Source organism: Amphritea atlantica, assembly GCA_024397875.1.
Classification (GTDB): Bacteria; Pseudomonadota; Gammaproteobacteria; order Pseudomonadales; family Balneatricaceae; genus Amphritea; species Amphritea atlantica_B.
The window spans coordinates 425,001-540,343 of the sequence record CP073344.1 but is presented as its reverse complement, the minus strand read 5'-3'; the positions used below and the strand labels follow the sequence as shown (position 1 = coordinate 540,343).

Annotated in this window: 108 protein-coding genes, 1 tRNA gene, 2 rRNA genes and 1 riboswitch (2 of these 112 cut by a window edge); of the genes, 41 read left to right on the top strand and 70 right to left on the bottom strand. The window is 51.3% G+C overall.

The features are described 5' to 3' along the window. The 14 genes in view from KDX31_02355 to KDX31_02290 are tightly spaced (at most 18 nt apart) and all read right to left on the bottom strand, a layout consistent with a single transcriptional unit that may run on beyond the window. Positions 1-499: the beginning of a beta-ketoacyl-[acyl-carrier-protein] synthase family protein gene (locus KDX31_02355; protein UTW03896.1), read on the bottom strand. Its footprint begins 677 nt before the window's first position; only the first 499 of its 1,176 coding nucleotides appear in the window; the start codon lies at positions 497-499; the stop codon falls past the left edge of the window. Further along, positions 496-1,059, bottom strand: a complete 564-nt coding sequence (locus tag KDX31_02350) for a DUF3261 domain-containing protein (protein UTW03895.1) — start codon at positions 1,057-1,059, stop codon at positions 496-498. Before KDX31_02350 ends, KDX31_02355 begins: the two co-directional genes overlap by 4 nt. Next, a complete protein-coding gene (locus KDX31_02345) occupies positions 1,047-2,279 on the bottom strand; it encodes a tryptophan 7-halogenase (GenBank protein UTW03894.1) in 1,233 nt (410 codons plus the stop codon). The genes KDX31_02350 and KDX31_02345 overlap by 13 nt, the downstream gene beginning before the upstream one ends. Next, positions 2,276-4,594: a hypothetical protein gene (locus KDX31_02340; GenBank protein UTW03893.1), complete on the bottom strand. Its 2,319-nt coding sequence runs from the start codon at positions 4,592-4,594 to the stop codon at positions 2,276-2,278. The genes KDX31_02345 and KDX31_02340 overlap by 4 nt, the downstream gene beginning before the upstream one ends. Beyond that, positions 4,591-5,151: an outer membrane lipoprotein carrier protein LolA gene (locus KDX31_02335; protein ID UTW03892.1), complete on the bottom strand. Its 561-nt coding sequence runs from the start codon at positions 5,149-5,151 to the stop codon at positions 4,591-4,593. The genes KDX31_02340 and KDX31_02335 overlap by 4 nt, the downstream gene beginning before the upstream one ends. Further along, positions 5,151-5,558 (bottom strand): acyl-CoA thioesterase, encoded by a 408-nt coding sequence (locus tag KDX31_02330; protein UTW03891.1) that lies wholly within the window; start codon positions 5,556-5,558, stop codon positions 5,151-5,153. Before KDX31_02330 ends, KDX31_02335 begins: the two co-directional genes overlap by 1 nt. Before the next feature lie 18 nt (positions 5,559-5,576). Further along, positions 5,577-6,536 (bottom strand): lipid A biosynthesis acyltransferase, encoded by a 960-nt coding sequence (locus tag KDX31_02325; GenBank protein UTW03890.1) that lies wholly within the window; start codon positions 6,534-6,536, stop codon positions 5,577-5,579. Then, complete coding sequence (locus tag KDX31_02320; GenBank protein ID UTW03889.1) at positions 6,529-7,296, bottom strand: glycosyltransferase family 2 protein; 768 nt, start codon at positions 7,294-7,296, stop codon at positions 6,529-6,531. Before KDX31_02320 ends, KDX31_02325 begins: the two co-directional genes overlap by 8 nt. Next, positions 7,274-8,971, bottom strand: a complete 1,698-nt coding sequence (locus KDX31_02315) for an acyl-CoA synthetase (GenBank protein UTW03888.1) — start codon at positions 8,969-8,971, stop codon at positions 7,274-7,276. Before KDX31_02315 ends, KDX31_02320 begins: the two co-directional genes overlap by 23 nt. Continuing rightward, complete coding sequence (locus tag KDX31_02310; GenBank protein ID UTW03887.1) at positions 8,971-9,507, bottom strand: hypothetical protein; 537 nt, start codon at positions 9,505-9,507, stop codon at positions 8,971-8,973. Before KDX31_02310 ends, KDX31_02315 begins: the two co-directional genes overlap by 1 nt. Before the next feature lie 5 nt (positions 9,508-9,512). Then, positions 9,513-9,758, bottom strand: a complete 246-nt coding sequence (locus tag KDX31_02305; protein UTW03886.1) for an acyl carrier protein — start codon at positions 9,756-9,758, stop codon at positions 9,513-9,515. Positions 9,759-9,767: 9 nt separating this feature from the next. After that, positions 9,768-10,028, bottom strand: coding sequence for an acyl carrier protein (locus tag KDX31_02300; GenBank protein UTW03885.1), 261 nt, complete (start codon positions 10,026-10,028; stop codon positions 9,768-9,770). Continuing rightward, complete coding sequence (locus tag KDX31_02295; GenBank protein UTW03884.1) at positions 10,003-10,797, bottom strand: 1-acyl-sn-glycerol-3-phosphate acyltransferase; 795 nt, start codon at positions 10,795-10,797, stop codon at positions 10,003-10,005. Before KDX31_02295 ends, KDX31_02300 begins: the two co-directional genes overlap by 26 nt. Further along, positions 10,794-11,516, bottom strand: coding sequence for a beta-ketoacyl synthase chain length factor (locus KDX31_02290; GenBank protein UTW03883.1), 723 nt, complete (start codon positions 11,514-11,516; stop codon positions 10,794-10,796). Before KDX31_02290 ends, KDX31_02295 begins: the two co-directional genes overlap by 4 nt. Before the next feature lie 208 nt (positions 11,517-11,724). Here KDX31_02290 and KDX31_02285 point away from each other — a divergent pair, with 208 nt between their 5' ends. From KDX31_02285 to KDX31_02275, 3 genes are all read left to right on the top strand, one after another. Next, positions 11,725-12,165 carry an excinuclease ATPase subunit gene (locus tag KDX31_02285; protein ID UTW03882.1) on the top strand — a complete coding sequence of 147 codons (441 nt, stop codon included), beginning with the start codon at positions 11,725-11,727 and terminating at the stop codon, positions 12,163-12,165. After that, positions 12,155-12,829 carry a 4'-phosphopantetheinyl transferase superfamily protein gene (locus tag KDX31_02280; protein UTW03881.1) on the top strand — a complete coding sequence of 225 codons (675 nt, stop codon included), beginning with the start codon at positions 12,155-12,157 and terminating at the stop codon, positions 12,827-12,829. The genes KDX31_02285 and KDX31_02280 overlap by 11 nt, the downstream gene beginning before the upstream one ends. Positions 12,830-12,992: 163 nt before the next feature. Continuing rightward, on the top strand, positions 12,993-13,850 hold the full coding sequence (locus KDX31_02275; protein UTW03880.1) for an alpha/beta hydrolase: 858 nt from the start codon (positions 12,993-12,995) through the stop codon (positions 13,848-13,850). A gap of 392 nt (positions 13,851-14,242) precedes the next feature. Here the strand turns inward: KDX31_02275 and KDX31_02270 are convergent, their stop codons facing one another. From KDX31_02270 to KDX31_02255, 4 genes are all read right to left on the bottom strand, one after another. Further along, positions 14,243-15,244, bottom strand: a complete 1,002-nt coding sequence (locus KDX31_02270; GenBank protein UTW03879.1) for an adenosine deaminase — start codon at positions 15,242-15,244, stop codon at positions 14,243-14,245. Positions 15,245-15,381: 137 nt separating this feature from the next. Continuing rightward, positions 15,382-15,552 carry a hypothetical protein gene (locus KDX31_02265; protein ID UTW03878.1) on the bottom strand — a complete coding sequence of 57 codons (171 nt, stop codon included), beginning with the start codon at positions 15,550-15,552 and terminating at the stop codon, positions 15,382-15,384. 69 nt (positions 15,553-15,621) lie between these two features. Further along, positions 15,622-16,791, bottom strand: coding sequence for an AmpG family muropeptide MFS transporter (locus KDX31_02260; GenBank protein ID UTW05266.1), 1,170 nt, complete (start codon positions 16,789-16,791; stop codon positions 15,622-15,624). A 181-nt stretch (positions 16,792-16,972) separates the two neighbouring features. Then, positions 16,973-17,455, bottom strand: a complete 483-nt coding sequence (locus KDX31_02255; protein ID UTW03877.1) for a YajQ family cyclic di-GMP-binding protein — start codon at positions 17,453-17,455, stop codon at positions 16,973-16,975. Positions 17,456-17,574: 119 nt separating this feature from the next. Between KDX31_02255 and KDX31_02250 the strand changes: the two genes are divergently transcribed. From KDX31_02250 to KDX31_02230, 5 genes are all read left to right on the top strand, one after another. After that, positions 17,575-18,483 (top strand): 2-dehydropantoate 2-reductase, encoded by a 909-nt coding sequence (locus KDX31_02250; GenBank protein UTW03876.1) that lies wholly within the window; start codon positions 17,575-17,577, stop codon positions 18,481-18,483. Between the two features lie 69 nt (positions 18,484-18,552). Next, complete coding sequence (ppk2, locus tag KDX31_02245; GenBank protein UTW03875.1) at positions 18,553-19,410, top strand: polyphosphate kinase 2; 858 nt, start codon at positions 18,553-18,555, stop codon at positions 19,408-19,410. Between the two features lie 111 nt (positions 19,411-19,521). Next, positions 19,522-19,741: riboswitch (cobalamin riboswitch) on the top strand. Between the two features lie 35 nt (positions 19,742-19,776). Next, complete coding sequence (locus KDX31_02240) at positions 19,777-21,585, top strand: TonB-dependent receptor (GenBank protein ID UTW03874.1); 1,809 nt, start codon at positions 19,777-19,779, stop codon at positions 21,583-21,585. 69 nt (positions 21,586-21,654) lie between these two features. Beyond that, on the top strand, positions 21,655-22,227 hold the full coding sequence (locus KDX31_02235) for a cob(I)yrinic acid a,c-diamide adenosyltransferase (protein ID UTW03873.1): 573 nt from the start codon (positions 21,655-21,657) through the stop codon (positions 22,225-22,227). Between the two features lie 86 nt (positions 22,228-22,313). Then, the gene (locus KDX31_02230) at positions 22,314-22,586 is read left to right on the top strand and encodes a hypothetical protein (GenBank protein UTW03872.1); all 273 of its coding nucleotides are present in this window, start codon (positions 22,314-22,316) and stop codon (positions 22,584-22,586) included. 16 nt (positions 22,587-22,602) lie between these two features. Here the strand turns inward: KDX31_02230 and KDX31_02225 are convergent, their stop codons facing one another. Further along, positions 22,603-23,409 (bottom strand): cobalamin-binding protein, encoded by an 807-nt coding sequence (locus KDX31_02225; protein ID UTW03871.1) that lies wholly within the window; start codon positions 23,407-23,409, stop codon positions 22,603-22,605. Between the two features lie 223 nt (positions 23,410-23,632). Here KDX31_02225 and KDX31_02220 point away from each other — a divergent pair, with 223 nt between their 5' ends. Beyond that, the gene (locus KDX31_02220) at positions 23,633-24,820 is read left to right on the top strand and encodes an NnrS family protein (GenBank protein UTW03870.1); all 1,188 of its coding nucleotides are present in this window, start codon (positions 23,633-23,635) and stop codon (positions 24,818-24,820) included. A gap of 231 nt (positions 24,821-25,051) precedes the next feature. Here KDX31_02220 and KDX31_02215 read toward each other — a convergent pair whose 3' ends face one another. Next, the gene (locus tag KDX31_02215) at positions 25,052-26,035 is read right to left on the bottom strand and encodes an oxidoreductase (GenBank protein UTW03869.1); all 984 of its coding nucleotides are present in this window, start codon (positions 26,033-26,035) and stop codon (positions 25,052-25,054) included. Positions 26,036-26,286: 251 nt separating this feature from the next. Here KDX31_02215 and KDX31_02210 point away from each other — a divergent pair, with 251 nt between their 5' ends. Next, on the top strand, positions 26,287-27,036 hold the full coding sequence (locus tag KDX31_02210; protein ID UTW03868.1) for a FadR family transcriptional regulator: 750 nt from the start codon (positions 26,287-26,289) through the stop codon (positions 27,034-27,036). Between the two features lie 81 nt (positions 27,037-27,117). Further along, on the top strand, positions 27,118-27,699 hold the full coding sequence (locus KDX31_02205; GenBank protein ID UTW03867.1) for a YhcB family protein: 582 nt from the start codon (positions 27,118-27,120) through the stop codon (positions 27,697-27,699). A gap of 87 nt (positions 27,700-27,786) precedes the next feature. Here the strand turns inward: KDX31_02205 and KDX31_02200 are convergent, their stop codons facing one another. Beyond that, positions 27,787-28,548: a Nif3-like dinuclear metal center hexameric protein gene (locus tag KDX31_02200; GenBank protein UTW03866.1), complete on the bottom strand. Its 762-nt coding sequence runs from the start codon at positions 28,546-28,548 to the stop codon at positions 27,787-27,789. Between the two features lie 116 nt (positions 28,549-28,664). On the opposite strand from KDX31_02200, the gene KDX31_02195 reads away from it, so the two are divergent. Continuing rightward, the gene (locus KDX31_02195; GenBank protein ID UTW05265.1) at positions 28,665-29,807 is read left to right on the top strand and encodes a trypsin-like peptidase domain-containing protein; all 1,143 of its coding nucleotides are present in this window, start codon (positions 28,665-28,667) and stop codon (positions 29,805-29,807) included. A 70-nt stretch (positions 29,808-29,877) separates the two neighbouring features. Here the strand turns inward: KDX31_02195 and hisD are convergent, their stop codons facing one another. The 9 genes from hisD to KDX31_02150 all read right to left on the bottom strand — a co-directional run bounded on the left by hisD (position 29,878) and on the right by KDX31_02150 (position 36,587). Continuing rightward, positions 29,878-31,185 (bottom strand): histidinol dehydrogenase, encoded by a 1,308-nt coding sequence (gene hisD, locus KDX31_02190; GenBank protein ID UTW05264.1) that lies wholly within the window; start codon positions 31,183-31,185, stop codon positions 29,878-29,880. Between the two features lie 2 nt (positions 31,186-31,187). Then, positions 31,188-31,838 (bottom strand): ATP phosphoribosyltransferase, encoded by a 651-nt coding sequence (locus KDX31_02185; GenBank protein ID UTW03865.1) that lies wholly within the window; start codon positions 31,836-31,838, stop codon positions 31,188-31,190. Positions 31,839-31,909: 71 nt separating this feature from the next. Beyond that, positions 31,910-33,172 (bottom strand): UDP-N-acetylglucosamine 1-carboxyvinyltransferase, encoded by a 1,263-nt coding sequence (murA, locus tag KDX31_02180; protein UTW03864.1) that lies wholly within the window; start codon positions 33,170-33,172, stop codon positions 31,910-31,912. 22 nt (positions 33,173-33,194) lie between these two features. Next, on the bottom strand, positions 33,195-33,434 hold the full coding sequence (locus KDX31_02175) for a BolA family transcriptional regulator (protein UTW03863.1): 240 nt from the start codon (positions 33,432-33,434) through the stop codon (positions 33,195-33,197). A gap of 120 nt (positions 33,435-33,554) precedes the next feature. Next, complete coding sequence (locus KDX31_02170) at positions 33,555-33,851, bottom strand: STAS domain-containing protein (GenBank protein UTW03862.1); 297 nt, start codon at positions 33,849-33,851, stop codon at positions 33,555-33,557. Then, on the bottom strand, positions 33,851-34,495 hold the full coding sequence (locus KDX31_02165) for an ABC transporter substrate-binding protein (GenBank protein ID UTW03861.1): 645 nt from the start codon (positions 34,493-34,495) through the stop codon (positions 33,851-33,853). Before KDX31_02165 ends, KDX31_02170 begins: the two co-directional genes overlap by 1 nt. 26 nt (positions 34,496-34,521) lie before the next feature. Beyond that, positions 34,522-34,983: an outer membrane lipid asymmetry maintenance protein MlaD gene (gene mlaD, locus KDX31_02160; GenBank protein UTW03860.1), complete on the bottom strand. Its 462-nt coding sequence runs from the start codon at positions 34,981-34,983 to the stop codon at positions 34,522-34,524. Between the two features lie 3 nt (positions 34,984-34,986). Then, positions 34,987-35,784: a lipid asymmetry maintenance ABC transporter permease subunit MlaE gene (gene mlaE / locus KDX31_02155; protein UTW03859.1), complete on the bottom strand. Its 798-nt coding sequence runs from the start codon at positions 35,782-35,784 to the stop codon at positions 34,987-34,989. Continuing rightward, positions 35,778-36,587 carry an ATP-binding cassette domain-containing protein gene (locus KDX31_02150; GenBank protein ID UTW03858.1) on the bottom strand — a complete coding sequence of 270 codons (810 nt, stop codon included), beginning with the start codon at positions 36,585-36,587 and terminating at the stop codon, positions 35,778-35,780. Before KDX31_02150 ends, mlaE begins: the two co-directional genes overlap by 7 nt. A 259-nt stretch (positions 36,588-36,846) precedes the next feature. Here KDX31_02150 and KDX31_02145 point away from each other — a divergent pair, with 259 nt between their 5' ends. The 13 genes from KDX31_02145 to KDX31_02085 all read left to right on the top strand — a co-directional run bounded on the left by KDX31_02145 (position 36,847) and on the right by KDX31_02085 (position 46,817). Then, positions 36,847-37,800 carry a calcium/sodium antiporter gene (locus KDX31_02145; protein UTW03857.1) on the top strand — a complete coding sequence of 318 codons (954 nt, stop codon included), beginning with the start codon at positions 36,847-36,849 and terminating at the stop codon, positions 37,798-37,800. Positions 37,801-37,894: 94 nt separating this feature from the next. After that, positions 37,895-38,869 (top strand): KpsF/GutQ family sugar-phosphate isomerase, encoded by a 975-nt coding sequence (locus KDX31_02140; protein ID UTW03856.1) that lies wholly within the window; start codon positions 37,895-37,897, stop codon positions 38,867-38,869. A gap of 35 nt (positions 38,870-38,904) precedes the next feature. After that, complete coding sequence (locus tag KDX31_02135; protein UTW05263.1) at positions 38,905-39,429, top strand: HAD family hydrolase; 525 nt, start codon at positions 38,905-38,907, stop codon at positions 39,427-39,429. Then, positions 39,430-39,999: an LPS export ABC transporter periplasmic protein LptC gene (gene lptC / locus KDX31_02130; GenBank protein UTW03855.1), complete on the top strand. Its 570-nt coding sequence runs from the start codon at positions 39,430-39,432 to the stop codon at positions 39,997-39,999. Further along, complete coding sequence (gene lptA / locus KDX31_02125; protein UTW03854.1) at positions 39,989-40,561, top strand: lipopolysaccharide transport periplasmic protein LptA; 573 nt, start codon at positions 39,989-39,991, stop codon at positions 40,559-40,561. The genes lptC and lptA overlap by 11 nt, the downstream gene beginning before the upstream one ends. Further along, positions 40,558-41,283 (top strand): LPS export ABC transporter ATP-binding protein, encoded by a 726-nt coding sequence (gene lptB, locus KDX31_02120; protein ID UTW03853.1) that lies wholly within the window; start codon positions 40,558-40,560, stop codon positions 41,281-41,283. The genes lptA and lptB overlap by 4 nt, the downstream gene beginning before the upstream one ends. A 19-nt stretch (positions 41,284-41,302) precedes the next feature. After that, positions 41,303-42,817, top strand: coding sequence for an RNA polymerase factor sigma-54 (locus KDX31_02115; protein UTW03852.1), 1,515 nt, complete (start codon positions 41,303-41,305; stop codon positions 42,815-42,817). 59 nt (positions 42,818-42,876) lie between these two features. Continuing rightward, positions 42,877-43,167 carry a ribosome-associated translation inhibitor RaiA gene (raiA, locus tag KDX31_02110; GenBank protein UTW03851.1) on the top strand — a complete coding sequence of 97 codons (291 nt, stop codon included), beginning with the start codon at positions 42,877-42,879 and terminating at the stop codon, positions 43,165-43,167. A 10-nt stretch (positions 43,168-43,177) separates the two neighbouring features. Beyond that, the gene (ptsN, locus tag KDX31_02105; GenBank protein ID UTW03850.1) at positions 43,178-43,636 is read left to right on the top strand and encodes a PTS IIA-like nitrogen regulatory protein PtsN; all 459 of its coding nucleotides are present in this window, start codon (positions 43,178-43,180) and stop codon (positions 43,634-43,636) included. Between the two features lie 5 nt (positions 43,637-43,641). After that, a complete protein-coding gene (gene rapZ / locus KDX31_02100) occupies positions 43,642-44,499 on the top strand; it encodes an RNase adapter RapZ (protein ID UTW03849.1) in 858 nt (285 codons plus the stop codon). Between the two features lie 16 nt (positions 44,500-44,515). Continuing rightward, on the top strand, positions 44,516-44,785 hold the full coding sequence (locus tag KDX31_02095) for an HPr family phosphocarrier protein (GenBank protein UTW03848.1): 270 nt from the start codon (positions 44,516-44,518) through the stop codon (positions 44,783-44,785). Between the two features lie 129 nt (positions 44,786-44,914). After that, complete coding sequence (mgtE, locus tag KDX31_02090; GenBank protein UTW03847.1) at positions 44,915-46,264, top strand: magnesium transporter; 1,350 nt, start codon at positions 44,915-44,917, stop codon at positions 46,262-46,264. A gap of 22 nt (positions 46,265-46,286) precedes the next feature. Beyond that, positions 46,287-46,817: a DUF615 domain-containing protein gene (locus tag KDX31_02085; protein ID UTW03846.1), complete on the top strand. Its 531-nt coding sequence runs from the start codon at positions 46,287-46,289 to the stop codon at positions 46,815-46,817. 47 nt (positions 46,818-46,864) lie between these two features. On the opposite strand, the gene KDX31_02080 is transcribed toward KDX31_02085, so the two are convergent. The 6 genes from KDX31_02080 to KDX31_02055 form a co-directional block, all read right to left on the bottom strand. Then, a complete protein-coding gene (locus KDX31_02080; protein UTW03845.1) occupies positions 46,865-50,971 on the bottom strand; it encodes a hypothetical protein in 4,107 nt (1,368 codons plus the stop codon). Positions 50,972-50,973: 2 nt separating this feature from the next. Next, positions 50,974-52,458, bottom strand: a complete 1,485-nt coding sequence (rng, locus tag KDX31_02075) for a ribonuclease G (GenBank protein UTW03844.1) — start codon at positions 52,456-52,458, stop codon at positions 50,974-50,976. Positions 52,459-52,652: 194 nt separating this feature from the next. Next, complete coding sequence (gene maf / locus KDX31_02070; protein ID UTW03843.1) at positions 52,653-53,288, bottom strand: septum formation inhibitor Maf; 636 nt, start codon at positions 53,286-53,288, stop codon at positions 52,653-52,655. A gap of 22 nt (positions 53,289-53,310) precedes the next feature. Beyond that, complete coding sequence (gene mreD, locus KDX31_02065) at positions 53,311-53,796, bottom strand: rod shape-determining protein MreD (GenBank protein UTW03842.1); 486 nt, start codon at positions 53,794-53,796, stop codon at positions 53,311-53,313. Next, complete coding sequence (mreC, locus tag KDX31_02060; GenBank protein ID UTW05262.1) at positions 53,789-54,685, bottom strand: rod shape-determining protein MreC; 897 nt, start codon at positions 54,683-54,685, stop codon at positions 53,789-53,791. Before mreC ends, mreD begins: the two co-directional genes overlap by 8 nt. Before the next feature lie 79 nt (positions 54,686-54,764). After that, positions 54,765-55,808, bottom strand: a complete 1,044-nt coding sequence (locus tag KDX31_02055; GenBank protein ID UTW03841.1) for a rod shape-determining protein — start codon at positions 55,806-55,808, stop codon at positions 54,765-54,767. Between the two features lie 157 nt (positions 55,809-55,965). On the opposite strand from KDX31_02055, the gene gatC reads away from it, so the two are divergent. The 3 genes from gatC (at position 55,966) to gatB (ending at position 59,310) form a co-directional block, all read left to right on the top strand. Continuing rightward, positions 55,966-56,253, top strand: a complete 288-nt coding sequence (gatC, locus tag KDX31_02050) for an Asp-tRNA(Asn)/Glu-tRNA(Gln) amidotransferase subunit GatC (protein UTW03840.1) — start codon at positions 55,966-55,968, stop codon at positions 56,251-56,253. Positions 56,254-56,292: 39 nt separating this feature from the next. Further along, positions 56,293-57,741, top strand: a complete 1,449-nt coding sequence (gene gatA, locus KDX31_02045) for an Asp-tRNA(Asn)/Glu-tRNA(Gln) amidotransferase subunit GatA (GenBank protein UTW03839.1) — start codon at positions 56,293-56,295, stop codon at positions 57,739-57,741. 111 nt (positions 57,742-57,852) lie between these two features. Beyond that, the gene (gene gatB, locus KDX31_02040) at positions 57,853-59,310 is read left to right on the top strand and encodes an Asp-tRNA(Asn)/Glu-tRNA(Gln) amidotransferase subunit GatB (GenBank protein ID UTW03838.1); all 1,458 of its coding nucleotides are present in this window, start codon (positions 57,853-57,855) and stop codon (positions 59,308-59,310) included. Positions 59,311-59,472: 162 nt separating this feature from the next. Here gatB and KDX31_02035 read toward each other — a convergent pair whose 3' ends face one another. Next, a complete protein-coding gene (locus KDX31_02035) occupies positions 59,473-60,117 on the bottom strand; it encodes a TorF family putative porin (GenBank protein ID UTW03837.1) in 645 nt (214 codons plus the stop codon). A 317-nt stretch (positions 60,118-60,434) separates the two neighbouring features. On the opposite strand from KDX31_02035, the gene msrA reads away from it, so the two are divergent. Further along, on the top strand, positions 60,435-60,905 hold the full coding sequence (gene msrA, locus KDX31_02030; GenBank protein ID UTW03836.1) for a peptide-methionine (S)-S-oxide reductase MsrA: 471 nt from the start codon (positions 60,435-60,437) through the stop codon (positions 60,903-60,905). A gap of 36 nt (positions 60,906-60,941) precedes the next feature. Here msrA and KDX31_02025 read toward each other — a convergent pair whose 3' ends face one another. Beyond that, positions 60,942-62,969, bottom strand: a complete 2,028-nt coding sequence (locus tag KDX31_02025; GenBank protein UTW03835.1) for an NADPH-dependent 2,4-dienoyl-CoA reductase — start codon at positions 62,967-62,969, stop codon at positions 60,942-60,944. Between the two features lie 140 nt (positions 62,970-63,109). Here KDX31_02025 and KDX31_02020 point away from each other — a divergent pair, with 140 nt between their 5' ends. Then, positions 63,110-63,730, top strand: a complete 621-nt coding sequence (locus KDX31_02020) for a TetR/AcrR family transcriptional regulator (GenBank protein ID UTW03834.1) — start codon at positions 63,110-63,112, stop codon at positions 63,728-63,730. A gap of 224 nt (positions 63,731-63,954) precedes the next feature. Here the strand turns inward: KDX31_02020 and KDX31_02015 are convergent, their stop codons facing one another. Both KDX31_02015 and hpaD read right to left on the bottom strand, forming a co-directional pair. Further along, positions 63,955-65,724, bottom strand: coding sequence for a phosphate ABC transporter substrate-binding/OmpA family protein (locus KDX31_02015; protein UTW03833.1), 1,770 nt, complete (start codon positions 65,722-65,724; stop codon positions 63,955-63,957). Positions 65,725-65,904: 180 nt separating this feature from the next. Beyond that, positions 65,905-66,831 carry a 3,4-dihydroxyphenylacetate 2,3-dioxygenase gene (gene hpaD, locus KDX31_02010; protein ID UTW03832.1) on the bottom strand — a complete coding sequence of 309 codons (927 nt, stop codon included), beginning with the start codon at positions 66,829-66,831 and terminating at the stop codon, positions 65,905-65,907. A 315-nt stretch (positions 66,832-67,146) separates the two neighbouring features. On the opposite strand from hpaD, the gene KDX31_02005 reads away from it, so the two are divergent. Then, positions 67,147-68,337, top strand: coding sequence for a magnesium transporter (locus tag KDX31_02005; protein ID UTW03831.1), 1,191 nt, complete (start codon positions 67,147-67,149; stop codon positions 68,335-68,337). Positions 68,338-70,281: 1,944 nt separating this feature from the next. On the opposite strand, the gene KDX31_02000 is transcribed toward KDX31_02005, so the two are convergent. Then, positions 70,282-70,358 (bottom strand) — tRNA-Met (locus KDX31_02000). Between the two features lie 743 nt (positions 70,359-71,101). On the opposite strand from KDX31_02000, the gene KDX31_01995 reads away from it, so the two are divergent. The 3 genes from KDX31_01995 (at position 71,102) to KDX31_01985 (ending at position 77,160) form a co-directional block, all read left to right on the top strand. Next, entirely contained in the window at positions 71,102-74,578 is a 3,477-nt protein-coding gene (locus tag KDX31_01995; GenBank protein UTW03830.1) for an indolepyruvate ferredoxin oxidoreductase family protein, read from the top strand. A 37-nt stretch (positions 74,579-74,615) separates the two neighbouring features. Beyond that, a complete protein-coding gene (locus KDX31_01990) occupies positions 74,616-75,668 on the top strand; it encodes a Glu/Leu/Phe/Val dehydrogenase (protein UTW03829.1) in 1,053 nt (350 codons plus the stop codon). 79 nt (positions 75,669-75,747) lie between these two features. Next, positions 75,748-77,160: a sodium-dependent transporter gene (locus KDX31_01985; protein UTW03828.1), complete on the top strand. Its 1,413-nt coding sequence runs from the start codon at positions 75,748-75,750 to the stop codon at positions 77,158-77,160. 267 nt (positions 77,161-77,427) lie between these two features. Here the strand turns inward: KDX31_01985 and cadA are convergent, their stop codons facing one another. Next, positions 77,428-79,752, bottom strand: a complete 2,325-nt coding sequence (gene cadA / locus KDX31_01980) for a cadmium-translocating P-type ATPase (protein UTW03827.1) — start codon at positions 79,750-79,752, stop codon at positions 77,428-77,430. Positions 79,753-80,430: 678 nt separating this feature from the next. Between cadA and KDX31_01975 the strand changes: the two genes are divergently transcribed. Next, complete coding sequence (locus KDX31_01975; GenBank protein ID UTW03826.1) at positions 80,431-82,584, top strand: glutamine synthetase III; 2,154 nt, start codon at positions 80,431-80,433, stop codon at positions 82,582-82,584. 157 nt (positions 82,585-82,741) lie between these two features. On the opposite strand, the gene KDX31_01970 is transcribed toward KDX31_01975, so the two are convergent. From KDX31_01970 to bioB, 8 genes are all read right to left on the bottom strand, one after another. Beyond that, positions 82,742-83,347, bottom strand: a complete 606-nt coding sequence (locus tag KDX31_01970; protein UTW03825.1) for a glutathione S-transferase family protein — start codon at positions 83,345-83,347, stop codon at positions 82,742-82,744. 207 nt (positions 83,348-83,554) lie between these two features. Then, positions 83,555-84,403, bottom strand: coding sequence for a hypothetical protein (locus KDX31_01965; GenBank protein UTW03824.1), 849 nt, complete (start codon positions 84,401-84,403; stop codon positions 83,555-83,557). 92 nt (positions 84,404-84,495) lie between these two features. Next, a complete protein-coding gene (locus KDX31_01960) occupies positions 84,496-84,741 on the bottom strand; it encodes a hypothetical protein (protein ID UTW03823.1) in 246 nt (81 codons plus the stop codon). A 130-nt stretch (positions 84,742-84,871) separates the two neighbouring features. Continuing rightward, the gene (gene bioD / locus KDX31_01955) at positions 84,872-85,561 is read right to left on the bottom strand and encodes a dethiobiotin synthase (protein ID UTW03822.1); all 690 of its coding nucleotides are present in this window, start codon (positions 85,559-85,561) and stop codon (positions 84,872-84,874) included. Further along, the gene (gene bioC / locus KDX31_01950; GenBank protein ID UTW03821.1) at positions 85,554-86,351 is read right to left on the bottom strand and encodes a malonyl-ACP O-methyltransferase BioC; all 798 of its coding nucleotides are present in this window, start codon (positions 86,349-86,351) and stop codon (positions 85,554-85,556) included. Before bioC ends, bioD begins: the two co-directional genes overlap by 8 nt. Further along, the gene (locus tag KDX31_01945) at positions 86,348-87,112 is read right to left on the bottom strand and encodes an alpha/beta fold hydrolase (protein UTW03820.1); all 765 of its coding nucleotides are present in this window, start codon (positions 87,110-87,112) and stop codon (positions 86,348-86,350) included. The genes bioC and KDX31_01945 overlap by 4 nt, the downstream gene beginning before the upstream one ends. After that, on the bottom strand, positions 87,112-88,281 hold the full coding sequence (gene bioF, locus KDX31_01940) for an 8-amino-7-oxononanoate synthase (GenBank protein ID UTW03819.1): 1,170 nt from the start codon (positions 88,279-88,281) through the stop codon (positions 87,112-87,114). The genes KDX31_01945 and bioF overlap by 1 nt, the downstream gene beginning before the upstream one ends. 49 nt (positions 88,282-88,330) lie before the next feature. Next, positions 88,331-89,377, bottom strand: coding sequence for a biotin synthase BioB (bioB, locus tag KDX31_01935; GenBank protein UTW03818.1), 1,047 nt, complete (start codon positions 89,375-89,377; stop codon positions 88,331-88,333). Positions 89,378-89,461: 84 nt separating this feature from the next. On the opposite strand from bioB, the gene KDX31_01930 reads away from it, so the two are divergent. From KDX31_01930 to tsaA, 3 genes are all read left to right on the top strand, one after another. Beyond that, entirely contained in the window at positions 89,462-90,178 is a 717-nt protein-coding gene (locus KDX31_01930; protein ID UTW03817.1) for a ComF family protein, read from the top strand. Positions 90,179-90,297: 119 nt separating this feature from the next. Next, positions 90,298-92,058 (top strand): Na/Pi cotransporter family protein, encoded by a 1,761-nt coding sequence (locus KDX31_01925; protein ID UTW03816.1) that lies wholly within the window; start codon positions 90,298-90,300, stop codon positions 92,056-92,058. 87 nt (positions 92,059-92,145) lie between these two features. After that, positions 92,146-92,865, top strand: coding sequence for a tRNA (N6-threonylcarbamoyladenosine(37)-N6)-methyltransferase TrmO (gene tsaA / locus KDX31_01920; GenBank protein ID UTW03815.1), 720 nt, complete (start codon positions 92,146-92,148; stop codon positions 92,863-92,865). A gap of 102 nt (positions 92,866-92,967) precedes the next feature. Here tsaA and KDX31_01915 read toward each other — a convergent pair whose 3' ends face one another. From KDX31_01915 to KDX31_01900, 4 genes are all read right to left on the bottom strand, one after another. Then, entirely contained in the window at positions 92,968-93,585 is a 618-nt protein-coding gene (locus tag KDX31_01915; GenBank protein UTW03814.1) for a DoxX family membrane protein, read from the bottom strand. A gap of 23 nt (positions 93,586-93,608) precedes the next feature. Further along, positions 93,609-94,391 (bottom strand): putative DNA-binding domain-containing protein, encoded by a 783-nt coding sequence (locus KDX31_01910; GenBank protein UTW03813.1) that lies wholly within the window; start codon positions 94,389-94,391, stop codon positions 93,609-93,611. Further along, positions 94,378-95,241, bottom strand: a complete 864-nt coding sequence (locus KDX31_01905) for a DUF692 domain-containing protein (protein ID UTW03812.1) — start codon at positions 95,239-95,241, stop codon at positions 94,378-94,380. The genes KDX31_01910 and KDX31_01905 overlap by 14 nt, the downstream gene beginning before the upstream one ends. Before the next feature lie 71 nt (positions 95,242-95,312). Continuing rightward, positions 95,313-95,639, bottom strand: a complete 327-nt coding sequence (locus tag KDX31_01900; GenBank protein UTW03811.1) for a hypothetical protein — start codon at positions 95,637-95,639, stop codon at positions 95,313-95,315. Between the two features lie 234 nt (positions 95,640-95,873). On the opposite strand from KDX31_01900, the gene KDX31_01895 reads away from it, so the two are divergent. Both KDX31_01895 and bioA read left to right on the top strand, forming a co-directional pair. Further along, the gene (locus KDX31_01895; protein UTW03810.1) at positions 95,874-96,848 is read left to right on the top strand and encodes an SLAC1 anion channel family protein; all 975 of its coding nucleotides are present in this window, start codon (positions 95,874-95,876) and stop codon (positions 96,846-96,848) included. 69 nt (positions 96,849-96,917) lie between these two features. Further along, a complete protein-coding gene (gene bioA, locus KDX31_01890) occupies positions 96,918-98,210 on the top strand; it encodes an adenosylmethionine--8-amino-7-oxononanoate transaminase (GenBank protein UTW03809.1) in 1,293 nt (430 codons plus the stop codon). Positions 98,211-98,385: 175 nt separating this feature from the next. Here the strand turns inward: bioA and cysM are convergent, their stop codons facing one another. The 13 genes from cysM to rpoE all read right to left on the bottom strand — a co-directional run bounded on the left by cysM (position 98,386) and on the right by rpoE (position 109,686). Further along, positions 98,386-99,282 carry a cysteine synthase CysM gene (gene cysM / locus KDX31_01885; GenBank protein UTW03808.1) on the bottom strand — a complete coding sequence of 299 codons (897 nt, stop codon included), beginning with the start codon at positions 99,280-99,282 and terminating at the stop codon, positions 98,386-98,388. A gap of 165 nt (positions 99,283-99,447) precedes the next feature. Beyond that, a complete protein-coding gene (locus KDX31_01880; protein UTW03807.1) occupies positions 99,448-99,822 on the bottom strand; it encodes a holo-ACP synthase in 375 nt (124 codons plus the stop codon). Further along, positions 99,822-100,592, bottom strand: a complete 771-nt coding sequence (gene pdxJ / locus KDX31_01875) for a pyridoxine 5'-phosphate synthase (GenBank protein ID UTW03806.1) — start codon at positions 100,590-100,592, stop codon at positions 99,822-99,824. Before pdxJ ends, KDX31_01880 begins: the two co-directional genes overlap by 1 nt. A gap of 139 nt (positions 100,593-100,731) precedes the next feature. Next, positions 100,732-101,451, bottom strand: a complete 720-nt coding sequence (gene recO / locus KDX31_01870; GenBank protein ID UTW03805.1) for a DNA repair protein RecO — start codon at positions 101,449-101,451, stop codon at positions 100,732-100,734. Between the two features lie 13 nt (positions 101,452-101,464). After that, positions 101,465-102,400 carry a GTPase Era gene (era, locus tag KDX31_01865; GenBank protein ID UTW03804.1) on the bottom strand — a complete coding sequence of 312 codons (936 nt, stop codon included), beginning with the start codon at positions 102,398-102,400 and terminating at the stop codon, positions 101,465-101,467. Further along, entirely contained in the window at positions 102,397-103,080 is a 684-nt protein-coding gene (rnc, locus tag KDX31_01860) for a ribonuclease III (GenBank protein UTW05261.1), read from the bottom strand. The genes era and rnc overlap by 4 nt, the downstream gene beginning before the upstream one ends. After that, the gene (locus KDX31_01855) at positions 103,080-103,451 is read right to left on the bottom strand and encodes a DUF4845 domain-containing protein (GenBank protein ID UTW03803.1); all 372 of its coding nucleotides are present in this window, start codon (positions 103,449-103,451) and stop codon (positions 103,080-103,082) included. The genes rnc and KDX31_01855 overlap by 1 nt, the downstream gene beginning before the upstream one ends. A gap of 20 nt (positions 103,452-103,471) precedes the next feature. Beyond that, positions 103,472-104,281 carry a signal peptidase I gene (gene lepB / locus KDX31_01850; GenBank protein ID UTW03802.1) on the bottom strand — a complete coding sequence of 270 codons (810 nt, stop codon included), beginning with the start codon at positions 104,279-104,281 and terminating at the stop codon, positions 103,472-103,474. Positions 104,282-104,292: 11 nt separating this feature from the next. Beyond that, positions 104,293-106,092, bottom strand: a complete 1,800-nt coding sequence (gene lepA, locus KDX31_01845; protein ID UTW03801.1) for a translation elongation factor 4 — start codon at positions 106,090-106,092, stop codon at positions 104,293-104,295. Positions 106,093-106,251: 159 nt separating this feature from the next. Beyond that, complete coding sequence (locus KDX31_01840) at positions 106,252-107,655, bottom strand: DegQ family serine endoprotease (protein ID UTW03800.1); 1,404 nt, start codon at positions 107,653-107,655, stop codon at positions 106,252-106,254. Positions 107,656-107,693: 38 nt separating this feature from the next. Beyond that, positions 107,694-108,128 (bottom strand): SoxR reducing system RseC family protein, encoded by a 435-nt coding sequence (locus KDX31_01835; protein ID UTW03799.1) that lies wholly within the window; start codon positions 108,126-108,128, stop codon positions 107,694-107,696. Between the two features lie 6 nt (positions 108,129-108,134). Beyond that, positions 108,135-108,983, bottom strand: a complete 849-nt coding sequence (locus tag KDX31_01830) for a MucB/RseB C-terminal domain-containing protein (GenBank protein ID UTW03798.1) — start codon at positions 108,981-108,983, stop codon at positions 108,135-108,137. Between the two features lie 118 nt (positions 108,984-109,101). After that, positions 109,102-109,686 (bottom strand): RNA polymerase sigma factor RpoE, encoded by a 585-nt coding sequence (gene rpoE / locus KDX31_01825; GenBank protein ID UTW03797.1) that lies wholly within the window; start codon positions 109,684-109,686, stop codon positions 109,102-109,104. Between the two features lie 251 nt (positions 109,687-109,937). Between rpoE and nadB the strand changes: the two genes are divergently transcribed. Next, on the top strand, positions 109,938-111,533 hold the full coding sequence (gene nadB / locus KDX31_01820) for an L-aspartate oxidase (protein UTW03796.1): 1,596 nt from the start codon (positions 109,938-109,940) through the stop codon (positions 111,531-111,533). Positions 111,534-111,943: 410 nt separating this feature from the next. On the opposite strand, the gene KDX31_01815 is transcribed toward nadB, so the two are convergent. The 3 genes from KDX31_01815 to KDX31_01805 all read right to left on the bottom strand — a co-directional run. Next, a complete protein-coding gene (locus KDX31_01815) occupies positions 111,944-112,204 on the bottom strand; it encodes a succinate dehydrogenase assembly factor 2 (GenBank protein UTW03795.1) in 261 nt (86 codons plus the stop codon). Positions 112,205-112,660: 456 nt separating this feature from the next. Next, a 5S ribosomal RNA gene (gene rrf / locus KDX31_01810) occupies positions 112,661-112,776 on the bottom strand. 167 nt (positions 112,777-112,943) lie between these two features. Beyond that, positions 112,944-115,343, bottom strand: a 23S ribosomal RNA gene (locus tag KDX31_01805) (it continues 492 nt past the right edge of the window).

The following is a 115,343-nucleotide window of genomic DNA, read 5'->3' as shown; positions in this document are numbered from 1 at the left end:
CCGATGCCAACGCTTTGCTGCCGGAAGAGCAGGCAGTAGAGATACCAAATACAGGCCCACTAACCCCCAGCTGTTTCGCCACAAAGGCCGCTGTCGCTCCCATCTCCTGAAGACCATAATCATAGCCTTCAGGCACCTGCCCGGTTACTGCACGCTGACGGAGATAATTTTCGCTATCTCCAATACCCGAAGTGGATGTACCAATGACAACCCCGACACGATCCGCCCCATAGCGTTTTACGGCAGCATCTGTTTCACTGCGTATCTGATGTAACGCAGCCAGGGCAAAGCGATTATTCCGGCTGTGCCATTTCGACTCACTGAAGAGGATTTCAGGGAGCTCACCGTTATACAGTCCTAAAGGAAGCGGATTTCCGTTACTGAACTGATCAGTCAGGGTTAAGTCCGGCAGTCCGGAACTAAGTAACTCACACACCTGCTCAGGCGAATCGCCCATCGCACTGAGCATTGCCATCGCATTGAGGTAACATCGTCTCAAAGTACCAAATCCTTCCGCTCAAGCGTCTCAATTCTGACCTGATATCCGGCCCGGTAGTTTTCTATACTAATCTGCTGTCCATCATATACAACATCCAGTAAGACACTGTCGCTATGGATCAACTGACGCCGCTTATCGGTTATCTCTATTTTCCAGCCCTGCTCAGCAGCGTAGCTATTCTGCAGAGCCTCGTCTGGCCAGAGTGCGAACTGAATCAGTGCCAGTATATCTTTACCCGGCAGTTCAATCGAGGGAGCGTTACGCTGTTCCAGCTGCTCTCCATCAAACTCAAGATAGAGCAACTGCTGACCCGTTGGCAGCAAAGCAACCAGTTTAGCCTGATCATAGTTAAACCGGCAGATTGCGACAAACTGCTGTTGTTGCCTCCAGCCTGTCAGGGTGACCCGCTGAGTCAGTAATACCGGTGCAGGCCCCGCTGACGGGCTAAGCAGCAACATATCAACCGGCTCCGGCACAGGACGAATCACACTACACCCTGCCGCCAACAGCAGGAGTAACGCCAGACTCGCTCTGATCAGTTGTGTCCCTATTTTCGACATAGCTCAGCCAGAGTCGTCAGGCGGCGGGGATCGCGCACATAGGGATTCCCGGTATCCCAGGCATAACCGGCAAGAATCGAACTGATCATCTCTTTGATCTGCTCACTTTTTCCGTCGGCAAAAATCACATCCTGCAGCCGGCCATCGTACCAGCCTTCAACAAATGCTCTGAAGGTATCAACCCCCTGCATCAACGGAACGGCATATTCTTTTTGCCAGTCAGGCTCAAGCCCCTGGAGTTGCTGGTGCACCACCTCTGCGGCCAGCGAGGCTGACTTCAGAGCGATGGTAACACCCGAGGAAAACACCGGGTCGAGAAACTCTCCGGCATTACCCAGCAATGCAAAGCGCTCACCATAGAGCGATTCGACATCACATGAATAACCGTCAATGATACCCACAGGCGTATCAAATTCTGCGTTTTCCAGCACCCGCTGCAACATCCCCCCTTCAGCGATAAACTGCTGAAGCAGCTCGCATTCAGTACACTCTGACCCGGCATGCAACTCTCGCGGTAAGACAACGCCCACTGACGCACGACCATTACTGAAAGGGATCAGCCAATACCATACGGCCGGATGCTCCGGGTGAACGGTAATTAAGATCTTATTCCTATCAAAGCCGGCATCGGTAATATTGTCTTTGATATGGGTAAACAGCGAGACCCGGGGAGCAAGGGTCGATGCTTTTTCCAACTGCAGCAGCCGTGGCAGAACCCGGCCAAAGCCACTACCGTCGAGAATAAATGCTGCGCCAACCTGATAAGCTGAACCATCCTCTGAGACAACATCTATCTGCACGGCATCCGCCATAGTGGTTACGGCAACGACAGTCTGACCATAACAAATTTCGACGCCATGAGCGCTGGCACAATCCGCCAGGACTTTATCAAAGCGATCTCTTTGCACCTGAAAGGTTGTCCCCCAACCGTCGGAAAATTTCTCCCGGAAATCGAAACAATCATAATCATCTGCGCGCGTAAACGCGGCACCATTCTTATGCTGAAAACCTGCTTCAACAACCGCCTGCAACATGCCTGCCTGCTCAAGAAACGCCATACTCTGCGGCAGCAGGCTCTCGCCGATGGAAAAGCGGGGGAAATGCTCTTTCTCCAGAACCAGAACCCGGTAACCCAAGTCGGCTAATAATGAGGAAGCAACCGCCCCTGCAGGGCCAGCGCCAATAACAACGACGTCGTAACATCCGTGTGAAACGGTCATATTCTAATCTCCGGTTGTAGCCTTCGCATAAGTGGTGCAATTAACCAGACCAAACAGAGTCCGGGCAATACAATGATGCCGAAATGAAAAAGTACGGGGGTTTTACTGAAGGTTAATAAACCAAATGCCAGCAAACTGGTAACCGCTGACAGACTGACAGCCAGCCAGGTATGATCACTGTCCGCCGCCTCATAAAGGAAAATCCCCATATCCAGGCCGATACCCAGGACCAGCATCAGGGCGATAAGGTTAAACAGGTTATAGCCCCCCTGACTAAGGATCAGTGCAGCAAAGGTGATCAGTGATGCGATCAGCGGAGGCAGGATAATGCGCCAAAGATCGAAGCGGTATCGAATCGCCAACAGAACCACGACCAGACAATAGGCTACCAATAGCCATTGAATTATCTGTTGTCGATAGCCCGATAGCAGATCACTGATGCTGGTAACACGATCAACCCAATAAACCCCCGGCTCTTGTTCGGACAATAATTTCAGCTGCGATTTCAGATCCTGCGTCAAAGCCCCTTTCAGGCGAATAACGCTGGCCGCGGCTCCATCTGTGTCACTGACAAGCAGCTGACGCCAGCCTTCACTTGCCTGAAAAGTCTGCCACTCAGACGGCGTCAGAAGCCGATTAACGCCCAGCTCAAGCGCTTGTTTTACCTTTTGCTGCTGAGGTTCAGAGAAACGCAGTACAGCAGCCATCTCCGGAAGGTACTGGCGATACAGATCCCGGATTAAATCGCTGTTTTCAGATTGCCGTTGCAGCGACGGAAGCATCTGAGATAGCGCCTGATAGCCTTGCAATGCAGACGGGCCCAGCAAAGATTGCAGTGCCGGAGATAAGCGTTCTTCGGTTTGCAGCACCGCCTCGACACTTTCCCCGGTTATCAGGATAAACTGTGCGCTACTGCTATTGCCGAGCAGTTGCTGCACCCGGCGATCTTCATCCAGTAGTTCTGTCGATGACGTTTGCAGGAGGCGAATATCATCCTGTGGTTGCCCCTGCCATATAATCACCAGACTGATCAGCGATACTGCAACAAAACCAGCAAGCAGCAGCGGCTGTGATTCCAGCCGTGGATAACGCTGGCGCCAACGGTTTAACAGTACCGCAGAGGACAACGCTTTCTGCGGTGCACCACGGTTAATAAGGGGCAACCAAAGCAACACAGTCAGCCAGGCTGCTGTCAATCCGGTAACCGAGAACACTGCCATCTGGCGCAAACCGGGAAACGGCGCTAACGCCAGCCCCGCATAGGCGATCACACTGGAGACTAACCCGAGTAGCAATCCGGCAAACAGATTTTTCACTACCCGGTCTGCGGGCTGCACCTGTCTCTCACAGATAAAGTGCAGCGCATAATCAACCGCAACCCCCACCAGCCCCGCACCAAACGCGAGTGTTATCAGATGAATCCGGCCAAAGATCAGCAACGTCACGGCGCTGGCCATCAAACACCCCATCAGAACCGGAAGTAACACAGCGCCCAGCGAACTGATACGTTTAAAGATCAGCAGCATCAGCAGCACAATGCCCAGCAATGATCCCAGCCCGATGGTTGAGATCTCCGTTTTTGCCTGCTGCGCACCGGCAGCCGCGTGCCAGATTAAACCGGAGCGATACAACTGAACACCCAGCTGTTCCAGTTCCTGATCAAGAGGATCAACCACCGCCAACACCCGCTGCTGTATGGGTAAGGAGAAGGGATCCTGTTGTAAGCGAAGCCGGATAACATAGGCGGGCAGTTCAGCCGCAGTCAGTCGGAACAGTCCCTGCTCCAGAGTCATCTGCAAACCGGATTGCTGAGACATCTGCAGATCGGCATACAACGCAAAAGGATCCCCGAGCGGATCCTGATATCCTCCCGAGAGAGGACTGAATAGTTGCTGCAATGCCAACTGATACTGTTGCCTGTCCTGTCCGGCTAGTAACCTGTTTCGAAGCCCGTCACTCAGTACACTAAAGCGGAAAGGATATAACTCATTGGCACCTAGCGCTGAATCATCCAGTTGCCAGTCGATGTTCGCAACATCAGACAGTGCGGCTAAACGTTGCGCCGCAATAGCAACCGCGTCTCGGGCAACGGTTTTCTCTTCCGCAGCGATAACCAGTAATACCTGCGCGGAGAAATCCTCAGCCAGCTTATCAACCGCCCGACTAATCTCCGGGCGCTGCTCAGTCGCAGGCAGGAGGGCCATCAGGCTGGTATCAAATGCGGGCCCCTGCCTGATGGCGGCCACCACTACACCGATGGCGACCATCAGCCACAGAAACGCAAGCAGGCGCCCTTGCTGCAGTGCAATCTTCACTGCTGCAGCTCGATAAATGTAATCTGGGTCCGGTCCCCTGCGGCCTCAAAGAGCACTACCTCCCGAAGCAACTCATCGCCGCTGAGTTCAACCCGGGTTACCACCTGTTCAACACTTTTATCAATCGGATGCAGAACCACCGTCCAGCGCTGTGTTGAGCCCTGAACCTCCATCTCAAAGTATTCTGCCAGAGTCTGCCACTGAGCTGTCATCACCCCAAAAAAGATATCGCTGAAAATAGTCACAACCGGGTTATTCTGACTATCCAGGCTTGAAAGAACGGTATCCCCCTGCTGATTGGAAATAGTGCGGGGGGTCAGTGTTAACAGGTTATCGATAGGTGTAAGTGTGTGCCACCGAATCGAGCTGCCCCGCTGATAGTCAAAACGGCCGGTCGACTCAAACCGGGCATCCAGCGCCTGAACAAACTTCACCTGAGTGAACTGTCCATGCAGGCTCTCCGGGGCGCTGGTCAGAGATTCCAGCAGTTTATAATCCGTTGCTGCCTGACTCACAACGGGTAATCCGACACACAAGAGTAAAATAAGCCATCGCATCACGATTTAAGCCTCAGCTTTTCAAACACAATATCGGGGGACACATACAGCATCTCGCCACTGGCAACGTCTACCGCGACCTGAACGGTATACGCTTTAGTCAGACGTTTCCCGGTTTCCGCATCGGTTATCAGGTAATTCACCTTGAATCGATTTTCCCACTCTACCAGCGTCGCCTTAACCTTAACCTTCTGCTGGAAGCGCAAAGGTTGTGCATAACGGATACGCATATCAATCACCGGCCAGGCATAGCCGGACTGATCCATCTGCGGAACATTGTAATCAAACTGTTCGAACAGCTCGCAGCGGGCTATCTCCAGATACTTGGCATAATGCCCGTGCCAGGCCACCCGCATGACATCGACATCATGAAACGGAATCTCAATAATAATTTCAGCTTCAAACATGCAGACTCCCGGACCGGTTTATGAAAGTGTTTCGTTAATGGGATTGGAAGCTGGCTGTTCAGATTTCCAGAACGGAAAAAAATTAAACCATTGCAATGGTGCGATCTGGCAATAATGTTCCAGTCGCTTTGCATAATTTTGGACCGCACTCTGAATCTGTTCACTACGATGGCGTCTGTTAAATGACAGCTGCGTTGCAAACCGTTCCAGATAAATATGATATTTCTGCTCCTGTTTCAGGCAAAACATCAGATAAACAGGACAGCGCAGCAACCCCGCAAGAATAAAGGCGCCCTGAGGCATACTCGCCGTTGCACCTAAAAACTCAACCGCAGAGGTGCGCTTAGCGCCGCTTACCGGCGTCCGGTCTGCCGCAATAACCACATACTCTCCGGCATCAACGCGTTCAGACAGAATCATCGCTGTTGCCGGCGACATATCGGTTACCTGCATCAGATTGATCGAGGCATTGCTGTTTGTCTGTTTCATCAGCGTGTTGAACTTCTCAGCATGCTGGGTATATACCAGCATCGTCACCCGAATATCCGGCAATTGATGGGCCAGAGCACTGCACACTTCAGTATTACCAAGGTGAGAGACGAGAATCACTCCCCCCTGATTACTTTGATCCAGTTCAGAAAATGCAACTGGCGTCTCAAACACCACATCATCCCTGCGAATATGGCCCATCCAGACCAACAGCTTATCCAGTAATATCTCACCAAACGTCCAGAAATGCTGGCGGGAAGTCATCCCTTTTTTGATACAGTGGGGAAACGTTGCCGATAGCCGGGTCAGATATTCGGCAGACGCCTGACGCGCCTGCTTTCGGGTTAAATAAAAATAGCTTATCACCGGCAGCAAAATCAGCCGGAATCCCCAACGCCCGAACAACCGGTAAGCGAACAGTAAAATTCTCATACCCAGCAATGAGCCTGCCTCGCCGACTCCCGACCAGTGCTTCCCCGAATCAGCCATAGAATTTGTTCCGGATGAGCCGGGGTAAACGAAACAACATGCCCAAAAAAAGCCGCGCGTGCATTCGGGAGATCAGCAGATTATCTTTCACTGCATTAAAATGAGAGACCCCATCAATCGGGTAATTTACTTTGGTCGGCAGGTTCATCACCGCAAATCCAAGCCAGGTCCATCTCACAACGACCTCAGTATCAAACTCCATGCGGTTACCACAACTGTTTTGTTCCAGCAAAGAGGTAACCCTGGCTAACGGATACACCCTGAAGCCGCACATAGTGTCCTTGATTGAGAAGGACAGTGTATTAATCCAGACCCACACATGGGTAAGATAACGGGCGTAATAACGGTGAGCCGGAACCGATTCATCATATCGGGGATAGCCGATCACTAATGCCTCCGGAGATGACTGGGCGGTTGCCATAAACAGCGGCATAGCCTGCAGATCATGCTGTCCATCCGCATCAACCTGAACACCGTGACTATACCCTGATTTAAGCGCCTGCCGGAGCCCGGCTTTTACGGCGGCACCTTTACCCTGATTCTGCTCAAGACGGATCAGTTCTACCTGGTCTGCATACTGTTGACTCAGCTGGACAAGCACCTCTCTGCATGCCGGTGAACTACCATCATCGACCAGCAAAACCGGATAGCCATACCGCAGCACTGCGGCCAGAGTCACGCCAATAGCGTCTTCATGGTTATACACCGGAATAACAACAACCGGCTTAAAGACCGAATTAGTTAAAACAGATACGCCCACTGGAATGGACTCCTTTATCTGAATAAAAGCGGAAACTCAGCTTACGGGTTTCCGCATGATGCTCAAGAGCAAGAGAGATTGTCGATTCAGGAAATATTACCTGCTGAAACTTAACCACTTCCAGCCGATCAAAGCGACCTTCCACATTCAGCAATCGGCGACCATAATGCTCAGCCCAGTGAATCTGGGCGATACCGGGCAAAATCGGGTTCCCAGAAAAATGACCATCAAAATAGATCAGCTCCGCCGGAATCCGGCAAACCATTTCGGCCCTATTATTATCAACAGTCTGACGCAACAATTCCGGCCATTTAACCTCTGCCTGATCAAACAGCGCCTGCAAGCGATCCATAGGTAACTTCCCCTGTGAGTTATAGGGCAACTGCTCAACAAAGCGCCAGCGCCGGGGTAACAGAACCGGTTCAAAACAGTTTTCAAGATGCTGCCGGAGTTGCCGCTGCAGTTTTCGTTTTCCGATCAGCGCCAGCTCCCTGCGGCCCGCGGCAGTGAGCTCTGCGACTAACGCAAGCTCAGTACGTTTACGGGTTATAACCACAGCCTTGGCCACAGCAATAAACTCGCTGCGCTGAACCTCACGCTCCACTTCAGTTAACGAAACACGCTTACCCTCTACTTTGACGATCCGGTCGATACGCCCCAGCAGCTGAAACCGTCCTCCGGCTACAAACTCTACCCGATCAGCCATATCGAAAGGTGACTCACCCACATGTTTCCCGTCGACTCGCAAAAGCGAGCTCTCTGTTTGTGTCAAAGCCACTCCGGGAATCCCCTCCCAGGCACCGTCAGCCGTTTCGGACTGAACTCTCCAGGCGATCGCACCTGTTTCTGAGCTGCCATAGATCTCTCGCACCGGGGCCTTTAAAAGGTTTGCAACGAGTAAACTGTGCTCACGACTCAGCGGAGCCGCCGATGAAAGTACAGAACGACACCGCTCAGCCACCTCACTCCATGCAACCGATGTGTTGATGCGTCCAAGGTGTGAGGGCGTAGATATCAATACGAACGAAGGCTGCAAACGCGCCCTGTTGAAAACATCCTCTGTGTACTGACACTGCTCCCGGAAAAAACGCTGACCTCGGGTCAGCGGCCATAACAGGCGAAAGATCAGACCATAAAAGTGTTGATGCGTGACCGTAGAGATAACAACGGCATCCTTGTCTTCCGGCCAGAGTGTTTCCAGAGACGCCAGTTCGAAATCGAGCTCGGCAATGGTTTTCCCAATCGCTTGTGGCTCTCCGGTAGACCCCGAGGTATAGATTTCCAGTGCAGGAAAATCGCCATCCAGTGTCAGCCATTCGGTACGGGTAACACAATCCCGCTCAGCCTGGACTGGATAATGCACAGAATAATCCGGAAAATCCCCGACAAAACCATCAACATGCAGTCGCAGCCGTTCGCAGGTTGCAGAGCGGTTATCTCCCGGAATGCAGGCGGTGCAGCCAAGCTGCCACAGCGCCATTAGCAGCGACAAAAACTCGGCCGAATCTTTATGGTATACCGCCCAGCGCTGCCCCTGCTGTGCGGGAAGCACAGCAGCCCAGTATGAGATACGGGCATCCAGATCCGTCTTTGTAAACGCACCATCAGCTCCGCAGGCGATAACCGGTCCGGGGGCATTATTCAGCCAGTCAGTCAGAGGGAATAACGTAGTCATCAGTTCCGCTTTAATCTTTGCCGGACAATCCATTCAGTCATCATCAGCAAACCAATCAATAGATAGGCGATAAAACCGTTATAGAGCACCCATATCTGTTCTGAGCCCCAAATCGCCGTCATAGCAGAAACCGTCCCATTCAGGATAAAAAAGGCACACCAGACACGCGTCACATTGCGGGTATAGGCAATCGCCCTGGGTGGCAGATCAGGCTCTTTAAGCCGGGCCAACTTTTCAATAACAGTCTGCCGGGCGTAAAGGCTGCTGCCAAAAACCACCAGCATACTGAAATTGACCAGCACAGGATAAAATTTTAAGCCCTGCTGTATGCCCCAGATGATTACGATCAGGACGACACCGACGGCACTGGCTAAAATAACTTTACGGTCAGTGTTCTGCTCACCGGCTACCCACCGCAGGACGAGAACGATAGCAAGTAATGGCAGCAACAGAGCCGCATTGAAGCTCTGTAATCCCCAGTAAACGATAAAGGGATATCCCAGCGTCAGTACCAGCGCACCCACTTTGAAAATCATCGCTATCAGCCGAACAGTTTTTCGACTTCGTTTACGACATCCTGTACCGTTCTCACGGATTTGAAGTCTTCCGGTTTAATCTTCTTACCGGTCATCTTTTTCAGCTCAACAACCAGGTCTACTGCATCAATACTGTCAATATCCAGATCCTGATACAGATGAGCCTGCGGATGAATCGCAGCCGGGTCAATCTCGAACAGCTCGACAAGTACAGCTGATATTTTCTGGTAAATTTGTTCCTGATCAGTCATATAACCCCCTTAAGCAACGCGCTGCGATTCAATCAAAGCGGCCAGCGCATTAACACTGGCGAAATGCTCACGAGTATCATCTGAGTCTGCTTTAAGCTTAATACCATAACGTTTTTGCACCGCCAGACCGATCTCCAGAGCATCAATTGAATCGAGCCCCAGACCCTCAACAAACAACGGTTCATCATCAACAATCTCGTCTGGTTCAATATCTTCCAGATCCAGGGTTTCAATAATCATCTGTTTAATTTCCAGCTGCAGATTGCTCATATAGTACCAACTCCTTATTAAAATACTCTGCCAGATCCGTAGTCAGTTTCCTGGCTCCTACGGATGGGGCGCTCTCAGCCAAATAGGGTGCCACCGAAATCGGTTCGCATACCTTGATTCGAAAATGGACTTTTTCCGGAGGTACATGATACCACCTGTTTTCTTTGCTCAGCGTCGTGGGAACACACTCAATCAGCACCGGGGTTATATCGGCAGCCGTTCTGATCGCCACATTCGCAGCGCCACGTTTAAGGTTAACCTGTTGCTGAGGAGTGGTACGCGTTCCTTCCGGGAAGATAATCAGTGCATCATCTTTAGCAAAAGCATCTGCAGCGGCCGATATCACCTCTTCACTACTTTCATTGATAATATAGCCGGCCGTCTTAATCGGCCCCCGGGTAAAAGGGTTACGAACCAACCCGCCTTTCACAACGCAATTGGCATTCGGCACTAATGCGATCAGGAAGATGACATCGATCAATGACGGATGATTCGCCAGAATCAACTTAGCCTGAGGTAACTTATCCACACCCTCTAACTGATAACTCAACACTCCCAGGAATTTCATCATGCCGATATAAAAACGAAATGCGTGATGAATAATGCCCTGAGCCCGGCGTTCACGTTGCCGCTTGGTTCCCGGTAAAAGAAAGAGTACGGGGACCGCAAACACCGGCAGAAGTAGGCCACCAAGGCCAAAGATGAAGAAACTGAATACCGTGCCAAACCATCGCCAGCCATGGTTGATACGAGCGATAAAAAAGCTCATGCCCGGGAGATCCGCCATTCACTGCGTGTCAAAGCACTACCGTATCGAGCACAGGAGTCTAACCCGGTAAGTAAACGCATAAGCCGCATAAAGTCGTTATTTTCATCCGCACCAGGGATACAGTCAGCCTCGCTTTGCAATATGAAGTCTTCGCCCTCTTCCCGACTCAGAATCATCGCCACCGCATGTGGAAAAGGTATTGAGTCGCAATATGGCTGATAGAGTTCAGGCAGGGGTACATCATAAATCACACACAAAACCCTGGAGCTGTCCTGCAACTGTGTAACCGCTTCGATAATTGCGTTAGGTATCAGGTTATCAGTCGCTGCGATCGCTGTGACCTCACTCAGATCCTTACGGGCAATAGAGAGTAATCCACTTAACGCATTGTGTACCGCAAGACTGAATCCGGTGGGAGACATCGGTTCGTCGCTCGCTATACCCTCTAACAAAGACAGCGTCAGGGGGGTATCACCATGTCTGGATGCAAAAACGCCCGGTATAGAATCTATATTTTCCAGCAGGGGCAGCGCCGCGCCTGCTGCACAGCGTCCCAGCTCGGTGAAGCGCCTTCTGAGCATAGGTGGAATCTGCTTCAGAGAGGTTTTCCCCAGCCCGGATGGGAGCTCTGCCGGACACTGAATCCAGTCACGCCACGCGCTATGGTTTTCCAGTCCTGGCGCAAATGCATTCCATGATTGCAATTTAAAACCTACCAAGCACCCGACTCCCGATGATATATAGGAATGATCAATGAGTGAACACTCCCGAATATTGCAATATTATCCCTATATTCAGGGATGGAATTTTACCTGCTGGCTCTGCTGATGCAAACCTAAAAGTCTCTAAAAGCGCACATTGAAGCGGTTTATTTAAGTCTCTATAATCAACTCACTTAAAGAAAGGTCCCTTCACAAGGAGCGTACAGTGAAACTACTTATAACCCTTATTACGACCTCCCTGCTGCTGATTGCCCCGAATGCTTTCAGTCGCGACTCCAAACTGATGTTTTCGATTGCGGACGCGATGCAGTCTGCTGAGTTTCAGCAGCGCCTGGATCCAAATATCCGCTTGTATTTTGGCACTCAGAAGCACGCCAAAACGCTGCAGTCTTTTGGTAATGTCACCACGAACAAGAAAACCAACGCATTTGGCAAAAGCGATGGCGAAGCCTGCCGCTGGGTGTTTCTGTCCACCCTGCTCGCCTTACAGGAGAGAGCACGGACTGAAGGTGGTAACGCCGTGGTCAATATTGTCAGCTATTACAAAAAAGAGAAAAACAGCAGCAACACTGAATTCGAATGTCATGCCGGCGCAATTATCGCTGGTGTTGCTTTGAATGGTGATGTAGTAAAACTTGCCCGCTAACAATCCTGCTGCTGAGATTCGGTTCTGGTATACCCGAACCGAATCTGACGCATCAGAGAATGAACAACAACTGTTGCAGCTTCCCTGCGCCCAGCAGCAACGCTTTAAATCGCTGCGACACCCCCGCAGACGCCAGCAATACTTGTCCAGCCGGTTTCTGATCTGTAGCGCCCTGAGCGATTTATTTGATCAGCCACTGAACTATTGGCAACTTGAAGAGCTTCCCAATTCGGCTCCAGTTATTCACAACCTGCCGACACCCGGTTATATCAGTCTGACCCACAGCAAAGAACTGATCTGCTTTGCACTGAGTTCAGACAGAATCGGCATTGATGCTGAATACCCAAAAGCATCGCGGGATTTCATCTCTGCAGCAGAATTGTTTATGAATTCCACAGAGCAAGAATCAATGCCCGACACTGTCGCCAGACAGCAAGATTACTTTTACCGTTTATGGTGCGCCAAAGAAGCACTTTACAAAGCCCTCCCGGCAGCAGAGCAAGCGAGAACGACTCTCGCATCCCTTGTATATAACGATCTGATAACCGGCACCGGACCGTGGCACCTGTATGAAACGATGCTGGATCAATATCACATTGCAGTCGTCAGTCTCAGCAGCATTAAACCCGATTCCCTCACTCCCCGCTTACTGAGATGTAAATGACGACTTTATCGGGCTGGCCGATATCGCAAGCTTTATTGCTTCGGACAATACTCAACCAGAATTACCCTGTAAGCTGTAGCCTCTTTCTGAACAGGCACTTGCCGGCACCACAAGCATCATCCGTTCTGATATCCGCCTCTATAAACACTATCTGGAAACAAAGATGACAATTTACAAATCAGCCGAAGGAAAAGTCGCTGTCCACCAATGCTATCACGAGATTCTGGATCTTTGGCCGGTTGCCTTTGAACAGTTAAAATTGACAACCCGGTTTGGCGAAACCCATCTACTGACCTGTGGCGATAAAGCACTGCCGCCGCTGCTGCTAATGCACGGTGCTATGGCTAATGCCACAGCCTGGTTTCTGGATATTGAGGAGTGGTCAAAACATTTTCGAATCTACGCTATCGATATGATCGGCGAGCCCGGCCTGAGTGCGCAGGTTCGTCTGCCGATGAATACCGATGACTACACGCTGTGGCTGGATGATGTGATGCAGGCAGCGGGGCTTTCTGAAGCCGCCGTGGTGGGTGAATCGCTGGGTGGCTGGCTGGCACTGGATTACGCCAGCAGACGGCCGGAAAAAATCACCAAACTCGCCCTGCTGGTGCCAGGCGGTGTAGGCCCACAGCGTAAGTTTCTGCTCAAAGCACTGCCTCTGATGTTGCTAGGCAAGTGGGGGAAACGCAAAGTACGCGAAATGATCTTCGGTCCCGAAGAGAAAAACCCATCCCCTACTGTGCTGAGATTCAGGGAGTTCTTCGCCCTTATCATTCAACACGTCAAACCCCGAATGGATAAGCTGCCGATCTTCAGCGATAAAAACCTGCAAAACATCCGGGCCCCAATGCTGGCAATCGTCGCTGGCAAAGATGTCCTGCTCGATTCCAAAGCCACTCAGGACAGACTCGAAGCGAATGTCGCAGATGTCAGGGTTATCTGCCAGCCACACGCCCGGCACCTGATTCGGGATAGGGAGGCTATCTTAAAATTCCTGACGGAGGCTAAGAGCAGTCGCTAGAATAAAAGCAGTGGCGAGACCGTCGCTGCGCGACTTGCCAGGGGAACCTTCTTAACTTATAAAGAGCGGAAATCAAGATCCGCTCTTTATAAGAAGATAGATATAAAGACCTATTCATATATAGCTGGATCCCATCGCGCCGACAACATCTGAAAAGAGACAAATAGATTCACCTCTTTACTAAGTAAAATTCATATATTTGCATTAATCCACTTTAACTGAGCTTCCCACCACTCAATAGCTTCATTTTTCAGATCTCTACAGTCCATTTCTTCAAATGCACCATTAATCATTATGCATGAACGTTTTACGTTTTTTCTAGCGACGAGCAAGTGGCGAAGCCGCGTCTAGCAGCCGCGAAGCGGCGTTCTGGCAAATCACGCAGTGACGATCTAAAGCGCGCAGTAGCGGTCTAAAAAATCGAGAAGCTCGAGCTTCCTTTCAGGCTTGGCAAAGCTGTATTCAAAGCTGTTCCGTGCCAGTTGTACCGCCTGCTCTTTAGTCATTCCCAGCCCCTTTTCAAGCGCAATGAAGTTTGCCGTCAGGTAGCCGCCAAAATAGGCCGGATCGTCGGAGTTTACGGTGACTTTCACACCCTGCTCCAGCATCTTCAGGATGTTGTGCTGACTCATATCATCGAATACTTTCAGCCGGGTATTCGATAGCGGGCATACGGTAAGCGCTATTTTTTCCGTCGCCAACCGTTTAATCAGTTCGGGATCATCAATTGCCCGAACCCCATGATCGATTCGATCAACTTTCAGGATATCCACTGCGTCAGTAACGTTTTGCGCAGGGCCCTCTTCACCGGCATGGGCAACGGCAAGCAATCCCATCTCCCGGGCTTTGGCGAAAACCCGTTCAAATTTGGCCGGAGGATGCCCCTTCTCCGAGCTGTCCAGGCCGATACCGATAATTTTATCCAGATAGGGTTCGGCCTGTTCCAGTGTTGCAAACGCTTCAGCTTCACTGAGATGACGCAGAAAACACATAATCAGTCCTGAACTGATGCCATATTTAACCTCAGCATCGGTCAGTGCCCGACTGATCCCATTAAGCACGGTGATAAACGGTATGCCCCGCTCTGTATGCGTCTGCGGATCAAAGAATGGCTCAATATGGAGAATATTCTCAGCTTTACAGCGTTCAATGTATGCCCAGGTCAGGTCATAAAAATCCTGTTCTGTTTGCAACACCGCTGCGCCCTGATAGTAGAGATCGAGAAACTCTTGCAGGTTTTCAAAATCGTAAGCCTGACGTAACTGATCGACTGAGCTGTAAGACAACTTAATGCCGTTGCGTTCAGCCAGTGCGAACATCAGTTCAGGCTCCAGCGAACCTTCCAGATGAAGATGTAGTTCAGCCTTAGGCAGGTCATTCAGAAATTGATCCATCAAACTCCCCAAACGTTGTATTTCGTTTCATTGTAGTCAAAATGAAACGCTGTTTCTTAGCAATTGTTTCTCTATTTTCTCTGGGACTCAAGTGGATTTATTACCGCTATGTGGCATAAAGCCCGCATCTCGGCCAGTTATAAACTCTTATCAGGAAAAACAGACAGGTCTTCCTGCTGACGGTGGGGAGTATCGACAACAGCGATACTCAGACACCCGGTATAGACTGCTGAGAAGGTTATCAGGCGATACTTGAGCCATTTAAGATCCGACTGATGCTCATCGAAAACACCCGTCAAAGAAAACATACAGTAAAGCTTCATACCAAAGACAAAGCCTGCCTGCCACCTTCCTGTGAAGTAAGGTTATTGTGGCGACTACTCTTCTGGAACTGAATCGCCATTCCATGGAGCAACTTTCAGCAGCAATACCATTCCCGGTATTGCCAATACGGCACAGATATAGAAGAACATGTGCCAGCCGACGGCATCGACGACATACCCGGTGAACGCATTGACGAAGGTGCGGGGCAACGCAGCCAGGGCGGTAAACAGCGCAAACTGGGTAGCGGCAAAAGCGATACTGGTAGAACGGGCAATAAATGCGGTGAACGCCGCAGTACCCAGCCCGACACCCAGATATTCGAGACTGATAACCACAGCCAGCACCAGTTTATCGGGGCCTGATTGCGCCAGCAGCGCGAACCCCAGGATGGTCACCACCTGCACCACGCCGAATATCCACAGTGCCCGGTTAATCCCCAGCTTTATCATCCACAAGCCACCGAGAATACCGCCAACCACGGATGCCCACAGGGCCGAGGCTTTTGCAATGACACCAATTTCGGTCAAACTGAAGCCCATGTCGATATAGAAAGGTGTCGACAGGGCCGTCGCCATATTGTCCCCTAATTTATAGAGAAACATAAAACAGAGAATCTGTAGTGCCCCGGTCCAGCCCAGGCGGGTGATAAATTCGTGGAACGGTTCGACGACGGCTTCTTTAAGTGTTTTAGGTGCCCGGGGTTCTGTAACCGGCTCGTTGACCACCAGCGTCATAATCACGCCGAGCAGCATAAACCCGGCAACGATGATAAATACACTGCTCCAGGGAAGGATATCCGCCAGCACCAGTCCCAGAGCACCCGGCACCAGGCCGGAAATACGATAAGCCTGCACATGCACTGAATTACCCCAGCCCAGCTCCTGGTCTGGCAGCAATTCCCGTCGGTAGGCATCCAGAACGATATCCTGGCTGGCGCTGAATAACGCGACAGCCGTGGCCAGGTAAGCAATCGCCATAATCGACATGGTCGGATCAAACAGTCCCAGCCCGGCAATAGATCCCAGCAGAGCCAACTGCATAATCAGCATCCAGCCACGCCTGCGCCCCAGGAACGGCGGAATATAACGATCCATCAGCGGTGCCCACATGAACTTCCAGGTGTAGGGGAAAGTCACCAGCGCAAACAGGCCGATCTCTTTCAGCCCGACACCTTCAGCACGAAGATAAGCGGGTAGTAGCTGGAACAGTACATAGAGTGGCATACCGGAAGAGAATCCGGTAAATATGCATATCAGTGTACGTCGGTTTAAAACCGCCTCTGACCAGTGCTGCTTTTTATCCGGGATTTTTACCGCGTCCACTTAACATCCTTCAGGGTAACTTTCAGCCGATAATAGTCGTTAAAGCGTAACGGCAGCTGAATGCTGCCGTTGTTATACAGAATCAATCTCGAAAATTGGTATATTGCAGTGGCAGTTCCAGATCTTCCCCACGCAGCATCGCCATCACTTCCTGAAGGTCATCCCGCTTCTTGCCGGTCACCCGAACCTGATCGCCCTGCACCTGCGCCTGCACCTTGAGTTTTTTGTCTTTTATCATTTTGACAATTTTCTTACTGAATGGCTGATCCAGCCCCTGTTTCAGGGTTACCAGCTGACGCGCCCGCATGTTGGCGGTATGCGGCTCACCAATATCAAGACTTTTAATATCCACTTTGCGCCCCACCAGCTTGTTGCGCAGAATATCCATCATCTGTTGCAGCTGGAAATCCACTTCGGCGTGTAAAGTGATGACCTCCCCCGCCAGTTCAAATTTCGCATCAACCTTATTAAAGTCATAGCGTGTCCCCAGCTCCCGGTTAGCCTGGTCTACAGCATTACTTACTTCATGCATATCCAGCTCAGAAACGATATCAAAAGATGGCATCGAGATTACTCCTTAAAACAGGTCTGCCGCTCGCCTGCGGCCTAATTCGTTTGATCCTGCCTATCATACCGTTATGATGGTCTTACACATACCCCAATTCAGCATAGGATTCCTCACATATGCACTGGCATATTCTGGGCGCTGGCGCTATCGGTCTGCTGTGGGCCGCAAAATTGCAAAAGGCTGGCCATCAGGTCACGCTGATTCTGCGCACAGCTGAAAAACTGGCGCAGTACAACAATACCGGTTGTTTTCAGATTCTCGATGACACTAGGGCCGAATGCTTTTCCACAGAAGCTGAACTTGCTGACATCGACACCCCCATTAATCACCTGCTGATTACCACAAAATCATTCGCCGTCACCGGGGCATTCGCATCGGTACAGCATCGTCTGAGGAAGACTACCCGGGTGCTGCTTCTGCATAATGGTATGGGGCCCCAGCAACAACTGACAGAAGAGAATCCTGGGCTGGAGATCTGGGCCGGCAGCACAACCGATGGTGCCTATTTTGACTCACCTTACCGCCTTGTCAGGGCGGGCATTGGAGAAACCCATATCGGCCGTCTCTCTTCCTGTGGCAGTGATACGCTGTTTAAGGAACTGCAAGGGGTCGATGAGCAACTCCATCTGTCAGCCGATATCCAGTCTGTGCTCTGGCGTAAACTGGCAATTAACTGTGCCATCAATCCACTGACGGCTCTGTTCAACTGCCGCAACGGAGAGCTTTTGAAGTATGACGACCGCCGGGCAGCGATGGCTCAGATATGTAAAGAGGTTGAAGAGGTTGCCAACGCACTGGGGATCATCCTGTTTGACCGCAAGCTGATGGAACAGGCCTGGGATGTGGCGGAGCTTACCGGCAATAACCATTCATCAATGCAGCAGGATGTGAGTCATAATCGCCCTACCGAAATTGAAACCATCACCGGTTATCTGTGCCGCATCGCTGATGAGGCGGGCGTAGCAACACCGGCTAACCATCTGCTACTGGATGCGGTACGGGAGATGAGTCTGTCGACCCGTTGATAACCACTTACGTTACTTCTGAAAAACGAATCGGACTGAATTTCAAAACATATTTACAAGGAGACAGGCATGTCAAAGAAAAACACTAAGATGAGTCCGTCCGATAAACGCCAGTCACTGGGACTGGGAGAGGATTACCCGTACGATTCGAAAATATCCCGGGACGAGTACGAAAAAGAGAAAAAAAAGCTGCAGATAGAACTGCTGAAAATGCAGAAATGGATTAAAGAAACCGGTCAGAAAGTAATCATTATCTTTGAAGGGCGGGATGCCGCAGGTAAAGGCGGTGCGATTCAGCGCTTTACTGAACACCTGAATCCGCGGGGAGCCCGTATTGTAGCTCTGGACAAGCCCTCCAATACCGAACAGGGGCAATGGTACTACCAGCGCTACCTTGAACACCTGCCCAATGCCGGTGAAATCGTACTGTTTGACCGGTCCTGGTATAACCGTGCAGGCGTGGAACGGGTAATGGAGTTTTGCTCAGAGGAGGAGTACAAACTGTTCCTCAAACATACCCCAATGCTGGAGCAGATGCTGGTTGAAAGCGGCGTCCGTCTGTTCAAATTCTGGTTCTCAGTGAATCAGCGGGAGCAGCAAAGACGCTTCGAAGAGCGCCGGGAAGATCCATTGAAACACTGGAAACTCAGCCCCATGGATATCGCTTCGGTAGAGCGCTGGAAAGAGTACACCAAGGCCAAAGAGGCGATGTATCACTATACCCATACGGAGCATGCCCCCTGGACAACGATCATGTCCGATGACAAGAAACGCGCCCGGTTAAATGTCATGAAAATCGTCCTCAATGCCCTGCCCTATAAAAACAAGGACGATAAAGTGGATCTGACCCCGGACAGCAACATTGTTGCCGATGCCATGGATCGCACACCACAGTTCAGTAAAAAGCATATTCCGGAAATTGAATAAAACAGCGGACTCAAGTATTTAATAAAATCGTCTGTGGCAACACAGCAGATGACCCGGATTCATAATAACCTGCTACATTTTCATTTGACCATTGCGCGACTGCAACATAGAGTAGCGCCTCATTCTACTGGTGCCCGAAACTGATTCTGCAGCAAGGGTTAATCGGGAAGTCTGGTGCGCTCCTTAACCGAGCAAGTCCAGCGCTGCCCCCGCAACGGTAAGTAACCACAAACTGACACAAGCCACTGTAATGGGAAGGCATCAGTTTAAGATCAGTCAGGTTCTGATCAGGTTACCAGCCCGGAGACCGGCCAGTAGTCAGTTCACTATTTAAGTGCACGGTGGGTGCGCTAAACAGGAAATGCAATGAAAAAATCCCCCCTTTACCAGGCGGTGCTACTGGGCACGTCGCTAATCTCTGTTGCGGCTGCAGCACAGGAAAATACTCTCGATACGATCGTTGTATCAGCGAACCTGATTGAGCAACCGATCACTGAAACCATCGCCTCGGTGTCCGTGGTGACTGCCGACGATATCCAGCGCTCTCAAGTCGATTCTGCTAAAGCTGCAATAAACCTGTTACCGGGCGTCAATTTCACCAGCAGCGGTGCCCGTGGGCAAGCCGCCGCCCTCTATACCCGGGGTACGGAGTCAGATCACACCCTGATTCTTCTGAATGGTATACGTATAGGCACGCCGACAGCCGCCGGGACCCGCCTGGAATTGATTCCGGTCGATCAGATTGAAAAAATTGAGTTTGTCAGAGGTCCGCGTTCCGCCCTCTATGGATCGGATGCGATTGGCGGGATTATTCAGATATTTACCAAAGATGCCAAAAAACAGCCGCTCGGCTCTGTCGCTATAACCCTGGGTGATCAGGGCACGCAAAAGATATCCGGCAGCTACTCTCAGCCCTATAGCGACAGCGGAAGCATCTCTGTTGCGATATCAACCGATCATCACGATGGTATCGATGTAAAGGATGATGCAGAGTTTGATAAAGATGGTTACCGCAACCTGTCCGCTAATATTGCGGTAGACCAACAGTTAACTGATCGTATCGATCTCAACCTGCAGGCGAGTAAGTGGCAGGGTAACAGCGAGTTCGACACCACCTGGGGCGGTAACGAGTCTGATTTTGAAAACGAACTATACTCCGCTCGCATCAGTTATTCCGGTGATCGCTTCGACAGCGCCCTGAGTACAGCGTATGTCAAAGATGACAACCTGACTTACGGCAACGGTATCAATCGCCAAAATGGCTCTCGCTATGTCACCGAACGCACGCAGGTTAACTGGCTTAATAGTGTCTATATTAACAACAGCTCTATTTCTGCCGGACTGGATTATCTGGATGATAATCTGAGTGAAAGTAGTACCAGCTACACTGTTAACAGTCGTGAAACCAAAGCGGCCTTTGTTGGCCTGCTTCACGATGGTGAAAATTACCAGGCCGAACTGAGTGGCCGCTTCACTGACGACGAGCAGTTTGGCGAGAATACCACCTATAGTGCAGGATATGCCTATCAGTTCGAGCCGGTAAAAGTAGCGATAAGCCACGGCACGGCGTTTAAAGCCCCCACGTTCGATGATCTTTATTATCCCCTGAGCTTTGGCTACCAGGGTAATCCTGACCTGAAACCGGAAGAATCTGAAACAACAGAGCTCAGCATTTCAGGCAACGGATCATCCACATGGGAGATCAGTTTATACAAAACCGACATCCGCAACCTGATCAGTATTAACGATAGCTGGACGACGGTGGAAAATACTGACAAAGCTGAAATCGAAGGCGTAGATGCCAGTTACAAGATTAGCTATGGCAACTGGAATCACACTCTGGCATATCAGTACGTTAATGCCAAAGATGCTGCGACCGGAAAGAAACTCCGGTTCAGACCTCAAGACACGGTTAAATGGCAAATTAACTATGCTGCCAACCAATGGTCTGCAGGCAGCGAAATTATATGGGAAGGTAAACGCTATACAACTGCCGACAACAGCAGTTCACTGCCCGCTTTTGCCGTTGTGAACCTCTTTACAACCTACCAGATAACACAGGAATGGACACTCGGCAGCCGGATTGAAAACCTGTTCGACAAAGAGTATCAAACCAATCCCGGGTATAATACTCAGGATCGCTTGCTAGCCGTCTCGGCACGTTATAATTTTTAATTCAGCTTGAGCAAAATCCACAAAGGCTGAATAGTTTTATTCAGCCTTTTTTATTTCAAGGACTTACCTATGGCCAACCGCCTCACCAAAATCTACACCCGCACAGGTGATAAGGGAACTACTTCTCTGGCCAACGGCAGCAAAGTGAACAAATATCACCCCCGTATCGAGGCGCTGGGCGATACTGACGAATTGAACTGCCTGCTCGGAGTGTTAATTGCTGAACTGACCGCTCAGGAACCGTTAAGGAAGCTGTTGCTACAGTGCCAGAATGATCTGTTTGATCTAGGGGGCGAACTGGCTGTGGCCGATCCGGGTTACACCGTTATCACTAACGATGTGATAACCCAGATGGAGCGAGAGATCGACTCCCTCAACAGCCAGCTGCCGCCCCTCAAGGAGTTTATCCTCCCGGGCGGCAACCGGGCTGCAGCGCTGTGCCATCAGGCGCGCAGTGTCTGCCGTCGGGCAGAGAGACGGATTGTGGAACTGGCGCATCAGGAAACGGTCAATCAGTTAAGCGCCACCTATCTGAACCGCTTCTCGGATCTGCTGTTTGTCGCAGCCCGGGTATTTGCACGACAGAACGGTGGAGAGGAAGTATTATGGCAGCCGCGCAAACCTGACAACCAGAGCTCTTAAAAGCGACTTCATCAATGAGCTGTTAAGACCTGCTTCGATGACGTTGTTATCAGTAGCCAATATAAACAGTAAAGAGAGAAACCGATATGTTGCGTTTTATCGCTCCAATGACGATTGTCCTTTCAGCCACGCTGTTGGCACCGCTGGCACAGGCAGACTGCGCCGATGAACAAACCTGGTGCGAAACAAAGTGCGAAGTAAAACATATGACCGATGATGCGGCGGCTACCGGCTGCAAGTCCAAGTGTGTCGCTGAACGAGCCGCCTGCAGCACCAAAGCGGGTGCCGAAACAGCCTGGGATGCAACCAAGAAAGCCGCGCAGGACACCAAATCATTTTTTAAAGGGCTGACCGAATAAAGCTCAGTAATGGCTGTTAAGACTCAACGGCCTCACGCGCCTGCTGTAACGCTTCGCACATTTGCTGTGCACCCTCCAGCAGGCGCAGGGTCGGCCGGTATAACAGGTCTTCATTCAGGCGATAAAACTGGTTATAGCGGCTGGCTGCCAGTTCAGGCCAGGCCAGCCACGGTTGCTTCCAGTCATCAGGCGCACTCTCCCCGGTCAGAATAACCTGCGGGTCGGTCAGCAAAACCGACTCGACTCCCAGATGGGGAATCACCTCCCGGTGTCCGGTAAACGGATTTTCACCGCCGCACAAACGAATGACCCGATCGATCATCTGACTGTGATTTACCGTCATCAGCGGCTGATGCCAGAGCTGATAAAACACCCGAAGTTTTGTTGTGTGCGAGAAGCGTTGTTTGAGTGATGCTAATCGCTGCTCAAACAACTGAGCCTGCGCCTCCGCCTCAGGCCGTTGTAACAGCTGCCCCAGGGCACGCAGATTATAGGGAATATCAGTAAAAACTTTAGGATCAGAGTAATACACAGGAATACCCAGTTGTTCCAGCCGCTGCAAAGGCAGAGCCGGATTTCCACCCGCCCAGGCCACGACCAGGTCCGGTTTCATTGCAATAATCGCTTCCAGATTAAAACTCTGCGAGTCACCCACCACAGGAATACTCTGCGCCTCAGCAGGATAATCACTGTGACTGACAACACCTGAAATATATTCCCCCGCGCCGATAGCAAACAGGTTTTCCGTGATATGCGGCGCTAATGCGATAACCCGTCGGGCCGGTTGAGCAATATCAATCACCCGGCCACGATTATCTGTCACACTGATACCTGCTTCAGTGACCGAAGCGAACAACAACGAGCTACATACAAACAGAAAAAAACCGGGTAATTTAAAGCGCATAAATAATCGCCGAACAGAGTCATCTCTAAGAAAAACCCGATTCTACTCTACCCGGCACAGAAAAAATGCTGTTGAAGCCACTGAAATACAGAAACCGTTCTTTTTATGTTCTTTGAACAGATAAACAGGGTGAAAAGATATTATGCAGATTCAGGAACCATATCAGAGCAAACATTTTGCCCTGTTTAATCTGGGCTTCCGTCCCTTTTTTTTATTCGCAGCGATTTCAAGCCTGCTGTTGATGCTCCACTGGCTGATGCTGCTGGGATCAGGCCAGGCAACCTACAGTTATTATCAGATCAGTCAGTTATGGCATGGCCATGAGATGCTGTTCGGTTATGCCGTGGCAGTGATCTCCGGCTTTCTACTCACAGCAGTGCGAAACTGGACCTCAATACAGACCCCCTTCGGTGCAAAGCTGGCCGGACTTTTTCTGCTCTGGCTGGCGGCCCGTTTGCTACCGGTTATTTCTGAGTTTATTGTGCCGATCCCCCCTTTGCTGATAGCGATCACCGATCTGCTGTTTCTGCCGCTGGTTGCACTGTCTATCGGAATACCGATTATCCGCTCCGGTAATTACAAAAACCTGATTTTCACCGCTATTCTGATCGCCATGACCATTGCGAATCTGTTGATTCACCTGCAGCTGCTGGGCATTACTGAGTCGACGCTGGCCAGAGGGATGGATCTGGAACTGGGACTAATAGTCGTTGTCATGGTGGTGATGGGCGGCCGGGTAATCCCTTTCTTTACCGAACGGGCGCTGGCATTTGAAGCGAAACGCTTCAGCTGGATAGAAAAATCGATTATCCCTTTGGCCGTTGGCTGGCTCATCGCCGATCTGCTCCAGTTCAGCCTGGTAGCAATACTGCTGGCGGCAGTCAGCGCAGCTCTGAATCTGGTGCGTCTGGCAGGCTGGTTTAAACTCCGCATGGTCCGCAATCCACTGATCTGGATTCTGCATCTGGCATATCTGTTTATTCCGCTGGGTTTTGCCCTCAAAGCGATCGCCGGTATCACTCCCCTATCCCCCTATATCGCAGCTCATGCATTCGCCGCCGGTGCGATAGGATCAATGACCCTCGGGATGATGGCCCGGGTCGCACTGGGCCATACAGCACGACCACTAAAGCTGGCTAAAATAACCGTAATAGCTTTTATCCTGATGGTCGCTGCCGGGGTGGTCAGAGTGTTTTTACCGATGATTCCTGAGCTGCATATGATGGCGATCCACATTTCAGGCGGACTCTGGATCGTGGCCTGGGGACTGTTTCTGGTTCCCTATACACCGATTCTGCTGCAACCCAGAGTAGATGGTCAGTTTGGATAACCAGATTAAACGATCTGTCCTGATTAAGGCCTGAATCTGAAACCTGGCTGATAGGAGTCGGCATTAACAATCCCGATGAGCTGATGGATAGCTGTTTCAAGCCGAATACACAAACGAAAAAGGAGACTGATAGTCTCCTTTAGCTTTTTCTAACAAGTCGCACAGCGACATCTAACGACTGACTAGCTCACAGAGCGAGAGGCCTGACAAAGAATGACCGTAATACGGTAATTATTTGTTCGGATCAACCAGCGTACGCCCCTGGATTTTCCCGGCGACGATATCCGCAGCCGCCTGAGGCAGATCCCCCAGCCCGATAACACTGGAAATTTCACCCAGCGCGTTATCCGGCAGATCGGTCAGCAACCGGTTCCAGGCCTCGGTCCGGATAGCGACCGGACACATTACTGAATCGACACCCTGCAGGCGAACATTACGCAGTATGAACGGCATCACGGTGGTCGGTAATTTATAACCACCCGCCAAACCACAGGCGGCTACCACACCCCGGTAATCGGTCTCTGCCAGCACCCGCGCCAGAATGGTATCTCCGACGGTATCGATAGCACCTGCCCAGCGTTGTTTCTCAAGCGGACGCGCAGGTTCAGCCATCTCAGCACGTGACAGCAGCTCACTGGCCCCCAGGCCGCGCAGGTATTCATGAGTCGACTCCCGACCCGTTACAGCGGCTACGGTATAGCCCAGTTTGCTCAGTATAGAGACCGCAACACTGCCAACGCCTCCCGCGGCACCCGTAACGACAACCGTGCCACTATCCGGAGTGATCCCGCCATCCTCCAGAGCCATTACACAGAGCATTGCAGTTAAACCGGCGGTGCCGATAGACATCGCTTTGGCCGCATCCATTCCCTCAGGTAACTTAACCAGCCACTCCGGCTTCATCCGCGCATACTGACTATACCCGCCCCAGAAACGCTCACCGACACTCCAGCCGGTCATAATCACCTGATCACCCGGCTGATATTGCGGACTGCGGGACTCGGCAACGACTCCGGCAAGATCGATTCCCGGAACCATAGGAAATTTATGGACGATTTTACCGCTACCCGTAATGGCTAATCCGTCTTTATAGTTAAGTGAGGAGTAGCTCACTTTTACCAACACATCTTCATCGGGCAGATCACTCAGATCAAGCTGTTTGACTGCGGCAAGGGTTTTCCCCTCTTCCTGCTCCAACACCAGGGCATTAAACATAATTTACCTCACGTTATCTCTTGACGGTTTCTTTCTCAGTTGCTCCCGGCCATCAGAAATATTGCTTCAAGTAACCTGAAACCATCCAATGCAACGGGCACATATCCATAAACAGAGCTTACGAAAACTATTCGCGCCTATTTGTCTTACAAATTAACATTAAAGCAATTTACACCAATTTTATTTGTCTTACAAATTAACAATTAGTCGTTTATATGAAATAATTGCTCTATCACTTTAGGAGAGATTTCGTGACTTTAGAAATAGAGCCGGTTGCTCAGCGCAGCCTGTCCAGCCAGATAGCTGGTCAGATCCGCCAGGCTATTATTGATGGCTCGTTGAAAGCCGATGATCGCCTGCCCACTGAGGCGGAGCTGGCGCTGCGCTATCAGGTATCCCGCCCGACCATTCGCGAGGCGCTGAAAAGACTGGCGGCTCAGAACCTGATCCGCTCCCGCCGGGGACCTACCGGTGGCACCTTTATCAACCGCCCATCGACGACCGATCTGAGTGATGCCCTTACCAGCGCCACCACCCTGCTGGTTGGCATGGATGCTTTTTCCATGGAAGATATTTTCCAGACCCGCTTGATGCTGGAAAACAACTGCCTTCAGCTTGCTGCCGGACTGATCGGCGAAACACAGCTGAAACAACTGCAGCAGGAGCTTGTATTACAGCAGGATAACGAGCTGACAGCAGAGCAGTTCTGTGCGTCTGATGTCCGCTTTCACCGGCTGATCGCTGAGGCCTCAGGCAACCCTCTGCTGAGTTTTATCATGTTTAGTGTCATAGAAGCACTGCAACCGATCAGTAACATGGTGACCTTTCGCTTTCGGGAACGCTCGGTGATTATCGATCAGCACCAGCGCATGTTGCAGGCCTTGCAACAAAAAAACGCGGACACGGCCTGCGCGGTTCTGGCTGAGCAGATTACCTACCTGGCCGATAAGTCGAATCAGGCGCAACAGTGGAAAGCCGAAAAAGCCGCTCAAAACCCATAAGCCTTAAACCAAAATAACATAGGATTTGCCGGGTAATTGCGTTATTCTTCAGCTGTAAATGAGAGCATTTAAGGAGTTAGCGTGGAAGACAGCAGCGTCTGGATAATTGGTATTGTGACCCTTCTTGCAGGGACGTTAATCGGCTACCTGATGGGACGTTCTGGCGATACATCCAGCCAGCAAAAACTGGTTGATCAGCTAAACGAAGCCCAGCGTGATCTGAGTGATTACAAAGAAAAGGTCAATGGCCACTTCGAAACAACGGCCGAACTGGTTAACAATCTCACTGAAAGTTACAAACAGGTTCACCAGCATCTGGCTCAGGGATCAGAAACACTGTGTATGGGTGAACACGCCCCTGCCCAGCTCAGCAGCCAGCCTCAGCCAGCCATTTCTGAGCCGGTTAAAGAGACAGCTGCGGAAGACAAAGAACCGATTCCAATGGTTACTGAGCAGACTGACACAGTAACAGAGGAGCCTGAAGTCGTTGAGCCACCTCGAGACTATGCCATCAAGAGCCCCGATGAAGAGGGAACACTGTCTGAAAAATACGGCCTGAAGAAAAAACCTGAAGCAGATGAGGATGAAGAGATCCCCCCTCTGCTGAAAGATCATATCCCGGGTAACAGCCTGCGTGACAGTGAAGCAAAACGCTCGGCCTGAGGCCTGATCTTACTCGTCCAGAGCTCTCAGCTAATAAACGAAAAACCGGCACTTGCCGGTTTTTTTACAGATTCCGCGTTTTAGCTGTCAGACCGGATTATTGATATCAACAAAGTGATGCTCCAGATCAAACTGCTCAGCCAGTTTTTCTGCCAAAGCCTGCACGCCGTACCGTTCAGTGGCATGATGTCCCGCCGCAAAATAGTGGATACCCAGTTCTCTGGCGCTGTGTACCGTAGGTTCCGATATTTCCCCGGAGATAAAAGCATCCAGCCCCAGGTCAGCAGCCTTATCGATATACCCCTGAGCAGCACCGGTGCACCAGCCAACTGTTTGAATCTGATCAGGACCACCCTCAATATGCAGCACATCCCGCCCCATCGCCATGCTTATCTGCTGAGAAAACTCTGCGGCACTGAGCGGGTTCGTTAAGCGACCTGTTAACCCGATACTGAACGGATTGTCAGGCTCAAGCCCTCCGGTAATCTGCAATCCCAGCTTATCTGCCAGCCGGGCATTATTACCCAGCTGCGGATGCCCATCCAGTGGCAGATGATATGCCAGCAGGCTGATATCATGACTCAGCAGTGTTTGCAGGCGACGCTTTTTCATTCCGGTAACGGCTTCAGCCTCACCTTTCCAGAAATAGCCATGATGCACCAGAATAAGATCAGCCCCCAGCACCACTGCCCGATCAAGCAATGCCTGACTGGCGGTTACACCGGAGATGATACGCCGCACTTCCCCCCGTCCCTCAACCTGTAAGCCATTAGGACAATAATCCCTGTACTTTTCTGGGGTTAGAAGAGAGTTGCAGTAATTAACCAGTTGTTTCAGTGAGACAGCCATAATCTTTTCTTTATATTCCCAAAAGCAGTTTTTTATCCGTATAATTCTAAAACAGCTGAACAACTTTACCACTGTTTATAAGGCGTCCTTAATTGATTCAACGCTTGGCATTTCTTATGTGGCCTATTCTCTCCGGGATTCTCGCCGCGGTTGCGCTGCTGATCTATCTGCCGGACATGTTTACGCTACAGTCAAATACGGTTCAGATCCATGAGGCAGACAGCTCCTCTGCCGGAGCTCGGGGCCCCTTTTCCTATGCCGATGCGGTTGAACACGCAGCCCCTAGCGTGGTAAACATCTATACCCGTACCGTTATACCTAACAATAATCAGTCACTCTATAACGATCCTAATATTCAGAAACACTACAATAAGAACAGCAATAAGGAGCGGATTCAGTCCAGCCTTGGGTCGGGCGTAATCCTGAGCCCTGAAGGTTATATCGCAACCAATAACCATGTTATTTCCGGCGCTGACAGCATTGTGGTGGCGCTGAAAGATGGCCGGGAGGCCACCGCAAAGGTGGTGGGTAACGACCCTGACACCGACCTGGCAGTGCTTAAAATCGATCTGCCTGACCTGCCGGGCATAACTATCAGCTCATCCGCTAACCTGCGTGTCGGTGATGTTGCTCTGGCAATCGGTAACCCGTTCGGGGTTGGACAAACCGTGACCATGGGTATTATCAGTGCCACCGGACGAAATCAGCTGGGCCTGAACACCTATGAAGACTTTATCCAGACCGATGCCGCGATCAACCCGGGTAACTCCGGTGGCGCCCTGATCAATGCGAAGGGCAATCTGGTCGGCATCAATACTGCTATATTCAGCCGCTCAGGGGGGTCTCAGGGAATCGGCTTTGCCATCCCCTCAGACCAGGCTAAGCAGGTGATGCAGGACCTGATACAACATGGCCGGGTTGTGCGCGGCTGGGTTGGCGTGGAAGCTCAGGAGATCACCCCTGAACTGGCTGAGTCTTTCGGCCTGAAAGATACTAAAGGACTGATTATTGCGGGGATTTTCCGTGATGGGCCTGCCCACAAGGCCGGTTTGCTTCCGGGGGATATCCTGCTGGAGATCGGCGGTAAGAAAATTATTAACAGCTATAACTCGATGTACAGCGTTGCCCGTATGCCCCCCGAAACGGTTCTGCCCGTGAAGGTATGGCGCAACGGCGAAGTGCTGGAGCTGGAAATCACCGTAGCTGAACGTCCCGCCGCGAATGAATCAAACAATGAAACAGATAAGGGTAACGGCTAGATTTAGCTGATGACACCGTTAACAAAAAAAGCCCCGATTGGGGCTTTTTTTAGGGCTGTGGTAGTAATAATTACGTCTTGATTCGGTATTCCGCTGAGCGGGCATGAGCCGTCAGACTCTCTCCCCGGGCTAATACCGATGCAACCTTGCCCATCTCGGACGCCCCCTCCTCAGAAAACATGATCAGTGAGGAACGTTTCTGGAAATCATATACCCCTAACGGAGATGAAAAACGCGCAGTACCGGAGGTGGGTAATACGTGATTCGGTCCTGCGCAGTAGTCTCCCAGAGCCTCTGCGGTATAGCGCCCCATAAAGATAGCGCCCGCATGCTTTATCAATGGCAGCAACGCCTGCGGATCCTCTACAGAGAGTTCCAGATGCTCCGGAGCGATGCGGTTATTCACCTTAGCCGCTTCTTCAAGATCAGCCACTTTAATCAGTGCTGCCCGGTCAGCCAGTGAGCGGCTGATGATCGCTTCCCGCTCCATGGTTGGCAGCAGCTTTTCAATGCTGGCGCTGACTTTATCCAGAAAATCACCATCGGTACTGATCAGAATAGGCTGAGCATCTTCATCGTGTTCGGCCTGAGAGAACAGGTCCATCGCGATCCAGTCAGGATCGGTGTGGCCATCACAGATAACCAGTATTTCTGATGGTCCTGCGATCATGTCGATACCCACCGCACCATATACAGCACGTTTCGCAGTGGCCACGAAGATATTACCCGGGCCAACAATCTTATCTACTTTAGGGATCGTCTCGGTACCATACGCCAGTGCCGCAATCGCCTGAGCACCACCAATGGCAAATGCCCGACTCACGCCGGCCAGCGCAGCAGCAGCCAGAACCAGTTGGTTAACCTCACCATCCGGTGTTGGCACCACCATAATCAGTTCTTCAACTCCGGCCACATGCGCCGGAATCGCATTCATCAGCACTGAAGATGGGTATGAAGCTTTGCCACCAGGAACATAGAGCCCCGCCTTATCCATTGGCGTAACTTTCTGCCCCAGCAAAGTACCGTCCGCTTCCTGATATTGCCAGGACTCACCCTTCTGACGCTGATGATAATCACGTACCCGCTGAGCCGCGACGGTCAGTGCTTTATGCTGATCTTCAGGCAGGTTATCCAGCGCTTGCTGCAGGTCATCCTGAGTAAACTCAAGCTCCTTCATTGAGCTGACGCTCAGGCGGTCAAAACGGTTGGTAAACTCAACCACCGCAGCATCACCCTCAGCTTTAACCCGTTCAAGAATATCCTCGACTGTGCGGTTTACCTCTTTATTGGAAACCGATTCCCACGCCAGTAACTTATCCAGTTGTTCACTGAAATCAGCCTGCTGACTGTCTAACCTTAAAATCTCTGGTTTGGTCATTTTCATTCAGACCTTTCTTTACGTGCATCGACTGCAGCCGCCAGTTGTTCAATAATTGGCTGGATCTGCCGGTGCTTCATTTTTAAAGCAGCCTTACCGACGACAAGACGTGAACTGACATAGCAGATATCCTCCATCGGCACTAAACCATTCGCGCGCAGGGTGTTTCCGGTATCGACGATATCAACAATGCGATCGGCAAGGCCCATGATCGGTGCCAACTCCATAGCACCGTACAGTTTGATGATATCCACCTGGCGCCCCTGACGGGCAAAATATTCTTTAGTGACATTCACGAACTTAGTGGCGACTGTCATCCGCCCTTCGACTTCGCCAGCCCCCTTCATACCCGCTACCATCAGCTTGCACTTGGCGATATCCAGATCCAGTGGTTCATACAAGCCCTTGGCGCCGTATTCCAGCAGCACATCTTTACCGGCGACACCCATATCTGCGCCACCATGCTCAACATAGGTTGGCACATCAGTCGCACGAATAACCACCAGTTTAATGTTGTCATGGTTGGTATCGAAAATCAGCTTGCGGCTGCTGAAAATATCTTCAGCCGGAATGATGTCAGCCGCCTCTAACAGAGGCAGCGTATCTTTCAGAATACGCCCTTTGGATAGCGCTATGGTGAGGTTCTGTTTCATATTAGCTGTTTCGTTACCACTTATAAATTCACTACAGAGATAGAGTCTATCGTGCTAATGCGAAATTCCTGTTAACCCGGAACCCGCTTAATCTTGGCACCCAGAAGCTGCATCTTCTCTTCGATACACTCATAGCCACGGTCAATATGGTAGATACGATCAATCACGGTATCTCCTGTCGCCACCATAGCGGCGATTACCAGACTTGCAGAGGCCCGCAGATCGGTCGCCATAACCGGTGCGCCGGTCAGCACTTCGCGACCTTCGGTAATTGCGGTATTACCATCGATATTGATCCTGGCTCCCATACGCAGCATCTCCTGCATATGCATAAAGCGGTTCTCAAACACCGTTTCTTTGATCACCCCCACACCTTCGGCAATAATATTCAGGGCAGCAAACTGAGCCTGCATATCGGTAGGGAACGCCGGGTAAGGCGCCGTAGTCACATTAACCGCTTTAGGCCGCTTACCTTTCATATCCAAACTTATCCAGTCCGGACCACACTCTATCTCAGCGCCCGCTTCTTCAAGTTTCTGCAGCACCGCATCGAGAATATCCGGACGGGTGTTTTTAACTTTGACCCGACCCCGTGTTGCCGCCGCAGCAACCAGATAGGTTCCGGTTTCAATCCGGTCAGCAATCACCGGATAGGTACAACTCTTCAGTGACGCTACACCGTTGACGATAATAGTGTCGGTACCATGACCGGTTATATCAGCGCCCATCGCGATCAGAAACTCAGCCAGATCAACTATTTCCGGTTCCCGGGCAGCGTTTTCAATAATTGACTGCCCTTCCGCCAGAGCCGCGGCCATCAGGATATTCTCGGTTCCGGTTACGGTGACGATATCAAAGAATACCCGCCCGCCCTTCAGGCGTCCGTCGCAGGTAGCGCGGATAAAACCTTCCTCAACCGTAATCTCAGCACCCAGTGCCTCAAGGCCTTTCAGATGCAGGTCGACCGGACGACTACCAATAGCACAACCACCTGGCAGAGAAACCTCCGCGTGACCAAAGTGAGCCAGTAACGGGCCCAACACCAGAATAGAAGCCCGCATCGTTTTTACCAGCTCATAGGGTGCTATGGTGGAGGTCAGCGTGCGGGGATCGATCTCAACACTGAGTTTTTCATCGATAGTCAGCTCTACACCCATCTGCCGCAGCAGTTCCAGCATAGTCGTAATGTCATGCAGATGAGGCAGATTACTGATAGTAACCGGTTCATCGGCTAACAGAGTTGCCGCCAGAATAGGAAGCGCGGAGTTCTTCGCTCCGGAAATGCGTACTTCACCTTCCAGGCGGCTACCGCCGGTAATAATCAGTTTATCCATGAAAATAGGGTCTCTAAGCGCTTCAGTTCTGTTCTGCCCACTGGGCCCGGGTAAAGGTTCTGATAGTCAGGGCATGAATACTGCCATCCGCTATCTGATCAGCGAGACAGGCATATACCATCTGTTGTTTTTTAACAGGCCGTAGACCTTCAAAGATATCCCCAACGACAGTTACCTGAAAATTACAGCCTTCGCCTTCGGGGAATACTTCACATCCATCCAGTTTCTCTTCCAGAATCTGTTTTACGTCTTCGATTTGCATGCATAATACCAATGAGAATTGGGAGAAAATAATAGGGCGGCTATGATAGCGGAAAATGTAACGAAAGGCGATGACTGTAGCTATACAGCCATCTTTAATCGATGTGCTTTCCAGCCCTATTCAGGGATTCAGACCGGTCTGATTAAGCCCTACCAGACTCACTATAGAGCTCAGTTCATCCGGAATATTTACCGCTTTAAGGCTCAGATGGCGAGACCGGGTTTTGCGTTCAAGGCACAGCCAGAGTGACACAGCAGAACTGTCGACACGACCGACACCGGCGAAATCCAGCACACAGTCTTTATCTGCCTGATCGATCGCTTTTTCAAGGGCTTCACGAACAGAGATAATAGTGCTGAACAACAGGTCGCCCTTCAGCAGGATAATGTCAGCGCTGATTTCAACCTGAGAATTCATCAGCTGTCCTTACTGTCACTGCCAGCCACTGCCGCTTTCCAGTCAGCAATCACCTGCGACACATCACCATTGGTGCGTGACACCATATCAGAAAACTGATTTTTGAAGTTGAGCCGCAGATTGATCCCATCGACCAGCACATTCACCAGTTTCCAGCCACCATCGCCCTTCAGCATGTAGTAAACCAGAGTGTACTGATCACCTTTAGCTGAAAAAATATGAACACTAACGACCTGTTTATCAGCATCAGGACTAGGCGGCCCCTCGGGCGCTACTTTATAGCTGACAATATCAAAGCCGGTCAGCGACTTAGCATAGGTGCGAACCATGGTGTCTTTGAATACTGTAGAAAAGATCTGCTGCTGCTTGTCGTCCACACGATTATAGTACTTGCCCATAACCCGCTTGGAAACATAATCAAAATCCACGACCGGATTGAGAATCGCTTCGATCTCACTGATCAGCTGTTCATTTTTTTCGGGTGCCTTTAAGGCTTCATCCTCAAGCACTTTCATCATTTTTGCTGACGCCTGCTCCACAGCATTGCGGGCTTCATCCCATGACGCATTCGCTGTAACAGAAGAAAAAGTCAGAGCCAGTAACACTAACCAGCGACTCAAATATCTCATTTCCACAACCCTCATACCTTTACAACGCTATCTAATTAACTCTATTCAGAGGCCTGATTGAAAAGAAACTTACCAATCAGCTCTTCCAGAACCAGAGAGGACTGAGTATCTTCAATAAAGTCACCCTCTTTAAGTATTTCATCGTCCGCAGCACCCGTGGTAACACCAATATACTTTTCGCCCAGCAGACCGGCGGTCAAAATAGAGGCCGAACTGTCAGATGTCAGGTAGTTCACGTCCTCGTTAATCTCCATCTCTACCAAAGCCATCAGTTTCTTACGGTCGATAGTGATACTGTTCACTTTTCCGATAGTGACGCCAGACATCGTCACTTTTGAGCGGGCAGTCAGCCCCCCCACATTTTCAAAGCGGGCATAGACTTTATACGAGCCCTGCTGCTCAGACAGACTCAGACCACTCACGTTTATCGCCAGCATAGTAAGTGCAATAGCTCCCACCAACATAAAAATACCGACGCCCAACTCAATTCCACGGTTTCGCATTTGTTACAAATCTCCAAACATCAAAGCGGTCAAAATAAAGTCCAGCCCCAGGATTGCGAGGGATGAATAGACAACGGTTTTTGTGGTTGCCTGGCTGATTCCTTCAGACGTCGGCACTGAATCATACCCCTGAAAGACGGCGACCCAGGTCACCACCAGTCCAAACACCAGAGACTTAATCAGACCGTTACCAATATCATCAAAAAAGTCGACTGAATTCTGCATATTCGACCAGTAAGATCCCTCATAGATCCCCAGCCACTCCACACCAACCAGCAAGCCCCCCCAGATACCCACGGCACTGAAGATCATGGTAAGAATCGGCAAACTGATAAATCCGGCCCAGAAACGCGGCGCTATAATTCGTCTCAGCGGATCGACACCGATCATCTCCATACCGGACAGCTGTTCAGTCGCTTTCATCAGACCGATCTCAGCAGTCAGCGCTGACCCGGCGCGACCCGCGAATAATAGCGCGGTTACCACCGGAGCCAGTTCCCGCACCAGACTGAGCGCAACCATCTGCCCTACCGCCTGCTCCGTGCCGTAATCGACCAGAATAGTATACCCCTGTAAGGCCAGCACCATCCCAATAAACAGGCCGGATACAATGATAATTATCATTGACAGTACGCCCACCGAATACAGCTGACGTATCAGCAGCGGAAAAGAGGCTCGCGGATCAGGTCTGGCAATAACGGCATGCATAAGAATCAAGCCGGAACGACCAATAGCGGACACCCTGTCGATCGCAATACGACCAAGCAGGATCAGATTATTGATTACCGCGTCCATCAACACCCCTCCATCAGTTCAGCTTCATAATTACCTGCTGGAAAATGGAACGGCACCGGACCGTCCGGCAATCCATGCATAAACTGCCGCACCTGTTCAGAATCATTCTGATTAAGCTGCTCGGGCGTGCCATGCGCAATCACGCCAGCATCCGCAATAATGTAGATATAGTCAGCAATGCTGAGCGTCTCCTTAATATCATGGGAGACAATAATACTACTGTGCCCCAGTGCCTGATTAAGTTTTTTGATCAGGTTAACCAGCACGCCCATAGCGATAGGATCCTGCCCGGTGAAAGGTTCATCATACATCACCAGTGCCGGATCAAGCACAATCGCCCGGGCCAGGGCTACGCGACGTCCCATACCACCGGAAAGCTCACTGGGCATCAGCTCTGCTGCGCCTCGCAGACCAACGGCCTGAAGCTTCATTAACACAATATCGCGGATCATATCCTGTGGCAGTTTGGTATGTACCCGCAACGGGAAAGCCACATTTTCAAATACGGTCATATCCGTAAACAGCGCACCGCTCTGAAACAGCATCCCCATTTTTTCGCGGACATCAAACAGTTCTGAGCGTCCCAGACGGGGGATATCATCGCCATCCAGCAAAATAGAACCTGAATCGGGTTTCAGCTGCCCTCCGATCAGTTTCAACAGTGTGGTTTTACCGGTACCACTCGGGCCCATAATCGCCGTCACTTTACCCCGTGGAATGCGTATATCTATATTTTTACAGATATACCGATCACCCCTGCTAAAGGTAAGCTGTTTAATATCAATTATGATATCGTCAAAAAAATCCATAGTAACGATGACTCTATAAGGACGGTCAAGAGTTCCAAGTTAATCAGGCTAACCCTGCTTCCGACAAAACCTGAAACCATTTGACAGAATGTAACTGGCTCAAAACCGTTGTATTTCCATAAAAAAATGCGTGCAGACTATAACACTCTTGCTATTAAACTTGAATAAAATCAGCGCCAGCTTCCGCTAGCGCTTGCACATGTATCAGATTATTCATTAAATAGGCCTCCGTTTTAACTAGAGCTGAACAAACATCCCGATGCTATACTCCATTATCGCTTTATTAATAGGTTTTATCGTTCTTGTCTGGAGTGCTGACCGCTTCGTAATTGGCGCCGCCGGAACCGCCAAAAATGTCGGCATGTCGCCCATGTTAATCGGTCTGACAGTCGTATCTTTCGGCACTTCTGCCCCGGAAATTCTGGTTTCAATCATGGCGGCTACCACCGGCGCCGGGGATCTGGCGGTAGGTAATGCGCTGGGATCTAACATAGCCAATATCGGTTTAGTGCTGGGCATAACAGCGCTGATCGCCCCGCTTCCCGTGCGTTCAAAAGTACTCAGACAGGAGATCCCCCTGCTGCTTGTCATCACCCTGCTGGCAGGTGGAGTGCTCTACGATCTGTACCTCGGTCAGTTAGATGCCATCGTCCTCTGCCTGTCACTGGCGGGCTGCCTCTACCTGTTCACCCGGTTCCAGCGCAACTCTGAAGGCGACGAGATCCACGAAGAAGAAGACGAGATCCCTGATCTACCCCTCGGCCGGGCCATTTTCTGGTTGATCGCAGGCCTTATCCTGTTGGCCGCCAGCTCCCGCCTTCTCGTGTGGGGGGCGACAGAGATCGCCCAATCCCTCGGTGTCAGCGATCTCGTTATTGGTCTGACAATCGTTGCCATTGGCACCAGCCTGCCTGAGTTGGCTGCGTCTGTCGCCAGCGCGCTGAAAGGCCACACCGATATCGCCCTGGGAAATGTCGTCGGTTCAAATATCTTTAATATTGCCGCGGTGATGGCCGTTCCGGGACTGCTCTCGCCGATTGCACTGGAACCTGTTGTTTTATGGCGTGACTATGGCGCTACACTGGGGCTGACCCTGCTACTGACAGCACTGGTACTCTATCAGCGCCCACCAAAGATCTCCCGGTTTGAGGGCGGATTGCTGTTGGCAGCCTATGCAGGCTATCTTGCACTGCTATACAATATGAACTCTTAATCATAGGGTCAGGCGGCAGTCCGCTTCACCCTAAGCGCTACAAACCAGGTGCAATCTACCAGCACGATGAACACAGAGCGATAACGACAGAATTATGAATAACGAACTGGACTTTCTAGCATCCGCCAAACGCACCATTGAGATGGAGCGGGATGCGGTAAACGATTTGCTCACCTACCTCGATGCTGACTTTGAAAAAGCCTGCAAACTGGCACTGGAATGTGAAGGCCGGGTCATTGTAACCGGGATGGGTAAAAGCGGCCATATCGGCAATAAAATCGCCGCCACTCTGGCCTCTACCGGCACTCCATCCTTCTTTGTTCACCCAGGAGAAGCCAGCCATGGTGACCTGGGCATGATCACCCGGTCAGATGTTGTTATTGCACTGTCGAACTCTGGGGAAACCAATGAAGTGCTGGCGATACTACCGCTGATCAAACGGATGAAAGCACCATTAATCAGCATTACCGGCAACCCGCAATCGACCCTGTCCCGCAGTGCTGACGCCAATCTGAATGTCACCATTAGCGAGGAAGCCTGCCCGCTGGGCCTGGCCCCGACCTCCAGCACCACCGCCACACTGGTGATCGGCGACGCACTGGCCATCGCCCTGCTGGAAGCCCGCGGCTTCAGCGCTGAAGACTTTGCTTTTTCGCACCCGGGTGGCAGCCTGGGTCGCCGCCTGTTACTGAAGGTCTCGGACATCATGCACAGCGGCGATGATATTCCAAAGGTCAGTGACTCAACCATGCTCTATGAAGCCCTGATGGAAGTAACCCGTAAACGCCTGGGAATGACCACCGTCATCAACCCGGACGGTATTCTGCAAGGAATTTTTACCGACGGAGATCTGCGCCGCACCCTTGATCATGACGTCGATATGAAAAACACCCCGATTACTGAGGTGATGACGACCCAGTGCACCACCGTTACCAGTGACATTCTGGCAGCAGAAGCGCTACAGATCATGCAGGACAAAAAGATCAACGCACTGATCGTTCTCGATGCCGAGCGCCATCCTGTTGGCGCACTGAACATGCACGATATGCTCAAAGCGGGGGTCATCTGATGACGGCAGTGTTCACTAAGACGCTGACACAGGGGCTGAGCGAAGCACTGTTAAACAAGCTAAAACAGGTAAAACTGGCGGTATTCGATGTCGATGGCGTACTCACCGACGGCAAGCTGAACTTTCTGGCTGACGGTAGTGAAGTCAAAAACTTCAATACCCTTGACGGCCTCGGCATCAAATTACTCGCTCAGGCCGGAATCCAGACAGCGATCATTACCGGACGGCGCTCGCCTCAGGTAGAGCTACGCGCTGAAGCACTGGGGATCGATTACCTCTATCAGGGACGTGAAGATAAACTCACCGCCCTGAAGGAACTCTGGCAGGACACTGGACTCAAAGCTGATCAAACCGCCTATATCGGTGATGATCTCCCCGACCTGGCCGCCATCCGCGCGGTCGCATTTGGCGCCACCGTTAACGGAGGACATCAATTTGTTGCAACACACGCAGACTGGTGCACCAGCCGCACCGCAGGCAACGGCGCCGGACGGGAGTTTTGTGAAACCATTCTGGCAGGCCAGGGCAAACTTGAAGCCCTGTATAGCGAGTACCTCTGAATGCTGACCGGGCGCGCGCGACTGGCAGCAGCAGCGGCCATCCTGATACCCGCAGTCATCTACCTGGGTATGGACAGCGACGGTCGCCCTGACCGGGTCAGAGAGGAACCGAATGCCGCTTACCAACTGGCCGATTACTACATTATCAATGGTCAGATAAGGGACTTCGATAGTACCGGTATGCTGAAACAGCAACTCAGCTCAACTCAACTGGAACACCAGCCCGAGCTACAACAAACCGTCGTAACAAACCCTGAAATGCAGATTTATAGCGCTGACCAGCCAAACCGCAGAGTCAGTAGTCTGAAGGGCGTTATCAGCGACAATGATGACGAAGTCATTCTTGATGGCCAGGTTTTGTTTCAGGATAACGCGGACACCAATATAGCAACTACCCTGAAAACAGAGTCATTAACGATCCTGCCGCAACAAAACCTGGCCCGGACGGATCAACGGGTAATCATCTCAAACAGCGCAGGCACAACCACCAGTGTTGGCATGACAATAGACACCGACAGTGGCATTCTTAACCTCCTGTCCGAAGTAAGCGGAGTGTATAATGTTGATTAACAGCCTGACCAAAGCCTTGTGCGCAATGCTTATAAGCTGGCACCCTCTGGCGATAGCTCTACCGGAAGACGCCCGCCAGGCGATTCACATCACCGCAGACAGTGCGACCCGCAATGATCAGACCGGCATCACCCTATATAAAGGCAATGTCCTGTTAAGCCAGGGCAGCATGAAGGTTACCGGCGATAGCATTGAACTGAGACAAACAGGCACAACCATCACCACGATCATTGCCAAAGGCCGTCCGGCTGAATTTCAGCAGCGCACCGCCGCCGATAAAGAAGTAACTCATGCATACGGCGAAGTTCTGGATTACAATATTCGTACCAAAGAACTGGAAATAACGGGCCAGGCTAAAGTTTCTCAGGGCAATGACAGTTTCAGCGGCAATCGGATTATCTACGATATGAATAAAAGCACAGTCAATGCATTTAGTGATCACAGCGGAAACGGACAGCGGGTTCAGATGATTATCCAGCCAAAAACGACTGAACAAGCCCCCCCGGCTAACGATGACAAACCGGTTTCTGAAGCGGCTTCCGGGGAACTCAATAACCAATGAGTCGATTAGAAGCACTGAATCTGGCAAAAAGCTATAAAGGCCGCGCGGTTGTAAAAGATGTATCAATGAGTGTCGACAGCGGCCAGATTGTAGGGTTACTGGGGCCAAACGGAGCCGGCAAAACCACCTGTTTTTACATGATTGTAGGGCTTGTCGATGCCGATCAGGGGCGAATCAAAATTGATCATCAGGATCTGACCCGGGAACCGATGCATGGCAGGGCCCGAAAAGGGATTGGATATCTGCCACAGGAAGCGTCGATTTTTCGCAAACTCAGCGTACACGACAACCTGATGGCGATTCTGGAAACCCGCAAAGAGCTGAACCGCGATCAACGCAGACAAAAAATGGAAGAGCTGCTGGAGGAGTTTCATATTACTCATCTGAGCAAGAGCCTGGGCATGAGCCTTTCCGGCGGAGAAAGACGCCGGGTAGAGATCGCCCGGGCACTGGCAACAGAACCGACATTCATTCTGCTGGATGAGCCATTTGCGGGTGTCGATCCGATCTCTGTCAGCGATATTAAGCAAACCGTTAAACATCTGCAAAACAAGGGCATCGGTGTACTGATTACCGATCATAACGTTCGCGAAACACTGGATATCTGCGAACAGGCATACATTGTTAGTGAAGGTTATATTCTTGCTGAAGGAGCGCCAGAGGATATACTCACAAACCAGCAGGTCAGGGAAGCCTATCTGGGTGAGCAATTCAGGCTGTAACAGGTAAAAGCGACTCTCTATGAAACAAGCGTTACAACTAAAAATGGGTCAGCATCTGACCATGACTCCCCAACTGCAGCAGGCGATACGTTTACTGCAGCTATCTACGCTTGATCTGCAACAGGAGATACAGGAAGCGCTTGAGTCCAACCCCATGTTGGAAGTCAGTGAAGATGAGAACGCCGCTGACAGCAGCTCTGAGCAAGATGCAGCGGATTCTGAGATCAGCAACCATGAGTCGGTATCCGCTACAGCAAAAACGACCGAGTCAGAAGAGATCCAGGCCGCTGACAGCGACTGGAACGACGATATTCCCAATGAACTTTCAACTGACAGCAACTGGGAAGATACCTACCAGACTGCATCCGGTTCCTCCTCTTCATCTTCTCATGACTTCTCTGATATGGAGATGGAATCGAATGATACCGCCGATGAAACCCTGCAGGACCACCTCAACTGGCAACTGAACCTGACACCAATGAGTCCCCTGGATCAACTGATTGCCACCAACATTATCGATGGCATCAATGTCGACGGTTATCTGACCATAGAACTGGACTCAATTCTTGAACACTTCAACAATCAGGATGATGAGCAGCTCAGCAGCATCGAACTGGATGAGATCGAAGCCGTATTGCGCCGGATTCAACAGTTTGATCCTCCCGGTGTTGCCGCCCGTGATCTGAGTGAATGCCTGGCTATTCAGTTACAGCAGCTCCCGGAAGAGACAGAGTATCGGGCGGAAGCCCTGAAGGTTGTTACGCAATATATCCACCTGCTGGGAAGTCATGATTACAAGCAACTAATGCGCAAAGCCCGGATTCGTGAGCCGCAACTATTGCAGGCCATCAATCTGATCCGGACACTGAATCCCAAACCGGGTTCGATGATTACCAGCTCGCAATCGGAATATGTTATTCCCGATGTTCTGGTATACAAGGAAAAAGGAGTCTGGCAGGTCAGCCTTAACCCGGAAGTGGCCCCCAAGCTGCGCATCAATGATGGCTACGCCGACCTGATCAGACGCGCCGACAACAGCCCGGACAACACCTACCTGAAAAATCACCTGCAGGAAGCACGCTGGTTTATCAAGAGCCTGCTGAGCCGCAATGATACCCTGATGAAAGTTGCCCGGGAGATTGTCATTCGCCAGGAAGGCTTTCTGGAGCACGGTGAAGAATCAATGCGGCCGATGGTGCTGCACGATATTGCAGAGGCCGTTGAGATGCATGAATCAACGATCTCACGGGTCACCACACAAAAATATATGCACACCCCCAGAGGCATTTTTGAGCTGAAGTATTTTTTCTCCAGCCATGTAACAACAGTGAGTGGGGGAACCTGTTCATCCACCGCAATCAGGGCACTGATCAAAAAACTTGTGAGTGCCGAAAACCCTGTTAAACCCTTAAGTGATAACAAAATTGCTCAGCTCCTCGAGGATCAGGGCATCAATGTTGCAAGAAGAACCATTGCAAAATACCGCGAATCGCTTAGCATTCCACCTTCTAATGAACGCAAGCGTCTGGTTTAATGATTTTATATTCACGGGAACCGGGCATCGCCCCGACACAAAAACACTAGGAGATTACCATGCAGATCAATATTACGGGTCACCACGTTGAACTGACTGATTCCCTGAACGACTATGTTCAGAGTAAATTTGAGAAGCTTGAGCGTCACTTCGACAACATCACCAATGCACAGGTAACTTTAAGCGTAGAGAAAACCCGCCAGAAAGCGGAAGGCGATGTCCATGTAGCCGGAGGACAGCTGTTCGCGTCCGATGAGCAGGGAGATATGTACGCCGCGATTGATGGCCTGATTGATAAGCTTGACCGTCAGATCATCAAACATAAAGAAAAGATGAAAACTCACAAGTAACTATCAGACGATGCTAATTTCAGAATTATTAGCGCCCTCCGGAGCACTTCATGCTCTGGAGGGAGGAAGCAAAAAACGAATCCTCGAAATTGCCAGCCAGCACATCGCTGAACAGCATCCGGGACTTGAAGCTGAAACCATATTCGCGGGTCTGTTAGGCCGGGAGAGACTGGGCAGCACAGGTATCGGTGATGGTGTGGCGATTCCTCACTGCCGCCTGGATGAGTGCCAACAGGCTACCGCTTTGTTGATTCAACTCATCGAACCGATCGACTTTGATGCGGTTGATGGCAAGCCGGTCGACCTGCTGTTTGTTCTGCTGGTGCCCTCTGAGGCGTGTGATCAACACCTGCAGACTCTGGCCAGCCTCGCCGAGTTATTCAGTCAGGCCAGAATCCGCGAAAAACTTCGCAAGGCCACATCAGCAGAAGCGCTTTATACCGTAATGACTGAGTCAAGTCAGGAATAGATCAGATGAAGCTGATTATCATCAGTGGACGCTCAGGCTCAGGTAAGTCGACGGCGCTGCAGGCACTGGAAGATGTTGGCTTTTACTGTATTGATAACCTACCGGCAACGCTTCTGCCAGATCTGGTGAATCAGATTCTGCGTGATCCGGATCATCCGCATAAATTTGCTGTCAGCATCGACGCCCGCAATCAGCACAGTAATCTGAAACAATTTCCTGAAATTTTCAAACGCCTGCGTGAAACCGGGGAGCTTGACTGTGAGATCCTCTATCTCGACAGTTCAGAAACAACCCTGCTGCAACGCTACAGCGCCACCCGCAGGAAACACCCGCTGTCTGATGACTCTCAAGGCCTGCAGCAGGCAATCAGCTTTGAAAAACGCTTACTCGAACCGGTCTCCGATCTGGCCGCCATCCGCATCGATACTACCCGCCTTTCGCTCTATGAACTGAGAGACAGCATCAAGCTGAGAGTTGCCCGGCGACAGGAGCAGGAGCTCTCGCTTCAGTTCGAATCTTTCGGCTATAAACATGGCATACCACTGGACGTTGATTTTACCTTTGATGTTCGTTGCCTGCCAAACCCATACTGGGTGCCCGAACTGCGTGGATATACGGGTCAGGAGCAGCCGGTCATTGAGTTTCTGGAGCAGCAGCCCGAAGTCCAGGAGATGCTGGCAGATATAACCCGCTTCCTGGAAAAATGGCTGCCTCTGTTTGAAAAGAATAACCGCAGCTATATCACCGTTGGCATCGGCTGCACCGGAGGCCAGCACCGCTCAGTGTTTCTCAGTGAACGTCTTGCTGGCCATTTCCGGGCAACTATGGATAATGTCCAGATACGTCATCGCGAACTGAACTGACCAAGGATATTAACCGATGCTGGAAAAACAGATCACCATTATCAACAAGCTGGGATTGCACGCACGTGCCGCCGCTAAACTGATTAATGTGACCAGCTCATTCTCGTCAGATATTCAGCTCACCAAGGATGGCCGACAGGTCGATGGCAAAAGCATTATGTCGGTAATGATGCTTGCCGCCAGCAAAGGCACTGAACTGACTATTTCCACCTCAGGTGAGGACGAACTACAGGCAATGAATGCCATTGAACTGCTGATCAATAACCGGTTTGACGAAGAAGAATAACCGGCACACTCTATTCCTTTAAAACCAATACGCTATAATGCCTCACAAATGAGTAAGGGGCAGTAATTCCTATAATTACTGACTACCTGCAAGGCATTCTGTCTCTATCTGTCTGACCGGGGGCCGGCCATGAACGCCAGCACAAACGAGAGCGAACTGGATAAGCTGAATACAGCCCTCGAAGAGGGCGCCTTCAGACAGATACGCTATACCCTCAATAAAACCTTACGCCCCTCTGAAGTCGCCCATCTCATTGAGAAATCGCCGCCTAAAGAGCGACGTTTGCTATGGAGCCTGATCCATAAAGATATTGAAGCGGATGTACTTCAGGAGCTGGGGGATGACGTAAAGTCAGAGATCCTCAGTAAGATGAATACCTCGGAAGTTCTGGCGATATCCGAGTCGCTGGAAACCGATGATCTTGCCGACATGATGCAGCAACTGCCGGAAACGGTAATGCATGAGCTGTTGCGCTCCATGGATCACCAGAATCGTGAGCGACTGGAGAAGGTACTCTCCTATCCGGAAGATACTGCCGGCGGCCTGATGAATACGGATACCATCACCATCCGGCCGGATATAACCATTGAGGCGGCGCTGCGTTATCTTCGCCGTCACGCTGAACTACCCGATATGACTGACTCGCTGTTTGTTGTCAGTCGTAAGGATACCTATATCGGTAGCCTGCCACTGACCCGGATGCTGGTAAGCGATCCATCCAGCACCGTGCGGGAGATGATGGTCACGGATAAACCTCCCATCCCGGCAGATATGGAAGACACCCTGGTCGCAAAACTGTTTGAGCAGGAAGACCTGGTATCGGCGCCGGTGGTTGATGAAGATGGCCAGCTGCTGGGACGGATCACTATCGATGACGTGGTCGATGTAATCCGCGAAGATGCTGACCATTCACTGATGAGCATGGCGGGTCTGGACGAAGATGAGGACACCTTCGCTCCGATTATGAAAACCACCCGGCGTCGGGCAGTATGGCTGGGTATTAACCTGATCACTGCGTTTCTCGCCTCCGCGGTTATCGGCCTGTTCGAGGAAACCATCGCTAAGGTGGTCGCCCTGGCGGTACTAATGCCGATTGTTGCCAGCATGGGCGGGATCGCCGGCAGCCAGGTGTTGACCCTGATGATTCGAGGCCAGGCACTGGGACACGTAGAACGTTCCAATGCTGGCTGGCTGTTAAACCGGGAAATGGTGGTTGGCGCACTCAACGGTATACTCTGGGCTCTCGTTGTTGCGGTAATCGCCATCATCTGGTTCCAGGATCTGACCATCGGCATCATTATCGCCTGTGCTATCATTATTAATCTATTTGCCGCTGCACTGGCTGGTACAATGCTACCGATCGTTCTGAAGGCCTGGGGTATTGATCCGGCACTGGCAGGCAGCGTTTTGTTAACCACGATTACAGATGTAGTCGGATTTTTTGCATTCCTCGGTCTGGCTACTTTTTTCTATAGCTAGAGCGGCCACATAAGAGAACTATATGAGTCAAAAAGACGATTTTCTCCCCGATGACGATCATGAATCTGATGAAGAGTGGGTTTCAAAAAGCCAACGCAAACGGGAGATGGAAGAGTTGCAGGCACTGGGAGCCAAACTCCCTGAATTAAACAAAGAGCAGCTGTCCAAGGTGCCAATGAGTGATATCCTGCGCGCAGCCGTGGAAGAAGCTCAGCGCCTTCAGCCCCGCTGTGAAGCGATCAGACGCCAATTGCAGTACATTGGCCGGCTGATGCGGGCAGAAGATGCTGACGAGATTCAAACCGCTGTCGACCGCTTTGAAGCAGGAAAACAGGCGCACTTACAGGTATTCCACAAGCTGGAACGCTGGCGCGATCGTCTGATCCTGGGAGATAACACCGATCTGGAAGCCTATCTGAAAGAGGATTCCGGCGCTGACATCCAGCACCTCCGGCAACTGATCCGCAACGCGAAAAAAGAAGCCAGCCTGAATAAACCACCGGTTACCTCGAAAAAACTGTTTAAGTATCTGCGCGAAAGAGCAGACGTATAAACAAACTGGCGGTACTATAGAAAGGTAACGCAGAGCAGAGAGCGGCCCTATTTAAGGTCACGGCCCTCTCTGGCCGCTTCAGGCTTCTGGAGCAGCTCGACTTTCGGATCACTCCAGTCGCCCTCCATCGTATATGTCACCGTCGCGAACTCCTTTTTCACCTCATCTCCGATCAGCTTATCCAGCAGAAAAGCCAACCCCGCAATCTGTGGCGCGCCCAGCAAGACCGCCGCCAGTGGAATATTATCGGTCACCGGCAACGTGACTGCCATCTGCTGACTGACCGTTTCCTTCACCAGATCGATATCGCCACTCATCGCCATATCCACTGAAGGCCCACGCATAATAAAGGGAACATTCGTAGATGCCACGCCATCAGCCATCCGGTAATCCCCCTCCATCCGGTCAAAGCTGACACCTTTGGCAAACAGATCCGCAAAATCCAGCTTCAGACGCCGTCCCAGCGCATTCATATTGAAAATACCAAAAACCCGTAATATCCCTGTGCCACTGCCGGCTTCAATCAAGCGCCCGTTGCGGGCCACAAACTTCAGGCTGCCACCGGCATTTTCAAGATCATACTCCCAGGGTGCACCTGGCCACAGCAGTTGCAGATTAGCCTCGGTCTTTTCAGTTTCCAGCACTTTGGCAAACCCGGCACTCTTAAGTGCACGCCCAAGATCTTTGGTTTCAATCCTGAGCTTCATCTCACTCTGGCTCGGCACACCCGAACGCCAGACGATGTTGCCCCGGGCACTCAGATCCGGCAAGTCACCGACTATATTCTCGACATAGGTATTATTGTCCCGATTGCGGACATTAAAACGCCAGTTGCCCCAGCGTTTTTGTTTCATAATCAGGTCACGAATATCTATATCCAGATCCGGCAACACGCCGGGTTGCAATGCGCCGGCATTCATCTTCGGAGTTAACTCTGCTGGTTGTTGTGCATTTTCAGCCCGAAGGGACAGCAGAGCGTCCAGATTAATCCGCTCAAACAGTAACTGCGGCGCAACTGACTCACTATCCGGAACTAACACCTGCAGATTGAGATCAGCACCAGAAACGCTTACATGCCAACTGTCAGAGAGACGATCAAGGGAGAGGCTGGCATTCTTCATCTGCAGATCAGAGTATCTCAGTTCGGCAACATCGACTGTCCCCTGAACCGCAACCGTCTGAGCCTGCTCTCCTCCGGCACCGGACGGCGCGGAATCCGTCATCAGACCTGCGCGTTGTAACATTGCGATCAACTGATCGTAATCCAGTCGGTTTAAGCTGCCAGCAATCTCCAGCCCTTTATAAGCGGTGGGTCGGGCATCGCCCATACCCAATACCAGCCGGGCCCGGCTAAACACGCCCTCTTCGAGCTGCAACCAGGCACTCAACTGATCACCCGCTTTAATATTAACGGTTTGCAGGGACTCAAAATCGGTATGTAACAGAAAGGGCAATATCTCACCCGGCTGTTTACTGTAGGGCGGAATTAACTCAAGCGCTGTCTGCTTCAGATCTGAGCGCACCGTCAGCCCCGAGCAATCCGCCCGGATACAGATATCCAGATCGGCTTCATAGGGCTGCTCTCCCCCTGCTACCGCAAGCATATCAATACCGCTCCACTCTCTCAGTCGAGCCATAGAGACCGTTGAACGTAACTGGACAGTAACCTTTTCTGACTCCTGTTTGCCGGTCGTGGCAATCGCCGCACTTAACGGCTGGTCAAAGAATACGCCCTTCAAAGACTTTGCATAAAGCCCTGAATCATTTCGATAGCCGACTCTGCCCTTCAGCTGAGTGACACTCAGATTACGGTTCTCCGACATCAGCGTCAGATCAGAAAAAGTACTGCTGACATCGATATTCGGCTCTCCGCCGTTCAGGGGGATCATAAGCTGTAAACGGGTATCCGCCAGGCCACTCAGCTGCCAGTTATGCAACTCTTGATTGCCTGCCCCCATCACCGGACTGTCCAGCAGGGTTTTGCCAATATCGGCGCTATCACCGGTAACCGCGGCGATCAAATGCAGGTTATGGGAACCTGGCGGCAGATAAACCCAGCCATGCTGTATTTTACTGTCGAGGATCTGTCCGTCACTGACACTGATCGCCAGCCCTTTATCCCGCAGCAGTAAAGATGCATCGGCTGCGCGAACTGCCGGCCAACCGGGTTGATAGTCAACCTCCGCACCAGCTATATCCATATACATCTGCACCGTCGGCGGCTGACGCGATGGAATCCCGCGGGTGCCGGTATGCAGCACAAAACCACCCTGATTCAGGTGCCCCTTGTTAATGGACTGCACCACCCATTGTTTAATTCCCGGGTCGATCTCGCGGTCAGGTATCAGTTCGGGTGCCAGACTACCATCTGAATTGCTTACCCCGATCAACAACGTCAGCTCACTCTGAATATCAGGATCCAGTGGCAGATAGAGGCTCCACCGGCCACTGGCATTGAGTCCCGGCTTATGCAGCGTGACATGCTCGCTGCTCAGATGCAGAATATTACTCACCAGACTAAAATGGGTGGTGCCACGCGCGGCACTGAACTCCCAGCCCCGGTCAAACACCTCAGGAAAATGCAGACCCAGACGATCACTCTCCAGATCGATTCGTCCCTGCAGCCCGCCCTGACCATACTCCAGTTGCAATAAACCGGTGACACCGGACATAGCCGGAGCACCGTAAGCCGCATTGAAAGCGACATCCTGAAGATCCCCCTGCAGTGTCAACTGAGTCCAGTCCTGAGCGCTCTCAGCCTCCGAGCCCTGTACCTGAGAGCCCTGTATCCGAGAGTCCTCTACTTGAGAACCATCTGTCTGAGAATGTTCTACCTGTATAGCCCCCGCCTGAGTAACTGCTACTTCTGCTGCCGGGGCTGGGATTTCAGCGTCTGAGTGTTCAGAGCCATCGGATTTTATTTCAACGGGTTCAGCGCCTGGCACGGGCAGCGTTTGATAATCGGGCCACCGAACCGCAAGGTTACGAATCATCCCGGTGGGCGCAACCCGATCCAACACGCCTTTAACGCTCTCCGGTACGAACGGCTGCAGCCCGATAAACTGAGCAGCGGCAGTAACATCGAACTCCGATAGCGCCAGCGAACGGATCTGCCCTTGCTGACGGTTAATCACCAGCTGAGGCAGCGCCAGTGGCTGATCATTAATCAGGGCGGAAAAGTCATTAATCTGTAGCTGGAAGTGGCGTCGCTGCGGTTGCAGAAGCGCAAAGTGAGTGGTCAGATCTTTTACTGACAGTTCTTTCAGCGCCTCCTGCCCGGTGGTCAGTTGCAAGCGCCCCGTATCGAGATCACCAAATACACGGCTTAGACGGCCTCCAGACCAGTTCCCCCAGATCTCAGCAGCCAGCTCCAGCTGTTCAAGGGAAGTGGGAAGCGGAAACAGTTCCCGGGCAGCATCCAGCAACGGGGTATCGATGCCCGCAAGCTTCAGATAGAAATCGAAATTAGTGGTTTGGGGATCAAACGTATGACTGTCCGATTCAATTCTCAGGGTGGCAGCTGCCTGACGCTGTTCAAAAGTAACCTGAAGCTCTCCGGCGAAATGGTGCTGACGGCTACTGTTCTCCAGATTAAAACGTTCACTCTGCAGCAGCAACTGCTTGCCCGACGGCAGAGTCAGATCAACCTGCGTATCGTAGAAAAAGATATGCGGTTGCAGCCAGAGAGCCGCCAGAGGATCTGAGGCTGACTTCGGCGAAGCGTCCTTATTTTCAGACGTAGATTTTACCGGATGAGGCCAGCGGACCAGTTTAGCCTGGGTGTGCAGGGACCAGATTTCGACCTTACTCATCACCGGCTGCCACTTAAGCAGACTGCTCACCGGATTTAGTCCCAGCACCAACTGGCCCAGTTCAATCCGGCCGATATTATGTGAACGGTGATCGGCAATCACCACATTCTGCAGTAATAAGCGGGGAAACCGCCCCTCCCAACTGGCATTAATATCGCCAATGGTCACTTCAGTATGCAGACGACCACTCAGGTACTGTTCAATATCTGAGCGGTAATCCCAGACAGCTGGCAAAAGCTGTCTCACGATAACGGTAAGCAAGGCGATGGCCAGTATGGCGATAACCAGAACCCAGCCCAACCAGCGGTTTAGCGCCCTTAATACCCGCCCGACAAATGACACAACTATTTCAGCACCACATCATACTGTTCCGGGCCATACATAGGTTCGACCTGAAAACGGATTGTTTTAGCAATAAAGGCCTCCAGCTCAGCGACATGGTCGGAAAGCTCATCCAGCAACATCGACACCACCCGGTCAGACGCCAGCACCAGATAGGAGTCGGTATCATAGGCACGGTGCTGTCGCAGTATCTCCCTGAATATCTCATAACAGACGGTTTCCGGGGTTTTCACCGACCCCCGCCCCTGACAATGCTCACAGGGTTCACAGAGTATATGCTCAAGACTTTCCCGGGTACGCTTACGGGTCATCTCCACCAGGCCCAGCTCGGAAACTCCGGTGACCTTGCATTTCACATGATCCTTTTCAAGCACCCGCTCAAGGGTACGCAACACCTGACGCTGATGGTCTTCATCCAGCATATCGATAAAATCAATAATGATAATCCCACCCAGGTTTCGCAGTCGCAACTGACGACCGATCGCGGTGGCCGCTTCCAGGTTGGTTTTAAAGATGGTCTCTTCCAGATTCCGGTGTCCGACGTAAGCCCCGGTGTTAATATCCACCGTGGTCATCGCTTCAGTCTGATCAAAAATCAGATAACCGCCGGACTTTAGCTCGACCTTGCGTCCCAACGCCTTCTGAATCTCTTCCTCAATATTATAGAGGTCAAAAATTGGCCGTTCTCCAGGATAGTACTCAAGGATACCGCTGATCTCAGGCACCAGCGCCTCAGCAAACTGTTGCGAGCGCTGGAATGTCTCTTTTGAATCCACCCGTATACGCTCGATCCCCGCATGCGCCATATCCCTTAAAGCACGCATATTCAAAGGCAGATCTTCATAGATACAGGACGGAGCACTATACTCTTCAACTTTACGGGAGATCGACTCCCATAACCGACAGAGAAACAGGATATCCTGCTTCAACTCTTCTTCTGATACTCCTTCCGATACAGTTCGCAGGATAAAGCCGCCCACTTTAGTGTTCTGATCGCCCATTCCGGCCACCACCTCTTCGACCGCTGTCCGCAATCGCTCCCGCTCGTCACTGTCCTCAATACGCTGGGAGATACCGATATGTTCATTACCCGGCATATAGACCAGGTATCGTGAGGGGATAGAGAGGTTTGTCGTCAGGCGTGCGCCTTTAGTACCGAGAGGATCCTTGGTAACCTGAACGGTCAGTGACTGACCCTCACGTAACAAGCGATTGATGGTGAGGCTGCTTTTGCCATTGGCTCCAGTGCTTTCATCCTCCGGATGCTGCAACTCATCCACATGAATAAACGCTGCTCGCTCCAGACCGATGTCAACAAATGCCGCCTGCATACCCGGCAGTACGCGTACCACCTTACCTTTATAAATGTTACCGACAATACCCCGGCGCTCGGCCCTTTCAACATAGATCTCCTGCGGCATACCATTTTCTATAACAGCAACACGGGTCTCAATGGGGGTAAAGTTAATCAGAATCTCTTCGCTCATAATCCATCCCTAGGAGACCCGTCACCAGGTCCCGTCAGTCTTCTTGGATACTACACCTGAAACCGGCAAGCACCGTAATCTTTGTGAATACTCTTTAAAAAAACAAATCAGACATCAGCGCAGGACGAGCCCTCCCCTGCATCAAAAATACCTGTAGGCGATGTTAATTACTTCAGCACCCACTCACTGCGAAATCAACACCCAACCTGCCATACAGGTATACCAAATCTATCCAACAGCGCAGCGGTCTCTGCCAGCGGGAGTCCAACGACAGCAGAGTAACTGCCATTAATACTAGCAACAAAAACCGCGCCTAAACCCTGAATACCGTAGGCCCCGGCCTTGTCACAGGGTTCGCCGGTGTCCCAGTAGCATTCGCACTCAGCCTGACTCAATGTTCGGAACTGTACTTCTGTAGTGACTACCTGAGTGAGGATTCGTTCCCGGTTTGTGACTGCTACCGCAGTCATCACCCGATGTTTCGAGCCGGAAAGCTGCTGCAGCATTGCCAGCGCCTCATCCCGGTTTGCAGGCTTACCCAGAATTTGCTCATTACTGACCACGACGGTGTCCGCCCCCAGTACCACGACGCCCTCTGCTGCGACAGTCAGCCCAGCACAGGCCTTCTCTCTGGCGAGCCGCTCAACAAACGCCTGAGGAGATTCCCCTGGCTGCACAACTTCAGGAATATCAACCGGCCTGACACTGCAAGTCACTCCGATCTGCTGCAACAACTCTAAACGCCGGGGAGAAGCAGAAGCGAGTACCAGTTCAGGAACATCTTGTCTGAGATCAGCAATTTCAGAATCAAAACAGTCAGAATTAGTCATCACAGAAACCGCCACTTAAACATCAGGACACCCTGAAAGTCCGGCGCAGCCCTCTCAGGATAATAAACAACCAGGGCCACAGAGCAGCACTCATCAACGCTGGCAGCAGAAAGATCAGGCTGTCACTGCGGGTTCCCATCAGACTGTGTATCCAGTTAAAGATCAGCTGATTGATTCCCACCAGCACCATCACCATGACGGCCTGCTGCACCAGCGGAAACATCCGCAGCCGTTTGTAGAGCAGCAATGTCAGATAGGCAATGATCAGCAGTGACAGCATATTCAGCCCCATCGGACTGCCTTTAATCAGATCAAGTCCCAGGCCCACCAGCGCAGCGGTCCCCAGACCGATCCGTTCCGGCAGCGCCATCACCCAGTAGATCAGAATCATAGCCACCCACTCAGGCCTGAACCACTCAGCAAACTGTGGCAGAGGCATCTGGCTGAGCATATATCCCAGCAGGAAAGTGGCCAGGATGATCGACCCTCCGCCCCGCTGGCTATTCACCCTCAGCCTCCGGAACATTTATACTGGTCTGCTGAGGCTTTATTTTCTCACTGTGAGTCTGCTCTATCTCAGGCGGCAGCTCCGGTGCCTGAGGCATATCCACCAGCAATATATGCCGGCTTTTATTCAGCATTGCGGCAGGCTCTGCTTTTACCAGAGCAAACGGTGCACCAGGATCCCGCTGCACACTGACTACCTTAGCCACCGGGTAGCCCTGCGGGAAACGCCCCCCCAATCCGGAGGAAACCAGCAGATCTCCTGCACGAATATCCGCAGTATCCGGCACATGCACCAGCTCCAGTTGATTCACTGAACCGTTACCCAGCGCAATAGAACGAAAACCGTTGCGATTTACCTCAACAGGAATTGCATGACGCGAATCGGTGATCAGCATCGCCCTGCTGGTATAGTGGGTTACTTCGACGACCTGCCCCATAATGCCGCCGGAGTCGAGCACCGCCTGGCCCACATAGGCATGATCTTCTGAGCCCCGGTTAAGAATAATCTGATGTTGGAACGGATCAGGGTTCACTCCGATCAGTTTGGTCAGGAAAACATCCTGCTCGAGTCGCTGACGACCGTTCAACAGTTCACGCAGCCGGACATTCTCAGCGGTCAGCGCCGATACCTGCTGAACCCGCTGTTTCAACAGCAGTGCTTCCTGACGCAGACGGCGGTTCTCATCGCTCAGCTGACTGCGGGTCACCAGAACATCACTGAGTTCATCCGCCACCTGCGCGGGGGCATCAACAACCCATTGCAGCGGCGTGATCAACAACGAAAGATAGGAACGTGTCTGATGCATACTGGCCCACTTCAGGTCCAGAAAGATAAGCACCAGTGACAGCACTAACAGAATGACAAAACGGGCCCGTAAGGACCCGCTAATGAATATACTAGCGATGGAACACCTCCAGCTGGAACTGTTCCTTCAGATTGGGTAAATCAACCATTCAGATCATTCAGACTTATTCAAAGGTGAGCAACTCAAATGCATGCTTATCCAACAGTTCCAGAGCACGACCACCGCCGCGGGCAACACAGGTAAGAGGATCATCAGCAACGATCACCGGCAATCCGGTTTCTTCGCTGATCAGCTTGTCCAGGTTGCGCAGCAACGCACCACCACCGGTCAGTACGATACCCCGTTCTGCAATATCAGATGCCAGTTCAGGTGGACACTGCTCCAGCGCACTTTTGACAGATTGGACTATCGCCGACAGCGGTTCCTGTAGCGCTTCCATTATCTCATTACTGTTGAGCGTAAAGCTGCGGGGTATCCCTTCAGCCAGGTTACGGCCACGGACATCGATTTCAAGGGTTTCAGAGGTTGGGTAGGCCGTACCGATCTCCTGCTTAATCCGCTCGGCAGTGGCATCGCCAATCAGGCTGCCGTAATTGCGGCGAACATAGGTAACAATACCCTCATCAAAACGGTCACCGCCGACCCGGACAGACTCGGCATAAACAATACCGTTAAGCGAGATGATCGCGATCTCAGTCGTACCGCCACCGATATCCACCACCATCGAACCATTCGCCTCATCAACAGGCAGTCCGGCACCAATAGCGGCCGCCATCGGCTCTTCAATCAGATACACTTCACGGGCGCCTGCGCCCATCGCTGACTCTTTTATTGCCCGGCGTTCAACCTGTGTAGACTGACAGGGAACGCACACCAACACCCGGGGGCTGGGATTAAGAAAACTATTGCCATGCACTTTCGTAATAAAATGCTGCAACATCTTCTCAGTCACATGAAAATCTGCGATAACACCATCTTTCATTGGCCGGATTGCGGTAATATTACCTGGCGTACGGCCTAACATCCGCTTTGCATCGGTACCGACTGCAGCTACGGTTTTCTGCGCCCCGTTGCTGCTTTGACGAATAGCAACAACCGAGGGCTCGTTCAGTACAATGTCTTTATCGCGAACATAAATAAGGGTATTGGCAGTGCCCAGATCTATAGAAAGGTCACTGGAAAAAAGCCCTCGAATCTTCTTAAACATCGGTTGTCCGCCTTAGATTGTGCGACTGCACATTCACTTGATCAAAAAAACAGGCCCACTGTAGCAATGGCGGGGATTTTGGGCAAGCTGCAAATGTGTTAACGTAGCGCTTTATTTTAGTTTTCAGACCAAATTACATAGTAATGAGAATCCAGCAATGTCGTTAGACCGCACAGACGTCGAAAAGATCGCTCATCTGGCAAGATTAAATATCGCCGGGCAAGATATTCAGGAATACGCTGAAAACCTCAGTAATATTCTTGACCTGGTCGACCAGATGCAGGCAGTCGATACTCATGATATCGCCCCAATGGCCCATCCGATGGACGCCATTCAGCGCTTACGTATCGATGAGGTGACCGAAGGGAATCAGCGTGACCACCTTCAGACAGTGGCTCCGGCCGTTGAAGCAGGCCTGTTCCAGGTCCCTAAAGTGATCGAGTAATCTCGGACCAGACACCCGTTTTAAGGATTTACAAACGTTATGTTAGACAAAACACTCGCCGAACTGGCACAGGGGTTGGCAACTGGTGAATTCAGCAGTGTTGAGCTGACCCGCAACTACCTGGACCGGATCAGGGCAGAAGATGGCTCGCTGAACAGCTTTATCACCGTCACTGAAGAGCAGGCACTGGCCCAGGCCAAAACCGCTGATCAGCGCCGCGCTGCCGGGGATGCAGGCCCCTTCACCGGCCTGCCGATCGCCCACAAAGATATTTTCTGCACCGAAGGCGTACGCACCAGTTGCGGCTCACGGATGCTGGATAATTTCATTTCGCCCTACAACGCCACCGTGATTGAAAACTTCAATCATGCCGGCGCGGTAAGTCTGGGCAAGACCAATATGGATGAGTTCGCCATGGGCTCTTCCAATGAGTCCAGTTTCTATGGCGCGGCTCGCAACCCCTGGAACACCGAGTGTGTACCGGGTGGATCATCCGGTGGCTCAGCTGCGGCCATCGCTGGCGGACTGGCTCCGGCAGCGACCGGCACCGATACCGGCGGTTCAATCCGTCAGCCCGCTGCGCTGTGTGGCATTACCGGACTTAAACCCACTTATGGCAGGGTATCCCGGTATGGCATGATCGCTTATGCCTCATCTCTGGATCAGGGCGGCCCTATGGCCCGCACCGCCGAAGATAATGCGATGATGCTGAATGTTATGGCCGGGTTCGATCCAAAAGACTCAACCAGTATCGATAAAGCGGTGCCCGACTATACGCTGACCCTGAATGACTCCCTCAAGGGGCTGAAAATAGGCCTGCCGAAAGAGTTTTTCTCCGGCGAGATAGATCCACAGATCACCGCTCAGGTACAAAATGCGATCCGCGAGTTTGAAGCGCTGGGCGCAACGGTAAAAGAGGTCAGTCTGCCAAATACCCATCTGGCAATTCCGGCTTACTATATTATTGCTCCGGCAGAAGCCTCCTCCAACCTGTCCCGGTTTGATGGCGTACGCTACGGTTACCGCTGTGAAGACCCGGTCGATCTGGAAGATATGTATAAGCGCAGCCGCGGGGAAGGATTTGGTGAAGAGGTTAAGCGACGCATTATGGTCGGCACCTATGCCCTGTCTGAAGGGTTCTATGACGCCTACTATAAAAAAGCGCTACAGATCCGCCGCCTGATCCAGCAGGATTTCGTCAACGCGCTGTCCGAGGTCGATATCATTATGGGGCCGACGACACCGCATCCGGCATTTAAACTGGGTGAAAAGAGCTCAGATCCGGTCGCGATGTATATGGAGGATATTTTCACGATCTCCCTGAACCTGGCCGGTATGCCGGGAATGTCTGTCCCCTGTGGATTTGCCAACGGCCTGCCTGTTGGCCTGCAACTGATCGGTAATTACTTTGCCGAAGAAAGGCTGCTCAATGCAGCGCATCAGTTCCAGCAGGCAACCGACTGGCATCGTCAGAGACCCGTTCGCTGAATGTAAAAAGAAGCCTGGTCGCCAAGCAGCGGCTAAGCACGGGAAACAGAATTTAACGCAGCGGTTATTCAGGCGAGTGCCGAAGAGCAACTGCAAGAAGAGGTTTACAGAATGGAATGGGAAGCAGTCATCGGGCTTGAGATTCACGCCCAACTGGCGACTAAGTCCAAAATATTTTCCGGGGCCAGCACCGCTTTTGGTGCAGAGCCAAACACTCAGGCCTGTGCGGTCGATCTGGCCCTGCCGGGTACCCTGCCAGTATTTAACGCTGAAGCATTGCGAATGGCGGTATTGTTTGGCCTGGCGATTGATGCTGAGATCGGCTACACCTCGGTATTTGACCGCAAAAACTACTTCTATCCGGATCTGCCCAAAGGGTATCAGACCAGTCAGCTGTTTCACCCGATTGTTGGCACCGGGCATGTAGATATTGAGCTGGAAGATGGTACCACCAAGCGCGTCGGGGTCACCCGGGCACATCTGGAAGAGGATGCCGGTAAGTCCCTGCATGAAGAGTTCCCCAACATGACCGGTATCGACCTTAACCGGGCCGGCACCCCCCTGCTGGAAATCGTCTCTGAACCGGACATGCGCAGTGCAGAGGAAGCGGTGGCCTACGTTAAGAAGATCCACTCAATCGTAACCAACCTGAGGATCTGTGACGGCAACATGTCCGAGGGGTCTTTCCGCTGCGACTGTAACGTCTCGGTGCGTTACAAGGGTGAGGAAAAACTCGGCAACCGGACTGAAACCAAGAACATCAACTCATTCCGCTTTATTGAAAAAGCGATCAAGGGCGAAATCATCCGTCAGATCGATATTCTGGAAGATGGCGGCAGCATCACTCAGGAAACCCGCCTGTACGATGCCAATAAAGATGAAACCCGCTCAATGCGCAGTAAGGAAGAAGCCAACGATTATCGTTACTTCCCCTGCCCTGACCTGCTGCCTATCGTGATCGATGACGACTATATTGATCAGCTGCGCAGCACCCTGCCCGAACTGCCGGATGCCCGTAAAGCACGCTTTATCGAGCAGTATCAGCTGAGCGAATACGATGCGATGGTGCTGTCAGCCTATCGTGATCTGAGCAGTTATTTTGAAACCGCTGCAACGACCGCAGGCGATGCCAAACTGGCCGCAAACTGGGTTATGGGCGAGCTGTCAAAGCATCTGAATCAGAACGATACCGACATCACCCACTCCCCGGTCTCTGCTGAGATGCTGGGCGGCCTGCTGCTGCGTATCAAAGACAACACCATCACTGGCAAAATAGCCAAGCAGGTGTTTGAAGCGATGTGGGCCGGTGAAGGCAGCGCTGATGAAGTGATTGAAGCCAAAGGTCTGAAGCAGGTGACTGACAGCAGTGCCATTGAGTCGATGGTGGATGATGTGATCGCGGCGAACCAGCCTCAGGTTGATCAGTATGTCAGCGCCGAACCCGATAAGCGTGGCAAGATGATCGGTTTCTTTATGGGCAAGGTGATGCAGGCCTCACAAGGCAAGGCTAACCCGGGCCAGGTTCAGGGACTGCTGAAACAAAAGCTGGATGCCTTAGCTAACAGCTGAGCATCGACAGCATTATTTAAAGCCGGTCAGCACTAACAGTGCTGACCGGCTTTTTAATGGAAACGGTATTGTAAAAAAATACCCCGGCATCTCTGCCGGGGTAAAACCAGTGAACGTTAAACACAGAGGAGAAGCGCAAGCCCTTCCCTTAAACCAAACACTTTAGAGCAGGTCGAAGCTCTTGCTGATAGTAAAGGTCAGCTTGTCGGTATCACTGACCCAGGCATTGGCAGAGTTGTCATCATCCGGGAAAATTGCCGCAACGGACATATCCAGACCTTCGTAGGTCATTCCATAGCCCGCTTCGAAATAGGAACCATCGACATCATCGCCGTACACTCCATAAGTCAGGTAAGCACCTTCATATTCACCGGTGATACTGGCAAAGGTGTAATCCACATCGGGTGCTCCCGGCTCATCGAGGGTACCAATATTGTATGAAACTGAGACCGGTCCATAACCCGCACTCAGGTTATATTCAACGTAATCGCCCTCATACTTATCATACAAATAGGCGATAACGCCTACGCCATAGCTAAAGTCCTCATAGGCACCGCTATAACCGGCGTACAGATCATACTCCAGATCACTTGGCAGAGACGCCAGCCAGGTGCCAGCATAGAAGCCCATATCACTTTCATAATCCAGCCCGGCCATCATGCTGGCGTTTCCCCCATCACCGGACTGATCCAAACCTCGGAACCAATAATCACTCATTGCCCCCACATTTGCTGATACTCCGGCAAAACTGCTGACAGAAGCGGATAACAGAGCTGAAGCGATAAGCGTCTTAGTAAGCTTTTTCATTGATATTCCCCTTACAGATAGTCTTTTTTGCATAGCAAAAGAGTTATTAACTGACAAAAAGAATAGCAAGCAGCACGCCAATAACGTGCTAAATTACTATTTATCATAGACTTAACAGAAACACATCCGTTTCAATTGCAAGACATGAGAACCATAAAAGCGCACACAATGCTGCATCGCACCAAATATTCACATTGACGTCATTAAGCTGTAATTTTCACAAATAACTCAATAAAAGTGATCCCAAAAGACAAAAATCCGTCTAACATCTATCTATAGGTGGAGATCAATAGTTCAGGAAAAACAGGAGCAGTAGCATGCCAACAGCAACATTTGCAGCAGGATGCTTTTGGGGAGTTGAATCGCGCTTTGCCAGCACCCCCGGGGTGATTTCAACCGCCGTAGGCTATATGGGCGGACATACCGAAAACCCTACCTACAAGGACGTCTGTAATAAAACAACCGGCCACGCCGAAGTAGTGCAGCTGGAGTTTGACGACCAGGAAATAAGCTATGACACTCTGTTAGATATTTTCTGGCAGATGCACGACCCTACGACCCTCAATCGTCAGGGGCCGGATATCGGAGACCAGTACCGCTCAGCTATTTTCTACCATGATGACCATCAACGAATTATGGCGGAACAAAGCAAAGTAGTACTGGATAAAAGCGGCATTTTCGGCAACCCGATTGTTACCGAAATCACGCCGGCGGCCCAGTTCTGGAAAGCGGAAGAGTACCACCAGCAATACCATGCGAAAAACGGGCGTGGCGGTTGCTCTATCTGACATAAAACCGGGAACATCCCGGTTTTTTTATTGCTCTCAGATTATTAAGGCTAATCGGGTGCCCTGATCAATAGCACGCTTGGCATCCAGTTCAGTGGCCAGATCGGCTCCACCGATCAGATGATACGGTTTATCCAGCCCCTCGGTCAGCTCCTGCAGCGACTCCTGCCCGGCACAGAGAACAACATTATCTACCTCCAGAAGACACTCTTCCCCCTTTACCCGAAGCGACAATCCTGCATCATCAATACGCAGGTATTCACAACTGGACAACATCTCCACCTGACGTTTTTGCAGACCCAGGCGGTGTGCCCAACCGGTGGTTTTCCCCAGTCCATTACCCACTTTAGAGGGCTTGCGCTGCAGCAACCAGATCTTTCTGGCTGCGGGTTCCGGCATAGCTTCAACCCCCTCAACGCCACCCCGCGCCTGCAGACTCATATCCACCCCCCATTCGCGCATAAAGGCGGGAATATTCTGACTGGTTGATGGCCCCTGATGGGTCAGATATTCACTGATATCAAAACCGATCCCCCCGGCACCGATCACGGCCACACGTGCACCAACCCTGGCCCCTCTGATGACATCCAGATAGCTCAACACCTTGGGATGATTCCGGCCTTCAATATCGGGAATCCGGGGGATAATACCGGTGGCGATGATAACCTCATCAAAGTCACTCTGTTGCAGCTCATCCACTGTCACCCGGTGTTCCAGCCGGAGTGTTACGCCATCCAGTTCTATTCGGCGGCCGAAATAACGCAGAGTCTCATTAAACTCCTCCTTACCCGGGATCTGCCTGGCAATATTAAACTGTCCGCCGATCAGCGCCGCCGCATCAAACAGGGTCACTTCATGGCCCCGTTGCGCGGCGGTTGTGGCAAAGGCAAGGCCCGCAGGTCCGGCGCCGATAACCGCCAGTTTCTTGACCTTATCCGTTGCGCTTATGTTTAGTTCAGTTTCATGACACGCCCGCGGGTTCACCAGACAACTGGTCAGCTTGCCGGCAAAAATATGGTCAAGGCAGGCCTGGTTACAACCGATACAGGTATTGATTTCGTCGCTGCGCCCCTCCGCGGCCTTGCGAACAAATTCAGGGTCTGCCAGAAAGGGCCGGGCCATCGATACCATGTCCGCATCACCCCGGGCGAGCACCTGTTCAGCCACCTCCGGCGTATTGATCCGGTTCGAGGTGATCACCGGCACTGAAAGCGCCTGACGCACTTTAGCGGTCACCCAGGTAAACGCAGCTCGGGGCACTTTTGTGGCGATGGTAGGAATCCGTGCTTCATGCCAGCCGATACCGGTGTTGATCAGGGTCGCTCCCGCCTGCTCGATCGCTTTTCCTAAGGTGACAATCTCTTCATAACTGCTGCCTCCTTCCACCAGATCCAGCATTGACAGACGGTAGATAATGATAAAATCACTCCCCACCTGCTGCCGGATCCGCCGAACCACTTCAACGGCAAACCGGATCCGGTTGCCGTACTCACCGCCCCAGTCATCGTCTCGTTGATTCGTACGCGTCACAATAAACTCATTGATAAAGTAACCTTCCGATCCCATTACCTCAACACCGTCGTAACCGGCTTCTCTGGCAAGCCCTGCACAGCGGACGAAATCATCGATCTGCCGCTCGATCTCTGTCGGAGTCAACTCATGTGGTGTGAAAGGATTAATCGGGGCCTGCAACGCTGAAGGGGCAATCAGATTCGGGTTATACGCATAGCGTCCGGTATGCAGAATCTGCATACAGATCTTGCCATCTTCGGCATGTACCGCATCGGTAACAATCCGATGGTTAGCAACATCCTGCTGCGTACACATCAGTGCCGCATGCGCATGCACGGCGCCCTCTGGATTCGGCCCGATACCACCGGTAACAATCAGCCCAACACCACCCTGCACCCGTTCGGAATAGAAAACCGCCATCCGCTCAAAACCGTTCGGCACCTCCTCCAGCCCCGTATGCATGGATCCCATCAACACCCGGTTCTTTAGTGTGGTAAACCCAAGATCCAGAGGGGCAAGCAGATGGGGATAACCGGTTGAAGAGCCACTCATTTCAAATTCCTCACTATTGTTATTCTGTTTCCTGGCCTGTTGCCTGCCATCTCACCGGAGTGACAAGAAAAACCAAACTAGACAGCGTCAAGATAAGGCTATATTTTGACACTGTCAAGATTGATTGATAGATTGTCCTGATGAAACAGACCGCTCCCCTTCACAATTATCATCACGGTGACCTCCATCAGTCACTGTTGCTTTCGGCCACAGAGATGATCGCAGAGGGAGGCAGCGAAAGCCTCTCAATGCGCAAGCTGGCTGACAAGGTAGGCGTATCCAGAACCGCCCCTTACCACCACTTTAAAGATAAGAATACCCTGTTGTGTGCCATTGCCGAGCAGGGGTTTCAACGGGTCGAAACACTTCTGCAGGAGCTACAAAGCAAAGAATCATCGGAGCCACTGGCGAAAATTTTCACTCAGTATGTGCATACCTATATCGAGCTTGCCTACAAATACCGGGAACAATACGACCTGATGTTTGGCCGGGATATATGGCGCAATGGAACCCCGACGGAATCACTGCTGAAGCGATCAAAAGAACACTTTAAAAGCTGGCTCAGCTGGATCGAACACCTGTGTGAACAGAACGTTATTCGCTCAGGTGACTCAGTGCTACGAACAGCACAGGTCTACTGGGCTACGCTTCATGGTCTCTGCCGCCTGCTGAATGACGGCATCTACACAGAGCAGAGTCAGTTGGACGAGATGGTAAATACTGCAGTAAATATGATGCTAAACCACCCGAAAGCAGATTAATCCAACAGGGTGAATCATCACGGCTTAAAAAACAGGCCGCCGTGCAGATAAAAAATACGTTAATAGTGCAGCAAAAAATATTGATTGATAGTTCAGAGAATCCTGGAAAGGATTTTCACGAAGGGCTGTAGAAAAGCGAAACGCAAAAGATATCAGACACATCGGGGTGAGATAGCAGCCCGGCAGAGTGATTGATCCACCGGGCTGTAGACGACCTGACTGATTTAATAACCGGCCACTGCATCCGGACTACGCACCCAGATCTCAACCCGGCGGTTACGCTGACGACCGGCACTGGTTATATTCGATGCGATGGGTACTGCCTCCCCCAACCCCTGTATAACCTGCACATTGATCCCCCTGGCAAGCAGCGCCTGTTCTACCGCCTGCGCACGCTGTTGTGAGATCTGCTGATTGACGGCGGGCTCACCGATACTGTCGGAGAACCCCACCAGAATAGCGGACTGCCCCGGGTGGTCCTCAAAGTATTTCACTACCCGGTCAAGATCTCGCTGAGCCTTGTTATCGAGCATAATAGTGCCACTGTGAAAGCGGAAATTAAGGGACAGACGTTCTGCATTTTTAGTCAGCTGCATATAGGCCGGTGGTAGCTGGCTGCTCAGCACAGGCCGGGTTTTATAAACATTTTGCGAGATAAACCCGGCCTCTTTTACCACATCCTGCCCCTTGTCAGACAAAACAAAGCGGATAAACTGATCGATCACTGATCCGGTGCCCACCGTTGCAGGTTCATACATATACAGCCGGCGCACCAGAGGATAATCCTCAGTAGAGATAGTAAACGATGTTGGATAGATAGGCTGAGCATTCTCTTCATCGGAGATCGCCAGCGCCTTCGCCCGCAAAATATAGGGAAGACCGATAAAACCGATCGCTCCTTGCTCCTTACTCACCTGATCAGAAAGCTCGATACTGGACTCAATACGCTTAGCATTGGGCGATAGTTTTTTATCATGCTTTTTCAGCACCATCGATTTGAAGGAATCCCAGGTACCCGAATTGGCATCCCGGGCGTACACCCTCACCGGCAAATCGGGCCCGCCAAACGCCGACCAGTTCTCGACCGTGCCGGAAAACAACATCGCCAGCTGAGCAGTACTCAGATGACTGACCGAATTAGCTGGGTTAACAATAACGGCCAGTCCGTCCATGCCGATTATATGCTCGGTGCCTTTCGACTTAAGATCGCCGTAACGTGAAGAAAGTTTATCATTCTCCGCATCCCGGATTCGCCGTGAAGCCATAGCCAGATCGGTATCGCCCTGATCCAACGACTTAAAACCGGTACTTGAACCATGCGCCTGCATCTCAATACGCGATATAAAGCCATCCCCTGGCATACGGAACAGCAGATTATTCTCAACCTCCACTGCGGTGGTACGAAGCTGAATCCCCTCAGCGCCCTGATTCATCAGAAACGCTTTTAACAGTTCAGGTGCCAGAGTCTCACCGATGGTATTCGACCCGTGCAAGCGAAACAGCCTTTTCTCTTTCAGTACCGTTTGCTCAGAGGTCGCCCCCTTACTCTCAGTGGATACAGCCAGCGCCTGAACGTCTGCTGTTCCACCCTCCGGTCCCTGAAAAACATTAAAGCCAAACACCAGCCCAACCAATAAAACCACCCCTAACAGTCCCTGAACTACCCTGTTAGGCTTTTTCGATTCAGCCCCGACACCAGCCACGGTTTCCGGCGGTGTATCTCGACCCGTTTCAATGAAGTTATCCGGATTCTGCGCCGCCGCTTCATGCAGATCGATCTCTTTAGTCAGGTCCAGCGCCTCATCCTTCAGAAGATCCTTATATATCGCCCGGATTCCGGCACTGAACTGAAACTGACTGCTATCCACATTCAAAAGAATATTACGTCGGTATTCACCATCATCAGTAAACTTATGCAGATCAATTGGAGCATGGCCCTCTTTTTCCAGGGCGCGCTTCAGCTTCCATATAAGGTCAAACAGGGTAGTTTTCACGACACAACTCCGGCAGAAATCCAGCAACAAAACCGGGGAGTCTACTCGGAATAAATTTCGTAAATATTACAAAGAGTTAAAAAGTTCAAAGCGGGGGTGGTCAGGAGGTGTTATGCAGAAAAGGAACTGCCGGAGGGTATAGGAAGCCTGAACGGCTTCCCTCCCGATAGCGCTTTGAACTTACAGACGGCTGGAACCGGGTTCAAAGTTTTCGGTAACCGAAGCCTGCGGCCCCGGAACAGCGGCACCATCCTGCTCAGTGACTGGGAAAACACAGTTGATCTGCCCGGTACCTGAGCTACCGAAATAAGGTGTCAGAACCTCAGCCTGCCCCTTATAATCTGACCAGCCAAGAGCCCCCAGCATCATTGCAGTATCATGCATAAAGCCTTCACCGTGACCTTTAGCCGCATATTCAGGCAGCATCTCGCAGAAAGTTTTCCAGTCGCCACGCTGCCACATCTCAACCACTTTATGATCAAGCGTCTCCAGGAACGGACTCCAGACCTTATTAGCAAACTCAGGTGCCTGACCATTTTGAGCAAAACGATGGGACAGTGAACCGCTGGCAAACAATGCCACCGTACCATCATAGTGCTTCTCAATCGCTTCACGCATCGCCCAACCCAAACGGGCGGAGTCGTTCAGATAATGAACCGTACACAACGCTGAAACAGATATCACTTTGAAATGACGATCCTCATTCATATAGCGCATCGGTACCAGCGTGCCGTATTCCGGGGCAAGAGAGGTGGCATCATGGGCCAGCGTTTCCACGCCTTGTAAGTTACACTCTTTGGCAAGAATTTTACCCAGCTCAGGATTGCCATCGTACTCAAACTCCATATTGGAGATAAAATGCGGCAGTTCACCACTGGTGTAATTACCTTTGAAATGGGGGCCACAATTAACGTGATAACCGGCATTTACCAGCCAGTGAGTATCAAACACCACAATCGTGTCAACGCCCAGTTCCCGGCAACGCTTGCCAATTTCGATATGCCCGTCAATAGCAGACTGCCGCGAACCTTTTTGCGGTCCATCAAGCTCAGACAGATACATGCTTGGAACGTGCGTAATTTTCGCAACGAGTGCCAGTTTACCCATTTCAGTTTCCTCTTAATTCTATTATCTACAGACGGGTGCCAAATATGTCAGACTGAGAAATCAGTTCAGACAAATCTCGCTCAGCACACTAAACAGCGTTTTTTGCCCACAGACTGCGCTCAGTTCAATTCCTGTATTTTGTTAACATATTAACTAAATTGCAACTACTATTACACCCAAAATTCTATTGATACAGTGAAGGCATTGAATTTTAAAGGATTTACAAAATAGCCTCTGTAGCATATGCCTCATAACTGGACTATTGTTTATCTGCTTACGTATCCACGGCTGACGATCTGCAATGAGAGTTCTGATATGAATATAGACAATGATGCAACTGACGCCAGCGCAACAACCTTAGCAGATATGGACCCGGCAATTGCTGCGGCCCTGCTGGCACAGCAGACACCCGAGAATATTGAAACTGCACTTGGCGACCTGCCAGCGGATGTAGCGCTGAAAATAGCCTCCCATCTGGCATCTGAAGCGAGCCACAACGATAAGGATAAGAGTACACCGCAGCCGCTTGAAGACCTCAATGGAACCGTTGCCCAGCTGATGACCGAAGCTTTCGGCATATTATCGCCACACAATACTGTCGCCAGTGCTCTGGACTACATTGTCAGAACCGACCCGTCGATCACCATTACCTATATTTATGTTACCGATGAGGCAGATAAACTACTGGGGGTGCTGGCTATGCGAGACCTGCTGCTGGCAAGACCGGGACAGACCCTGGAAGAGATCATGACACCGACCCCTTTCGCTTTCACCCCCGATGTAGAGATGCCTGAGGCAGTTAACGCTGCACTGGCAAAACGCCTTCGTCTTTATCCGGTAATCGATGAGGAAGGCACCCTACTGGGGCAGGTCTATGGCTGGCGGTTGTTTGAATATGTCGCCTCCGAAATCAGTGCGCAGGCAGGATCAATGGTCGGTGTGAATAAAGAGGAGCGCCTCTCAACCCCCATCTTGCAGGCATTTCGTATGCGACATCCCTGGTTACAGATCAATCTGCTTACCGCTTTCGCTGCCGCCTTTGTTGTGGGGATGTTTGAAGACACCATCGCCCGGATTGTCGTACTGGCGATCTTTTTACCGGTTCTCGCCGGACAGAGCGGCAATACCGGTTGCCAGGCCCTGGCCATCACACTGCGTAGTATGACGCTGGGAGAGACCAAAGGTTTTCCAGTCGCTCAACTATTGCGCAAAGAGATCATCCTCGGTGCAATGAACGGCTTTTGTGTTGGACTGATCGCAGCACTGGCCATGTGGCTTTACGCAGGCTTCAGTGGCGCTGGCGATCCGGTAACGCTGGCACTGGTGATTCTGATAGCAATGGTAGGCGCCTGCATAGGCAGCGGAATTTTCGGCGTAATGGTCCCCCTCACCCTGCGAAGATTTGGCGCCGATCCGGCGATGGCCAGCAGCATCTTCCTGACAACCTTCACCGATATTCTGGGGATGGGCCTGATGCTATTACTGGCAACCAGTTTGCTGCTGTAGTTTAACTGAAAAAGACGTTAATAAAGAGCCGAGCCCGACGCGCCCTATCTCAATCAACGCACCGAATTTCAGGCAAAAAAAAAGACCAACCATTAGGTTAGTCTGATTTTATACGTTGGTCGCGGGGGCCAGATCTAAACCGACGACCTTTCTGCCCTTATAAAGAGCCGAGCCCGACGCTTTCTCTGCGTCGTTATAATCCACTGAATTTCAGACACAAAAAAAGGCATGTCTTCCGACACACCTTTAATTATTACGTTGATAGCAGGGCCAGAGCTGAGCTGTCGGCCTTCCCGAGCGTTTATAAAGAGCCGAGCCCGACGCATCCTATACCAATCAACGCACCAAATTTCAGGCAAAAAAAAAGACCAACCATTAGGTTAGTCTGATTTTATACGTTGGTCGCGGGGCCAGATCTAAACCGACGACCTTTCTGCCCTTATAAAGAGCCGAGCCCGACGCTCTCCTTACCAACCAAACCTCTGAATTTCAGACACAAAAAAAGGCATGTCATTACGACACACCTTTAATTATTACGTTGGTAGCAGAGGACAGATCTAAACTGACAACCTTCCTGCCCTTATAAAGAGCCGAGCCCAACGCTCTCCTTACCAACCAAACCTCTGAATTACAGGCACAAAAAAAGGCATGTCATTACGACACACCTTTAATTATTACGTTGATAGCAGGGCCAGAGCTGAGCTGTCGGCCTTCCCGAGCGTTTATAAAGAGCCGAGCCCGACGCTCTCCTTACCAACCAAACCTCTGAATTACAGGCACAAAAAAAGGCATGTCTTCCGACACACCTTTAATTATTACGTTGGTAGCGGGGGCCAGATTTGAACTGACGACCTTTCTGCCCTTATAAAGAGCCGAGCCCGACGCTTTTATACCAACCAATCCTCTGAATTTCAGACACAAAAAAAGGCATGCCTTTCGACACACCTTTAATTATTACGTTGATAGCAGGGCCAGAGCTGAGCTGTCGACCTTCCCGAGCGTTTATAAAGAGCCGAGCCCGACGCTTTTATACCAACCAATCCTCTGAATTTCAGACACAAAAAAAGGCATGCCTTTCGACACACCTTTAATTATTACGTTGGTAGCGGGGGCCAGATTTGAACTGACGACCTTCCCGAGCGTTTATAAAGAGCCGAGCCCGACGCTTTTATACCAACCAATCCTCTAAATTTCAGACACAAAAAAAGGCATGCCTTTCGACACACCTTTAATTATTACGTTGGTAGCGGGGGCCAGATTTGAACTGACGACCTTCCCGAGCGTTTATAAAGAGCCGAGCCCGACGCTTTTATACCAACCAATCCTCTGAATTTCAGACACAAAAAAAGGCATGCCTTTCGACACACCTTTAATTATTACGTTGGTAGCGGGGGCCAGATTTGAACTGACGGCCTTCCCGAGCGTTTATAAAGAGCCGAGCCCGACGCTTTTATACCAACCAATCCTCTGAATTTCAGACACAAAAAAAGGCATGCCTTTCGACACACCTTTAATTATTACGTTGGTAGCGGGGGCCAGATTTGAACTGACGACCTTCCCGAGCGTTTATAAAGAGCCGAGCCCGACGCTTTTATACCAACCAATCCTCTAAATTTCAGACACAAAAAAAGGCATGCCTTTCGACACACCTTTAATTATTACGTTGGTAGCGGGGGCCAGATTTGAACTGACGACCTTCCCGAGCGTTTATAAAGAGCCGAGCCCGACGCTTTTATACCAACCAATCCTCTAAATTTCAGACACAAAAAAAGGCATGCCTTTCGACACACCTTTAATTATTACGTTGGTAGCGGGGGCCAGATTTGAACTGACGACCTTTCTGCCCTTATAAAGAGCCGAGCCCGACGCTTTTATACCAACCAATCCTCTGAATTTCAGACACAAAAAAAGGCATGCCTTTCGACACACCTTTAATTATTACGTTGGTAGCGGGGGCCAGATTTGAACTGACGACCTTCGGGTTATGAGCCCGACGAGCTACCAGGCTGCTCCACCCCGCATCAACGTGGGGCGTATACTACATACGAGATCCCCTCTTGGCAAACGTTTTAGCTAAATAAATTAAATAACGTTACTCAACGACTGTTTGTTCAGAAAAATAACCCTATTGCGGCTCACCATACTCCCCAGGATTGCTTCTGACGCACAGGGACAACAACAAAAAATGAAAATCCTCTGAATTCAAAAAAACTTCAGTAGAAATTGCTGACGATTCAATTTGCTGCTGATAATGGATGCCTGTTGAATTTAAAGGAAATAGGGGTATTTACTTACAAAGCACTGAAAGAAAAATCCTCTGCATTTATAAAATATTGCCATAAATAACATCCATATATGACATATATGCATCCGTTTTCTTGGTTGACTTGCCCTATCGCCGCGACTAATGTTGATCGCCAGCACACCCCAAAAAGGTAGCGCTGACAGAAATAACCCGGTCTATCCGCCGGAACAATAACAACAATATTCAGACCTGGCTGTGATCCGGCTAAGGTGAAAGGTAATTATCATGACCTACCGCTTTTTCTTGTGGCGCACACCGTTGTGCCATCCTTACCTCACAGGCCCTCAGCCTGTTGCCAGCTTATCTATTATCAAAAGTTCCATAATCCAAAGACTGATAGCCCGCTTCCGGAATAGTCCGCCTCCTGGCGTCTGATCCCTTTTTATCTATCCATCTACTGTCTGATTCGTTCTGAACCAGAGGCATCACTGTTGCCGTTCAGAGCCGGGAGCTATCAACATGAAAAATACCGTTTCACTGCAGGATAAGTGGGAAAAACAAACCGGCCGGGTCTACCTCACCGGCAGCCAGGCGCTGGCTCGCCTGCCGATGCTTCAAGCCGCACGGGATAAAAAAGCGGGACTGAATACTGCCGGCTTTATCTCGGGTTATCGGGGATCTCCGCTGGGTAACTTCGACAAAACCCTGTGGCAGATTCGTGATTATCTGAAGCAGGACAATATCGTCTTTCAACCGGGCGTAAACGAAGATCTGGGAGCCACCGCTGTTTGGGGATCTCAACAGGTTAATGTGTTCGAAGGCGCCCGCTATGATGGCGTTTTCGGCCTCTGGTATGGCAAAGGCCCAGGTGTGGACCGCACCGGCGATGTACTGAAACATGCCAACGCCTTTGGTACCTCTGAGTATGGCGGAGTACTGGCGATTGCCGGTGACGACCATGCCAGCAAGTCCTCCACGCTACCCCATCAGAGCGACTACGCCTTTATGGATGCGATGATTCCGGTGCTCTATCCATCCGGGATTCAGGAGATGCTGGATTATGGACTGTATGGCTGGGCGATGTCCCGCTACAGCGGCTGCTGGGTTGGTCTGAAAGCACTGGCTGAGGTAATGGACTCAGCCATCTCTGCCAATCTTGACCATGAACGACTGGAGATCAGCATCCCGGAGGGCTTCGAACTTCCTGCGGATGGTCTGAACGCTCGCTGGCCGGATAAGCCGCTACAGCAGGAGGAACGCCTGCATCACTATAAAATCCGTGCAGCGCAGGCTTTCTGCCGCCATAACCGGCTGGACAAAACGGTTATCGATACCACTCAGCCACGCTTCGGCATTGTCACCACCGGAAAATCCTACCTCGATGTACTGCAGGCACTGGAAGACCTGGGTATCAGCCACCAGCAGGCGGCAGACCTCGGTATCCGTCTGTACAAGGTCGCCATGCCCTGGCCGCTGGAACCGGAAGGGATCTATGCGTTTGCTGAAGGCCTGGATGAGATCCTGGTAATCGAAGAGAAACGTGGACTGATTGAAGATCAGCTGAAGGAACAACTCTATAGCTGGCAGGATTGTCATCAGGGTAGCCGTCCGCGGGTTGTCGGAAAGAAAGATCATCTGGGTAATGAGTTACTGACCAGTCTCAGCGAACTGACACCGGCTATGATCGCCCGGGCGATTGCTGCACGCATCGCCCCCTTTCACAGCAGTGAACAGATCAGCAACCGCCTCGCTTTCCTCAGCGAAAAAGAATATGAACTGGCGCAGCCCCGCGCCTTGCTCGAACGGACCCCGCACTTCTGCTCAGGCTGTCCCCACAACACCTCCACCGTAGTACCCGAGGGCAGTCGCGCACTGGGCGGTATCGGCTGTCACTATATGGCCACCTGGATGGATCGCGGTACCGACACGTTTACCCAGATGGGCGGTGAAGGCGCAACCTGGATCGGTCAGGCGCCATTCACCGATAACAACCATGTATTCCAGAATCTGGGCGACGGCACCTACTTTCATTCGGGCCTGCTGGCAATACGCGCAGCCATCGCCTCCGGTGCCAATATCACTTATAAGGTGCTGTACAACGATGCGGTGGCCATGACCGGCGGTCAGCCGATCGATGGTCAGCTAACCGTGCAGCAGATAACCCACCAGCTCTATGGTGAAGGTGTCCATCGTATCGCCGTGGTCAGCGATGAACCGGATAAATACCCCAGCCGCTCAGAATTTGCCGACGGCGTAACCTTCCACCATCGGGATGATCTGCAGGCGGTACAGATGGAACTGCGGGACATCCCTGGCTGCACCGCAATGGTTTATGACCAGACCTGCGCGGCGGAGAAACGTCGTCGCCGCAAGCGCAGCGAAATGACCGATCCGCAAAAGCGGGTCGTCATCAATCAGGAAATCTGTGAAGGTTGCGGTGACTGCGGCGTACAATCCAACTGTTTGTCACTGCTACCAAAAGAGACGGATCGTGGCCGTAAACGCGACATCGATCAGTCCGCCTGCAACAAAGATTTCAGCTGCATCCGGGGCTTCTGCCCCAGCTTTGTTACCGTCAAAGGGGGCAAACTGCGTAAGCCCGCACCGCTGGGCAAAACCAGTCAGTTCCCGGAACTGCCTCTGCCGCAGCTACCCGGCTGCACTACACCTTACAACATCCTGCTGACTGGCGTCGGAGGCACTGGTGTGGTGACCGTCAGCGCCCTGCTGGGTATGGCGGCGCATATCGAAGGTAAAGGTGCCGGGGTACTCGATCAGATCGGTCTGGCACAAAAATTTGGCGCGGTGATGAGCCATATCCGTATTGCCGAGACACAGGAACAGATCCACACCGTGCGTATCCCCGCTGGCGAAACGGACCTGATGATCGGTTTTGATCTGATGGTCGGCGCCAGTGAAGAGGCGCTGGGCAAGCTGGATCGTCAGCGTAGCCAGGTGGTGATCAATAACCATGAAACGATGCCGGCCGCATTCACCCGCGACCCCGATCTGCAGGTACCTACTGCAGAGATGGAACAGGTGATCCGTGATACAGCAAAGCCTCAGAGCAGTTTCTGTCTTGACGCCACGACTCTGGCCACCAATCTGCTCGGAGATGGAATGGCCGTTAACCTGTTCTGCATCGGCTATGCCTGGCAGAAAGGACTGATTCCACTGGAGATGGAGTCTATCGGGCAGGCGATAGAACTTAATGGGGTGGCTGTTGAGGCTAACAAACAGGCATTCCTCTGGGGACGACGTGCAGCACATAACCTGCAGCAGGTTGAACAGATCATCACTCCCGCCAGTGATACTCACGCAGTCAGGATGATGCCCGGGCTGGATGAGGTGATCCGCCGAGAGATGACGCATCTTGAGCAATACCAGAGTGCCGCACTGGCACAGCGCTATCAGACGCTGGTGAATAAAGTCGCCGAACACGAAAAACAACTGGGCAAAGGGATCGGCCTGAGCCTGGCCGTTGCAGAAAACTACAGCAAGCTACTGGCCTATAAAGATGAGTATGAGGTTGCCCGACAACTCACTTCCGCCAGCTTCCGGCAGCAGCTGGAAAGCCAGTTTGAAGGTGAGTTTGAACTTGAGTTTAATCTGGCTCCGCCTCTGATCTCACGTCTCAACAGCGCCACCGGTCGTCCGGTAAAACGCCGTTTCAGTGAAAAGGTTATGCCGCTGTTCCGCCTGTTGGCCAGACTCAGAACACTGCGGGGGACGCCACTGGACCTGTTTGGCTACAGCGCTGACCGTCGCCTGGAACGCCGCCTGATCCGCGAATATGAGCAGGATATCCAGGCAATTCTGGGAAACCTCAGCAGGGAAAATCTGCAGGATGCGACGGAGCTGGCACGGCTGCCATCGGTTATCCGGGGCTACGGACCGGTCAAAGAGATCGCTTACGGAAACGCCCAGACGCAACGCCAGCAGTTACAGGAACGTATCCTTGGTCTGGAAAACGCGTCATCCCAGGCAACTGTTTAATAACAATTAAAACCACGCAATATTCAGGAATACCGTTATGTCCGTTTTTAGTCATACCGAATTTGATAACCACGAGCAGGTTGTCTTCTGCCACGACGAGATCACTGGCCTGAAAGCCATTATCGCTATCCATAACACCAACCGCGGTCCGGCACTGGGCGGCTGCCGCATGTGGCACTATGCCAGCGATGAGGAAGCCGTTAACGATGTCCTGCGTCTGTCCAAAGGCATGACCTACAAGTCAGCCCTGGCCAATCTGGATCTGGGCGGTGGCAAGTCGGTGATCATCGGCGATCCCCGCAAACATAAAACCGCAGACCTGCTGGCAGCAATGGGCCGCTTTCTTGAGCGCACCGGCAACCAGTATATTGCGGCGGAAGACTCCGGCACCTCGGTAGCCGATCTGCAGGTGATGGCACAGCAAACCAATAACGTCGCCGGCATCACCGCGCGCACCGGCATTGACGGCCTGCCCTGCAACGGCGACCCTTCGCCGGCCACCGCTTACGGCACCTATATCGGCTTAAAAACCGCCGTACAATATCAACTGGACCGCACCGATCTGAAGGGTATTAAAGTGGCGATTCAAGGGGTTGGCAATGTCGGATACCGGCTGGCCGAACAACTGCATCAGGCGGGCGCTCAACTGTTTGTTACCGACATCCATCCGGAACAGGTGGAACGTGCGGTTAAAGAGCTGGGAGCCACCGCCGTCAGCCAGAATGAGGTTCTGTCACTGGACGTGGATGTAATCGCCCCCTGTGCACTGGGTGCGATCCTCAATGATGAGTCTATCCCGCTGATCAAAGCAAAGGTCATTGCCGGAGCGGCCAACAACCAGCTCGCCTCACAACGACACGACCTGATGCTACGTGAACGCGGTATTCTCTATGCCCCTGATTACGTTCTCAATGCCGGCGGCATCATCGATATCTTTTATGAGCGTATCGGCCACGAACACACTAAAGTGCGCGCCCATATCGAAACTATCGCCGACACCCTGCGTGAGATTTTCCACCGGGCCGACACACAGGACCGTCCCACAGGCGAAATAGCTAACGAACTGGCTGAAGAGCGTTTCACCAGGTGAGCTAACTGAAAACTTCAAATAAGCCCATTACCAGCGGGCTTATTTTCTCTGAAATAACAATAATATCTGGAGATAACTAATGACTGAACTGGTTCAGAACCCGGCACTGGATGCCACTTCCGACAACGCCCGCAAAGACCACCCGATGTGGTCATCCCGCATGGCATTTATTCTGGCAGCCAGTGGCTCGGCCGTAGGACTGGGAAATATCTGGAAGTTCCCCTATATCACCGGTGAAAATGGTGGCGGGGCTTTCGTTCTGGTTTACCTGCTCTGCATCGGTCTGATCGGTATTCCCATTATGATCGCTGAGGTCATGATTGGCCGTCGTGGCGGCCGTAGTCCAATCAACAGTATGCGCCAGTTGACTCAGCGTGATGGTCTCTCCAAGCGCTGGGTCTGGATTGGGGGCATGGGCATACTCGCCTCGATTCTGATCTTATCCTTCTATTCGGTGATTGGTGGCTGGGCACTGGCCTATATTGGCAACTCCGCTAACGGTCTGTTTATCGGCGCCAGTACCGAGGCTATCGGCACCATGTTTAGTAGCCTGCTGGCCGATCCCTACACCCTGCTTCTCTGGCATTCGGTGTTTATGCTGCTGGTGATTATGATCGTGGCACGGGGCCTCCGCTCCGGTATGGAAAAAGCGATCAATATCCTGATGCCCCTGCTGTTTGTCCTGCTGCTGGTGATGGTGGGTTATGCTATGAGCACCAACAGCTTTGCTGAGGGTTTCGCTTTTCTGTTTCAGCCAGACTTTTCCAAACTGACGACCGCAGGGGTTCTGACCGCACTGGGACATGCCTTCTTTACCCTCAGCCTGGGTATGGGTGTGATGATGGCTTACGGGTCCTATCTGCCGAAGCAGGTGTCCATTGTTAAAACGGCTGTGACCGTGTCAGTTGTGGATACCATAGTAGCGTTGCTGGCCGGCCTGGCAATCTTTCCGCTGGTGTTTGCCAACGGACTTGAAGCGGGAGCAGGCCCGGGGCTGATCTTCCAGACCCTGCCAATCGCCTTTGGCCAGATGAGTGGCGGCATCCTGTTTGGCAGCCTGTTCTTTATACTACTGGTGGTAGCGGCAATAACCTCGGCAATTTCACTGCTGGAACCACTGGTTGAATGGTTTGAGGAACAAAAAGGGATCAGTCGTCTGAGTGGCACCCTGATTGGCGGCATCAGTATCTGGGCACTGGGGATTCTGACCATTCTGTCGCTCAATGTCTGGGCGGATGTGCATCCACTGGGAATGTTCGAACGCTTTTCCGGAAAAACCTTTTTCGATCTGTTCGACTACGCCACCGCCAACCTGATTATGCCGCTGGTCGGTCTGGCGACCGCACTCTTTGTCGGCTGGTTTATGTCAAAACCTGCAGCAGAAAACGAACTCAATCTGGGTAACGGGCTGGCCTACAACAGCTTTATGTTTGTTATCCGCTTTATTACCCCGGCTGCAGTTCTGGTGGTGTTCATCTATAACCTGATCTGACAGTTGAGTTAGGTTAAATAGAGTATCGTTAAAAGCCCTGCCTGTGCGGGGCTTTTTATTAATGCCGCAACATAAAACACAATCACTTTCTGAGGCTTATCAGCCAGAAGACAAATATCCCGGACACCTAAACAGAGAATCATTAATATTTATATTGCGCTACAAAGACAATAATCTAAATCAACAGATAGCTTCAAAGGTCAGTTGGTTGTTAAGCGAAATAACGTTCTTACGTTTTTCTTTGTTACGTTCTACTTTAATTACGTTCTATAAGTGCACTCGCTTGAGTCTGAGCGAATTGCTGATGACCGAAACAGAGCTGAAGCTCATCGCTGCAGCAGCGATCATGGGCGATAGCAATATGCCAAAGAATGGATACAGCAATCCCGCAGCAACAGGCACTCCTGCGGAGTTGTAAAAGAAGGCGAAAAACAGGTTCTGCCTGATATTACGCATGGTCGCCCGGCTTAATCGTCTGGCCTTGACGATCCCCTGCAAATCACCTTTGACTAAGGTGATGCCGGCGCTCTCTATTGCCACATCGGTCCCGCTGCCCATGGCAATACCGACATGGGCCTGCGCCAGTGCCGGGGCATCATTAATGCCATCACCCGCCATCGCGACGATATGCCCTTCAGCCTGAAGCTTTTTGATCAGCTCAGCTTTCTGTTCAGGCAGTACCCCGGCATGAACCTGATCGATTTCCAACTTGCCGGCTACCGCATTTGCGGTGAGCTGATTGTCACCGGTCATCATCACAATGCGGATCCCTTCGGCATGCAGATCACGAATGGCTTCGGTCGTTGTCTCCTTGACGGGGTCGGCTACACCGATCAAACCGACGGCCTTGCCGTCAATGGCAACCAGCATAACCGTCTGACCTTCAGCGCGTTGCTGGTCCGCTTGCTGAGACAGGTTAGCCACATTGATATCCAGGTTTTCCAGCAGCGCTGCATTGCCTGCCGCCACCGTCTGACCATCAACCTCACCCGTCACCCCCTTACCCGTCACCGATTTAAAGTTATCGGGCTTAACCAGCTTAAGCCCCTGCTCTTCAGCGCCACGCACAATCGCTTCCGCCAACGGGTGTTCGCTGCCTCTTTCAAGACTGGCGGCCACTCTTAACAGCTCCTCCTCGGTAAAATCCGTTGCAGCGTGCACAACAACAAGCCCTGGCTTGCCCTCGGTCAGCGTACCGGTTTTATCCACCACCAGAGTATCAACCTTTTCCATGATCTCCAGCGCTTCGGCATTCTTGATCAGGACACCGGCCTGAGCACCACACCCTGTTCCCACCATGATGGCAATGGGTGTAGCAAGCCCCAGCGCACAAGGACAGGCAATAATCAAAACCGCGACGGCATTGACCATGGCATGTGCCAGGCGTGGCTCCGGTCCCCATAGCCACCAGACCAAAAAGGTGATCACGGCAACGCCAACCACAGCCGGGACAAAATATCCGGCCACGACATCGGCCAATTTTTGAATTGGAGCTCGCGTTCGTTGTGCGCTGGCGACCATGGTAACAATGTGTGCCAACAGGGTATCGGAGCCCACTTTTTCTGCCCGCATCAATAAACTGCCGGTGCCATTGACGGTTGCGCCGATGAGTTTATCGCCGGCGGACTTTGTGACCGGAATCGATTCACCGGTGACCATAGACTCGTCGATGTTACTTGCGCCCTCAATGACCGTACCGTCTACCGGCACTTTATCGCCCGGACGAACCCGCAAGGTATCCCCCCTTTGCACCTGCTCCAGGGGGCTATCTTTTTCTGAACCATCTTCCCGGACAATGCGGGCGGTATTCGGAGCAAGGCTGAGCAACATCTGAATAGCTGCGTTGGTTCGTGAGCGGGCACGCAATTCCAGCACCTGCCCCAACAGAACCAGTGCAGTAATCATGGCTGCGGCTTCGAAATAAACGGCTACCAGACCTCCGGGCATCTGCATAGCAGGTGGAAACAGCCCCGGGAACAGCAGTGCCATCATGCTGTAGCTCCAGGCGACTGAAACACCCAGGGCAATCAGGGTAAACATATTAAGATTCCAGGTCCGGACGGATTGCCATCCGCGCACAAAAAACGGCCAGCCACCCCAGACCACTACGGGTGTCGCCAGCGCACATTCGATCCATTGAATCAGCTGCATCGAAAGCCTGCTTGGTAACCAGTCAGGCTGCATATCGACCATCATGGCCAGAAAAAAGACCGGCAAGGCGAACATGGTGCAGATCCAGAAGCGCCTACTCATATCAATTAGTTCTGCATTATTTTCTTCACCGCCGGAAGTAACCGGCTCCAGCGCCATCCCGCACTTAGGGCAATTGCCGGGATGATCCTGAGTCACTTCGGGGTGCATGGGACAGGTGTACTTTTTTAACTTAGCGGTGTTGCTGTCTGGTGAGGATATTTCCTTATCCTTATCCAAATACTGTTCCGGGGTCGTCTTGAATTTCTTCAGGCAATGCTCACTGCAGAATAAATACCGCTGACCGGCATAATCATAAACGTGCCGTGAGTCACTTGATACCGACATACCACAGACAGGGTCTGTGAACTGACCTTTTTGTTGATTAAGCTGTACGGTCATAGTCCATCCTCTTTTTGAGGTAGCTAACAGACCAATAGGGGGATACAGCGGGGCTATCGTGCTTTTCAATGCCGTGCAGCGAAACCTGAGCATATGAACATACGGAGATTAAGCAAAACGTCAGTAAAAAACACCTGACTGATCTTTCATGCCCCCTATCATCGTATTTTAAATCCGTGTGTTTTAGCTCGATGACGATAAAAGGCTGTAAAGTCCTCACTGTTTCTCAAGCGGATGCTGGCCACCTGATCACTCTGGCCTACATTAATACTTGCACAGTATTGAATATTGTAAACAGCAGTCTAAAAAACAAGCTAAAAGACCGCTTCCGATGGACTGAAGTTCTGGATCGGAACCCTGTATCGAAGTCCTGAATAGAAGTCATGCTTAAGCTCTCGAGTGAATAGACTTTTTCTGTGCCGACTGCAGCAACAGATCAATAAATGGCCAATAAAAATATCATCGGTTTAAACAGCCCGACGAAGCCGTTTCTGACGACCCGCCTCTGGAAGACTTATCTTGCTAGAATTTTTTACTTAAGCGGTGATTTGAGCATCAAATTGGTTCGATTATTGCTTTTATAAACTCCAATAGCTTGTCAGCTATTGGTTATCCAGGTTTCCACGACCGCAGTAACCAAAAGTCCACCAGAATATTTTGGATACCCAGGGGTATTACATGAGCGCAAATGAATCACGTTTGAAAGCAGTTTACGAAATTACCAGTGCAAAACCATTTGAGACTGAAATGACAGCCCCTCTGAAAGAGATCTGGGCCTGCGATGTCTTTGGTTTGCAGCAGATGGAAGAATCGCTTTCAAAAGCAGCCTTTAAAGCAATTAAAAATACCGTACAAACAGGTGCCGAGCTCGACCCTGCCGTAGCGGATATTGTTGCTGCGGCGATGAAAGACTGGGCGATGTCTAAAGGCGCTAAATTCTTCTCTCATATATTTTACCCAATGACCAATGCGACTGCAGAAAAGCACGACGGTTTTGTGGTAACAAACTCAGATGGCACCGCAATCACCGAATTTACCGGCAGTTTGTTGATCAAAGGGGAGCCGGACGGTTCATCATTCCCGAACGGCAGTCTGCGAATGACCAACGCTGCGCGCGGCTACACCGCATGGGATCCAACCAGCCCGGCGTATATCATGCATACCGCAAACGGTGCTGTGCTGACGATTCCAAGCGTATTTATGTCCTGGACCGGCGAAGCACTGGATAAGAAAATCCCGCTACTGCGTTCCAATTCGGCAATGAATACCGCGGCTCAGAAAGTATTAACGCTGATGGGCGAAACAGAGATCGCGCCCCTGAATTCCAGTTGTGGTGCTGAACAGGAATACTTCCTGGTTGACGAACTTTTTGCCAACGCTCGCCCCGATCTGCTGTTAGCAGGCCGGACACTGTTCGGTGCTTCACCCGCTAAAGGTCAGCAGTTCGATGATCACTATTTTGGTGCAATACCTGAACGCGTACAGGTATTTATGCAGGATTTAGAGGATAAACTCTACCGTCTGGGCATTCCGGCGAAAACCCACCACAACGAAGTAGCACCCGGCCAGTTTGAAATTGCACCTTACTTTGAAGCCGCCAACGTTGCCTCTGATCACCAGCAACTGCTGATGACACTTCTGAAAAATACCGCTAAAAAACATGGCTTTATCTGTCTTTTACATGAAAAACCCTTTGCTGGTGTAAACGGTTCAGGTAAGCATGTTAACTGGTCAGTAGGTAACGCAACCCAGGGTAATCTGCTTGATCCGGGCAACACACCTAATGAGAATCTAAACTTCCTGCTCTTTTGTGGTGCAGTAATTCGTGGCGTGCACAAATTTGGACCACTTCTGCGTGCAGCGATCGCATCCGCAGCCAACGATCACCGTTTGGGTGCAAACGAAGCTCCTCCGGCAATTCTGTCGGTCTATCTGGGCAGCCAGTTGGAAAAGGTGTTTGACAATATCAGAACCGGTGAGCTACACGTGCCTACAACTGGCGGACAGATGGATCTGGGACTGTCACAAATTCTGAAGTTTGAACGTGATCCTGGCGACCGTAACCGCACCTCGCCTTTCGCTTTTACCGGTAACCGTTTCGAGTTCCGTGCTGTGGGTTCATCTCAGTCCGTTTCGGGTCCACTGGTGGCAATGAATACCATGCTGGCTGACTCTCTTGAGTGGATTGCAGAAAAACTTGAAGCTGAACTGAGCCAAAATTCGGATAAAGCTGTCGCAGTATTCGCTGTACTTAAAGAGCTGATGGAACTTCACGGTAATGTCGTGTTTGGCGGTGACGGATACTCGTCAGAGTGGCACAAAGCCGCCGTTGAAGAACGTGGTCTGAAGAATATCCCTACCACTGCTGACGCGCTGCCAGCGTTCAAGACTCCGGAAGTTATTGAACTGTTCTCCAAAACAGGCGTTTTAACACCCGTAGAGCTGGCCAGCCGTTTTGAAGTCTATGCTGAGCAGTATGTACTGTCGATTGAAGTTGAAGCTAAGCTGGTTTCAGAGATGGCAACCACCATGATCTATCCGGCGGCTATCAGCTACCTGGCGAAGATCGCCTCTACCGGCATTAAACTTGATTACTCACCGGCTGGTGCCGTAGCTGAAACAGCTTCTGCAATGATGGCCTGCGTTGAAAAACTTAACGCGGCACTGGAATCAGAACACTTTGATTCTACCGAAGCGCATATGAGCTTCCTGGCTAACGACGTTCGTGGTCTGATGGATGAAGTGCGTGCATCTGCGGACAAGTTGGAAACACTGGTTGCTGACGATCTGTGGCCTCTGCCTAAGTACCGTGAGATGTTGTTTATTAAATAACAGTTTTTCGGACACCGTTCGCCCTTCCGGGCGGCACATAAAAAGCACTGCCCGTAAGGCCAGTGCTTTTTTATTTACAGTCCCTGCCCGCTAACGCCACCACAGCCCTGAAAAGTGGTTGGTTATGACACTCATCTGCCACCGGGCGGATTGAGTTCTATCTATAATAGGATTGTATCTGTGGCTGCTCTGTCACCCGTTTAAGATGCAACAACAGCTCTGGAGCATTCTCCTGCACCAGTGCCGCAGGCAGATGATCAAGCATGCCGGAACTCAGCCACTGAACCATGACAAACACTTTCAGATCGGCAATGGTTAAGCGGTTATCGGCAAAATATTCCCCGCCCTGTTTAATCAGCCGGGTATTCAGCCATCGGAGATAAGTTGCAAGCGGCTCCACCAGCTGTTCACGCGCGTTTTTCAGCGCGTCGCCGGTCATAGTCATCGTGGCCGACAGTTTATGGCTGATATCCTCAACCACATCCATCACCTCATCACACAGCAGTGCCTGATAATCATCTTCAGGGTAGAGACCCGCCTGCTTGCCGAAATAACGGCACAGGGCATTGGACTGGGTAATCTGCTCGCCATCCAGATCGACAACCGGCACCTGACCAAAAGGCGTCCCCTTGCGTATCTCCGCAAACTCACTGAAGGGAAAGCGGTGATCTTCAAAGTCCTGACCAAGGCAGTGCAACGCCAGGCGAATAGGCTCCGCCCGACCGCCATTGATATCAAAATAGGTAACCTTAATCTTAGTCATGGAAAATGTCCTGATGTAAAACGGCGTGATTAAAAAGGCTCATAACAGCGAGACCAGACTATTCTTATAGTCTAAATAATTGAAAACATCGATAGGCCGTTGATATTAAACTGTTGGTATGACGGATCAGGGAATGGCAAAAATCAGGATGGCAGATCCGCTAACGGTGAGGTTGCTTGCTTTTGCAGCTTCCGCAATAGTCTGCTGCTATACCCGCTCATCAAAGATAAAACCCTCTGCGAAGAGTTTCTTAAACACGCCAGCATCAATTAACCGCTGGTTAACCTCAGCAAATTTCTGATTCACGGCCTCAAGTTGTTTGCTGAACTCCTGCCGTTTTTCTGCCTGGCTATCGCTCTGCTCTTGCTGATCTTTGATGCGGTCTTGCAACTCTTCCGAGCGACGCTCCTCGCGAAGCTTATCAGCCTCCTGCTGGTTACCGTCACGAACATCCAGTTGCTGATTCTGCAGGGCAAGCTCTGCCCGTGCTTCGGATATCATTGCCACTGCACGAGCTGCTATGGCATGGTCCTGGGGTGAGGGGTCGGCTACCGCAAGCGCTGCTCTGAGAATCACTTCAGCTTTTTCCAGCGTCGCTTCAGGGTCATTGGCAACAGGCGATGTATCTATACTGACTTCCCCGCCCACCGCATACAACCGGCCATCAGGCCCCCGCTGATATTCAAACGAGGGAGCACCGGCGAACTGGCCACCGGCAGCGGCATGGCCCAACTCATGCTGACGCACTTCCTGATCACGGGCAGCCAGTTCTCGTATCAGTTGCTGCTCCTCATTCTGAGGGTCTGCAACTGACAGAGGCCTGGACTCAGTATGGGAATCGTTGCTGAGTTGCTGCTTGCCGGTTTCCCGGTCGATTGATGCACCAGCACCGGACGGTTCTACAGGTTGACTTACCGAAGAGGTTGGAAGTGTTGCCGTGGTGGATAAAGAAGAGGGTGATAGTGTGCCCGTTGCCGTGGATTGATTCCGGGCGGCACTGTTAAGTGACTGGCTGGTATTCAGAGTAAGTGAATTAGCAGCTATCTGTAACTGCATCCCTCTCACCTCCTGTACGTTATCTCCGACTCCTTACTACTGGAAATAATACTCTGTTGATTAAATTGCGCGCTGCAAAGTGCTAATCGCTGTCAGGCACGAATATCTATCAGTGTACCTAAAGTCTCATCCACAGACTGCACGACCTTGGTGGATGCAGCAACCGCATTCTTTTCTACCGCCAGGTTGGCCAGGGACTCGTTCACATCTTTACCTGTTGCCTCTTCCGGAGTATCGGTTTTGCCTGCACCGGCAATATCTGACGCCGCTTTTTGAACACCATCAAGTCCCCGGTTCAGCCCCAGAACGCCTGTACTCAGTGCGGATGTAACATTCATAAAAACACCTGCTTACTTTGCACCAGTCTGCTGACGTCCGATCACTTTCATTCAGTCAGGCCGACAAGCACTGTCGTGTTAGCGATTAATTCAAGGCTATTATAGACCAGACAGCGTCACAGATCATTTATTAACCAGCCAGTAGAGGCTCCAGATCGATATATCTGGCCACATTTTGAGCAGTAATGTCCTCAATATGAGGTATTTCACCCAATAATGGTGCAGCAAGCATCGATTTGAGTGTTTCCAGATTTTCGCTGTAACAACTCATCTCGGGCTCTGCCCGGTTGGCAACCCAACCCGCCAGTCGCAGACCGTCTTTCACAATCGCTTCTACCGTTAACAAGGTATGGCTGATACAGCCCAGTTTCATCCCCACCACCAGAACCACCGGCGTGCGCAACAGTTTGGGCACATCGGCAAGCGTCTGACGATTATTCAGAGGAACCCGCCAGCCACCTGCCCCCTCGATAATCATAAAGTCCGCCGGTTGCATCATCACACCGCGGCACAGGGCCGCTATACGATCGGCATCCAGCCGGCGCCCCGCCTGCTGGGCAGCAATATGGGGCGCGATGGGTGGTTCCAGCGCGATAGGGTTAAGCTGTTCATAACTCAGCTTTATCGAGGCGGCCTGCTGCAGCTGTAAAGCATCGCTGTTACGCAATCCGGCATCCGTCTGCTCGCAACCGGCAGCGATTGGTTTTACCGCAACAGTCGAGAGTCCCCGCTGATTGGCCGCTTCCAGCAACCCGGTTGAAACCAGCGTTTTACCGACATCGGTGTCGGTTCCCGCGACAAAGAAAGTCCGCTTAGCCATGTGGCTTATCCTTCACATAATCGCCATAAAATACCTGATAAGTGGCCGGTAGCTTACCGTCCGACCGCCTGAATGCTTCATATGCCTGTTTGAAGGCGTTAATCCGTGCTTTCCCGGTTAAACCACTCTGTCGCCCAGCACTGATATTGTGCGCGCCGATCCCTTTAAGTTCGCTGGTCAGGCCGCGCAACTGATCGTAGAGCAGCACTTCTTCCGCCGCTTTCAGCGTAACTTCCCGAAGATAACTATCAGCACTTGCCTGAAGACTGGACAAGCTGACAAAGCGGTTCACATGCTGATAGCGATCCACCGTCGACCAGGCTTCCCGTAACTCATACAGCGTCTCCGGCCCCAGGGTGCTGAAGAGAAACCGTCCGCCGGGTTTAAGCACGCGGGAAACCTCACTAAACAATGCCGGGAGGTCTTCACACCACTGAATCGCCAGAGAGGAAAAGATCAGATCGACCGAGTTGTCCGCTAATGGAAGACTCTCCGCATCGCCACAGAGCCACAGGGTATTGGGGGTTACCCGGGTCTGTCGGGCATATTCAAGCATCCCCCGGGCCAGATCGAGACAGACCAACTGCTGCGGATTTAACTGTTCCGTCAGCAAAGGGGCAAAATAACCGGTACCGCATCCCAGATCCAGCACCACCTTGGCAGATGACGGGGACAGCTCACTGAGCAGGTTATGACCGATGCGCCGCTGCAGCTGGGCCACACTATCATAACTGACAGCGGCCCGACTGAATGATTCAGCGATCTGCGGTTTAAGGAACTGAGCACTCATGACTGGAAGGCCCGGACCTTTGCTGCCAGCGCCTGCGGCGCGGAAACAAAACCCACATGGGAGTAGTCTGCTAATACCTCAACCAGAGCTTCCGGCTGCAGTGCCTTAAGCGCATTGGCCATATTCGCCGGTGCCAGAATGTCCAGCTGACACAGCAGATGAAGTACCGGCAGGCGGGTGCTGCGATACAGCTGCCGGTAATCCCCACGCAGCAACGCCAGACTATCCACCAGCGCCTGATCTGTGGGCTGCACCTCAGACAGAATCTGCTTCAGTGTTTTGAGATCGGCACGGGCGGTGGTACTGCCCTGCACCTGCAGCATATTAAAGCGTTGCAGGGTCTTAGCCGGATGAGCTGCCAGGTCCTGTTCAAACTGGCTGTAGGTGGGTTCATCCATACCAAAAGACCAGTCCGGACGCTCGACAAAACAGGGCGAGCTCGCCAGTGTGATTAATCCGTGAACACGTTCAGGAAAACGCTGCGCAAAGGCCATACCGATGACCCCTCCCAGCGACCATCCCAGCCACAGGGCCGATGCCGGAACCACCGTCTCCAGCTGCGATACAACCGTTTCAAGGTTATAGGGTTGCAACTGACAGCCTGCACTGCGGCCTAATCCCGGAAGATCAATCAGGGTAACCGAATAATCCTGCTGCAACTGCGGCAAAAGTGTTTGCCAGAGACCACTGTGCATACCCCAGCCATGCAGCAACACCAGCGGTTTACCTGTGGCACTACCCACTGTTTCTGAGTACAGCATCACGATTCCATTCCCGTCATCACCTCAGCTAACGCGTCCAGCAGCCGGTCAAGCTGTTCATCGGTATGGGTGGCGCTGAGTGTTACCCTGAGTCGGGCCGCCCCCTGAGGGACGGTTGGCGGCCGGATAGCGCCAATAAAGATCCCTTTTGCCTCAAGTGCAGCGCTGATCATCATCGCCCGGTCAGCTTCACCCACCAGAATCGGCTGGATCGGCGTGGGCGATGCCATCAGGGGTAAACCCAGTTGCTCGCACCCCTGGCGAAAACGCCTGATCAGATGGTTAAGCTTTTCCCGGCGCCACTCCTCCTGCTGTAACAGTTTCAGGCTGGCCCGGGTGGCCGAAGCGATGGCCGGAGACATACTGGTGGTGTAGATATAGGTGCGTGCATGTTGAATCAGGGTTTCAATCAGCTCTTCAGAACCGGCGACAAACGCGCCCGAGGTACCAAACGACTTACCCAGCGTACCGACTAATACCTGCACCTGATCACCGTCCAGCCCAAAATGATCTGCAGTGCCCCGCCCCTGCTTACCGAGACAACCAAAACCGTGGGCATCATCCACCATCACCCAGGCATTATGACTCGCAGCAGTTTCACAGATAGCAGGAAGCTCTGCCAGATCACCATCCATACTGAACACTCCATCACAGACCACCAGCTTTCGCCGTGCGTCGGTGCGTTGCAGACGGGCATTCAGGTTATCAGCATCGTTATGCAAAAAACGCTGAAAACGTGCACCACTGAGCAGTCCGGCATCCAGAAGAGAGGCGTGATTGACACGATCCTGAAACACCGCATCGCGTTTATCCAGCAGTGCATTAACCGCACCTATATTAGCCATATAACCGGTGGAAAACAGCAGTGCGCGGGGACGGCCGGTAAACTCGGCCAGCTCCTCTTCCAGTGCATGATGCGCCTGGCTATGGCCATTCACAAGATGCGAAGCGCCGCCACCAACGCCATAGGTATCAGCACCCTTTTTCAGGGCGGCGATAACCTCAGGATGGTTTGCCAGGCCCAGATAATCGTTAGAGCAGAATGCCAGACAGGCCTTACCGTCAACAATCACTTCGGGAGCCTGAGGGCTTTGTAATACGCGACGCTGACGATACAAAGACTGCTCTTTGCGCGCCTGCAGTTCAGCGCCCAGCTGATTAAAAGACATGGTCAGATCCTTTTTGGGCCGTCAGTGACAGCCCGGCGGGTAGAGTAAATCAGGCCTGATAGAAGAACGAATCGTCCTGCTGTTTTTGCAGATCGCTGATAATCGCCTGTTCCTGTGTCTCATCCGCTTCGGCGATACGTTGCTCGGGATTAATCCCCAGACGCTTAAACAGTTGCAGATCACGATGCGTTTCAGGGTTCGGTGTTGTCAGCAGACACTCACCGTAGAAGATGGAGTTTGCCCCCGCCATAAAGGTCATCGCCTGCATCTCATCACTCATACTTTCACGGCCGGCAGAGAGACGAACATGGGACTTTGGCATCATGATTCGGGCCACCGCGATGGTGCGGATAAAGTCCAGATTATCCAGATCGTCGACATTTTCCAGTGGCGTACCTTTCACTTTAACCAGCATATTGATCGGCACACTTTCCGGCTGAGTCGGAAGATTCGCCAGCTGACGCAGCAAACCGATACGATCATTAGCGGTTTCGCCCATTCCGAGGATGCCGCCGGAACAGATCTTCATGCCTGATTCACGAACGTGATGCAGTGTCTCAAGGCGATCCTGATAGGTACGGGTGGTGATAATCTTGTCGTAAAACTCAGGTGAGGTATCCAGATTATGGTTATAGTAGTCCAGACCGGCTTCCGCCAGTTGGTCGGCTTTACCTTCATCCAGCATCCCCAGGGTCATGCAGGTTTCCAGACCCAGCGCCTTCACCCCTTTTACCATCTCAATCACATAGGGCATATCTTTATCGGCCGGGTGCTTCCACGCCGCCCCCATACAGAAACGGGTTGAACCGGTTTCCTTGGCTTTCTTAGCCTTTTCCAGCACCGCTTCAACCTGCATCAGACGCTCTTTCTCAAGACCGGTATTGTAGTGCCCGCTCTGTGGGCAATACTTGCAATCTTCCGGGCAGGCACCGGTTTTGATCGACAACAGCGTACTCACCTGTACTTCATTAGGATTAAAGTGCTGACGATGAACCAGCTGAGCCTGAAACAACAAGTCGTTAAATGGCAGATCGAACAGCGCCTGTACTTCCTGTGCGCTCCAGTCGTGTCGGATCTCTGTCTGGTTTTGTTGCATCGCTGTGTATATCCTGTAGTAGATCGCAAAGATAGGGATTTAATGAAAGACTAATTCTAATCTGACAGAAGGATCTGTCAACCCATGTTTACAAAAAGCAAAAACTACTGGTTATATTTTAACCATACCAGGCATTGTATACTGTGTGGTTTGAACGCTGCATCGGACACCCTGATATGTCCTGGCTGCCTTGCAGACCTCCCCTGGATAGGTAATGCCTGCCAGCATTGCGCCAATCCAATTGTAACGGGTAAGCAGTCACGGGTTATCTGCCCCTCTTGTCAGAAAAAACCTCCGCCGTTTGAGCAGGTAATCGCGCCCTTTGAGTACCGCTTCCCAGTTGATCAGCTGATCCAGATGGCAAAATTTAATGGTCAGGCCCATCTCCTCAACTCACTGGCAGAGCTACTCAGCCTGCAGCTACAGAATGAAACGATGCCTGAGCTGATTATTCCTGTGCCCCTGCATCAAAAGAGATTACAGGAACGGCAATATAATCAGGCGGCTCTACTGGCTAAAAAAATCGCCCGTAAGTTAGACATCCCGTTTAGTAACCGTCTGCTGATTAAAACGGAAAACACACCGCATCAGGCAGAATTGGACCGCAAAGCCCGGCGCAAAAATCTGCGCAACAGTTTTCACTGTATCGGTTCACCGCCGCACTCCGTCGCGGTGGTTGATGATGTCATGACCACCGGAACAACTGCAGCAGAAATTAGCCGGGTTCTCAAAGCAGCGGGCTGTCAGCAGGTCTATATCTGGATCATAGCGCGCACCTCAAAAGAGTTGCATTTATTCTGATTTAGAGCTTTTATTACTGTGTAATCAAAAAGTTAACTTTTCCTATTTTGAGCTATTTTCGGTTCTGGAATTGACAAAAATAATAACCCTGCCAGTTATTCCTCTGTAAGGAGTCCGCAATGGATCTGAGCAATGTTGGTGACCTGATCGGCGGTCTTGGCCTGTTTCTGCTCGGTATGCAACTGATGACCAACGGCCTTAAACGTGCTGCCGGTCAGACACTTCGTAAGGTTCTTGAAGCCGCCACCCGCTCCAGGCTGCGAGGTTTAATATCCGGTACTGCGATAACCGCATTAGTGAATTCATCCAGCGCAGTCACCGTCGCCACCATTGGCTTTGTCAATGCAGGCCTGCTAAATCTGGGACAATCGGTGGCCGTCATTTATGGCTGCAATATTGGCAGCACCATGACCGGCTGGCTGGTTGCCACTATCGGTTTCAACTTTGAAATCAATGCGTTTGCACTGCCGATGATTGGCGCAGGCATGGGAATGCGCCTGGTCGGAGGCGAAAAGCGTTACGCCCACCTGGGCACTGCGCTGACCGGCTTTGGGCTTTTCTTTGTCGGTCTGTCATTTCTTAAAGACACCTTTAACGGACTCGAGAACAGCATCCCGTTTGAAGCCATTAGTCAGACCAGCTACGGCCTTGCGTTATTTGTACTGGCAGGATTCATTCTAACCGTGCTCATTCAGTCTTCCGGTGCAGCCATGGCGATCACTCTATCGTTAGCGTCAACCGGCGCGATTCCTTTAGCGACAGCAGGCGCACTGGTGATTGGCGCAAATCTGGGCACTACCTCCACCGCAGCACTGTCCGTGATCGGCGCAACATCCAATGCAAAACGAATCGCCTGCGCTCATGTGTTCTTCAACCTGATTACCGGTACGGTCGGATTGCTCCTGCTGATAGGACTCGCTGAAATAATTAATCGCTCAAACCTTAATCAGATGGTCGATATGGTTATTCTGCTCGCCCTGTTTCACACCCTGTTTAATATTGTCGGGGTATTCATCATGTGGCCGATTACTAACCCGATGGTTGAGTTTCTGAAGACACGCTTCCGTCGTGACGATGAAAACCTGGCTAAAGCACGCTATCTGGATAAAAACATTCTCGAAACCCCTTCTTTAGCCATCAATGCGATGACCCGGGAATTAAGCCGTATCAGCCGGATGACGGCGACCCTTGCAAAGCAGGCAATCAGCGCCGAATTATCAGATAGCACTCAGATCAGGTCACAGGCACAGATCATCTACCAGTTGATAGTCGAGATAGGAAAGTTCAACCAAAAGCTGGCACAACAGCAACTTAGCGAAGAGAGCTCCGAAATACTGCCAATCGCTATGCGGATAGCACGATACTTCAATGAGATGGCGCGCCTGTCAGGCCTGATTGTCGACTACAGTGAGCGTTTCAGTCGGATCAGCGACAGCAATACCCAGAAAGATATATACGAGCTGAAAAAAATCACCACTAAGATGCTGAATGCCGCAGTGATAGAAGATGATTCACAGCTATCGTCCTCAGATACCCGCAAGGTTCTGCGCAAACTGGAGAAAAAATACCAAAAGATAAAACAACATATACTGGATGGCATGATCGACGGACGACTGACTCCTGCTGAAGGCACAGATCTGCTGGACTCACTCAGCCATATTCACCGGCTCGGCGAGCAGGCTGAAAAAAGCTCCCGCTACTGGAGCAGCCTGAGCCCGGTTGAGCACCGCGCCCCCATCATGGAGAAACCCGAGTCTGACACGAAGGCGCAAAAAGAGCTCCGGGAACATCACAAAGAACCTGAGGCTGAACTTGCGGAAACGGCTTCTGAAGAGAAAAAAACTGAAAAATCATCCGATGAACCGATGGCTCTGAACTGAAACAGAGGGCAAAATAGCCCTGCACGCCTGTGCCCGATCATATCTGTGACCGGGCAATGCTGTTTTACCTAAAAAAGATCTCTGAAAATGAACACCACAATGACATTCGAACCGATAGCCATTATTCATAGCGGCTATAAAGAGAAGTTTGGTATTCCCCGACAGCCGGGGCTGGCCGGTTCGATGACCGCCACGATTGAGTTGTTACCCCCCTACAACAGCCCAGATGCTGTCAGAGGGCTGGAGCAATGCAGCCATATCTGGCTAGTGTTTATTTTCAGCGCCTGCGTGGACAAAGGCTGGTCGCCTCTGGTGCGCCCCCCCCGGCTCGGCGGCAACGAAAAGCTGGGTGTGCTGGCCTCCAGGTCGCCTTTCCGGCCCAACCCGATTGGCTTATCGCCGGTGAAGCTGAAAGGGATAAGGATTGAAGCGGACACAGTGTATCTCGATGTTAGTGGTGCCGATCTGCTGGATCAGACTCCGATCATCGATATTAAGCCTTACCTGCCCTATTCCGATGTTATTGCAGATGCCCGCTTCGACCTTGCCAGCCAGATCGAGACCCTGGATCTGCCGGTAACATTTTCCGCTGAAGCCCTAATCGCTCTGGAGCTGCATACCGCGCGCCTCAAGCAACCGTTGCAGCAACAGATTGAAGAAGTGTTGCTCTGTGATCCCCGCCCCGCTTATCACAAAAACAAACCAGAGCAGCGCGAATATGGCATCCGCCTGCACGACCTTAATGTTCGCTGGACAATCAGTGACGCTGCGGTTCAGGTGAACGGTATAACCGTTGATCAGCCATAGGATTACAGATAAAAAAAAAGCAGCGCTAAGCGCTGCTAAAAGAGGGTACTGAATATAAAGTACCTGAGAGCCTTACGGAGAAACACTTTTGCGATAAAGCTGTTAGCCCTTATTAGCCGTGCGAAATTTACGTGCCAGCCAATAGTCGATGCTGAAATAACGACCGCCTCCGGTAAAGAACAGACTCAACAGCATAATGAAGTAAGTCGCGGCAAATTCGATACCGTTATTCAGAATAACCACTGAACCCCGCCCGGTTATCCAGTCATAATTGCTGTTCTCCTGGAGAATAGACCGCGCTCGTGACAGACGCTCACCGGCTTCCATCACCCTGTCGTTTGCCAGCCAGCTGGAACTGTCGGAGATGGCCAGCCAACCGTTATCGAAATGCACTGTCAGCGCCGCTACAATCATGGTGACCATCAGCGGGACGGATATCCAGCGCGTCGCCAGGCCAACGATTAACAGCATACCGCCAAAAAACTCAGTGCCGGCAGCCAGTCCAGTCATCACTTCCGGCATCGGCAACCCAAGCCCCCAGTCAGGGTTACCAAACCAGGCGGCGGTATCTTCAAAATGCGAGAGTTTGTTATAACCCGCCTGCATCAGTACCGGCGCCAGATATAAACGCAGCAGCAGAGGTGCTAGCCCCTCAAAGATACGGGTCTTATCCAGCAGGTCATGCAGTGAGTTGGTATGCTTTATCAGTGTGTTAGCCATTGTCAGTCCTATTGCCTCAACGGTTATAGCTGAGTTCCTAAAATGATATCTTTATCCCGAAGCTGCTGGAGCACATCTCGACCACCAGCAATTATCTGCTCTGGCTGAGGGTGTGACATCTCTTCCGCTATCTGCTGTAACGCCTGAGCACCACTCAGATCGCGGTTCTCACCAAGAAGGTAGAGCAGACGTGCCGTGAGCTGATTGATCTGCATAAACTTCACCCGCTCTTCGCGGTTGCGATACACCATCAGAAACGTGGGGTGTTCTGGTGGCCGTTGCGGCTTATAGTGCTTACCGATCCGCTGGACCGGATACTGATACATCAGCGACCAGGCCAGTGGCGACTGCAGCGGATGCCCCTGTAGAAGATCACCCCTGCCATCCACGGCAACATCACTCAGCCTGGCCGCCGATGTATCCAGCGCCAGCTCAACCCATTCGTAATGGGCTAATTCCTGCAGAAACGGATAATCCGATGCTTCCGGTTCACGCTGATTGTTGAGCCAGGTGAGGAACTCTTCTGCTATTTCAAGAAAATAGGGCGAATGACAGCGATACTGATCAAAAAAGTCACGCACCATCCGCATCCAGTCCTGCTCCCGGGTAATCGATCTGAGTACCGGGAATCCACCACTGATAAAACCTTCAATATTGTTAAAGAAAAGCTCCCGGTAGATCGTCATTCGGCGTTCTTCAACCCCCGCTGGTTTGGGGTACTTATCCGGATTGCGGATATGTGCGGCAAACTGATACTGCAATTCAGTAAAGGTTTTATCAGCCCCCCCGAATTCAGATACGTGCATAACGTGACTCCTCTGCAACCACTGGCAGTGCACGACGCTGATGGTCGCGAATGGTATGCAGTTCCTGTAACAACTGATCCATCGGTGGAATATTAAAATCCCGCTCCAGCAGGGTGGGCTTAACACCAAACAGATCATAGCTTTGCTGTAGCAGCCCCCAGACGGGATCTATGACGTCGGCCCCGTGGGTATCGACTAACAGATCTTCCGCTTCGTTATAGTGCCCAGCTACGTGAATATAACTGATCCGCTCACCGGGAATCTGTGCCAGAAACGCGGCGGCATCGTAGCCGTGATTGACGCTGTTGACGTAGATATTATTCACATCCAGTAACAGATCGCAGTCCGCCTCGTTCAGTACTGCCAGAAGAAACTCTAGCTCACTCATCTCCGCTCCGGGGGCAGCATAGTAGGAGACATTCTCTATGGCGATACGCTGCTTCAGGATATCCTGAGTCTGATGGATCCGGCTGACGACATGCTTTACTGCTGCCTCAGTGAAAGGGATCGGCATCAGGTCATAAAGATGACCATCGTCGGTGCAGTAACTCAGGTGCTCCGAGTAACCCAGGATATTGTGATCAAACATAAACTGTTTCAGCTTTAGCAGAAATTCCCTGTCCAGCGGTGAAGGCCCCCCCAGTGAAAGGGACAAACCGTGAGTAACGAAAGGATAGCGTTCGGTATATTCACGCAACGAGCGGTCAAACCGGCCACCCAACCCCATCCAGTTTTCCGGTGCGACTTCCAGAAAATCGATCTGTGCAGTTTCGACCTCTGCCAGCGTTTCGATCATACAGCGACGAAAGCCAAGACCCGCGCCGGATACCTGAAAGGTTTCATTATTCATGGTTTATCCCTTACTCGTCCCTCTGTTAATAAAAGCCCCTCAACAGAGGGGCCTGAAATCAAAAAGTAGCTTTATGCAGACTTCTTATCGCCACCGCATTTGCCTTCACCACACTTACCTTCGCCGTCAGCTTTAGCCTTTTTATCTGCGCCACATTTGGCTTCACCGCACTTGCCTTCGCCGTCAGCTTTGACCTTTTTATCGGCACCGCACTTGGCTTCACCGCACTTGCCTTCAGCGCCTTTATCGTTACCAGCCACTTCATAGCCAGAGGTCAGATCCTGAGCTGCAAAGGGATTCTGGGAAGCAGCATTAGCTACCGGCATCATTGCCATTCCAGTCAGCAGAGCAACACCTACAGCAGCGGTCATCGGTTTGATCGTCGTTTTAATTTTCATGGTTCACCTCAGTTAAATCATTTAGAGTTAGTTTTAAGTCTGTTCAGGTTGCCTCACAGGAGTCTGGTTCTTCAGACTTCTTAGCGCTTCCCCTTTGAAGTTGGAGCCACTATAAAATTACATTCTGAAACTAAACTGAAATCCTGAAGAAAATATAATTAGATTTTGATTAATGAATAAATTAACATATTAGATAAATCTAATATAAATTCCCGATCATCGAGATTGCATCATATGAATAATGTGTCAGAACAGATCACGGCATCAAAGCTGGAACATTTCCCTATCACTTTTTTTGCGATGAGCATGGGTATTACCGGACTGACTCTGATGTGGGAAAAAGCGAGCACTGTTTTTGGGGCGCCAGCAATCATTGGCCAGCTACTGCTCACGCTGACTACCTGCCTGTTCCTCATTCTGGTATTGGTCTATCTGCTGAAGATCATGCTGAAAACATCCGCAGTCGTAGACGAGTTTCAGCACCCGATCAAACTCAGCTTCTTTCCCGCTTTCAGCATCAGTCTGATCCTCCTGAGCGTTGCCACGCTGGACGCTTCAAAACAGCTGTCATTTATACTCTGGAGCAGTGGCAGCGCCTTACACCTGATGCTCACCGTGTATGTACTTAATCAGTGGATTCACCACCCCAAATTCCAGATCATCCACATGACACCGGCCTGGTTTATACCGGTTGTCGGTAATATTCTGGTGCCGATTGCCGGCGTTGAACACGGCTATATCGAGATCAGTTGGTTCTTTTTCTCCATCGGTATTATTTACTGGATAGTACTGAAAACACTGGTACTTAACCGGATGATGTTTCATGATCCGGTGCCTCAGAAACTGTTACCGACCCTGTTTATCCTGATCGCACCGCCCGCGGTTGGCTTTATCTCCTATATGAAACTCAACGGCGAACTGGATAACGTTGCCCGTATCCTCTTCTATGCTGCGATGTTTCTGCTGCTACTGCTGCTGAGTCAGTTGCCCCGCTTTACCCGGATCAAATTCTTTATGTCCTGGTGGGCCTACTCATTTCCGCTGGCAGCCTCTGCCATCGCGGCTCAGTTGATGTACAGCATGCAGGGACAACCATTTTTCTATTATCTGGCACTGGGACTTAGCGCGCTTGCGACACTGGTGATTGCCCTGCTGTTTAGTCGCACAGTGCTGGCTGTAATTCGCAACGAAATCTGCCTGCCGGAATAAACGGGCTGGTTTGCATTCTGCTTAAAACCGGGCTGTAATAGCCCGGTTTTTCATTAACAGGGTATAAGCATGAGCATCTCCAGCGCACAGATCAGTTTTGACCAGCAACATATCTGGCACCCGTATTCTTCGATGATCAATCCGCCGGCGGCTTACCCGGTCGTGTCTGCCGAAGGCGTCCGGCTGACGCTCGCTGATGGAACTGAACTGATCGATGGCATGGCGTCCTGGTGGTCGGTAATTCATGGTTATAACAATCCAGCGCTGAATGCCGCTGCTCATGAGCAAATCGATAAAGTATCCCATGTGATGTTTGGCGGACTGACCCATGAGCCCGCTGTAGAGCTGTGTCGGCAACTGGTGGAGATGACCGCCGAACCACTGCAGAAAGTATTTCTGGCGGACTCCGGTTCTGTTGCCGTTGAAGTCGCGCTGAAGATGGCGATTCAGTACTGGCATGCCAAAGGCAAACCCGAAAAGCACAGGCTACTGACCATCCGTAACGGTTATCACGGTGATACCTTTGGAGCGATGTCCGTGTGTGATCCGGTGACCGGTATGCATGAGATCTTCAGTGGTGTATTACCTCAGCAGTTTTTTGCCCCGGCTCCGCAGGTTAAACATGGTCAACCCTGGGATCAAAGCGACTGCGACGAACTGGAACAGTTAGTTATTGATCATCATCATGAGATCGCCGCACTGATACTTGAACCTATCGTTCAGGGTGCCGGGGGGATGCGCTTCTATCATCCTGAATACCTGAAAAAAGCGCGGCAGCTCTGTGATGATTACAATCTCCTGCTGATTGCGGATGAGATCGCTACCGGCTTTGGCCGCAGCGGCAAACTGTTTGCCTGTGATCATGCCAACATCGTCCCGGACATTCTCTGTCTGGGTAAAGCGATCACCGGGGGCTACATGACACTGGCCGCCACCCTGACCACTAGCGAAGTGGGTGAGACGATTTCTGCGGGCGGTGCAGGATGCTTTATGCATGGCCCGACCTTTATGGGCAACCCTCTGGCCTGCGCCGTCGCGAATGCCAGCCTGAAACTGTTACGGGAATCGGACTGGGAAAGCAATATTGCCCGGATCGAAGAACAGCTCAAACAGGGGCTGGCTCGCTGCGCTGAACTGGATTCAGTCACTGAGGTTCGCTGTTTGGGCGCGATCGGTGTAGTAGAGATGAAGCAACCGGTGGTCACTGCCGATATTCAACCACTGTTTGTTAAGCGGGGAATCTGGATACGTCCCTTCGGTAAGCTGGTCTACGTGATGCCGCCCTATGTGATGTCCAATGAGGATCTGCAAACCCTGACAGCGGGTATGTGTGATGTCATTCAGGAGTATTCTACGAACTAGCCAGACGCGGCGGCACGACTTGCCTGCGGTAACGGATAGAACGGGCAAGCGCCAGGCCCCTGCTCTCTGACAGGCAACGCTGATGGTGAACCTATAACCTTCAGTTAAAAAAAAGCTCCGGCATTGGCCGGAGCCTGGCAGTCAGCGGACACAGCTAAGGCCCGCCAATCCTGATTTAGCTGCTGAATACCCCGGTGGAGAGGTAACGGTCTCCCCGGTCGCAGATGATGCATACGATAATAGCATTTTCCACTTCACGGGCTAAGCGTAACGCCCCCGCGACAGCACCGCCCGACGAAACGCCACAGAAGATACCCTCCTGACGGGCCAGAGCGCGCATGGTTTGTTCGGCCTCATCCTGAGTGATATCGATCACCCGGTCGACCCGGGATGCCTCAAATATCTTTGGCAGATACTCCTCTGGCCAGCGACGAATACCGGGAATAGCCGCCCCCTCTGCCGGCTGTAAACCAACAATCTGAATAGCCGGATTTTGCTCTTTCAGATAACGGGAGGTCCCCATAATCGTTCCTGTCGTCCCCATGGAACTGACAAAATGGGTAATACGTCCATCGGTCTGTTGCCAGAGCTCCGGCCCGGTGCCACGATAGTGCGCCTCAGGGTTATCCATATTGGCAAACTGATCAAGCACAATCCCTTTACCCTCGGCTTGCATCTGCAATGCCAGATCTCGTGCGCCTTCCATCCCCTGCTCTTTGGTGACCGGGATCAGCTCTGCACCATAAGCAGTCATCGAGGTTTTACGCTCCTCACTGCTGTTATCCGGCATGATCAACTTCATTTTATAGCCTTTGATTGCCGCTGCCATTGCCAGAGCTATACCGGTATTGCCTGAGGTCGCTTCGATCAGCGTATCGCCTGGTTTTATCAGGCCACGCTGTTCGGCTAACTGAATCATACTCATCGCCGGACGATCTTTAACCGATCCAGCCGGATTATTACCCTCCAGCTTACAGAGCACAGTATTGCCACGGCCAACATCAAGCCGCTGCAGGCGTACCAGTGGCGTATTACCCACATAATCTTCAATCGTTGGAAAGTTCATACTCATAAGCCTGCATACCAGCCGCGCTTCGGTCAGAATATATATTTATAACCGAAGGGAATTAAAAAGGTTTTTTATATACCAGAAACAATAATCGAAATAGTACCGGGGGTTGCAGCAAAGCTCAATCAAAATAGATAACAGGACAGATCTGAGGGTGAAAAAGCTGTTTCAGGATTCAGCCACGGCAAAGGCAACAATATGATCGGTTTCATCACTGTAAGAGATGTGAATCTGCCTGATTCCCAACTCTACGGCTTTCTCCTGCGCCCCACCATTGAGCTGCACCAGCGGGCGCCCGGATGGGTCATAGGTGATATTAAAATGCTGCCAGCTGATCCCCCTGCCGATACCGGTTCCCAATGCTTTAACCACCGCTTCTTTTGCCGCAAAGCGCTTTGCGAGAAAATTAACCGGCTGCGATGCAAGGTGGAACTGCTCCAACTCATGCTCGGTCAGAATACGTTCAGCCAGGCGCGGAGTCCGTTCCAGCGCCTTACCGATACGACGGATATCCAGCAGGTCGGTGCCGACACCGATAATCATTAGCGAATAGCATCCCGCAGAGGTTGCACCCGCACCTGAGTTTCCATCATCAGACAACGCATCTCGGTAATCGCTTCTTTCAAACCGACAAACACCGCCCGGGCGATAATACCGTGACCGATATTCAGCTCATTAATCTCGGGAATCTCCGCGATCTGCTCAACATTGTGATAATTCAGGCCATGGCCGGCATTAACAATCAGCCCTTTGCTGAAAGCATAAGCCGCCGCGACTCTGATCCGCGTCAGCTCAGCGCTCTGCCCGGCGGCAGTTTCCGCATCCGCATAGGCTCCGGTATGCAATTCAATCACCGGTGCGCCACACTCCACTGTGGCATCGATCTGACGCTTATCCGGATCGATAAACAGAGAGACCTCGACGCCTGCTGCAGCCAGCCGATCACAGGCGGCTTTAACCTTGTCATGCTGACCAACGACATCCAGGCCTCCCTCGGTGGTCAGCTCTTCACGTTTTTCCGGCACTAAGCAGGCATGACCCGGCTTCACTTTTTCCGCAATACTGACCATCTCATCGGTCACTGCCATCTCAAAATTCATCCGCGTCTGCAGGGTTTCTGCCAGCAGGTAGATATCACGATCCTGAATATGACGACGGTCTTCACGCAGATGAACGGTGATACCATCCGCGCCGGCTTCTTCTGCCAGCGCAGCAGCCTGTACCGGATCCGGGTAACGGGTTCCCCGGGCCTGACGCAACGTAGCGATATGATCAATATTGACACCCAGTAGCAAACGGCTTGGTTCTACCACGGTTAACCTCTTCTGAATACAGGAATAAAAAATAGCAATTGATATATGCAGAGCTTACTAGAATCACACACAGAGAAATAGTCTGGCGTCAGGTTTGAGAAACGATTCATCCCTTACCCTGTATAGCTGACTGTCAGGTTTATAAATCAGGAAGAATAGACTTGGGAATATACCCCTGTAACAGCTCCCGACTTCGCAGCGGTCTGCTGCCCAGCTGGGTTTCCAGCGCCAGTCGCATCAGCCGTTTCGCCGCCCGGCGTATCTCCGGGCGATGATACTGTTCCTCAACGATCCCCAGCAACTGCTCGCCAGTGAAACAATAAGGTTTCTGGGTATCGGTTAGCTCCACGACAGGGATAAACCCCTGTGACGAATCATAGCGGTAAATCCTTTCAGGCTGGCACTGCTGCACATCAAACTGATAACCCAGTTGTTGCAACAGCTGCTGCTCAAAGGTCCTCAACGCCAGTTCAATATCCTTAGCGGCCAGAAGTTCATTCAACACATACTGATAATAGACATAGAGGCGGGGGTGAGGATCAGTCGGTTGCAGAAGGCGTTCGAGCAGTTCATTGACATACAGCCCGCAAATCAGCGCACTGCCTTTGAGAAACAATGGCGCAGAAACCGCTTCCGCCTGGGTCAGGGTCTTCAGCTCATGACGACCGCGCCAGCTGATCTGCAGAGGGGTGAACGGCTGCATCATGGCTCGCATTCTGGAACGGGGACTGCGGGCACCTTTGACAACCGCACTGACACGGCCCTGCTCCAGAGTAAAAAGATCTACCAGCAGGCTGGTTTCCCGATATGGGCGGGTATGCAGGACATAAGCAGCCTGAGCTTCAACCTGATAACTCATCGGCTGCCTTTAATCACTCAATATCGTTATATCCCAGGCTGCGCAGAGCCCGTTCATCATCGGACCAGTTACTGCGCACTTTCACCCAGAGGTTAAGCATAACCTTGGAATCAAACATTTTTTCCATATCAAGACGCGCATCCCGACCGATCCCTTTGACCTTGTCACCCTTATCGCCGATAACGATCCGCTTCTGCCCTTCACGTTCAACCAGAATCAACGCGCTGATAATCAGAATGCCCCGGTCATTGCGTTTAAACTCTTCAATCTCAACGGTAGTGCCGTAAGGTACTTCATCACCAAGATTACGCATCAGCTTCTCCCGCACCAGCTCTGCCGCCAGAAAGCGCGAGCTGCGGTCGGTGATCTGATCATCCGGGTAAAAATGCATACTTTTTGGCAAGTGCTCATTGATAACCGCTTCAAGGCGATCAACACTGGTGCCGTTCTTTGCGGATATCGGAATAATCTCCAGAAACTCCATCTTTTTGGAGAGTTCTTCCAGATGTGGCAGCAGTGATTCTTTATCGTCCAGCTGATCAATTTTGTTGATCACCAGAATGACCGGGCACTTGATCCCACCCAGCTTTTCGAAAACGATTTCATCCTCTTCAGTCCAGGCGGTCCGGTCGATAATAAAGACCACCACATCAACATCGCGTAGTGCTGAACTGGCCGCTTTGTTCATATACCGGTTGATCGCTTTATCCTGATCTTTATGCAGCCCGGGGGTATCAACATAAACGGCCTGCATATCACCTTCAGTTTTGATACCCACAATCTGGTGCCGGGTCGTCTGAGGTTTACGGGAAGTGATGCTCAGCTTCTGCCCGAGGATATTGTTCATCAGGGTCGACTTTCCCACATTCGGGCGACCGACAATAGCTACAAATCCACAGCGCTGATTTTCGCTGGGCTGGTCTAACAGATAACTCAGATCGCGACTCATGATTTAACTACCTTCAGTTTATCAAGCGCCTTTTTGGCGGCGTTCTGTTCAGCCTGACGACGACTGCTGCCACGACCGTCAGTCGGCTGATCCAGTAATGTTACCGCACAACGGATCTCAAAGGTCTGTTTATGGGCCTCACCGCTAACAGATAACAGCTCATAGTCCGGCAATGGGGCTCGACGTGACTGCAGAAACTCCTGCAACCGGGTCTTGGAATCCTTTTGTGTATCCAGCAGGGAGGTCTGTTGCAGACGGGACTGATACCAACTGAGAATATAGGGCCGACAGCACTCCATATCACTATCCAGATAGATAGCACCAATGATCGCTTCAACGCTATCCGCCAGAATAGAGTCCCTGCGATAGCCTCCGCTTTTCAGCTCACCGGAGCCCAAACGCAGATAATCACCCAGTTTCATCTCCCGCGCCAGCTCGGCCAGAGTTTCCCCTTTCACCAACTGCGCCCGCAGCCGACTCAGCTGCCCCTCCTTCGCCTCAGGAAAGCGCCGATAAAGCGCTTCTGCAATAACGAAATTAAGGATCGAATCCCCCAGAAACTCTAACCGTTCATTATTACGTTTCCCGTGGCTACGGTGAGTGAGAGCCAGTTCGATCATACTCTCATCTTTAAACTGATAACCCAGCTTCTTGGCCAGGTCGGTTGCGGGCTTAATAATCAACGGATAATCACTTCATATTTTTCGTGGAATTTAACCACAGCATCAACATTATAAAACATAGGAACTGTTACATCATATTGCAGAGTCAGGGTTTTCACGCCCTCCCTCTCTTGGATTTTAATCGCTTCCTTCGACAGGCGAACCTGATTGATTCGCAGGCGCTTGGAAATTTTGAGTCGGGTGGCCGTCGGAGAGTCCGACGCAGTCTCAGGCTCGGCAACCAGTTCCTCCATCATTGAGGTCACCAGACCGTGATCCCAGTACGCTGGAAACAACTTCATTCCGACCGAAAAAAAGATCCCCGCAACAATCAGAATGATAATCAGAGAGAAAAATGACACGCCCCGTTGTCTATACCGTATTGACATAACTTACCCCTGTTTTCCTTTTAATGGATAGTACGTACATCACTGAAATCTGGCAGGGTAAAGAAATCCTGCCAGTGCATCCAGACCGCGAATGCTTTTCCAACCAGCAACTCATCAGGTACGAACCCCCAGAAACGACTATCATTACTGTTATCGCGATTGTCGCCCATGACAAAATACTGTCCTTCAGGCACAACCCATTCAGCAGGTCTGCGAGGCGGAGAAACATCACGATAGATCTGATGACTGACCTCACCCAGTGTTTCATCAATCAGCAGCTGCCGTGGGTTCTGGGGAGGCAGTTGCTGCAGTAGCGTCTGCGCTTGGGGCTGGCCATTGACATAAACCGTTTTATCCTGATAACCAATCCGGTCACCCGGCAACCCCACCACCCGCTTGATATAATTCACACTCGGGTCCTGTGGATATTTAAACACCACCACATCGCCGCGCTGAGGTACATTCATCGGAATGACCTTTGTACCGATTACCGGCAGGCGAAAGCCATAGTGCCACTTGTTCACCAGAATAAAATCGCCGATTTTAAGGGTAGGCTTCATTGATCCGGAAGGAATCTGAAACGGTTCGACAATGAATGAGCGAAGGATCAACACAACCAGTAATACCGGAAACAGCGAGCGGCACAGGTCAACGATTCCGTTCTCCTTATTCAACTGTTCCAGTGTCGTCTCAGGCAACTCACCACCCGCCTGTTGAGCGGCTGCGATCCGGGCCTTACGCATCCCGGCCAGCGCCACCCGGTCATACACCCACCCCAGCGCAGCTAAAAAGGTCAGTACCACCAATATCAGTGCAAAATCAAAATCCATGCAAATATGTCCTAGCTATCAACTTTCAAAACGGCGAGGAAGGCATCCTGAGGAATCTCAACCCTGCCCACCTGCTTCATTCGTTTTTTACCTTCTTTCTGTTTCTGCAACAGCTTTTTCTTACGGCTTACATCGCCACCGTAACACTTGGCGATTACGTTTTTACGCAACGCCTTCACGTTAGTTCGCGAGATAATCTTTCCGCCGATAGCAGCCTGTATTGCAACATCAAACATCTGCCGGGGAATCAGCTCTTTCATCTTTTCACACAGCAGACGCCCGCGGTAAGGCGCATTATCCCTGTGTAAAATCACCGCCAGTGCATCTACTTTCTCACCGTTGATCAGAATATCCAGACGTACCAGCTGCGCAGGTTCAAAGCGTACAAAGTTATATTCCAGAGATGCATAACCCCGGCTGACCGATTTAAGCCGGTCAAAAAAGTCCAGCACCACTTCCGCCATTGGCAGCTCATAGGAGACCTGAACCTGATTACCGACAAAATTCATATTCTTCTGCACACCGCGCTTATCAACGCAGAGACCGATAACCTGTCCCAGATACTCCTGAGGCACCAGGATATTGGCTTCAACGATCGGTTCACGCATCTCTTTAATCGAGCCGGGATCCGGCAGCTTTGACGGGCTGTCAATCTGCACTACCTCGCCGTTAGTCAGTTCCAGCTCGTAAACTACCGTTGGGGCTGTGGTAACCAGATCCAGATCGTATTCCCGCTCCAGACGCTCCTGAATGATCTCCATATGCAGCATGCCAAGGAAACCACAGCGGAAACCGAAGCCCAGAGCATCAGAGGATTCAGGCTCAAAGAACAACGACGCATCATTCAGCGTCAGCTTATCCAGCGCTTCACGAAAATCTTCATAATCATCGGAACTGGTCGGGAACAGACCCGCGTAGACCTGAGGCTGAACCCGCTTAAATCCTGGCAGGGTTTCTACATCAGGCGTTTTCGCGTGGGTAATGGTATCGCCCACCGGCGCACCGTGAATATCTTTGATACCGGCAACGACATAACCGACTTCACCGGCCCGGAGTATTCCGGTTTCTGTACGCTTAGGGGTAAAAATGCCAACACCATCGACAGGCTGCACCTGGCGATTAGACTTGATCAGAATTTTATCTTTCTTACGCAGCGTGCCCTGCTTTACCCTCACCAGTGAGACGACACCCAGATAGTTATCAAACCAGGAATCAATAATCAGTGCCTGCAGGGGGGCTTCCGGGTCACCCTCCGGCGGCGGTATATATTTGACCAGAGATTCAAGTACATCATCAATACCCAGCCCACTTTTAGCACTACAGGCAACAGCATTCTCGGCATCGATGCCAATTACTTCCTCAATCTCTTTACGCACCCGTTCAGGCTCTGCCTGTGGCAGATCCATTTTATTAAGAACGGGTAATACTTCCAAGCCCTGCTCCAGCGCGGTATAACAGTTTGCAACCGATTGAGCCTCGACCCCCTGAGCCGCATCGACAACCAGTAAAGCACCTTCACAGGCCGCCAGTGAACGGGACACCTCGTAGCTAAAATCTACATGTCCAGGCGTATCGATGAAGTTGAGCTGATAAACTTTGCCATCTTTAGCGGTGTAGTTCAGAGTAACACTCTGTGCTTTGATCGTGATTCCGCGTTCACGCTCCAGGTCCATAGAGTCAAGAACCTGTTTTTCCATCTCACGCTCAGACAGTCCTCCGCAGGTCTGAATAAAGCGATCAGCCAGGGTCGACTTACCATGGTCAATATGGGCAATAATCGAAAAGTTACGAATGTGTTCGAGCTTACTCACTACGGAATCACCAGCTAATAAATTTAACCATGCAACCCCATTGTTAGGGCGCAATTCTAAAGCGGGCAAGTGTACCGTATTTCAACTGTAACGACCATCAAAGAGCAACAGATCTGGAAATAAACAGAGGGGCCAAAGGCCCCTCTGAATCACAGCGGTCTATTTGAGTTTAAGGGGAATAAACATCGGACTGCCACGACGCACGATTCTCATCGGCACTGCCTTATTCTCCGGCAACCCGTCAACAACACTGGCAAATGTTTCAACTGAATCAATCTCTTTACCGTTAAGCATGGTAATAACATCACCCACCATCAAACCAGAATCCGCGCCGGCACCACTCTCTACCTGACGAACCACAACCCCCTCAGTCACACTGAGGCGCTCACGCAGTTGATCATCCAGTGCACTGATCTGAATATTCAGGCGGTTGGCTGATGCTTTGTCTTCCTGCCGAGCAGATGCTTTCAGCTCGTCGCCCGGTGCTGGTAATAAACCGATAGTCACCGTAATCGATTGCTTCTTACCATCACGGACAACTCCAACCTTAGCATCGGTGTCTGGAGGAATACGTCCAACCTGGTGCGGCAGATCGCCTGAACGATCAATCATGTTACCGTTAAAACTGTAGATAATATCGCCTTCACGAATACCCGCCGCTTCTGCCGGGCTGTCTGGCAGGACTTTTGCGACCAGCGCACCTCCCGGCTTATCCAGGCCAAAAGATTCAGCCAGATCGCGGCTGACTTCCTGAATAATAACGCCCAGCCAGCCCCGGCTGACTTTACCTTTATCTTTCAATTGACCGACGACTTCCATCGCAACATTCATAGGGATCGCAAACGATAATCCCATAAAGCCACCTGAACGGGTATAAATCTGAGAATTGATACCGATCACCTCTCCTCTCATATTGAACAGCGGGCCACCCGAATTACCCGGATTGATAGCAACATCAGTCTGGATAAACGGCACATAGGTCTCATTTGCCAGACTTCTGTCAGTTGCGCTGATAATACCGGCTGTTACAGAGTGATCAAAGCCGAATGGCGAACCGATAGCAAGCACCCACTCACCTACTTCAGACTTAGTGGAGTCGCCAATTTTAACCACAGGAAGATCCGTAGCATCAATTTTCAGCAATGCGACATCTGAGCGTTTATCAGATCCGATTATCTTCGCTTCAAGCTCACGCCGGTCACTCAGACGGACGATGACTTTATCCGCATCAGCCACAACATGGTGATTAGTCAGAATGAAACCATCCTCTGAAATAATAAAACCAGACCCCAGCGATTGCGGCGCTTTACGACGCGGTGGATTGCCATATCCCTCTGGGAGGCGGAAAAAATGGCGGAAGATTTCCGGGATTTCCTGACCATCCGGCAGCTGCATATCCGGCACACCCTGGACTTGAGTCGAGATTTGCTGGACAGTACTAATATTAACAACGGCAGGAGATGCCTGCTTAACCAGATCCTTAAACTCTGGCAGTGCAGCATGCACACTGCTCACGCACAACCAGAAAAGAACCAGACTAAAAGTCGCTCTGACTAGTTTCATATCGCTTGTCCTGTATATCAGTTATTTCTACATGTAAATCAGATTCTGCGAAGCAGCACCGGCCGGTAACTGCAGCTCTGACTTATTCGGCCAGAGATAAATCGGGTGAGCAAAAATCCGCCTGTCAGACCTGACACCGCACTTAATATCACTTTAGGTTCAGAGAGGCCGTACCCCTGTGCCACCACAGCCGTAATGAACATCACCAACAGGGGTAGCAGATAAACTAAAAATGATGCGGTCAGAAATGATCGCTCGCCAACACCTAAGGTCACCTCATCGTTTACCCTGACTTCAAGGTGCTGAGGGTTATCAACCTGAATCTCCATCCGCTTACCATCACCTATTTTGGCTAACAAGCGCTGCCCGCACCCCTTTTGAGCACTACAACTGGAGCAGGCACTTTGCTTAATCGTCTCGACCCAGACCAATCCAGATTCGAGACGTACGACACGGCCATTTTCTTCAAGCATGACTAATTACTGTATCTGTTCAACGGAGTTAACCACACGGTCGGCAACCATCAGAGGAACATCGCCCACGACGGTGACAAAAAACTGATCTACTTTCTTACCAATCGCGACCATATTGCCCATCTGTGTGGCACCTTCGGGAACAGCAGCATTGCCAGTTCGCTCAATACTCAGGGTAAAAGAGTTAACGCCGTTGCTGAATACCGTCAGCTCAGCTCCCGGAGCCATGGCATTCTTGACCGGAGTATAACCCTCGGGTATCCAGCCTGGCGAAGAGCTCACAAGTGTCCCCTGGCGCAATACATTGTGCTGTCGGATATAACTGTTCAACCCGGAATTTAAACGAATAATATTCTCATCACTGTTACTACTCTGATGCGCTATGCGCGGCGCACCAAACTGTGCCCTCATCAAATCACGGGAGGGTGCAAAACCAGGCTGAACGACCGTTGAACTGGGTTGTGGAGCCTGGGCCAAACCGGTATCGACCGGTTGAGCTGAATTAATACCAAAATTCTGCCCCCCCAGGATAACTACAGCCGTAACAGAAGCGGCAACGGCCATACTGATCAGCGGTTTAAAGAAGCTCTTACCCGAAATCCCGTCGTTCGCAGGGGCATCGACCGGCTTCATCTTTAATGCGGGTTCTGCATCAATCGCATCCATCACCGCGGCACTGATATCGCCGGAACCTAACTGCTCATTTTTCAGCAGTGAGCGGGCCAGATGATAGCGCTGCCACTGACCAGACAACTCATTATTATCAGCACTCTGCTTTAACAGGCTGCGTAACTCAAAGTCACCAACTTCATTGTCCATCAATGCAGAAAGAGCTTCTTTGGGTTGTTCGCTCATTGGCCAACTCCTAACGGATTAAGTATCTGTTTAACAGTCTGTGATGAAGTCATTCCACCAACAATTCAGGTTAAACAATTCAATTCAACAGCCTGATACAACTATCCAAACCATCGATTTAATTCAATAAAGGGGCGATCTCCTTGTCGATCGCCTCCCGGGCCCGGAAGATTCTTGAACGCACTGTACCAACCGGACAATCCATAATCTGAGCAATATCTTCATAACTCAGCCCGTCAAACTCTCGCAGAGACAGGGCTGCTCTGAGATCCTGAGGAAGCTTATCCATCGCTTCCCTGACCACTCTGGCCAGTTCATCCCGATATAAGCTATTTTCCGGGGTCTCAATATCTTTTAATCCGCTATCACCTTCAAGGTGATGGGCATCATCAACATCGACATCCATATCCGGAGGCCTGCGCCCCTTGGCTACCAGATGATTTTTAGCGGTATTAATCGCAATCCGGTACAGCCAGGTATAGAAAGCACTGTCGCCACGAAATTTGGGCAGTGCCCGGTAGGCTTTTATAAATGCTTCCTGAGACACATCCATCGCTTCATGATGGTCGTACACATACCTGCCGATCAGGCCAATAATTTTATGCTGGTATTTTTTAACCAACAGATCAAAGGCGGTTTTATCACCTTCCTGAACACGCCTGACCAGCTTATGATCTATCGATGCTTGGCTTTCGCTGGACATTCGATTCCTTATTGTATGAACAGTTCCAAACTAATGTAGCTGCTTACAGCCTAAAGGAAGTATGAATGCCACCCCCTGTTTTATGCAACCCTTTACCAGAGCTGAACTTTAGTTATATCGTAAGAGCCCTATGCTGTAACTAAGTTCCATTATGTTAAAAAAATATTTAATATTTTCTCCTTCATACTGGCTCCCAGCACCTGTTCAGGCAATAATTAGTTACTTTGTTGATAGCACTAGAGAGCCCCCTGATGAGTAATGAGTTTCAGTACGATGTCTTGATTATTGGCAGTGGTGCCTCCGGACTCGGGCTCGCCCTGCAGCTCCCAGACTCATGCAGAATTGCGGTACTCAGTAAAGCCAGTCTAACCAGCGGCTCGACTTATCAGGCCCAGGGAGGTGTGGCAGCCGTTCTTGATGATGCTGACAGCACCCAGGCACATATTCAGGACACAATCACAGCCGGAGGAAACCTCAGCCGCAGAGACGCTGTTACCTTTACCGTAGAACATGGAAAAGAGAGTATCGACTGGCTTATCCGGCAAGGTGTTCCCTTTACCCGTGAAGGCAATGAATACCATCTAACCAAAGAGGGCGGGCATAGCCATCGCCGCATCATTCACTCTGCCGACGCAACGGGACAGGCAATACAACAGACACTGATTGAACGAGCCCGTGCCTGCAGCAACATTGACCTGTTTGAAGATCGTATTGCGGTTGACCTCATTACCCGCCATAAGCTTAATCTGCCTGACAATCGCTGCATCGGAGCTTACGTCCTCAACCACAATACCGGACATGTAGACGCGTTTAAGGCTGGCTCAACGGTTTTGGCGACCGGAGGGGTTAGCAAAGCCTACCTCTACACCAGTAACCCCGACGGGGCATCAGGGGACGGCATTGCGATGGCCTGGCGGGCGGGTTGCAGGGTGGGCAACCTTGAGTTTAATCAGTTTCATCCGACATGCCTCTACCATCCACAGGCAAAATCATTCCTGATCTCTGAGGCGGTGCGTGGCGAAGGCGGTAAACTGCGATTACCGGATGGTAGCCGGTTTATGGATAAATTTGATCAGCGCGGTGAACTGGCCCCCCGGGATATTGTTGCCAGAGCAATCGACCACGAAATGAAACGGCTTGGCTGTGACTGCGTTTTTCTGGACATCTCCCACAAGCCTGCAGAGTTTATTAAACAGCATTTTCCAACAATTTATGAACGCTGCCTTAAATATGGAATTGATATCACCCGAGAAGCTATTCCGGTGGTTCCTGCAGCCCACTATACCTGTGGCGGCATCATGACCAATCAGCATGGCATGACTGATGTCGATGGACTATACGCTATCGGCGAGACTTCATTTACCGGTCTGCATGGCGCCAACCGGTTAGCCAGCAACTCACTGCTTGAATGTATCGTTTACGCATCATCTGCCGCCCGACATATTATAAGTCACAATCACCCGCTGGGAGAGTTACCTGAGATTCCGGCCTGGGATGAAAGCCAGGTCACGAACTCTGATGAAGACGTTATTATCGCCCACAACTGGGATGAGTTACGCCGCTTTATGTGGGATTACGTCGGTATTGTAAGAACAAATAAACGCCTGCAACGCGCAAAGCACCGGGTTGACCTGCTACAACAGGAAATCAGTGAGTATTACAGTAACTATAAGGTCAGCCGGGACCTGCTGGAACTGCGAAACCTGGCGGTTGTTTCGGATCTGATTATACGCTCAGCAATGCAGCGCCAGGAGAGTCGAGGCCTGCACTACACCCTGGATTATCCGGAAAGCGGCGCGGAAGCGAGAGACACCATCCTCACGCCGGTCAACTATGACTGGCGCTGACCGGTGGCGGCGCAAACCGCAATAACACCCGCAGTTTCCTGAAGTGATCTACAGAAACACTATCTCTCCAGATGAGCAGAGAAACTGAACGGCGCCGCCCGCGCAGTTTCAGTTTAAGCCCCAATAACAGAGGAAAACTAAGCCTCTGCTCTATAGCCTCAACTTCCATCCAGTCACCACCCCCCAGACAGACAACCACAGCTTTGCGCTCGGCAAGCCAGCGCAAGCCTGTGACAGAGTCCGGATCAGTCAGAGTAACAGCACGGGGCCAGCTAAAGATAAGATAACTGCAACACGCCAGATAAAGAATTAACTGAAAAATAAAACTTAAGCCGGAGAGCCAGACTGAAAAAAACGATAACGCAGTAAGCAGCAGAAACAGATACCGCGCTATAACAGAGGGTTGAATCTCAATTTGCAGAGGGCTGAACACGATCCAGAATAATCCGCACAATACGTTGAAGATCGGGATCGTCAGACTCTCCCCGCTCCATCAACCAAACAAAAAGTTCAGTATCCTCACAAGCAAGCAGCTTTACAAAACGATCCTGGTCTTCCGGTTCAAGATCCTGAAATGCCTCCTCAACAAAAGGAACAAACAACACATCCAGTTCCAGCATACCTCTTCGGCTTTGCCAGCGTAAACGACGAATATCTTCTTCGGTGTACATTATCTACCTGCTTATTAATGAAAGAATCAGTTATCGCGGCCATCGCGCCAAGCCTGAAAAATGAAGTACGCAATATATAAAACAATTGCCCCTCCTAGCAAGCCAAACAACACAGCAATCAGATGACACAGCGACTCGGGCGAACAACCCAAGCCAGTCTTTAACATAACACACCCTGAAGCGATGATTGATGACAGACATCAGTATAGTCACCAGATCACAGCTTGGGATAAGAACGCTCTGTAAGCGCCCCACTAAATAAAACAGCCTCACCACCGAGTACACACAGAGCAACTAGGTTCCACAGATTTGTAGGAGCTGCATCCTGCAGCGAAGGCGCTTTTCTAGCAAGCGACGCAGTCGCGTCTAGCCACGTCTTTTTAAAACTTCATAGCCGCGCCTTAAACGAAAAAAGCCCCGATCATTCGCATGATCGGGGCTGTTTCGTAATTAGGTGCTTGGCGATGACCTACTCTCGCATGGAGAAGCTCCACACTACCATCGGCGCTAAGACGTTTCACTTCCGAGTTCGGTAAGGGATCGGGTGGTTCCATCTCGCTATTGTCGCCAAGCAAAACTGGTTGCTCTAACGATTTGAACTAAAGCGTTTGCTTATCTGTTCAAAGCGTCATTCGAATCCTGTAATCGGAGAGTCATGTACAAACTCTAATCCGTGGCTGTTTTATTCAGCCTGCGATGTATCTTAATTTATCAGCTAACCAAACGCTTTTGGCGTTATATGGTCAAGCCTCACGAGCAATTAGTACTGGTTAGCTCAACGCCTCACAACGCTTACACACCCAGCCTATCAACGTCCTGGTCTTGAACGGCTCTTCAGGGGGCTCAAGGCCCCAGTGAGATCTCATCTTGAAGGGGGCTTCCCGCTTAGATGCTTTCAGCGGTTATCCTGTCCGAACATAGCTACCGGGCAATGCCATTGGCATGACAACCCGAACACCAGAGGTTCGTTCACTCCGGTCCTCTCGTACTAGGAGCAACTCTTCTCAAATCTCAAACGTCCACGGCAGATAGGGACCGAACTGTCTCACGACGTTCTAAACCCAGCTCGCGTACCACTTTAAATGGCGAACAGCCATACCCTTGGGACCGGCTTCAGCCCCAGGATGTGATGAGCCGACATCGAGGTGCCAAACACCGCCGTCGATGTGAACTCTTGGGCGGTATCAGCCTGTTATCCCCGGAGTACCTTTTATCCGTTGAGCGATGGCCCTTCCATACAGAACCACCGGATCACTAAGACCTACTTTCGTACCTGCTCGACGTGTCTGTCTCGCAGTCAAGCGCGCTTATGCCTTTATACTCGATGCATGATTTCCGACCATGCTGAGCGCACCTTCGTACTCCTCCGTTACTCTTTGGGAGGAGACCGCCCCAGTCAAACTACCCACCACACAATGTCCTCGATCCCGATAAGGGACCTGAGTTAGAACCTCAATAGTACCAGGCTGGTATTTCAAGATTGGCTCCATCTGAACTGGCGTCCAGATTTCAAAGCCTCCCAGCTATCCTACACAAGTAATATCAAAGTCCACTGCGAAGCTATAGTAAAGGTTCACGGGGTCTTTCCGTCTAGCCGCGGATATACGGCATCTTAACCGCAATTTCAATTTCACTGAGTCTCGGGTGGAGACAGTGTGGCCATCGTTACGCCATTCGTGCAGGTCGGAACTTACCCGACAAGGAATTTCGCTACCTTAGGACCGTTATAGTTACGGCCGCCGTTTACTTGGGCTTCGATCAAGAGCTTCGCCGAAGCTAACCCCATCAATTAACCTTCAAGCACCGGGCAGGCGTCACACCCTATACGTCCACTTTCGTGTTTGCAGAGTGCTGTGTTTTTAATAAACAGTCGCAGCCACCTAGTATCTTCGACCAGCGCCAGCTTAGGGAGCAAGTCCCATCACCAGCACCGGCGTACCTTCTCCCGAAGTTACGGTACCATTTTGCCTAGTTCCTTCACCCGAGTTCTCTCAAGCGCCTTGGTATTCTCTACCTGACCACCTGTGTCGGTTTGGGGTACGATTTCTTGTTATCTGAAGCTTAGAAGTTTTTCCTGGAAGCATAGCATCAACCACTTCACCCAAAAGAGGGCTCGTCATCAATTCTCAGTCTAGAAGGACCCGGATTTTCCTAAGTCCTAAACCTACAACCTTAAACACGGACAACCAACGCCGTGCTGGCCTAGCTTTCTCCGTCACTCCATCGCAATAACAAGAAGTACAGGAATATTAACCTGTTTCCCATCGACTACGCTCTTCAGCCTCGCCTTAGGGGTCGACTCACCCTACCCTGATTAGCATTGGATAGGAACCCTTGGTCTTCCGGCGGGGAAGTTTTTCACTCCCCTTATCGTTACTCATGTCAGCATTCGCACTTCTGATACCTCCAGGATGCCTTACAGCTTTCCCTTCAACGGCTTACAGAACGCTCCTCTACCACGCTGTAAACAGCGTCCGTAGCTTCGGTGTATGGTTTGAGCCCCGTTATATCTTCCGCGCAGGCCGACTCGACTAGTGAGCTATTACGCTTTCTTTAAAGGGTGGCTGCTTCTAAGCCAACCTCCTAGCTGTCTAAGCCTTCCCACATCGTTTCCCACTTAACCATAACTTTGGGACCTTAGCTGACGGTCTGGGTTGTTTCCCTTTTCACGACGGACGTTAGCACCCGCCGTGTGTCTCCCGTGATTGCACTCATTGGTATTCGGAGTTTGCATCGGGTTGGTAAGTCGGGATGACCCCCTAGCCGAAACAGTGCTCTACCCCCAATGGTGAGACACGAGGCGCTACCTAAATAGCTTTCGAGGAGAACCAGCTATCTCCGAGCTTGATTAGCCTTTCACTCCGATCCACAGGTCATCCGCTAACTTTTCAACGGTAGTCGGTTCGGTCCTCCAGTTGATGTTACTCAACCTTCAACCTGCCCATGGATAGATCGCTCGGTTTCGGGTCTAATCCTAGCAACTGCACGCCCTATTAAGACTCGGTTTCCCTACGGCTCCCCTATACGGTTAACCTTGCTACTAAAATTAAGTCGCTGACCCATTATACAAAAGGTACGCAGTCACGGTCTCAAGGACCGCTCCCACTGCTTGTACGTACACGGTTTCAGGTTCTATTTC

Bases quoted from the DNA above. Each gene is read 5' to 3' on its own strand.
- cadA (UTW03827.1), bottom strand. From the start codon at position 79,752: ATGACCGTACAGCTTAATCAACAAAAAGGTCAGTTCACAGACCCTGTC.
- bioD (UTW03822.1), bottom strand. From the start codon at position 85,561: ATGGCTAAGCGGACTTTCTTTGTCGCGGGAACCGACACCGATGTCGGT.
- KDX31_01945 (UTW03820.1), bottom strand. From the start codon at position 87,112: ATGCTGTACTCAGAAACAGTGGGTAGTGCCACAGGTAAACCGCTGGTG.
- KDX31_02165 (UTW03861.1), bottom strand. From the start codon at position 34,495: ATGAGGGTTGTGGAAATGAGATATTTGAGTCGCTGGTTAGTGTTACTG.
- murA (UTW03864.1), bottom strand. From the start codon at position 33,172: ATGGATAAACTGATTATTACCGGCGGTAGCCGCCTGGAAGGTGAAGTA.
- cysM (UTW03808.1), bottom strand. From the start codon at position 99,282: ATGAGTATGAACTTTCCAACGATTGAAGATTATGTGGGTAATACGCCA.
- msrA (UTW03836.1), top strand. From the start codon at position 60,435: ATGCCAACAGCAACATTTGCAGCAGGATGCTTTTGGGGAGTTGAATCG.
- gatC (UTW03840.1), top strand. From the start codon at position 55,966: ATGTCGTTAGACCGCACAGACGTCGAAAAGATCGCTCATCTGGCAAGA.
- maf (UTW03843.1), bottom strand. From the start codon at position 53,288: ATGACTAATTCTGACTGTTTTGATTCTGAAATTGCTGATCTCAGACAA.
- KDX31_02095 (UTW03848.1), top strand. From the start codon at position 44,516: ATGCTGGAAAAACAGATCACCATTATCAACAAGCTGGGATTGCACGCA.
- gatA (UTW03839.1), top strand. From the start codon at position 56,293: ATGTTAGACAAAACACTCGCCGAACTGGCACAGGGGTTGGCAACTGGT.
- KDX31_02270 (UTW03879.1), bottom strand. From the start codon at position 15,244: ATGGATCAATTTCTGAATGACCTGCCTAAGGCTGAACTACATCTTCAT.
- mlaD (UTW03860.1), bottom strand. From the start codon at position 34,983: ATGCGAAACCGTGGAATTGAGTTGGGCGTCGGTATTTTTATGTTGGTG.
- mgtE (UTW03847.1), top strand. From the start codon at position 44,915: ATGAACGCCAGCACAAACGAGAGCGAACTGGATAAGCTGAATACAGCC.
- rng (UTW03844.1), bottom strand. From the start codon at position 52,458: ATGAGCGAAGAGATTCTGATTAACTTTACCCCCATTGAGACCCGTGTT.
- nadB (UTW03796.1), top strand. From the start codon at position 109,938: ATGAGTAATGAGTTTCAGTACGATGTCTTGATTATTGGCAGTGGTGCC.
- KDX31_02020 (UTW03834.1), top strand. From the start codon at position 63,110: ATGAAACAGACCGCTCCCCTTCACAATTATCATCACGGTGACCTCCAT.
- KDX31_01990 (UTW03829.1), top strand. From the start codon at position 74,616: ATGTCCGTTTTTAGTCATACCGAATTTGATAACCACGAGCAGGTTGTC.
- lptB (UTW03853.1), top strand. From the start codon at position 40,558: ATGAGTCGATTAGAAGCACTGAATCTGGCAAAAAGCTATAAAGGCCGC.
- KDX31_02175 (UTW03863.1), bottom strand. From the start codon at position 33,434: ATGCAAATCGAAGACGTAAAACAGATTCTGGAAGAGAAACTGGATGGA.
- KDX31_02300 (UTW03885.1), bottom strand. From the start codon at position 10,028: ATGAGCAATCTGCAGCTGGAAATTAAACAGATGATTATTGAAACCCTG.
- lptC (UTW03855.1), top strand. From the start codon at position 39,430: ATGCTGACCGGGCGCGCGCGACTGGCAGCAGCAGCGGCCATCCTGATA.
- hpaD (UTW03832.1), bottom strand. From the start codon at position 66,831: ATGGGTAAACTGGCACTCGTTGCGAAAATTACGCACGTTCCAAGCATG.
- lptA (UTW03854.1), top strand. From the start codon at position 39,989: ATGTTGATTAACAGCCTGACCAAAGCCTTGTGCGCAATGCTTATAAGC.
- KDX31_01900 (UTW03811.1), bottom strand. From the start codon at position 95,639: ATGAAAATTAAAACGACGATCAAACCGATGACCGCTGCTGTAGGTGTT.
- hisD (UTW05264.1), bottom strand. From the start codon at position 31,185: ATGACCAAACCAGAGATTTTAAGGTTAGACAGTCAGCAGGCTGATTTC.
- KDX31_02145 (UTW03857.1), top strand. From the start codon at position 36,847: ATGCTATACTCCATTATCGCTTTATTAATAGGTTTTATCGTTCTTGTC.
- KDX31_01905 (UTW03812.1), bottom strand. From the start codon at position 95,241: ATGAATAATGAAACCTTTCAGGTATCCGGCGCGGGTCTTGGCTTTCGT.
- bioC (UTW03821.1), bottom strand. From the start codon at position 86,351: ATGAGTGCTCAGTTCCTTAAACCGCAGATCGCTGAATCATTCAGTCGG.
- KDX31_02005 (UTW03831.1), top strand. From the start codon at position 67,147: ATGAATATAGACAATGATGCAACTGACGCCAGCGCAACAACCTTAGCA.
- KDX31_01840 (UTW03800.1), bottom strand. From the start codon at position 107,655: ATGAAACTAGTCAGAGCGACTTTTAGTCTGGTTCTTTTCTGGTTGTGC.
- bioB (UTW03818.1), bottom strand. From the start codon at position 89,377: ATGCAACAAAACCAGACAGAGATCCGACACGACTGGAGCGCACAGGAA.
- KDX31_02195 (UTW05265.1), top strand. From the start codon at position 28,665: ATGTGGCCTATTCTCTCCGGGATTCTCGCCGCGGTTGCGCTGCTGATC.
- KDX31_02240 (UTW03874.1), top strand. From the start codon at position 19,777: ATGAAAAAATCCCCCCTTTACCAGGCGGTGCTACTGGGCACGTCGCTA.
- recO (UTW03805.1), bottom strand. From the start codon at position 101,451: ATGAGTTATCAGGTTGAAGCTCAGGCTGCTTATGTCCTGCATACCCGC.
- KDX31_02295 (UTW03884.1), bottom strand. From the start codon at position 10,797: ATGAGCTTTTTTATCGCTCGTATCAACCATGGCTGGCGATGGTTTGGC.
- bioF (UTW03819.1), bottom strand. From the start codon at position 88,281: ATGTCTTTTAATCAGCTGGGCGCTGAACTGCAGGCGCGCAAAGAGCAG.
- gatB (UTW03838.1), top strand. From the start codon at position 57,853: ATGGAATGGGAAGCAGTCATCGGGCTTGAGATTCACGCCCAACTGGCG.
- KDX31_02260 (UTW05266.1), bottom strand. From the start codon at position 16,791: ATGCCACTCTATGTACTGTTCCAGCTACTACCCGCTTATCTTCGTGCT.
- KDX31_02140 (UTW03856.1), top strand. From the start codon at position 37,895: ATGAATAACGAACTGGACTTTCTAGCATCCGCCAAACGCACCATTGAG.
- KDX31_02230 (UTW03872.1), top strand. From the start codon at position 22,314: ATGTTGCGTTTTATCGCTCCAATGACGATTGTCCTTTCAGCCACGCTG.
- KDX31_01915 (UTW03814.1), bottom strand. From the start codon at position 93,585: ATGGCTAACACACTGATAAAGCATACCAACTCACTGCATGACCTGCTG.
- KDX31_02150 (UTW03858.1), bottom strand. From the start codon at position 36,587: ATGGATTTTTTTGACGATATCATAATTGATATTAAACAGCTTACCTTT.
- KDX31_02325 (UTW03890.1), bottom strand. From the start codon at position 6,536: ATGGCTGATTCGGGGAAGCACTGGTCGGGAGTCGGCGAGGCAGGCTCA.
- KDX31_01930 (UTW03817.1), top strand. From the start codon at position 89,462: ATGTTTACAAAAAGCAAAAACTACTGGTTATATTTTAACCATACCAGG.
- KDX31_02215 (UTW03869.1), bottom strand. From the start codon at position 26,035: ATGTTTAATGCCCTGGTGTTGGAGCAGGAAGAGGGGAAAACCCTTGCC.
- KDX31_01830 (UTW03798.1), bottom strand. From the start codon at position 108,983: ATGAGCGAACAACCCAAAGAAGCTCTTTCTGCATTGATGGACAATGAA.
- bioA (UTW03809.1), top strand. From the start codon at position 96,918: ATGAGCATCTCCAGCGCACAGATCAGTTTTGACCAGCAACATATCTGG.
- KDX31_02115 (UTW03852.1), top strand. From the start codon at position 41,303: ATGAAACAAGCGTTACAACTAAAAATGGGTCAGCATCTGACCATGACT.
- KDX31_02055 (UTW03841.1), bottom strand. From the start codon at position 55,808: ATGTTTAAGAAGATTCGAGGGCTTTTTTCCAGTGACCTTTCTATAGAT.
- KDX31_02255 (UTW03877.1), bottom strand. From the start codon at position 17,455: ATGCCATCTTTTGATATCGTTTCTGAGCTGGATATGCATGAAGTAAGT.
- tsaA (UTW03815.1), top strand. From the start codon at position 92,146: ATGAACACCACAATGACATTCGAACCGATAGCCATTATTCATAGCGGC.
- KDX31_01855 (UTW03803.1), bottom strand. From the start codon at position 103,451: ATGTCAATACGGTATAGACAACGGGGCGTGTCATTTTTCTCTCTGATT.
- KDX31_02220 (UTW03870.1), top strand. From the start codon at position 23,633: ATGCAGATTCAGGAACCATATCAGAGCAAACATTTTGCCCTGTTTAAT.
- raiA (UTW03851.1), top strand. From the start codon at position 42,877: ATGCAGATCAATATTACGGGTCACCACGTTGAACTGACTGATTCCCTG.
- KDX31_01995 (UTW03830.1), top strand. From the start codon at position 71,102: ATGAAAAATACCGTTTCACTGCAGGATAAGTGGGAAAAACAAACCGGC.
- KDX31_02170 (UTW03862.1), bottom strand. From the start codon at position 33,851: ATGAATTCTCAGGTTGAAATCAGCGCTGACATTATCCTGCTGAAGGGC.
- lepB (UTW03802.1), bottom strand. From the start codon at position 104,281: ATGGATTTTGATTTTGCACTGATATTGGTGGTACTGACCTTTTTAGCT.
- KDX31_02305 (UTW03886.1), bottom strand. From the start codon at position 9,758: ATGACTGATCAGGAACAAATTTACCAGAAAATATCAGCTGTACTTGTC.
- KDX31_01960 (UTW03823.1), bottom strand. From the start codon at position 84,741: ATGAATGTTACATCCGCACTGAGTACAGGCGTTCTGGGGCTGAACCGG.
- KDX31_01965 (UTW03824.1), bottom strand. From the start codon at position 84,403: ATGCAGTTACAGATAGCTGCTAATTCACTTACTCTGAATACCAGCCAG.
- KDX31_02185 (UTW03865.1), bottom strand. From the start codon at position 31,838: ATGAAACAGAACCTCACCATAGCGCTATCCAAAGGGCGTATTCTGAAA.
- era (UTW03804.1), bottom strand. From the start codon at position 102,400: ATGAGTCGCGATCTGAGTTATCTGTTAGACCAGCCCAGCGAAAATCAG.
- ptsN (UTW03850.1), top strand. From the start codon at position 43,178: ATGCTAATTTCAGAATTATTAGCGCCCTCCGGAGCACTTCATGCTCTG.
- KDX31_01835 (UTW03799.1), bottom strand. From the start codon at position 108,128: ATGCTTGAAGAAAATGGCCGTGTCGTACGTCTCGAATCTGGATTGGTC.
- rapZ (UTW03849.1), top strand. From the start codon at position 43,642: ATGAAGCTGATTATCATCAGTGGACGCTCAGGCTCAGGTAAGTCGACG.
- KDX31_02350 (UTW03895.1), bottom strand. From the start codon at position 1,059: ATGTCGAAAATAGGGACACAACTGATCAGAGCGAGTCTGGCGTTACTC.
- KDX31_01925 (UTW03816.1), top strand. From the start codon at position 90,298: ATGGATCTGAGCAATGTTGGTGACCTGATCGGCGGTCTTGGCCTGTTT.
- KDX31_02235 (UTW03873.1), top strand. From the start codon at position 21,655: ATGGCCAACCGCCTCACCAAAATCTACACCCGCACAGGTGATAAGGGA.
- KDX31_02330 (UTW03891.1), bottom strand. From the start codon at position 5,558: ATGTTTGAAGCTGAAATTATTATTGAGATTCCGTTTCATGATGTCGAT.
- KDX31_01880 (UTW03807.1), bottom strand. From the start codon at position 99,822: ATGATTATCGGTGTCGGCACCGACCTGCTGGATATCCGTCGTATCGGT.
- KDX31_01895 (UTW03810.1), top strand. From the start codon at position 95,874: ATGAATAATGTGTCAGAACAGATCACGGCATCAAAGCTGGAACATTTC.
- KDX31_02345 (UTW03894.1), bottom strand. From the start codon at position 2,279: ATGACCGTTTCACACGGATGTTACGACGTCGTTGTTATTGGCGCTGGC.
- ppk2 (UTW03875.1), top strand. From the start codon at position 18,553: ATGTCAAAGAAAAACACTAAGATGAGTCCGTCCGATAAACGCCAGTCA.
- KDX31_02315 (UTW03888.1), bottom strand. From the start codon at position 8,971: ATGACTACGTTATTCCCTCTGACTGACTGGCTGAATAATGCCCCCGGA.
- KDX31_01910 (UTW03813.1), bottom strand. From the start codon at position 94,391: ATGCACGTATCTGAATTCGGGGGGGCTGATAAAACCTTTACTGAATTG.
- KDX31_02200 (UTW03866.1), bottom strand. From the start codon at position 28,548: ATGGCTGTCTCACTGAAACAACTGGTTAATTACTGCAACTCTCTTCTA.
- KDX31_02275 (UTW03880.1), top strand. From the start codon at position 12,993: ATGACAATTTACAAATCAGCCGAAGGAAAAGTCGCTGTCCACCAATGC.
- KDX31_02250 (UTW03876.1), top strand. From the start codon at position 17,575: ATGCACTGGCATATTCTGGGCGCTGGCGCTATCGGTCTGCTGTGGGCC.
- KDX31_02265 (UTW03878.1), bottom strand. From the start codon at position 15,552: ATGTTTTCTTTGACGGGTGTTTTCGATGAGCATCAGTCGGATCTTAAA.
- KDX31_02035 (UTW03837.1), bottom strand. From the start codon at position 60,117: ATGAAAAAGCTTACTAAGACGCTTATCGCTTCAGCTCTGTTATCCGCT.
- KDX31_01985 (UTW03828.1), top strand. From the start codon at position 75,748: ATGACTGAACTGGTTCAGAACCCGGCACTGGATGCCACTTCCGACAAC.
- KDX31_02335 (UTW03892.1), bottom strand. From the start codon at position 5,151: ATGCGATGGCTTATTTTACTCTTGTGTGTCGGATTACCCGTTGTGAGT.
- KDX31_02025 (UTW03835.1), bottom strand. From the start codon at position 62,969: ATGAGTGGCTCTTCAACCGGTTATCCCCATCTGCTTGCCCCTCTGGAT.
- KDX31_02310 (UTW03887.1), bottom strand. From the start codon at position 9,507: ATGATTTTCAAAGTGGGTGCGCTGGTACTGACGCTGGGATATCCCTTT.
- KDX31_02085 (UTW03846.1), top strand. From the start codon at position 46,287: ATGAGTCAAAAAGACGATTTTCTCCCCGATGACGATCATGAATCTGAT.
- KDX31_01970 (UTW03825.1), bottom strand. From the start codon at position 83,347: ATGACTAAGATTAAGGTTACCTATTTTGATATCAATGGCGGTCGGGCG.
- KDX31_01975 (UTW03826.1), top strand. From the start codon at position 80,431: ATGAGCGCAAATGAATCACGTTTGAAAGCAGTTTACGAAATTACCAGT.
- KDX31_01815 (UTW03795.1), bottom strand. From the start codon at position 112,204: ATGTACACCGAAGAAGATATTCGTCGTTTACGCTGGCAAAGCCGAAGA.
- rpoE (UTW03797.1), bottom strand. From the start codon at position 109,686: ATGTCCAGCGAAAGCCAAGCATCGATAGATCATAAGCTGGTCAGGCGT.